General features: G+C 65.9%; 105 protein-coding genes, 1 tRNA gene and 1 pseudogene (1 of these 107 only partly in view). 49 read left to right on the top strand and 58 right to left on the bottom strand.

The annotated features are described in order from the left end of the window. From treS to HNP02_RS18325, 6 genes are all read right to left on the bottom strand, one after another. A protein-coding gene (gene treS, locus HNP02_RS18350; protein WP_184441046.1) for a maltose alpha-D-glucosyltransferase crosses the window boundary here: on the bottom strand, positions 1–1,960 show its 5' portion. Its footprint begins 257 nt before the window's first position; only the first 1,960 of its 2,217 coding nucleotides appear in the window; it begins with the start codon at positions 1,958–1,960; its stop codon lies off the left edge, out of view. A 114-nt stretch (positions 1,961–2,074) separates the two neighbouring features. Further along, on the bottom strand, positions 2,075–3,235 hold the full coding sequence (locus tag HNP02_RS18345) for an iron-containing alcohol dehydrogenase (protein WP_184441044.1): 1,161 nt from the start codon (positions 3,233–3,235) through the stop codon (positions 2,075–2,077). Between the two features lie 7 nt (positions 3,236–3,242). After that, positions 3,243–4,079: a sugar phosphate isomerase/epimerase gene (locus tag HNP02_RS18340; RefSeq protein ID WP_184441042.1), complete on the bottom strand. Its 837-nt coding sequence runs from the start codon at positions 4,077–4,079 to the stop codon at positions 3,243–3,245. A 20-nt stretch (positions 4,080–4,099) separates the two neighbouring features. Continuing rightward, positions 4,100–5,899 (bottom strand): thiamine pyrophosphate-binding protein, encoded by a 1,800-nt coding sequence (locus HNP02_RS18335; RefSeq protein WP_184441040.1) that lies wholly within the window; start codon positions 5,897–5,899, stop codon positions 4,100–4,102. 35 nt (positions 5,900–5,934) lie between these two features. Continuing rightward, complete coding sequence (locus HNP02_RS18330) at positions 5,935–7,503, bottom strand: GMC family oxidoreductase (protein ID WP_184441038.1); 1,569 nt, start codon at positions 7,501–7,503, stop codon at positions 5,935–5,937. A 181-nt stretch (positions 7,504–7,684) separates the two neighbouring features. After that, on the bottom strand, positions 7,685–8,704 hold the full coding sequence (locus HNP02_RS18325; protein WP_184441035.1) for an aldo/keto reductase: 1,020 nt from the start codon (positions 8,702–8,704) through the stop codon (positions 7,685–7,687). A 327-nt stretch (positions 8,705–9,031) separates the two neighbouring features. On the opposite strand from HNP02_RS18325, the gene HNP02_RS18320 reads away from it, so the two are divergent. Together HNP02_RS18320 and HNP02_RS43740 are read left to right on the top strand one after the other, a co-directional pair. Beyond that, positions 9,032–9,865, top strand: a complete 834-nt coding sequence (locus HNP02_RS18320; RefSeq protein WP_184441033.1) for a mycofactocin-coupled SDR family oxidoreductase — start codon at positions 9,032–9,034, stop codon at positions 9,863–9,865. Positions 9,866–9,869: 4 nt separating this feature from the next. Continuing rightward, positions 9,870–10,142 (top strand): annotated as a pseudogene (locus tag HNP02_RS43740) (WhiB family transcriptional regulator); the annotation flags it as partial. A gap of 63 nt (positions 10,143–10,205) precedes the next feature. On the opposite strand, the gene HNP02_RS42800 reads toward HNP02_RS43740, so the two are convergent. Beyond that, positions 10,206–11,111 (bottom strand): LLM class flavin-dependent oxidoreductase, encoded by a 906-nt coding sequence (locus HNP02_RS42800; RefSeq protein WP_255506657.1) that lies wholly within the window; start codon positions 11,109–11,111, stop codon positions 10,206–10,208. A 607-nt stretch (positions 11,112–11,718) separates the two neighbouring features. Here HNP02_RS42800 and HNP02_RS18310 point away from each other — a divergent pair. Next, a complete protein-coding gene (locus HNP02_RS18310; RefSeq protein WP_221317737.1) occupies positions 11,719–13,278 on the top strand; it encodes a PucR family transcriptional regulator in 1,560 nt (519 codons plus the stop codon). Positions 13,279–13,430: 152 nt separating this feature from the next. Next, positions 13,431–14,615 (top strand): MFS transporter, encoded by a 1,185-nt coding sequence (locus HNP02_RS18305; RefSeq protein ID WP_184441029.1) that lies wholly within the window; start codon positions 13,431–13,433, stop codon positions 14,613–14,615. A 15-nt stretch (positions 14,616–14,630) separates the two neighbouring features. Here HNP02_RS18305 and HNP02_RS18300 read toward each other — a convergent pair whose 3' ends face one another. The 5 genes from HNP02_RS18300 to HNP02_RS18280 are packed head-to-tail and all read right to left on the bottom strand — an operon-like array spanning position 14,631 to position 20,694. Further along, entirely contained in the window at positions 14,631–16,100 is a 1,470-nt protein-coding gene (locus HNP02_RS18300) for a sodium:solute symporter (protein ID WP_184441027.1), read from the bottom strand. Continuing rightward, the gene (locus tag HNP02_RS18295; RefSeq protein WP_184441025.1) at positions 16,093–17,739 is read right to left on the bottom strand and encodes a thiamine pyrophosphate-binding protein; all 1,647 of its coding nucleotides are present in this window, start codon (positions 17,737–17,739) and stop codon (positions 16,093–16,095) included. The genes HNP02_RS18300 and HNP02_RS18295 overlap by 8 nt, the downstream gene beginning before the upstream one ends. Continuing rightward, on the bottom strand, positions 17,736–18,692 hold the full coding sequence (gene speB / locus HNP02_RS18290) for an agmatinase (protein WP_184441023.1): 957 nt from the start codon (positions 18,690–18,692) through the stop codon (positions 17,736–17,738). The genes HNP02_RS18295 and speB overlap by 4 nt, the downstream gene beginning before the upstream one ends. After that, positions 18,689–20,278 (bottom strand): cytosine permease, encoded by a 1,590-nt coding sequence (locus HNP02_RS18285; protein WP_184441021.1) that lies wholly within the window; start codon positions 20,276–20,278, stop codon positions 18,689–18,691. Before HNP02_RS18285 ends, speB begins: the two co-directional genes overlap by 4 nt. A 17-nt stretch (positions 20,279–20,295) precedes the next feature. Continuing rightward, positions 20,296–20,694, bottom strand: coding sequence for a nuclear transport factor 2 family protein (locus HNP02_RS18280; protein ID WP_184441019.1), 399 nt, complete (start codon positions 20,692–20,694; stop codon positions 20,296–20,298). 227 nt (positions 20,695–20,921) lie between these two features. On the opposite strand from HNP02_RS18280, the gene HNP02_RS18275 reads away from it, so the two are divergent. Together HNP02_RS18275 and HNP02_RS18270 are read left to right on the top strand one after the other, a co-directional pair. After that, entirely contained in the window at positions 20,922–21,818 is an 897-nt protein-coding gene (locus HNP02_RS18275) for an Lrp/AsnC family transcriptional regulator (RefSeq protein WP_184441017.1), read from the top strand. A 13-nt stretch (positions 21,819–21,831) separates the two neighbouring features. Next, the gene (locus tag HNP02_RS18270; protein ID WP_184441015.1) at positions 21,832–24,231 is read left to right on the top strand and encodes an AAA family ATPase; all 2,400 of its coding nucleotides are present in this window, start codon (positions 21,832–21,834) and stop codon (positions 24,229–24,231) included. Here HNP02_RS18270 and HNP02_RS18265 read toward each other — a convergent pair. After that, positions 24,228–25,076: a metal-dependent hydrolase gene (locus tag HNP02_RS18265; RefSeq protein ID WP_184441014.1), complete on the bottom strand. Its 849-nt coding sequence runs from the start codon at positions 25,074–25,076 to the stop codon at positions 24,228–24,230. The two genes, HNP02_RS18270 and HNP02_RS18265, sit on opposite strands and share 4 nt — an antisense overlap. Then, positions 25,069–25,737, bottom strand: a complete 669-nt coding sequence (locus tag HNP02_RS18260) for a TetR/AcrR family transcriptional regulator (protein WP_184441012.1) — start codon at positions 25,735–25,737, stop codon at positions 25,069–25,071. Before HNP02_RS18260 ends, HNP02_RS18265 begins: the two co-directional genes overlap by 8 nt. A 106-nt stretch (positions 25,738–25,843) precedes the next feature. On the opposite strand from HNP02_RS18260, the gene HNP02_RS18255 reads away from it, so the two are divergent. Beyond that, on the top strand, positions 25,844–26,494 hold the full coding sequence (locus tag HNP02_RS18255; protein WP_184441010.1) for a class I SAM-dependent methyltransferase: 651 nt from the start codon (positions 25,844–25,846) through the stop codon (positions 26,492–26,494). Here HNP02_RS18255 and HNP02_RS18250 read toward each other — a convergent pair. Then, positions 26,473–27,162 carry an AraC family transcriptional regulator gene (locus HNP02_RS18250; protein WP_309241607.1) on the bottom strand — a complete coding sequence of 230 codons (690 nt, stop codon included), beginning with the start codon at positions 27,160–27,162 and terminating at the stop codon, positions 26,473–26,475. The two genes, HNP02_RS18255 and HNP02_RS18250, sit on opposite strands and share 22 nt — an antisense overlap. Positions 27,163–27,374: 212 nt before the next feature. On the opposite strand from HNP02_RS18250, the gene HNP02_RS18245 reads away from it, so the two are divergent. The 9 genes from HNP02_RS18245 to HNP02_RS18205 all read left to right on the top strand — a co-directional run bounded on the left by HNP02_RS18245 (position 27,375) and on the right by HNP02_RS18205 (position 39,764). Further along, complete coding sequence (locus HNP02_RS18245; RefSeq protein WP_184441008.1) at positions 27,375–28,241, top strand: hypothetical protein; 867 nt, start codon at positions 27,375–27,377, stop codon at positions 28,239–28,241. Position 28,242: 1 nt separating this feature from the next. Further along, positions 28,243–29,073 carry an ABC transporter ATP-binding protein gene (locus HNP02_RS18240; protein WP_184441006.1) on the top strand — a complete coding sequence of 277 codons (831 nt, stop codon included), beginning with the start codon at positions 28,243–28,245 and terminating at the stop codon, positions 29,071–29,073. A 4-nt stretch (positions 29,074–29,077) separates the two neighbouring features. Further along, complete coding sequence (locus HNP02_RS18235; RefSeq protein ID WP_184441004.1) at positions 29,078–31,591, top strand: FtsX-like permease family protein; 2,514 nt, start codon at positions 29,078–29,080, stop codon at positions 31,589–31,591. A gap of 154 nt (positions 31,592–31,745) precedes the next feature. Then, the gene (locus HNP02_RS18230) at positions 31,746–33,281 is read left to right on the top strand and encodes an ABC transporter substrate-binding protein (protein WP_184441003.1); all 1,536 of its coding nucleotides are present in this window, start codon (positions 31,746–31,748) and stop codon (positions 33,279–33,281) included. Then, complete coding sequence (locus HNP02_RS18225) at positions 33,278–34,234, top strand: ABC transporter permease (RefSeq protein WP_184441001.1); 957 nt, start codon at positions 33,278–33,280, stop codon at positions 34,232–34,234. Before HNP02_RS18230 ends, HNP02_RS18225 begins: the two co-directional genes overlap by 4 nt. Further along, the gene (locus HNP02_RS18220; RefSeq protein ID WP_309241606.1) at positions 34,231–35,118 is read left to right on the top strand and encodes an ABC transporter permease; all 888 of its coding nucleotides are present in this window, start codon (positions 34,231–34,233) and stop codon (positions 35,116–35,118) included. The genes HNP02_RS18225 and HNP02_RS18220 overlap by 4 nt, the downstream gene beginning before the upstream one ends. Further along, positions 35,115–36,746, top strand: coding sequence for an ABC transporter ATP-binding protein (locus tag HNP02_RS18215; RefSeq protein WP_184440999.1), 1,632 nt, complete (start codon positions 35,115–35,117; stop codon positions 36,744–36,746). Before HNP02_RS18220 ends, HNP02_RS18215 begins: the two co-directional genes overlap by 4 nt. A 159-nt stretch (positions 36,747–36,905) precedes the next feature. Beyond that, positions 36,906–38,678 carry a hypothetical protein gene (locus HNP02_RS18210; RefSeq protein WP_184440997.1) on the top strand — a complete coding sequence of 591 codons (1,773 nt, stop codon included), beginning with the start codon at positions 36,906–36,908 and terminating at the stop codon, positions 38,676–38,678. A 192-nt stretch (positions 38,679–38,870) separates the two neighbouring features. Beyond that, the gene (locus HNP02_RS18205) at positions 38,871–39,764 is read left to right on the top strand and encodes a mycobacterial-type methylenetetrahydrofolate reductase (protein WP_184440996.1); all 894 of its coding nucleotides are present in this window, start codon (positions 38,871–38,873) and stop codon (positions 39,762–39,764) included. Between the two features lie 127 nt (positions 39,765–39,891). Here HNP02_RS18205 and HNP02_RS18200 read toward each other — a convergent pair whose 3' ends face one another. The 4 genes from HNP02_RS18200 to HNP02_RS18185 form a co-directional block, all read right to left on the bottom strand. Next, positions 39,892–40,095 carry a cold-shock protein gene (locus HNP02_RS18200; RefSeq protein WP_184441671.1) on the bottom strand — a complete coding sequence of 68 codons (204 nt, stop codon included), beginning with the start codon at positions 40,093–40,095 and terminating at the stop codon, positions 39,892–39,894. Between the two features lie 124 nt (positions 40,096–40,219). Further along, positions 40,220–40,654, bottom strand: coding sequence for a DUF5078 domain-containing protein (locus HNP02_RS18195; RefSeq protein ID WP_255506691.1), 435 nt, complete (start codon positions 40,652–40,654; stop codon positions 40,220–40,222). Positions 40,655–40,689: 35 nt separating this feature from the next. After that, a complete protein-coding gene (locus tag HNP02_RS18190; RefSeq protein ID WP_184440992.1) occupies positions 40,690–43,593 on the bottom strand; it encodes an RND family transporter in 2,904 nt (967 codons plus the stop codon). After that, complete coding sequence (locus HNP02_RS18185) at positions 43,590–44,018, bottom strand: MmpS family protein (RefSeq protein ID WP_184440990.1); 429 nt, start codon at positions 44,016–44,018, stop codon at positions 43,590–43,592. Before HNP02_RS18185 ends, HNP02_RS18190 begins: the two co-directional genes overlap by 4 nt. 317 nt (positions 44,019–44,335) lie before the next feature. Between HNP02_RS18185 and HNP02_RS18180 the strand changes: the two genes are divergently transcribed. Continuing rightward, positions 44,336–44,707: a DUF732 domain-containing protein gene (locus HNP02_RS18180; protein WP_309241605.1), complete on the top strand. Its 372-nt coding sequence runs from the start codon at positions 44,336–44,338 to the stop codon at positions 44,705–44,707. Between the two features lie 20 nt (positions 44,708–44,727). Here the strand turns inward: HNP02_RS18180 and HNP02_RS18175 are convergent, their stop codons facing one another. After that, on the bottom strand, positions 44,728–47,229 hold the full coding sequence (locus HNP02_RS18175) for a glycogen/starch/alpha-glucan phosphorylase (protein ID WP_184440986.1): 2,502 nt from the start codon (positions 47,227–47,229) through the stop codon (positions 44,728–44,730). A 99-nt stretch (positions 47,230–47,328) separates the two neighbouring features. Further along, complete coding sequence (locus tag HNP02_RS18170) at positions 47,329–48,069, bottom strand: SDR family NAD(P)-dependent oxidoreductase (protein WP_184440984.1); 741 nt, start codon at positions 48,067–48,069, stop codon at positions 47,329–47,331. 91 nt (positions 48,070–48,160) lie between these two features. Here HNP02_RS18170 and HNP02_RS18165 point away from each other — a divergent pair, with 91 nt between their 5' ends. Beyond that, positions 48,161–48,682, top strand: coding sequence for a hypothetical protein (locus HNP02_RS18165; protein WP_184440982.1), 522 nt, complete (start codon positions 48,161–48,163; stop codon positions 48,680–48,682). Between the two features lie 4 nt (positions 48,683–48,686). Here HNP02_RS18165 and HNP02_RS18160 read toward each other — a convergent pair whose 3' ends face one another. Then, positions 48,687–49,457, bottom strand: a complete 771-nt coding sequence (locus HNP02_RS18160) for a 3-oxoacyl-ACP reductase family protein (protein WP_184440980.1) — start codon at positions 49,455–49,457, stop codon at positions 48,687–48,689. A gap of 140 nt (positions 49,458–49,597) precedes the next feature. Between HNP02_RS18160 and HNP02_RS18155 the strand changes: the two genes are divergently transcribed. From HNP02_RS18155 to HNP02_RS18145, 3 genes are read left to right on the top strand one after another with little or no spacing between them, the layout of a single operon-like run. Further along, positions 49,598–50,626, top strand: coding sequence for a dihydrodipicolinate reductase (locus HNP02_RS18155; protein ID WP_375373692.1), 1,029 nt, complete (start codon positions 49,598–49,600; stop codon positions 50,624–50,626). A gap of 1 nt (position 50,627) precedes the next feature. Next, entirely contained in the window at positions 50,628–52,373 is a 1,746-nt protein-coding gene (locus tag HNP02_RS18150; protein ID WP_184440976.1) for an Hsp70 family protein, read from the top strand. 28 nt (positions 52,374–52,401) lie between these two features. After that, entirely contained in the window at positions 52,402–54,153 is a 1,752-nt protein-coding gene (locus HNP02_RS18145) for an acyl-CoA dehydrogenase (RefSeq protein ID WP_184440974.1), read from the top strand. 20 nt (positions 54,154–54,173) lie between these two features. On the opposite strand, the gene HNP02_RS18140 is transcribed toward HNP02_RS18145, so the two are convergent. The 3 genes from HNP02_RS18140 to HNP02_RS18130 all read right to left on the bottom strand — a co-directional run bounded on the left by HNP02_RS18140 (position 54,174) and on the right by HNP02_RS18130 (position 55,832). Next, the gene (locus HNP02_RS18140; RefSeq protein ID WP_184440972.1) at positions 54,174–54,794 is read right to left on the bottom strand and encodes a hypothetical protein; all 621 of its coding nucleotides are present in this window, start codon (positions 54,792–54,794) and stop codon (positions 54,174–54,176) included. A 94-nt stretch (positions 54,795–54,888) separates the two neighbouring features. Continuing rightward, positions 54,889–55,209, bottom strand: coding sequence for a hypothetical protein (locus tag HNP02_RS18135; protein ID WP_184440970.1), 321 nt, complete (start codon positions 55,207–55,209; stop codon positions 54,889–54,891). Further along, positions 55,206–55,832, bottom strand: a complete 627-nt coding sequence (locus HNP02_RS18130; protein ID WP_184440968.1) for a DJ-1/PfpI family protein — start codon at positions 55,830–55,832, stop codon at positions 55,206–55,208. The genes HNP02_RS18135 and HNP02_RS18130 overlap by 4 nt, the downstream gene beginning before the upstream one ends. 92 nt (positions 55,833–55,924) lie before the next feature. Here HNP02_RS18130 and HNP02_RS18125 point away from each other — a divergent pair, with 92 nt between their 5' ends. Further along, on the top strand, positions 55,925–56,899 hold the full coding sequence (locus HNP02_RS18125; RefSeq protein ID WP_184440966.1) for a GlxA family transcriptional regulator: 975 nt from the start codon (positions 55,925–55,927) through the stop codon (positions 56,897–56,899). A 2-nt stretch (positions 56,900–56,901) separates the two neighbouring features. On the opposite strand, the gene HNP02_RS18120 is transcribed toward HNP02_RS18125, so the two are convergent. Then, positions 56,902–57,990 carry an SAM-dependent methyltransferase gene (locus HNP02_RS18120; protein WP_184440964.1) on the bottom strand — a complete coding sequence of 363 codons (1,089 nt, stop codon included), beginning with the start codon at positions 57,988–57,990 and terminating at the stop codon, positions 56,902–56,904. Positions 57,991–58,074: 84 nt separating this feature from the next. Here HNP02_RS18120 and HNP02_RS18115 point away from each other — a divergent pair, with 84 nt between their 5' ends. After that, positions 58,075–58,836 carry an SHOCT domain-containing protein gene (locus tag HNP02_RS18115; RefSeq protein WP_184440962.1) on the top strand — a complete coding sequence of 254 codons (762 nt, stop codon included), beginning with the start codon at positions 58,075–58,077 and terminating at the stop codon, positions 58,834–58,836. On the opposite strand, the gene HNP02_RS18110 is transcribed toward HNP02_RS18115, so the two are convergent. Together HNP02_RS18110 and HNP02_RS18105 are read right to left on the bottom strand one after the other, a co-directional pair. After that, positions 58,833–59,459: an MBL fold metallo-hydrolase gene (locus tag HNP02_RS18110; protein WP_184440961.1), complete on the bottom strand. Its 627-nt coding sequence runs from the start codon at positions 59,457–59,459 to the stop codon at positions 58,833–58,835. The two genes, HNP02_RS18115 and HNP02_RS18110, sit on opposite strands and share 4 nt — an antisense overlap. Continuing rightward, entirely contained in the window at positions 59,459–60,544 is a 1,086-nt protein-coding gene (locus HNP02_RS18105) for an S-(hydroxymethyl)mycothiol dehydrogenase (protein WP_184440959.1), read from the bottom strand. The genes HNP02_RS18110 and HNP02_RS18105 overlap by 1 nt, the downstream gene beginning before the upstream one ends. A gap of 67 nt (positions 60,545–60,611) precedes the next feature. Between HNP02_RS18105 and HNP02_RS18100 the strand changes: the two genes are divergently transcribed. The 3 genes from HNP02_RS18100 to HNP02_RS18090 all read left to right on the top strand — a co-directional run bounded on the left by HNP02_RS18100 (position 60,612) and on the right by HNP02_RS18090 (position 62,662). After that, positions 60,612–61,436, top strand: a complete 825-nt coding sequence (locus HNP02_RS18100; RefSeq protein ID WP_184440957.1) for a serine hydrolase — start codon at positions 60,612–60,614, stop codon at positions 61,434–61,436. Between the two features lie 129 nt (positions 61,437–61,565). Then, a complete protein-coding gene (locus HNP02_RS18095) occupies positions 61,566–62,078 on the top strand; it encodes a DUF3145 domain-containing protein (RefSeq protein ID WP_184440955.1) in 513 nt (170 codons plus the stop codon). A 59-nt stretch (positions 62,079–62,137) separates the two neighbouring features. Next, positions 62,138–62,662 carry a hypothetical protein gene (locus tag HNP02_RS18090; RefSeq protein WP_309241603.1) on the top strand — a complete coding sequence of 175 codons (525 nt, stop codon included), beginning with the start codon at positions 62,138–62,140 and terminating at the stop codon, positions 62,660–62,662. Positions 62,663–62,704: 42 nt separating this feature from the next. On the opposite strand, the gene HNP02_RS18085 is transcribed toward HNP02_RS18090, so the two are convergent. After that, positions 62,705–63,181 carry a hypothetical protein gene (locus tag HNP02_RS18085; RefSeq protein ID WP_184440953.1) on the bottom strand — a complete coding sequence of 159 codons (477 nt, stop codon included), beginning with the start codon at positions 63,179–63,181 and terminating at the stop codon, positions 62,705–62,707. A gap of 246 nt (positions 63,182–63,427) precedes the next feature. Here HNP02_RS18085 and HNP02_RS18080 point away from each other — a divergent pair, with 246 nt between their 5' ends. Then, positions 63,428–63,841, top strand: a complete 414-nt coding sequence (locus tag HNP02_RS18080) for a glyoxalase (protein ID WP_184440951.1) — start codon at positions 63,428–63,430, stop codon at positions 63,839–63,841. A gap of 52 nt (positions 63,842–63,893) precedes the next feature. On the opposite strand, the gene HNP02_RS18075 is transcribed toward HNP02_RS18080, so the two are convergent. The 3 genes from HNP02_RS18075 to HNP02_RS18065 all read right to left on the bottom strand — a co-directional run bounded on the left by HNP02_RS18075 (position 63,894) and on the right by HNP02_RS18065 (position 68,666). After that, on the bottom strand, positions 63,894–64,289 hold the full coding sequence (locus tag HNP02_RS18075; protein ID WP_255506656.1) for a hypothetical protein: 396 nt from the start codon (positions 64,287–64,289) through the stop codon (positions 63,894–63,896). Positions 64,290–64,642: 353 nt separating this feature from the next. Then, on the bottom strand, positions 64,643–66,061 hold the full coding sequence (locus HNP02_RS18070; RefSeq protein ID WP_184440948.1) for an RNA polymerase sigma factor: 1,419 nt from the start codon (positions 66,059–66,061) through the stop codon (positions 64,643–64,645). Between the two features lie 988 nt (positions 66,062–67,049). Further along, a complete protein-coding gene (locus HNP02_RS18065; protein WP_184440946.1) occupies positions 67,050–68,666 on the bottom strand; it encodes a hypothetical protein in 1,617 nt (538 codons plus the stop codon). A gap of 161 nt (positions 68,667–68,827) precedes the next feature. Here HNP02_RS18065 and HNP02_RS18060 point away from each other — a divergent pair, with 161 nt between their 5' ends. Further along, entirely contained in the window at positions 68,828–69,043 is a 216-nt protein-coding gene (locus tag HNP02_RS18060) for a hypothetical protein (protein ID WP_184440944.1), read from the top strand. Between the two features lie 2 nt (positions 69,044–69,045). Here HNP02_RS18060 and HNP02_RS18055 read toward each other — a convergent pair whose 3' ends face one another. The 8 genes from HNP02_RS18055 to HNP02_RS18020 form a co-directional block, all read right to left on the bottom strand. Beyond that, positions 69,046–69,333, bottom strand: a complete 288-nt coding sequence (locus tag HNP02_RS18055; protein WP_184440942.1) for a DUF1905 domain-containing protein — start codon at positions 69,331–69,333, stop codon at positions 69,046–69,048. Positions 69,334–69,339: 6 nt separating this feature from the next. After that, entirely contained in the window at positions 69,340–70,476 is a 1,137-nt protein-coding gene (locus HNP02_RS18050; protein ID WP_184440940.1) for a DUF917 domain-containing protein, read from the bottom strand. Continuing rightward, a complete protein-coding gene (locus tag HNP02_RS42795; protein WP_184440938.1) occupies positions 70,473–72,035 on the bottom strand; it encodes a hydantoinase/oxoprolinase family protein in 1,563 nt (520 codons plus the stop codon). Before HNP02_RS42795 ends, HNP02_RS18050 begins: the two co-directional genes overlap by 4 nt. Beyond that, entirely contained in the window at positions 72,032–73,378 is a 1,347-nt protein-coding gene (locus HNP02_RS42785; RefSeq protein ID WP_184440936.1) for a cytosine permease, read from the bottom strand. The genes HNP02_RS42795 and HNP02_RS42785 overlap by 4 nt, the downstream gene beginning before the upstream one ends. 119 nt (positions 73,379–73,497) lie before the next feature. Then, positions 73,498–74,994 carry a PucR family transcriptional regulator gene (locus HNP02_RS43735; RefSeq protein WP_184440934.1) on the bottom strand — a complete coding sequence of 499 codons (1,497 nt, stop codon included), beginning with the start codon at positions 74,992–74,994 and terminating at the stop codon, positions 73,498–73,500. Continuing rightward, complete coding sequence (locus HNP02_RS18030) at positions 74,987–76,027, bottom strand: DUF917 domain-containing protein (protein WP_184440932.1); 1,041 nt, start codon at positions 76,025–76,027, stop codon at positions 74,987–74,989. The genes HNP02_RS43735 and HNP02_RS18030 overlap by 8 nt, the downstream gene beginning before the upstream one ends. Positions 76,028–76,059: 32 nt before the next feature. Then, entirely contained in the window at positions 76,060–76,974 is a 915-nt protein-coding gene (locus HNP02_RS18025) for a diacylglycerol kinase (RefSeq protein ID WP_184440930.1), read from the bottom strand. Continuing rightward, positions 76,971–78,551 carry an FAD-binding oxidoreductase gene (locus HNP02_RS18020; RefSeq protein ID WP_184441667.1) on the bottom strand — a complete coding sequence of 527 codons (1,581 nt, stop codon included), beginning with the start codon at positions 78,549–78,551 and terminating at the stop codon, positions 76,971–76,973. The genes HNP02_RS18025 and HNP02_RS18020 overlap by 4 nt, the downstream gene beginning before the upstream one ends. A 50-nt stretch (positions 78,552–78,601) precedes the next feature. Here HNP02_RS18020 and HNP02_RS18015 point away from each other — a divergent pair, with 50 nt between their 5' ends. Together HNP02_RS18015 and HNP02_RS18010 are read left to right on the top strand one after the other, a co-directional pair. Continuing rightward, entirely contained in the window at positions 78,602–79,180 is a 579-nt protein-coding gene (locus tag HNP02_RS18015; RefSeq protein ID WP_184440928.1) for a TetR/AcrR family transcriptional regulator, read from the top strand. After that, positions 79,177–80,715 carry a glycerol-3-phosphate dehydrogenase/oxidase gene (locus tag HNP02_RS18010; protein WP_184440926.1) on the top strand — a complete coding sequence of 513 codons (1,539 nt, stop codon included), beginning with the start codon at positions 79,177–79,179 and terminating at the stop codon, positions 80,713–80,715. The genes HNP02_RS18015 and HNP02_RS18010 overlap by 4 nt, the downstream gene beginning before the upstream one ends. A gap of 2 nt (positions 80,716–80,717) precedes the next feature. Here HNP02_RS18010 and HNP02_RS18005 read toward each other — a convergent pair whose 3' ends face one another. After that, positions 80,718–81,581 (bottom strand): LysR family transcriptional regulator, encoded by an 864-nt coding sequence (locus HNP02_RS18005; RefSeq protein WP_184440924.1) that lies wholly within the window; start codon positions 81,579–81,581, stop codon positions 80,718–80,720. A 76-nt stretch (positions 81,582–81,657) separates the two neighbouring features. On the opposite strand from HNP02_RS18005, the gene HNP02_RS18000 reads away from it, so the two are divergent. Next, the gene (locus HNP02_RS18000) at positions 81,658–82,407 is read left to right on the top strand and encodes an SDR family oxidoreductase (protein WP_184440922.1); all 750 of its coding nucleotides are present in this window, start codon (positions 81,658–81,660) and stop codon (positions 82,405–82,407) included. Between the two features lie 80 nt (positions 82,408–82,487). Here HNP02_RS18000 and HNP02_RS17995 read toward each other — a convergent pair whose 3' ends face one another. The 7 genes from HNP02_RS17995 to aceE all read right to left on the bottom strand — a co-directional run bounded on the left by HNP02_RS17995 (position 82,488) and on the right by aceE (position 92,071). Beyond that, positions 82,488–83,909: an acyl-CoA carboxylase subunit beta gene (locus HNP02_RS17995; protein WP_184440920.1), complete on the bottom strand. Its 1,422-nt coding sequence runs from the start codon at positions 83,907–83,909 to the stop codon at positions 82,488–82,490. 43 nt (positions 83,910–83,952) lie between these two features. Continuing rightward, complete coding sequence (gene kasB / locus HNP02_RS17990; protein WP_184440918.1) at positions 83,953–85,230, bottom strand: 3-oxoacyl-ACP synthase KasB; 1,278 nt, start codon at positions 85,228–85,230, stop codon at positions 83,953–83,955. A 45-nt stretch (positions 85,231–85,275) separates the two neighbouring features. Next, a complete protein-coding gene (gene kasA / locus HNP02_RS17985; RefSeq protein WP_184440916.1) occupies positions 85,276–86,526 on the bottom strand; it encodes a 3-oxoacyl-ACP synthase KasA in 1,251 nt (416 codons plus the stop codon). Beyond that, positions 86,523–86,816, bottom strand: coding sequence for a meromycolate extension acyl carrier protein AcpM (acpM, locus tag HNP02_RS17980; RefSeq protein ID WP_184440915.1), 294 nt, complete (start codon positions 86,814–86,816; stop codon positions 86,523–86,525). The genes kasA and acpM overlap by 4 nt, the downstream gene beginning before the upstream one ends. Positions 86,817–86,899: 83 nt before the next feature. Then, complete coding sequence (locus HNP02_RS17975) at positions 86,900–87,817, bottom strand: ACP S-malonyltransferase (RefSeq protein ID WP_184440913.1); 918 nt, start codon at positions 87,815–87,817, stop codon at positions 86,900–86,902. Between the two features lie 102 nt (positions 87,818–87,919). Beyond that, entirely contained in the window at positions 87,920–89,233 is a 1,314-nt protein-coding gene (locus tag HNP02_RS17970) for a CdaR family transcriptional regulator (protein ID WP_184440911.1), read from the bottom strand. A 48-nt stretch (positions 89,234–89,281) separates the two neighbouring features. Beyond that, positions 89,282–92,071: a pyruvate dehydrogenase (acetyl-transferring), homodimeric type gene (gene aceE, locus HNP02_RS17965; RefSeq protein ID WP_184440909.1), complete on the bottom strand. Its 2,790-nt coding sequence runs from the start codon at positions 92,069–92,071 to the stop codon at positions 89,282–89,284. Between the two features lie 154 nt (positions 92,072–92,225). On the opposite strand from aceE, the gene HNP02_RS17960 reads away from it, so the two are divergent. The 4 genes from HNP02_RS17960 (at position 92,226) to HNP02_RS17945 (ending at position 93,888) form a co-directional block, all read left to right on the top strand. After that, on the top strand, positions 92,226–92,798 hold the full coding sequence (locus HNP02_RS17960) for a hypothetical protein (RefSeq protein ID WP_375373687.1): 573 nt from the start codon (positions 92,226–92,228) through the stop codon (positions 92,796–92,798). 90 nt (positions 92,799–92,888) lie between these two features. Beyond that, positions 92,889–93,326: a DUF3052 domain-containing protein gene (locus HNP02_RS17955; RefSeq protein WP_184440907.1), complete on the top strand. Its 438-nt coding sequence runs from the start codon at positions 92,889–92,891 to the stop codon at positions 93,324–93,326. Then, the gene (locus HNP02_RS17950) at positions 93,307–93,768 is read left to right on the top strand and encodes a peroxiredoxin (RefSeq protein WP_184440905.1); all 462 of its coding nucleotides are present in this window, start codon (positions 93,307–93,309) and stop codon (positions 93,766–93,768) included. Before HNP02_RS17955 ends, HNP02_RS17950 begins: the two co-directional genes overlap by 20 nt. Positions 93,769–93,813: 45 nt before the next feature. Next, a tRNA-Val gene (locus HNP02_RS17945) sits at positions 93,814–93,888 on the top strand. Between the two features lie 418 nt (positions 93,889–94,306). Here HNP02_RS17945 and HNP02_RS17940 read toward each other — a convergent pair. Both HNP02_RS17940 and HNP02_RS17935 read right to left on the bottom strand, forming a co-directional pair. Beyond that, entirely contained in the window at positions 94,307–95,233 is a 927-nt protein-coding gene (locus HNP02_RS17940) for a hypothetical protein (protein ID WP_184440903.1), read from the bottom strand. 43 nt (positions 95,234–95,276) lie between these two features. Further along, complete coding sequence (locus HNP02_RS17935; protein WP_184441663.1) at positions 95,277–95,549, bottom strand: hypothetical protein; 273 nt, start codon at positions 95,547–95,549, stop codon at positions 95,277–95,279. Between the two features lie 187 nt (positions 95,550–95,736). On the opposite strand from HNP02_RS17935, the gene HNP02_RS17930 reads away from it, so the two are divergent. The 4 genes from HNP02_RS17930 (at position 95,737) to HNP02_RS17915 (ending at position 98,544) form a co-directional block, all read left to right on the top strand. Then, entirely contained in the window at positions 95,737–96,480 is a 744-nt protein-coding gene (locus tag HNP02_RS17930; protein ID WP_184440901.1) for a hypothetical protein, read from the top strand. Between the two features lie 164 nt (positions 96,481–96,644). Then, positions 96,645–97,097: a hypothetical protein gene (locus HNP02_RS17925; RefSeq protein WP_184440899.1), complete on the top strand. Its 453-nt coding sequence runs from the start codon at positions 96,645–96,647 to the stop codon at positions 97,095–97,097. Continuing rightward, entirely contained in the window at positions 97,094–97,867 is a 774-nt protein-coding gene (locus HNP02_RS17920; protein ID WP_184440897.1) for a hypothetical protein, read from the top strand. Before HNP02_RS17925 ends, HNP02_RS17920 begins: the two co-directional genes overlap by 4 nt. Positions 97,868–97,929: 62 nt before the next feature. Further along, positions 97,930–98,544: a hypothetical protein gene (locus HNP02_RS17915; protein WP_184440895.1), complete on the top strand. Its 615-nt coding sequence runs from the start codon at positions 97,930–97,932 to the stop codon at positions 98,542–98,544. Between the two features lie 244 nt (positions 98,545–98,788). Here the strand turns inward: HNP02_RS17915 and msrA are convergent, their stop codons facing one another. After that, complete coding sequence (msrA, locus tag HNP02_RS17910; protein WP_309241602.1) at positions 98,789–99,520, bottom strand: peptide-methionine (S)-S-oxide reductase MsrA; 732 nt, start codon at positions 99,518–99,520, stop codon at positions 98,789–98,791. Between the two features lie 160 nt (positions 99,521–99,680). On the opposite strand from msrA, the gene msrB reads away from it, so the two are divergent. Continuing rightward, positions 99,681–100,163, top strand: coding sequence for a peptide-methionine (R)-S-oxide reductase MsrB (gene msrB / locus HNP02_RS17905; protein WP_184441659.1), 483 nt, complete (start codon positions 99,681–99,683; stop codon positions 100,161–100,163). 31 nt (positions 100,164–100,194) lie between these two features. Here the strand turns inward: msrB and HNP02_RS17900 are convergent, their stop codons facing one another. Then, positions 100,195–101,007 (bottom strand): helix-turn-helix domain-containing protein, encoded by an 813-nt coding sequence (locus HNP02_RS17900; RefSeq protein WP_184440893.1) that lies wholly within the window; start codon positions 101,005–101,007, stop codon positions 100,195–100,197. A 207-nt stretch (positions 101,008–101,214) separates the two neighbouring features. Between HNP02_RS17900 and HNP02_RS17895 the strand changes: the two genes are divergently transcribed. Then, positions 101,215–101,625 carry a hypothetical protein gene (locus HNP02_RS17895; RefSeq protein ID WP_184440891.1) on the top strand — a complete coding sequence of 137 codons (411 nt, stop codon included), beginning with the start codon at positions 101,215–101,217 and terminating at the stop codon, positions 101,623–101,625. A gap of 2 nt (positions 101,626–101,627) precedes the next feature. Beyond that, positions 101,628–102,230: an HdeD family acid-resistance protein gene (locus HNP02_RS17890; protein WP_184440888.1), complete on the top strand. Its 603-nt coding sequence runs from the start codon at positions 101,628–101,630 to the stop codon at positions 102,228–102,230. Positions 102,231–102,298: 68 nt separating this feature from the next. Here HNP02_RS17890 and HNP02_RS17885 read toward each other — a convergent pair whose 3' ends face one another. Next, entirely contained in the window at positions 102,299–102,697 is a 399-nt protein-coding gene (locus tag HNP02_RS17885; protein WP_184440886.1) for a VOC family protein, read from the bottom strand. 446 nt (positions 102,698–103,143) lie between these two features. Between HNP02_RS17885 and HNP02_RS17880 the strand changes: the two genes are divergently transcribed. Then, positions 103,144–104,484, top strand: coding sequence for a cellulase family glycosylhydrolase (locus HNP02_RS17880; RefSeq protein WP_184440884.1), 1,341 nt, complete (start codon positions 103,144–103,146; stop codon positions 104,482–104,484). Here HNP02_RS17880 and HNP02_RS17875 read toward each other — a convergent pair. Next, positions 104,452–105,279 (bottom strand): oxygenase MpaB family protein, encoded by an 828-nt coding sequence (locus HNP02_RS17875; protein WP_184440883.1) that lies wholly within the window; start codon positions 105,277–105,279, stop codon positions 104,452–104,454. The two genes, HNP02_RS17880 and HNP02_RS17875, sit on opposite strands and share 33 nt — an antisense overlap. A gap of 36 nt (positions 105,280–105,315) precedes the next feature. Between HNP02_RS17875 and HNP02_RS17870 the strand changes: the two genes are divergently transcribed. After that, positions 105,316–106,290: a cobalamin biosynthesis protein gene (locus HNP02_RS17870; RefSeq protein WP_184440881.1), complete on the top strand. Its 975-nt coding sequence runs from the start codon at positions 105,316–105,318 to the stop codon at positions 106,288–106,290. On the opposite strand, the gene HNP02_RS17865 is transcribed toward HNP02_RS17870, so the two are convergent. From HNP02_RS17865 to HNP02_RS17855, 3 genes are read right to left on the bottom strand one after another with little or no spacing between them, the layout of a single operon-like run. Further along, positions 106,244–107,065, bottom strand: a complete 822-nt coding sequence (locus tag HNP02_RS17865; protein WP_184440879.1) for an SURF1 family protein — start codon at positions 107,063–107,065, stop codon at positions 106,244–106,246. The two genes, HNP02_RS17870 and HNP02_RS17865, sit on opposite strands and share 47 nt — an antisense overlap. Next, on the bottom strand, positions 107,065–107,568 hold the full coding sequence (locus tag HNP02_RS17860; RefSeq protein WP_309241601.1) for a low molecular weight protein-tyrosine-phosphatase: 504 nt from the start codon (positions 107,566–107,568) through the stop codon (positions 107,065–107,067). The genes HNP02_RS17865 and HNP02_RS17860 overlap by 1 nt, the downstream gene beginning before the upstream one ends. After that, entirely contained in the window at positions 107,561–108,256 is a 696-nt protein-coding gene (locus tag HNP02_RS17855; protein ID WP_184440875.1) for an HAD hydrolase-like protein, read from the bottom strand. Before HNP02_RS17855 ends, HNP02_RS17860 begins: the two co-directional genes overlap by 8 nt. A 37-nt stretch (positions 108,257–108,293) precedes the next feature. Here HNP02_RS17855 and HNP02_RS17850 point away from each other — a divergent pair, with 37 nt between their 5' ends. Genes HNP02_RS17850 through HNP02_RS17840 form a run of 3 tightly spaced genes read left to right on the top strand, consistent with a single transcriptional unit; the run spans position 108,294 to position 111,246 of the window. Next, entirely contained in the window at positions 108,294–109,418 is a 1,125-nt protein-coding gene (locus HNP02_RS17850; RefSeq protein WP_184440874.1) for a YqfO family protein, read from the top strand. Then, positions 109,415–110,152, top strand: a complete 738-nt coding sequence (locus HNP02_RS17845) for a zinc ribbon domain-containing protein (RefSeq protein WP_184440871.1) — start codon at positions 109,415–109,417, stop codon at positions 110,150–110,152. The genes HNP02_RS17850 and HNP02_RS17845 overlap by 4 nt, the downstream gene beginning before the upstream one ends. Next, entirely contained in the window at positions 110,149–111,246 is a 1,098-nt protein-coding gene (locus tag HNP02_RS17840) for a bifunctional RNase H/acid phosphatase (RefSeq protein ID WP_184440869.1), read from the top strand. The genes HNP02_RS17845 and HNP02_RS17840 overlap by 4 nt, the downstream gene beginning before the upstream one ends. Here HNP02_RS17840 and HNP02_RS17835 read toward each other — a convergent pair whose 3' ends face one another. Beyond that, a complete protein-coding gene (locus HNP02_RS17835; RefSeq protein WP_184440867.1) occupies positions 111,247–111,828 on the bottom strand; it encodes a helix-turn-helix domain-containing protein in 582 nt (193 codons plus the stop codon). A 48-nt stretch (positions 111,829–111,876) separates the two neighbouring features. Between HNP02_RS17835 and HNP02_RS17830 the strand changes: the two genes are divergently transcribed. Further along, a complete protein-coding gene (locus HNP02_RS17830; protein WP_184440866.1) occupies positions 111,877–112,860 on the top strand; it encodes an NAD(P)/FAD-dependent oxidoreductase in 984 nt (327 codons plus the stop codon). Beyond that, on the top strand, positions 112,847–113,485 hold the full coding sequence (locus HNP02_RS17825) for a cyclopropane-fatty-acyl-phospholipid synthase family protein (RefSeq protein ID WP_184440864.1): 639 nt from the start codon (positions 112,847–112,849) through the stop codon (positions 113,483–113,485). Before HNP02_RS17830 ends, HNP02_RS17825 begins: the two co-directional genes overlap by 14 nt. Positions 113,486–113,655 lie beyond the last annotated feature (170 nt).

Genomic DNA, 113,655 nt, shown 5'->3' with positions numbered 1-113,655 from the left:
CCGGGATGTCGATCTGTCGACTGGTGGCGATGCCGAAGTGATTGCGGACCCGCAGGATGGCCTGCAGCTGCCGCACGAAGCTGGTCTCGTCGGCCAACTGCTCTGGAATGGAACCATAGAGACTGCGGCCACGCGGCATGCCGGCGGTCGACTTCGTCGCCTGTGGGTTCACTCCCATCAGATCGTGGGCGGCGCGGTGAATCCAACGGGTGTCGCCGCCGCTCAACAGATCGGTCACCTCATCGGCAGGCAGCGTGAGCATTCCGCACAGATCCCATCCCGAGAGAGCGAAGACACCGGGCTGCAGCGCGTTGAACATGACCAGTAGAAGATGCGATCGCCGGATGTCATCGATGTCTTCGATGTCATCCAGGTCGGTGATCCCCAGTGCCGCGGCGATGACCGTGCTGCTGGTGCAGGCGATGCCGTTGGTGGTGAAGACCAAGTTGTAGGGCGCGGCCTTGCCGGTCAGCCGCTCGCTGAGATCGCGGCGCACACTGTCGCCGAGTTGTTCGCCCGTGAGTTCCTCGCCCTTGTAGCCGAAGACGTCGTCCCTGTGACCGGTGGACCAGTGCACCAGTTCGTAGGTCAGCTCGTCGTGATTCTGGAGTGCATGGACGAGTGAGGCGGGATCAACACCCAGTTCCAACGTCGTCCGCAGTGTCAGCCGCAGGAACTCGGTATCGGCGGTGGCGAGGGCGTGGTGATAGGCAGGCCGGTTGATGAAGTCGTAGGACAGGTCGGCGCCGGCCTCACCGTTCTGTCGGATGTCGTCGATCGTGAGATTGAGTTCCTGGAAGGTGAATCCGCCAAGTTTGCGCACCATGCTGGCGATCAGGTGGTTGGCCGCCTCGGACAGGGGATGGCCTTCGGACCAGGCGGGGTTGTCTTCTGCGGCCGACTTTTCTGCGCCGAGGAAGCCGTTGGCGTCCAGACGCAACCCGCCTGAGCCAAGGTCGGTCAGGGAATGCAGCGCGTCGCCGATGACCAGACGCATACCGGCAAAGGTCGGATCCAACCAGTTGATCGATGGCTGACCGTCCTTGAAGTAGTGCAGATAGACCCAACGCCGTTCGACACCGTCGACGCCAACGACTACACCTGTCGCGCTCCAGTTCGTCTCCTTGACCCCTTCGGCATAGAAGATGACTCGCTGGAGTCGCCCAATGATGTAGCCGGCATTCGCCAGCCACTCCTCGGTTGCGGCGTCGATGTTGACCGAGTCTGCACCTGCGGGGATGTCGGGCAGACGGTCCCAGTCGCGAGGGTCGATCTCAACCATGTGGTAGATACCCGGGTAGTCGGCGTACTTGACTTCGGCCAAGCGGAAGTCGGCTCCCTTGCCCGTGTGCCCAGGCACGATGTCGTCGATGATCGTGCCGCCGTGCCAATTCGCGGTGCCACACATGTGGCGGAACTCTTCCTCGGTACCGAATGCGGAGTCGATCCTGGTGCTTATCCGGTCGAAGTGGCCGTCGACGCTGGGCGTCTGCTGCCAGCCCGAGAGCCCACCGGCCAGCTTTACCGGGCCGGTGTGTACCGCCTCGATGCCGATCGCAGCGAACGCCTCCCACATCTCTTCGTTGGCCATCGCGTGAAGGAATGATTCGTCGGTGCGGGTGATCAGTGACAGGGGGTAAGCGGTGAACCATACCGACGCGGTGTCCACGGCCCCCCGGGGGTTCGGATTCGCGTAGGGGTTCTGCCACATCGATCCCTGACCGGAGAACTGCTGGCTGATCTCGTTGGCGTCGGCCAGCATGGACTGCGATAGGAGCCATGACACGTAGGCCGCGTTGTCACCCCGTGCTGGGCCGTCTTGGGAGACCGAGCGTCGAGCAAACGGGGTCTTGACCCGCGGCCGGAAGCGCAGGGTTCGGGGCCGAGCGGGGTGCAGATGTTCGTCGAACGTGATGTCGGTCGGCTCGTTGGTCTGATCCTCGGGTGCCGGCTCGGCCACTAGGCGATGCCTTTCCTCGTTAGCAGCTGGTGAAACCGCATGTCCGCGGTTCGGCCCAAGCTTGCGCCAAGTATGAGCCTGCGTACGAGGATACGTCCGGCCCAGCGGAGGCCCTCAGCGGTAAACCTGTGAGTAAATGCGCTCGATGTCTTCGCGGCTCGGCACGACCGGGTTGTTGGCCGGCGAACCGGAGGCGACGGCCTGCTCTGCCATCAGCGGGGTCAACTGAGCCCAGGCATCGTGGTCGATCCCGTAACTCTGGGGTGTCGGTACGTCGAGATCGTGGCACAGCTCGGTGAGGGCATCGACCATCGCCCGCGAGGCGCTTGCATCACTGGTGGACGGGTCGGCCACACCGTAGGCGCGGGCGCATCGGGCGTAGCGTGCCTCGGCGCCGGAAACCGAGTATGCGGTTACGGCGGGGAACAGCATGGCATTGGAAAGGCCATGTGCGACATGGAAGTGCGCCCCGATGGGCCTGCTCATCCCGTGCACCAAGGTCACACTGGAATTGGAGAAGGCCATGCCGGCTTGCGTCGAGGCCGCCATCATCGCCTCGCGCGCTTCACGATCGTCTCCGTCGTGGTATGCGCGGCGAAGATTGCCAGAGATCAGCCCGATGGCCGACAACGACACGGCATCGCTGATCGGGTTGGCCTTGCGGCTGACGTAGGCCTCGACGGCGTGGGCTAGTGCGTCGACACCGGTGTCCGCGGTAAGCCTAGGCGGCATCGACATCGTCAGCTCGAAATCGATGATCGCGGCGACCGGAAGGAACGACAATCCGGGGCACAGCATCTTCTCGTCGTTGTCGCTGTCGGTGATGACCGTGAACTGAGTTGCCTCGGAACCACTTCCCGCCGTCGTGGGTATGGCGATGATGGGAAGCGCAGGTCCGCTGTAGTTGTGTGGGGCCTTGAATTTGCGCATCGGACCGCCCTGGGATGCCAACACGGCGAGCGCCTTCGCGGAATCCATGGGACTACCGCCGCCGAAACCGATGATGCAATCGGCGTTGTGCGCGTGCACGGCATCGACGCCTCGGTCGAGTGATTCGGTGGTGGGGTCGGGGACGGTGCCATCGAATACCGCCGCTGCCATTCCGGCAGAGCGCAGCAACGACAGGACGCGATCGGCGCCACCCGTAGTGGTCAGGTACGTGTCGGTCACCACTAGCGGCCGATGCAACCCGAGGCTCTCGATGACGGCTGGCAGTTCGTCGAGGGCGCCGCGCCCGATACGTGAGTAGCGCGGGAAGGCGATGTTTGCGGTCATGGTGGGACTAGTCCTGGATCTGCTCGATGAGGTTGCGAAGGTAGACGTAGCTCTTCTGTGCGGCGTCGAGGCTGCCGCACTCGACGGAGAGAACGACGTCGTGATCCGCCGTGGACAGTGTGCGGACGATGCGTTCCCAGTCGATGACTCCTTCGCCGCACGCACAACCCAACATTCCGCGGACCTTGCCACGCAGGCGGCGCGCGTCCTCGACGCTGATGTCCTTGGCGTGCATGTGCGTAACCTGCCCGACGATCTGCTCGAGCCACTCGTGGGGATCGTTCCCGCTGAGGTAGCTGTTGCCGGTATCGAGATTGATCGTCAGCGCTGGACTGTCGACCAATTGCATGATCTTCTGCAGCCGCGCGGGGGTGGCGGTGTAGGGACCGTGGGTTTCGATCGCGATCTTGATTCCGCGGGGTTCGGCAACCAGGGCTGCCTCCTGCAGGGTGTACCGCATCAAGGTGTAGTTCTCGTCCTCGGTGGTCCAGGAGGGCGTCGGACCGTCATCGACCATGATCATCGGGGCGCCGACTTCGACCGCATAGCGGATGGATTGGCGGAGGTACTCAACGGCGACATCGGGTTTGGCCAGCGGGGCGTGACTCGATAGTGACGAGATTCGAAGACCGCGGTCATCGGCGGCCTTCTTCAGGATCAGTGGATCGTCGAGCATGGATCGGCTATGGAAATAACCTGCTGCACTGAGCAGTTCGCGTCCCCAATGCACCATGGGCTCGATGTATCGGTAGCCGATTTCGGCGGCCTGATCCATCGCCCAGTCGAAGCCCTGGTTCTCGAGACGTGCGAACTCGAGGTTCAGGCCGAGTTTGATGTTGCCCATGGCTGGTGCGCCCTCCCGGCTCAGAAGCCGCGCTTGCTGACGTAGTCGTCGCGGGTGTCGCCGTGGTATGCGGGGACGGTGATGTCCCACCAGCCCGTGGGATGCATTTCCGTCCAGGGCAATTCGTGGGCGCTCATGACCTCCAGCACGACGGGAGCCCTCGTCGCGAATGCACGCTCGACGGCGTCGGCGAGCTTCTCCGGATCCTCGACTCGCTCTGCCGCACAACCCAATGACCGCGCGAAGCCGGTGATGTCGGCGAAGTAGGGCTTGCCGTCGGGCGTCGTCCAATTCGTGGTGGCCTTGCGGGCGGCACCGAAGAGGTTGATCTGCAGATCCTTGATCGCCTCCCATCCACCGTTGTTGAGGACGACGACCACCAGGGGCAGACCGAGCATCGCCACGGCGGCGAGCTCCGTGCCGGTCTGCAGGAAGCTGCCGTCGCCGATCATCGCAAGAACCGGTGTGTCCGGGCGCGCCACCTGTGCGCCGATCGCGGCGGGTAATCCGAAGCCGATGCCCGAGAAGCCGCCTGCGACGATGTTGGTCTTCGGTCCGTAGATGGGAAACTCGTTGAAGGCCTGATTGGCCGGGTTGCTGGAGTCGGTGACCAGGATGCCTTCCCGTGGAAGCGCTTTGCGAATCTCGACCATGGCGCGTGAGTTGGTCATCGGCAGGTAGTCCGTGGTTCGCATGGGACGCAGATGTTCTTCCCACTGCGACTTGAGATCCTGCAGCTCCGCGAAGTACGCGCCTGCGCGGTAGTCGAGCGCAGGCCTCTCGCCAGCCAGCGCGCTCGCCAGTGCCTGCAGTGAGGTCTTGGCGTCACCGACGATGCCGACCTCCACCGGATAGTTGCGGCCGATCTCGAATCCGTCGATGTCGATCTGAATCAGCTTGGTGTCGGGGATGTTGAAGGTGACCCCGGGGCGGTAGGACGACGTAACGCGGTCGCTGAACCGGCAGCCGATGGCAAGGATCACGTCGGCCGTACGAGTGACCCCATTGCCGGAGATGGATCCCATGTCTCCGCATGGCCACGCGTACAGATCGTGGTCGGCGGGAAAGGCCCCCTTGCCCTGGAACGAATGGGTGACCGGGGCGCCGAGGTACTCGGCCAAGGCGAGCAGTTCCGGTGCCGCGTCGGCGGCGATCACGCCGCCGCCAGCCAGGATCACAGGACGAGTGGCACCAGCGAGCAGCCGTGCAGCCTCGGCGACGGCGGCCGGGTCACCGGTCGAACGCGTCGCGGCGCGCCGGGCGCCCGTCTGCGGCGCGTACTCGCCGTATTCGGCCTGAAGGTCCTGCGGGATGTCGACGAGCACCGGCCCTCGGCGTCCCTCGTACATCGTGTTGAAGGCTTGTGCCAGCGCGGTGGGAATCGACTCGACGCGGTTGGGCTGCCACCACCGCTTGACCACCGGTTCGGCCATCCGCGGAAAGTTGTTGCCGTGCGGGCGGTCGATCTCTTGAAGGACCCCACGATTCTCCATGTAGGTGTGCACCGCACCGGTGAGCAGGAGCAGCGGCTGGGAGTCGGCGAAGGCCGTGGCCAATCCGGTCAGCGTGTTGGTCGCGCCGGGGCCGATCGACGTGCAGACCGCGGCGATCTTGCCGGACGCACGGTAGTAGCCGTCGGCCATGTGTGCCGCACCCTGTTCGTGCATGGCAGGCACTAGCTCGATCTCGTCGGCGCGGTCGACGAAGGCGTCGAGCAGGGCGGTGTTGCCGTGGCCGGGAATGGCGAACACCTTCTCGACACCTTCCCGGATCAAGATGTCGACCACCATCTGGCCGCCGGTGAGCTTCGTCGTCGTCATGGCACTGCTTTCGTGGATCGAGGGTTGAGTACTGGTCATCCGGCCGCAAGAGCACGGCGGTCGAGGCTGCATGCCGCAATCGTCGGAGCGACTCGGAACGCGTTGGCCGCGATCGTCAATGCCGGGTTCATCACCGGCAGGGACGGAAAGAACGCCGAGTCCACGACGAATAGATTGTCGACGTCGTGAGTTCGACAGGTGGCGTCGAGGACCGAGGTGGACGGGTCGTCGCCGGCCCGTACGGTCCCTGCTTGATGCGAGTTGACCTCGATGCCGGTGCCCGCGGAGAACACGACCGGATAGCCCATCTTGCGCACCAGCTTGGTGGTCTCGCGGACTAGAACCTGGTGTGCCCGAACGTTGTTGGGGACCCATGCGATTTCGATACCGCCATCGGGGCGCAGACCTACCCTGTTGTTCGGGTCGGGCAGATCCTCTGTGAACAGCCACCAGTCGGTACTGCGCCTGGTCGCCATGTTCAGCGCCCAGAGCGGCATCCGTGGCAGCTGTCCCTTGACCATCGCACCTTGGAGTTTGCCGATCAGTTGTACGTGGCCAAGCGGATACGGGTGATCCGGCGTTCCACGCAAGTAGAAGTCGTTGAAGTACAGCGTCTTCTGAAACACCGAGGTGTTTCTCCGGAATGGGTTGATGCCGACCAGGATCGAGTTGTTGTGGACCATGTAGTTGCGGCCGACTTGGTCGGAAGAATTCGCGAGTCCACGCGGGTGGTGTTCGTCGGCGGAGCGCAGCAGCAGCGCGGCTGAGTTGACGGCACCGCACGACACGACGACGGCACCCGCGCCGACGGTCGTGACCGTGCCTGCGATGCGACACTCGACGCCGGTGGCATGCCTACCCGTTGGGTCAGTCAGCACTCGATCGACCAGGGCGCCCGTGACGAGTTCGACGGCGCCACTCGCGACTGCCGGCCGCACACAGCAGACGTCGGCGTCGGACTTGGCGAGGGTTCGGCACGGAAAGCCGTCGCACGTCGCACAGCGGATGCACGAACCGCCCTGTTGCAGATCGACGCCGAGCGGGATGGTCGACGGGGTCATTCCGAGCTTTCGCAGCTTCTCCGCTGCTGCTTGAACCGGCGGTTCGTGACCAAGACCAGGGAAGGGAAAGGGGTCGCTGCGATCCAGGGTCGGATCATCGAGCTCACCGTGCACCTTGAAGACCTGCTCGGCGTGCCGGTAGTGCGGGGCGAGCTCTTCGTAGTCGAACGGCCAGGCGGGCGATTCTCCGTCTTGATGGGTGGCACAGCGGAAGTCCTCACGGCGAAAACGCACCAACGAAGATCCATAGAACTTGGTGTTGCCGCCCACGTAGTAATAGGTGCCCGGGCTGAAGGGGCTGCCGTCGACGTCGTACCAGTCCTCGGCGTTCTTGTAGCGGCCCTGCGCGAAAACTGCGTCAGGATCCCAATTCTGCGGTTCCTGTGGCACGAATCCGCCACGTTCGAGGAGCAACACACTGATCCCGGCGTCCTTGAGCGCGAAGGCGAGCGTGCCGCCGCCCATGCCGCTGCCGACGATGACCACGTCGTAGTGTTCGCGTGACGGCCGGGAATTGCTCACTGGCAGGGCATCGACGACCATGGGTCTCGGTTCCTTTCCGATGGGCTGAGTTGTCTCGAGTCGGCGTGGGCTGCAGATCGCCTTGGCAACGCTCGGTGGCTTGCTGATCTTCAGCATTGCGCATCGGACTCGGATTCATCAGACCCAAGCCGCGCAGCCAATCGCGTTGCCGTGTTACATCATGTGCACCGCGTCGGACGTATCAGGACTGCGGGATGGGGGCGTCAGAGCGGATCAGGTCGGCGGCTCGCAGGTCGTCCCACAGCTCGCCGGGCACGCTCGACTCGAACAGTTCCGCGTTGCGGGTCTGCTGCTTCTCGTCTCGCGCGCCGATGCATGCACTGACGACCACGGGGTGTGCGTAGGCGAATTGCACAGCGACCGCAGCCAAGGGCACATCGTGGCGCCGGCAGACATCCTGAAGTTGTTTCGCTCTCGCCAGGATGTTCGCGTCTGCAGCCGCGTAATTGAAGCGGGCACCGGAGATGGGGCCGGTCGCAAGAACCCCGCTGTTGTAGACGCCGCCGAGCACGATGCCGACGCCCTGTTGCTCACAGATCGGGAAGAGCTCGTCAAGTGGCTCCTGCTCGAGCAGCGTGTACCGCCCGGCGAGAAGGCACACGTCGACGTCCGTGGACTTGATCGCTTCGATCATCAGGTCGGTCTCGTTGATGCCGAACCCAATTGCCTTGACCACCTGCTGTTCGCGCAGGGACTCCAGTGCGGGGAAGGCGCTGACGATGGCTTGATGAAACAGTTCCGGCGCGGCCGAACCGTGTGTGTAGCGGTCGCAGTCGTGGATGAACAGGACATCGAAGTGATCGGTGAGCATGCGCTGCATGCTCTGCTCGACCGCGCGCATCACCCCGTCGTAGGAGTAGTCGTAGCCCGCGACGAGCGGAGGGATGTCGAGGTACTGGCCGTTCGTCGACGGAGCGTCCAGCATCGGGGTGAGGACGCGGCCCACCTTCGTCGACAGCACCAACTCCTTGCGGTCACGGCGACGGAGTGCGTGGCCGAGCCGGTGTTCGCTGAGGCCGTTGCCGTATCCGGGTGCGGTGTCGAAGTACCTGATGCCTTGGTCCCACGCCTGCGAGACCATGTCCTGGGCGTCGGCATCGCTGAACACCCCGTTGTAGTTTCCGATCGGCGCCCCGCCGTAGCCAAGAGCGGTAAAGGTCAGACCTGATCGTGCATTGACCTTGGTGTCGGAAACCAACATGTCAGATCCTCACCTCGTCGTTGTCGCAGCACCGGTCACGATGGCGAAAACTGCTATCGTGCAGGCTTTTCGAGCCTAGCCATTCCGGAGGTGGGGAAGCCCTACCCAGTACGCGAAATAGCAGGCACTTCGACTGCACGAAGTGTGCCGGAAGTGCCCGCGGAGACGGCTGCCGCGCGCAACGTCGTGTTGGCTCGGCTCGGCACACGAACTGTGCAATACCCGATGAGCGACTGCGCATTGTGCGTCTGTCAGGCATCGGACGCCGTTGAAAGGATCAACCCATGCAGCGCATCTCGTCGCCGCGCAAGAGAAGGAATCGAACTCATGGGCCAGCTTGACGGCAAGGTAGCGTTCATCACGGGAATCGCCAGGGGACAGGGGCGGTCTCACGCGCTGACCCTTGCGCGCGAGGGTGCGGACATCATCGGCTTGGACATCTGCACGAAGCCGGCCTCCACGCCGTATCCGGGGGCCTCGCCCGCAGACCTCGACGAGACGATTCGCCTCGTCGAGGAGGTTGGTCGCAAGATCGTCGCGGAGCAGGCGGACGTTCGCGACCTGGCGCAGGTGCAGGCGGTCTTCGATCGTGGCATCGCGCACTTCGGCCGTGTGGACATCGTGCTCCCCAACGCCGGAATCTGTGCAGGCGGCCTGACATGGGAGATCACGCCCGAGGCGTGGCAGGAGATGCTCGACGTCAACCTCACCGGGCCCTGGAACACCGTGCGGGTGGCGCTTCCGACGATGATCGAACAAGGCGACGGTGGCTCCATCGTGTTCACCGGGTCCGTCGATGCCCTCAAGGGATCGGCGAACATCTCGTCCTACGCCGCGTCCAAGCACGGCGTGACGGGTCTCATGAGGTCGCTGGCCAACGAAGTGGGCCAGTACGGGATCCGCGTCAATTCCATCAATCCCGGTCACGTCGACACGGACATGCTCGGAAACGACTTCGTGTGGCGCTTGTTCCGCCCTGACCTCGATGCACCTACGAAGGACGACGTGATCGGGTCCTTCACTGGTACCAACCTGTTGCCCGTTCCGTGGATGCAACCCGAGGACATCAGCAACGCCATCCTCTACCTGGTCTCCGATGCGGGCCGTTACGCCACTGGCACGACGCAGTTGTTGGACTCGGGTTTCCTGGCCAAGTCGTAGCTGAGTGGTCAGCCGGCCCCGCCCGCGCGAGAGCGGGCCCTCCCGCGCCCTCGCGCTGCCCCCGCCGCTGAGCCCGGCATGGAATTGGCAGTTGCTGGCCAGTTGCCGTGGGTATCCCGTGCAGTTCTTCTTTCCCGAACAAGTGCGAGGAATCGCGCTCATCGAGCAGGAAGCCACGGCGAAACGGATCTGCGTTGACTGCCCCGTCCTAACGCAGTGCCGCGACCACGCTCTGCGCGTCCCAGAGACGTGGGGCATTTGGGGCGCACCAGGGCGAGCGAAGCGACGGGAGAAGCGACGACACCGCGCGAACGGGGCATCCAGCGCTGACCGCAGCATCTCACGCAGATTGGACAGGGAGGACTTCTTGCCCGAATATTTCGATCTGCTCTTCCTCGGTACCGTGGATCGGTTGCAGAACAACGGAGTTGGCGCCAGAGGCCAACAGCTTGTCGATGGCGGCGCGGCAATCCTGCTCGTCGCCGGCAACGGTCAGACTTCGAATCACGTCAGGATGGCAGTCCGATCCGCGCAGTGATCCGAGTTGCGCTGCGAGATAGGGCTTTTGCAATGCCTTTTCTACGGTGGGCCGCAACGCTTCAAGCCCGCGCTCACCATCCTCGGTGTCGAGATTGGACCAAACGAACACGGTGATGCGGGCGTCGGGCCCGAGCGTGCGTCGGACCTCGGCGACGTAGTCCGGCGAAGATCCCTCTGCCAGGATCACCCCGAGCCCGAGAGCGCGCGCCAACTCGATGCCCTTCGGGCCCCGTACGCCCAAGCTGATGGCCGGCGCACGCTCGGGTGGATGGGTCAGCGACACCGAGTCGAGGTGTACGTGCTCTCCGTCGTAGGTGACTTCCTTGCCGTCGAGGAGATCTCGCACCGTCTCCGAGACTTCCCTGAGGCAGGCCATGAGACTTGCCGGGTGCTGGCCGACCTGCCTCAGCCATGCGGGCATGCCGTGGCCGATGCCTGCATGGAATCGACCGCCGGATAGCCGGGCAACCGAAGCGAACTCCATCGCCAGATACATCGGGTTCCGCACGGCCGCAGGTGCGATACCCAGGCCGACCTCGAGTTGAGTGGTCACGGCCAGCGCGCCTGCGACCTGAGCGATGCCGCCGGCCAGCGCCAGGTCCTCGCACACCCACAGTTCGGAGAAGCCCGCCACTTCAGCCGATCGAGCGAGCTGAAGCACGTCCTCGGTGGCACGTGCATCGATCTTGAACCCAATTGCGGGCATGGGGATCCCTTCTTCTGGCGCCGACGCCGACAAGCCTCGAACGGTTGGTCAACTTGCCCAAGTTATCGATGGCACAGCACCCAGGTAAGACCCAACATGTGCATTCCGGTTACCGGACGATGCACGGTTCGCACGGCTAAAGGAGGCCGAAAAGCCTGGTGCCCGACACGAATAGAACTAGTCTCGAAGTGTCGGGATTGACGTCCGTCGACGTTCCGACAAGGCGAGCGGAAGGCGGCGATCACGTGTTCTGGAGCCGTGTTGGTAGAACTCGACGACGTGGTACATGGTGGAAGAGGCTCGACGCCTACTTGAGTAGTTGCGACAGCCTGAAGTACTCCTCGGCGGGGTACGCCCAGGTGGCTGCGATGTACCGAACCGACGACGGGCCTGCCGAGCAGTAGTCACGGGATCCGCACGCCGCGATCTGGTGTTCACGAGATCCATTGGTGGGAGAAGGCGTCTCGCGTCGTACCAGTCTTGCCGTCGGTGAGGACGTCGCTCAAAGCCCGCCTCCGGACACGTCGCGCCAGTAGTCTCAAGATGAGCAAGAAACACCAACGAGCCTGCACACTGCGGCAGCGAAGGCCTGGTTCACGTCATGTCAATGTCCATCGAAACTGCACTGCAGCTAGAGGTCTTTACCCGCGTTCCGCAAACGGTGTATGCCGGGCGCCGCAATTTCGACCGTCCAGTGCGATGGGTGCATCCAACGGAGATCCCCGACATCGCTCAATTCCTCAGCGGGGGCGAGATGCTCCTTACCGCAGGCTTGGGCATTGGCGACACTGCGGAGAGGCAGCGTCAGTACGTTCACGACATCGACGATGCACACGCGTCGGTGCTGATCGTGGAGTTGAGCGGACGGGCCTTCGACATGATGCCGGATGCACTCGTCGAAGCCGCCAACGAACGGGAGTTTCCTCTGGTGGGACTGGCGGGTGAATTGCCGTTCGTCGAGGTATCAGCCCAGGTCCACGAATCCATCATCGATCAGCGTGTTCTCGACCTGAGCACCTACGAGCGGCTCAACGGCACCTTCATGCAGCTCCTGCTGGCCGGCCGTGACCACGTGCATTTCACCGACGCCTTGGCCAGCGAGGTGGGTCGGCCCGTGGTGTTGGAGGACTCTTCCCGGCAGGTGGTCGCGTATTCGGGGAGCTCTGACCTTGGCGACCTCGCCCTGAGGGAGTGGGAGCGGCACTCGCGGATCGATCATGATGCAGCAACCGCGAGCAGCGGCAGCGCCAATCACGCCGACATCTGCACCCGCAAGGCGGTGGTCCTTCGCGGGGAGCGTTGGGGATGGCTGCACGTCCTGCACGGCGGCGAGCCGATCGTCGGAACGGCGGGGTACGCCATCGACCGGGCTGCGGACGGCATCGCCATCGCCTTGCTGGGTGCCCGAGAGAGCGGCGCTCGCTCCGCACAGCGACAAAACGCCCTCATCAGTCGGCTATTGCTCGGTGACATCTCCGGCGACGCGTTCGTCACCCGCGCTTTGCGGATCGGCAGGGACCTGCGGGACCGCGACCTGCTGGTGGTGTCGGTGTGCAAAGAGTCGACCGGCACGAACTCGGGCGAGGATGCCATGGAGGAGTTGTGCCGTTCGCTGCGGGTGCCCGCGGTGGTCGCCGACCTCGGCGAGCACACGTTGGTCATCATGGGCCTGTCCCGGACCAGGTCGGAGAAGCAAGTAGTCGAGCACCTGACTGCACTGGACGTGCGTGCCGGTGTCAGTCGCCCGGTCAGCGCGAGTCAGCTGCCTGCCGCGGTCGAACAAGCGCGTAGCGCGGCATCGGTGGCGTTGGCGAAGCCGGACAAGGCGGTACACCGGTTCGACGAACTTGGGGTATTACGACTGCTGGCTTCACTGGCCGGGGGACCCGAATTGGCCCGCTACATCGAGGATGAGCTGGGCCCGGTGCTCAAACACGACGCCAAGGCGACCAACCCGCTCCTGCCGACTTTGCGCACGTATTTGTCGTGTGACGGGAAGAAGTCGCAAGCCGCCCAGTTGCTATTCATCCAGCGGCGGACGCTGTATTACCGGCTCGAGCGGATCGAGAGCTTGCTTGGGCGCTCGATGGACGACCCCGACAATCGTCAGGCGTTGGTATTCGCAGTCCGAGGACATGACCTGTTGCAGCGTGAGGTCCGCCAGTGAGGCTGGACCGTCACCCATTTCACGATTTGTGCATTGGGCCGTCGCGGAGTTCTCCTTATGACCATGTCATCTGACGGCCGCCACGCATAGCTTGGAGGTGGCCGAGCTGCGGATGCACATCATTGCCGTGACGACCAACGGGAGCGCTTAGGATGACCCAGCCTGTTCAGGCGCGGCCACTGACACGGGCCCGTTACGCCGTGTTCGCCCTGTTCGCGTCCTTCGGGGTCGTGCTGTCCACCTGGGCCGTGCATCTGCCGGTGCTGCAGCACAACGTGGGATTGTCCAACGCCATGCTGGGCACGGTATTGCTGATCCTCGGTGCGGGATCGCTGGTGGGCATGCAGCTCAGTGGAGCGCTGGTCGATCGCGTCGGCAGTGGTCGCGTTGCCACGATCGCCGGCGTGGTGTTGGCGGCCGCGATCACGCTACCGCTGAATGCCTCTACGCTCGCGCAGGCCATCGCCGGGGCATTCGTGCTTGGCGTAGCTGCGGGTTGTGCCGACGTTGGAATGAATGCGCTCGCCGTCAGCGTTGAGCGCGATTACGGCCGACCGATCATGGCGTCGTTTCATGCGATGTTCTCCATCGGTACCGTCGTCGGATCCTTGCTCGGCGCAGCCGGATTCGCGTTGCGGCTAGGGATCCTTGCGATGACGGCGATGATCGCGATCATCTGTCTGGTGATCGTCGGGTCCGCATTCTGGGCACTACGCAACCATCAGGAACGCTCGTCCGGCGGTCACCTCGATGAGGCGTCAGTGCCCATCGCCCCGACACCTGAGCGCCACCGCCAACGGGTCATCCTGCTCGGGATGCTGGCCTTCCTGTTCTTCCTGTCAGAGGGTTCGGCGATGGACTGGAGCAGCCTGCACGCTCAACAACATCTCGGCGCGCCCCCCTCGCTGGCGGCGTTGGCGGTCGGATCATTCGTGATGGCCATGACTGCATCGCGTTTCGCGGTGGACCGCGTTGCCCAAGCAATTGGCCCGGTGTGGGTCCTCAGGGGTGGCGCGGTACTCGCAATGGTCGGCATGCTGACCGTCATCCTCGCCCCCGACCTACCCGTCGTGCTGGTGGGCTGGGCCTTGTTCGGCGTGGGGCTGGCGGGTGGGTTGCCCCAGGTGTTCACTGCCGCAGGCAATCTCGGCGGCCCCACATCCGGGCGCACACTGTCGCGAGTCGTGGGGGTGGGGTACCTGGCGATCCTGGGTGGGCCCGCACTCATTGGTTGGATGGTGGAATTGGTGTCGTGGACGGGCGCGCTTCTGGTGCCGTTGTGCGCCATGCTGGTATGTGTCCTGACGGCACCGGTCGTGGCCCGCGCCAAGGTCTGAGCGCGGGCCCGCGCCCTACGACGCAACCGGCTCCGTGGCCGCGTCACGCCCCGCCAACCGGTCGTCCCACACCTGGAGCACGTCGGCCGGGGTCCGCTCGGTCAGCAGGCTGGCGACGACGTAGGCCACCAGGCTCGCGGCCAACCCGTAGTAGATCGGCTCGTTGGCGAGCACGTCGCCAACCGCGAACATGGTCCCGAGGGTGACGACGGTGCCGACGCCCATCGACCACAGCGCACCGGTGCCCGTCGCGCGCTTCCACAGGAAACCGCCGAGGATGGCCACCAACAGGCCGCCGACCAAGATGTCGTAGGCAACCGTCAGCGCGGACACCACGTCGTTGAGCAGAGCGGCGATCACGATGACGGCGATACCGAGCACCACCACGTAGAGCCGATCCGAGTGCACGTCGCGTTCCGCGCTCTGCTCCTGCGGGGCGTCGCGCCCAATCAGCCTGAGCAGCAACGGCTTCACATCGGTCTTCGCCACCGTCGCCGTGGCGATCAGTGCCCCCGACGCCGTCGACATCATCGCCGCGACGGCGGCCGCCAGCACGATGCCACTGATGCCGACCGGCAGGATCGTCTCGGCAATCTGGGCGTAGACGTCGTCCTTGGCCTTCACGTCGGGCAGGAACGTCGACGCGGCCATGCCGATGACGGCGCCTGCGACGCCGTACAGCACGCAGTACAGCGCCGCCGTGGTGCCGCCCCACTTGGCGACCCCGGGTGAGCGGGCGGTGAATACCCGCTGCCAAATGTCTTGGCCGATCAGCATTCCGAAGCTGTAGACGACGAAGAACGTGATGATCGTCGGGATGCCGATCGCGCCGAGGTCGAAGACGGTGTCGCCTGCGCGTTCCCTGATGCCGTCGAAGCCGCCGGCCTTGTTCCAGGTGAACGGCAGCAGCAGGAAGAAGATGCCGATGGTCTTGAGCACGAACTGCACCATGTCGGTCAACGTGATCGACCACATGCCGCCGATCGAGGAGTAGAGCATGACGATCGCACCACCGATGATCACCGACAGCGTGCGATTGGTGTTGAACAGCACGTTGAAGACCGTCGCGTAGGCGATCGTCGACGTCACCGACAACATCAACGTGTAGGCGACCATGACGATCCCCGACGCGGCCGTGGCGTCGACGCCGTACCGCAGTTTGAGCATCTGCGCGACGGTGTAGACCTTGAGTCGCTGAATGCGCCCGGCGAAGACCAGGCTCAGCAGCAGCAGGCCGACGGCGATCGACACGACCAGCCACATGCCCGAGATGCCGTACTTGTACCCGAGGCCGACACCGCCGACCGTGGATGCGCCGCCAAGGACGACGGCGGCCATGGTGCCGGTGTACAGGGCTGGGCCGAGCCGCCGCCCGGCGACGAGGAAGTCGGCCGAGTCCTTCGTCCTCGACTTACCCCAGAAACCGAAGGCGAGCATCGACACGAGATAGAAGACGATGATGGCGATGTCGATGGGTTTACCCATGATGTGACTCCTCGAGATGGGTGGGGGCTGACTTCGGGAGGTGGGTGGGCGAAAACATGTGCAGTAGTGCGGGAAGGACGACCACGGCCGGACCGGGCGTGGTGAAGGTGCCTGCGACGATCTCGCCGACCGTGTCGAGCGTCGCCACGTGGGCCGGGATTCCGAAACTCGCTGCCAGGGCGGCGAAGTCGGGTCGTGACAGTTCGGTCGCCGTGGCTTGGCCGAACGCGTCGGTCATGTATTCGCGCAGGATCCCGTAGCCGCCGTCGTCGACGATCAGCCACGTGACGTCGGCGTCGTGCTGGCGGGCCGTCGCCAGTTCGGCGATCGAGTACATGGCGCCGCCGTCACCGGAGACGGCGAACGTCCGCTCACCGGAACCGATCGCCGCGGCGATCGCTGCCGGATAGCCGAACCCGAGCCCACCCGCGCCCTGCGCGGAATGGAATTCACCGTCGAGCGGATCCCACGCCGACCATGCCCAGTACGCGGCAATCGTCATGTCCCAGAACGTGTGCGCGGCAGCGGGGACGGCGGCCCGCAGGTCGCGGATCAGGGCCAGTTCTGTGCCGAGGTCCTGTTCGGCGAGCCTGCGCTGCACCGACGTTCGCAGTTCTGCTGCCGCCCGCTCGCCAGCGCTGCGATCCCGCTGCGAGACCTGTTTGGCCATCGCCTCCAGAGCCAATGCCGCGTCGGCGTGGATGCCGAGGCCGGGGTGGTTGGCTTCGAGCACCCGTGGTTCGGCGTCGACGTGGATGAGCCGGCCCTTCGGGCGGAAGGTGAAGTAGTTGCTCGTCACCTCACCCATCGCGGTGCCGACGGCCAGGAGCACGTCGGCGTCCTCCAGCAGCTGGGTGGTGTACCGGTCCTCGATCCACGATGCCGCCGACAGCGGGTGGTCGAAGCGGATGGCGCCCTTGCCTCCGACGGTCGAGACCACGGGCGCGCCAAGCCGTTCGGCGAGTGCGGTCAGCGCGGCGGATCCGCCAGGTGAGCGGCGCACACCGCCGCCTGCAAGGATCACCGGTCGCGACGCGGCGTCGAGCAGCGCCGCGGCCTCGGTGATGAGTTCGGCGCGGGGTGGACGTTCGGCGATCTGCGTCACCACCGTGGTGACCGGCGGTACGTCGGTGACGTCGAGCAGCACGTCCTGCGGGATCTCCACCCACGTGGGGCCTGCGGGCGCGGACTGGGCGAGCGCAAACGCGTCGGCCAGCAGGCTCGGGATCTCGGCGCCCCTGCGGACGACGGCCGTGCTCTTGGTGACGTTGATGGCGCTGCGCTGTTGGTCGTCGAGCTGGTGCAGCATGCCGCGGCGGAGGCCGAGCCCGTCGCGAGGCACCTGGCTGGTGATGACCAGCAGCGGCACACCCGTCGCGTACGCCTCCTGGAGCGCACCGAGTGCGGTCAGCGCGCCGGGGCCGGTGGACAGGAATATCACACCGACTTCGCCTGTGGCCCTGGCGTATCCGTCGGCGCCGAACGCGGAGTTGTTCTCGATGCGCGAGCTGACGAACGTCAGGTCGCTGCGCCGAATCGCGTCGAACAATCCGAGCGCATGCTGACCGGGGATGCCGAAGACGTGCGAAACCCCCAGCGCCGCCAGTGTTTCGACGACGACGTCGCCACCGTTTCTCACTTGACCGACTCCTCGTGCTGCAACGCCAGCAGCGACACCAGGTCGTAGGCGACGTGTGCGGCGGCCACACCCGTGATCTCGGCGTGGTCGTAGGCGGGAGCGACCTCGACGACGTCGGCGCCGACGAGGTTCAGCCCGCGGAAACCCCGCAGAATCTCGAGCAATTCGCGGCTGGTGATGCCACCGGCCTCCGGGGTACCGGTGCCTGGTGCGTGCGCGGGATCGAGGACGTCGATGTCGATCGAGACGTACACCGGTCGGTCGCCGAGGCGCTGCCGCAACTTGTCGATGATCTCGACCACGCCCTGGTAGTACACGTCCGAGGAGGTGACGATGCCGAATCCGAACCGCCGGTCGTCCTCCAGGTCCTTCTTGCCGTAGAGCGGTCCGCGGGTGCCGACGTGGCTGAGCGCCTCGGTGTCGACGATGCCCTCCTCGACCGCCCGCCGGAACGGCGTCCCGTGGGTGTACTCGGCTCCGAAGTAGGTGTCCCAGGTGTCGAGGTGCGCGTCGAAGTGCACCAGCGCGACGGGGCCGTGCCGGTGCGCGGCGGCCCGGAGCAGAGGAAGGGCGATGGTGTGATCGCCGCCGATCGTGACGAGCCGGGTGCCGTCGGCGGTCAGCTCGATCGCGGCGGCCTCGATGGTCTCGATCGCCTCGTGAATGTTGAACGGGTTCACCGCGATGTCGCCTGCGTCGGCGACCTGGGCGACCTCGAACGGCGAGACGTCCATTGCGGGGTTGTACGGCCGTAGCAGGCGTGATGACTCGCGCACGTGCGTCGGCCCGAACCGGGCTCCGGGCCGGTAGGACACCCCGGAGTCGAACGGCACACCTGCCACGACGATGTCGGCGCGCGGCACCTGATCGAGGCGGGGGAGCCGGGCGAACGATGCCGGGCCTGCGAATCGCGGCGTCTTGGAGGCGTCGATGGGGCCGACGTTGGTGGTCATGCCGGTACTTCCTCAGTGGTAGTTGCGATTTCGGGATCCTCGGTCGACACGATGGGCGTATTGGCCGGTGGCCCAACGGGAACGGCACGGGGACCGTCGGGGCCGAACGCGTCGGCCGGTTCGGGGAAGGCCAAGAGCAGCACCGGGTACAGCACGGCCGCGAGTCCGAGACCGACCGGGATGCTCAGGTCGATTCCGTTGGCCAGGTTGCCGAGCGGGCCGACGAACTGACCGGGAACGTTGACGAAGCAGATGCTCATCACAGCCGAGACGAGCCAGGCGCCGAGCCCGCGCCAGTTCCAGCCGTGGTTGAACCAGTACCGGCCACCGCGCTGGCGGCGGTTGAACACCTGCAGCGCGTCGGAGTCATACCAGCCGCGGCGGACGAACCAGCCGATCATCATCACGACCATCCATGGCGCCGTGCAGGTGACGATCAGAACGGCGAACGTCGAAATGCTTTGCACCACATTGAAGGCGAACCTGCCGACGAAGATGAACGCGATCGCGATGACGCCGATGAACACCGTCGCCTGCACGCGGTTGAACCGGGGGAACACGCTGGAGAAGTCCAAGCCGGTGCCGTACAGCGCGGTGGTACCGGTGGACATGCCGCCGATCAGGGCGATCAGGCACACCGGGACGAAGTACCAGCCCGGCGAGACGGCAAGCAGACCGCCGACGTAGTTGCCATCGTCCATGAACGACGACGCATTGGTGGCGACGACCGTGGCGGTGACCAGACCGAACAGGAACGGCACCAAGGTCGCAAGCTGAGCCAGGAACGCCGCGGACATCGACTTCCACGCAGGCGTCTCACGCGGGATGTAGCGCGCCCAGTCTCCGAGGAACGCACCGAACGAGACGGGGTTCGACATCACGATCAACGCCGCACCGACGAACGACGGCCAGAACAAGGCGTTGGTGGCGGCCTCGGCGCCTGGGCCGTAGATGCCCGCGTAACCGGGGTCGAAGGTGCCTGCGAAGGCGAAGATGCCGAGCAGGAACAGCACCGTCGCGGCGATGACGGCGATCTTGTTGACCAGCAGCATGAACCGGAACCCGTAGATGCAGACCACCAGGACCAGCAGCGCGAAGATGCCGTAGGCGGTGGCGACGGTGAAGTTGTTGTCCGGCAGTCCGATTGCGCGGTTCGCGCCACCGACGAGCACGTCGCCGGAGCTCCAGACCGAGATGGAGAAGAACGCGATGGCGGTCAGCAGCGACAGGAAGGATCCGATGACGCGGCCGTGCACCCCGAGATGCGCCGACGACGACACCGCGTTGTTGGTGCCGTTGCGCGGGCCGAACAACGCCATCGGCGCCAGGATCGTCGCACCAGCGACCAGCCCGAGGAGCGTGGCGAGCAGTGCATCGCGGAAGGACAGCCCGAAGATGATCGGAAAGCTGCCGAGAACGACGGTCGCGATGGTGTTCGCGCCGCCGAACACCAAGCGGAACAGATCCAGCGGCCGCGCGGTGCGCTCGGCGTCGGGGATCGGCTCAACGCCGTGCACCTCGACGTCGGTGATCTTCGGGGGAGTCGCGAGGGACTCGCGCTGCTCGCCGTCGGTGGTGGAGGACATCGTGGGATCCGTTCTGCTCAGGCGCCTGCGGGCATGGGCGAGAGGTGCTCGTGCACGGCGAGGAGGCGATCGCCGTCGACTACGAAGACGATGGACTCGCGCTCGCGCAGGGTGGTCTCCTCACCGTCGGCCGAGGTGACGGTGTCGCAGGTGTGCGTGAGCACGGCGAAGTTCCCGTAGATCTGAACCAGACGATCGCTGCTGATGCAGGACACCACCCGCCACCCGGAGTCGAGCCACGACGCCCACACCGTCTCGTAGGCGGCGCGGTCGCCGAAGCGGCTGCTCTCGGGGTGGAACACGAACGTCGCGTCCGGGGTGAAGCAGGCGAAGTAGGCCGCCGTGTCGTTGGCCGCGAACGCCGCGATGAGTTCGTCTGTTGCAGTCAAAACCTGGTCGCTGGTCAGCGTCGCCATAGAAGCCCCGTGTCTGTGAAGGTCCTGGGTATGTGTTGCAGATCACTGTAGGGCCGGTGATATGACCGCACAAGCAGTTCGTTCGTTACGGACACATTTCTGATCACGATGTGCCAGCATTTAGTGGATCATCCGCACAAACATGGCAAATCAAATGGATCTGATGATCGATTAGTCGGGCGATCCGGGTCTAAAAATCTTTCGACGAATTTTGGCGGGAGGCCGCGATGGACGAGGTCGACGAGGCAATCGTGGCGTTGTTGGAGGTCGACGGGCGCCTGACTCACCGTGACATCGCCCGCGCGATCGGCCTGTCCCGCTCGACGGCGGCCCTCCGCGTGCAGCGGCTGCTCACCAGCGGCCAGGTCGTCGTTCGCGGGGTCGTTCATCCCGCCGTGATCGGTCGCGGTTCGTTGGCCCACGTCGGTCTCGCCGTGCGGGGGCGGGCCGCGCCACTGGCCGCGGAGATCGCCCGGCGCGACGACGTGCCGTTCCTGTCGCTGACCAGTGGGCAGTACGGGTTGGTGGCCGAGGTACGCGCCGCATCCCCGCGCGACGTCGATCGCTCGATCTCCGAGCTGCGTTCATTGGACGGGGTGATGGGCGTGGACACGCTCACCTACGTCGAGGTGGTCCGCGACGTGATCGGCCCGGTCGGCGACGTGAGCACCGACGTCGACGCCGTCGACCTGGCCCTGTTGCGTGCGCTCCAGGACGACGGCCGGGCGTCCTACGTCGACCTCGCCGAGGTGGTGGGCCTCTCGGCTGCCGGAGCCCGCCGGCGCGTCGTCCGGCTGGTCGAATCGCAGGTCGTGCGCGTCGGCGCGGTCGTGCGGCACTCCGGGCAGGATCGGCAAAGCGCCATGGGTCTCGGCATCCGACTCGCCGGAGACCACCGCGAGGTCGTCGACGAGCTCAAGGCCATGTCGTCGGTGATCTTCGTGGCTCGCACGCTCGGGCGGTTCGACGTGCTCGTCACGGTGCGCGCATTCTCGGCCGCACAGCTGGTCGAGCTACTCGACACCGTGCGAGCCCTGCCAGGCGTCAACGGGATCGACAGCTGGGCACACCTTCAGGTCGTCAAGGAGAGTTACGCGTCAGGACTCGGCGACCCGGCGGTGTGACATCGTCATCGACATGGCGGTACAAGAGGTGCGGAGTTCGCAGCTCGTCCTGACCGACGAATTCAAGGATGCGCTCGCGCTGCTCGGTGGCGGACGGCACGTGTTCCTCACCGGCAAGGCGGGCACGGGCAAGTCGACGCTGATCCGTCGTTTCATCTCCGAGACCGACCGCAACGTCGTCGTCGTCGCCCCCACCGGCATCGCCGCACTGAACGTCGACGGCTACACCATCCACCGGCTTTTCAGCTTCTCGACGACGACCAGTCTCGACGACGTCCGCACCGGCCGGTACTACCCCGGCCGGTTCGCGAAGATCCTCGGCTCGCTGGACACCTTGATCGTCGACGAGGCATCGATGGTGCGCGCCGACCTGTTCGACCAGGTGGCCGCGGCGCTGATGCGATTCGGTCCCGTGCCCGGCACTCCGTTCGGCGGTGTGCAGATCGTGCTCGTTGGCGACCTCTACCAGCTGCCGCCCGTCGTGCACGAGGCGGAGGCCGGGTACCTGAACGCCCGTTACGCGACGCCGTACTTCTTCTCTGCTGACAGCTTTCGGTCAGAGGACTTCCCGACGGTTGCTCTGACCACGGTGTTCCGCCAGCAGGGTGACGACCGAATGGCCGCAATTCTCAACGAGATTCGCGAAGGCGTCCTCGTTGGGCATGCGCGTGATCAGCTGAACGCACGCACGGACCCGGACTTCGAACCGCCCGATGACGAGTTCTGGCTCACGCTGGCGCCGACCAACCGACTGGTGACCGCAAGGAACCGGCAGCGCCTCGAGCGGCTGCCAGGCGACGAGATCACCTACCTCGCATCGCGATCCGGCGACCTCAGCCTGTTCGACCCACCCGTCGAAGAGACCCTGCGCTTCAAGATCGGCGCGCAGATCATGATGCTCAACAACGATCAGTTCGATCGGTGGGTCAACGGCACCCTTGGTCGGGTGACCGCCGCTCGCCTTGACGACGGACTGGTCGTCACGGTGGAGTTCACCAACGGCGATACCGCGGACGTCAGGCCCTACACCTGGGAGGCGACGCGTCCGGTCGTCGATGGGGGAGCGCTGCGCCGCGAGGTGATCGGCACCTACACCCAGCTGCCGTTCAAACTGGCGTGGGCGATCACCATCCACAAGAGCCAGGGCCAGACGCTCGACCGCATGGTCGTCGACTTGAGCGGCGGCATGTTCTCGTTCGGTCAGCTCTACGTCGCGCTCAGCCGGTGCACGTCGATGAGCGGGCTGGTGCTCAAACGTCCTGTGCTGCCGAAGGATTTGAGGACCGACAAGCGCGTCGTCCGGTTCCTGCGGCAGGCGGTCGCCGACGAACGATCCCGCCGGTACTGCGGGATCGGCATCCTGACCGTCGGCGACGAGGGCCGGATGTCGCGGCCCCGACCCGTCGAGTTCGCGGTGGCGTTCGACGACGGCACCGCGGTCAGCACGCTGATCAACCCGCAGCGCGACCTTGCCGACGCGCGGCAGGCCTACGGCATCACGGTGTCCGACGTGCTGCTGGCGCCCACGCTGGCGGAGGCATGGGAGGTCATCGCACCGATGCTGGCAGGCTGCACTCCGGTCGGCGTCGGGATCGACGAGACGCTCGGCCTCATCGACTTCGAACTCAAGCGGCTCGGTCTCGTCGTGCCAACGCCGCTGGGCGCCGACGTGCCGCACTCGGTGCTCGGCGCCGAGCACCGTCGAGGCTTGGCGGCAGGCACGGCGCTGGAGCGGGCCCGCGCTGCGCTCGACGCGTTCTCCCAAACGGACTCAGCGGATTCGGGTGCTTCGGCTTTCGACGAGCCCGAGGCCAGCGAGTCGTTCTCTGGACACCTCGTCAGTCGCAACCGCGAGGTGGCAACACCGGCATCGGCTCACCTGCCGGGTCTTTCGGCACTGCTCGACGTCAGCCGCCGCGTCGGCGCGACCGTGCTGGGGCTCGCAGGGGACGATGACGGTGGTCTGGACACGCCGTGGCATCTGGCGGCCCGGCAGTCGGTGGCCGACCAGTTGCGCGCCGCCGCTTCGCGGGTGCCCATGACCGTGGAGGCCGTTGGCCGGCTGCGCGCGGTCGAAGAGTCGCTGAGAGTGGCGATCATCGACGATTCGGTCGAGGCGGCACTCGCAGGTGATGACATCGCGGCCATCCTGGTGCCGGGCGCTCGCGTGTGCTTCACCGGCACTGCCGAAGACGCTCGGGGCCGCATCGTCGACCGCGAGGAGATGCAGCGCCTGGCGGCGTCGGCAGGGCTGGTGGCCGTGCCGTCGGTGACCAAGACGCGCTGCGAGGTCCTGATCACCGCCGAGGTCGGCACCCAGTCGGGCAAGGCGCGCAAGGCACTCGAGTGGGGCAAGCCCGTGTTCTCGGCTGCGGAGTTCTTCGCGTGGCTCGCCGAGGGCGAACGCCGCTAGGCCATGTTGGCGGTGAGCTGCCCGGCCTCCCCGAACAATTCGGGCTGCCAACGCTCGAGTAGGGCGGAGTTGTCGACGTCGTTCGGGTGGAAACCCACCTTGTTGTATTGCCGAAATCGCTTGCGCACAGAGCGTTTCAGGAACGGTGAACGGCGCAGGCCCCAGAGACTGCGAACGAGCCGGACGGGGTTGTAAGTGCTGCGGTCGCGCAGCAGTGACAGCGTGGTGAACAACACGATGCTGCCGAAGAAGGTCAACGTGACCAACCGCATCGTCCAGATGCGGCGCCGTTCGGAACCACCAACGGCCCGGTACACGTCGAAGGCCACCGCGCGATGCTCGGACTCCTCATAGGCATGCCACAACAACATCTTTCGCACCTCGGTAGACCCCAGCAGGGCCTGCGCATCCTCGTCGCCGAGGAGTGATTCGGCGAAGACAGCGGTGAAGTGCTCCAAGGCTGCCGTCATGGCAAGGCAGGTCAGCGGCGAGAACATGCGCTCGTCCCGGAGCAGCGCCCGTGTGGTCATCCGGTCGTTGAACGTGGTGGGATAGCCCATCTCCTGTAGCCGTTCATTGAGCGCCACGTGCTCGCGGCTGTGAGTCACTTCCTGCCCGATGAAGCCCTTCACCTGTTCCTTGAGCACCGGGTCGGTCACCTGATCGGCGTGGCGGCGCACCGACCGGACGAAGAAGTCCTCGCCCTCGGGGAACGTGGAGGAAAGGTAGGCGACGATGTGGCTCATCAACAGATCGCCCTGGACGTAGTGCCGCCGCAGCCCGCCCTCGGGATAGTCGAAGTGGATGCGGCGTGCGCGGATCGGTGGCGTGTTCGTTTCAGTCATGATCAGGTCCTGTTCCTGGGATCGGACTCCCCATGGAGGGGTCCAGTTGGGTCAACATCGCGATGAAGAACGCGCGCACCTCGGCGACCCGCTCGCGCTGGGCCCGCTGGGTCATGTCGTAAAGGCCGAGTCCGTCGTACACAGCGGTGACGGTCCGTAACAGCACGGCTGCATGGGGTTTGGCTGCCAACTCTGGGATCACCTCGCCAGCCGACTTGAGCAGTACCTCGCTGTACACGTCGTCCCAGTTCGACATCAGCGCACGCAGTTCGGAGTCATGCCGCGCCGCGATCGACAACTCCATCAAGGCCCGGCATTCGGGTTGCTCATAGAACGACCACAAGATGTCGAGTGCGGCCAGCGGTGTCCGATCCTTCGGGTCGAGGCGGGCCATCCGCGATTCGAAATCGGCGGCGCGTTTGTCGACCAACTGGCCTGCTGCGGCATTCACCAGCGCCGCCTTCGTCGGAAAGTGGTGTGCAAGTGCTCCACGGGACACCTTGGCCCGACGAACGACGTCGTTGGTGGAGGTCGCGGCGTAGCCCTTGTCGGCGATGCACCAGATCACGGCCTCCAACAACCGCAACCGCATGGCCTCCACCCGCTCCGCGCGGGGGATGCGAACCCGTTCGTCGGCGTGCCGCCTCCGAGCTCTGGTCATGCCACGAAAGTACTGCGATTTTCACAAACAGGCAAGCCTGCCTGTTTGTGATGCGACAAGCGATTCGTTCAAGACCGCATCACGTCGAGCGGGCGAGACTACGGAGATGAGCACGCAATCGTTCACTCCGGCGCTCGGCCGGGTCGCACCAGCAAGGTTCTTCGATTTCGTCGTTGCGCTGACCCGTGAGCGACTGTGGCGTGCGCTGGCCGCCATGTACGTGGCACCGCAGCCCGGCGACGTGATCGCCGACATCGGTTGCGGCACTGGATCACTGGCGTTGTTGTTGAGTCGAGTGGAGCCAGGCGCTCGGATCGTCGGCGTGGACCCGGACCCCGAGGTGCTTGCCGTGGCACGGCGCAAGGCCGCCGCCGATGCGGGGGTGGAATGGCGCGTCGGCATGGGTGACGCCTTGGTGGATTCGCTCGGAGCGAGCTCCGTGGACACCGTCGTGTCCAGCCTGGTGCTCCATCAATGCCCGCTGCCGATGAAGAAGGCAGTGCTCGCGTCGATGTTCGCGGTGCTGAAGCCCGGCGGAAGGCTGGTGATCGCCGACTACGGCTTGCAGCGAACGACTTTGATGCGCCAGGCCTTTCGCATCGTGCAGCTCGCCGACGGCAAGGAGGACACCCAGCCCAACGCCGACGGTGCCCTTCCTGGCCTGATGTCCGATGCCGGGTTTCGCGACGTGCGCGAGGTCGAGGTGGTGTCCACGGTCAGCGGCTCGATCTCGGTCTACGTTGCGCGCAAGGACTGACCGCGCAGAAGCGGTAGCACCACGGCAGGGGTGAGCCCCATCATCTCCCGCATCTGGCGGGTCAGGTGCGCCTGATCGGCGAAGCCCGCCGTGCTCGCCGCGTCGGCCAGCGTCTGGCCCGCCTGCAGCGCCTCGGCCGCGCGCCGCAGCCGAGTCCATACCCGCCAGCGCGCCAGCGGCATGGCCAATTGATCCCGCGCCAGCGCGCGCAGGCGCTGCGGTGAGAGCCCGACGTCCGCGGCCAGGCTCGGCAACGATGCACTGCGGTCGCTCAACGCAGTCAGCGTCTGTACCAGGCGTGGGTCGAGTTGGCTGGACGGTCGAACGCCCGCAAGGCGGACGTCATCCTCACGCAGATCGCGCAGTTCGGGGGCCGCGGTGATGCCGGTTCCGTGGCGTTCGCGCAACCGGTCGGCGAATACGCAGTGTGGCTCGACGAAGTAGGTCAGCACGTCAGGGGTGGCCTGCAGGCAGTGCGGCTCCATCGGCGCCACGACCAGTGCCGCGGCCCGGTGTTCGATGCCCGACGCGTCCACGATGGCAACCTCGCCCTGCATGCCGATGGCGATCTGGAAGGCGGCGTGCCGGTGCACGTGGCCGGTCGTCGTCGCGCCCCGGTACACGGCAAAGCCCGCTCCGATGGAGAAGCGAGGCACCAGTCCGTCCACCTGTCCGCCTCCTTGTAACCGCCGACACGATGATCGCACCTGCCGAAATATCAGTTGTTACAAAGGCAATGCAGAGGCTATTCACATCGGTCGGCGCTTGCGTCTGGTGGCGCAGGGTGGCATGGTCGCGACTAACCCATCCGACCTGGGTGGTTTCTTGGGTGGCGATCCGGCCGCCGATCAACTTTGGTTCAAGGTGGAGTCCCGCCCCAGTGACTGACCCTGCTCGTTTCGCGTACCGGCAGAAGTCGGTCGCCGAGACATCTGACCCGCCGGCAGGCAAGCAGCTCACTCGCTCACCGCAGCTGTATGCCTACGACCTGTCAGATGCCGAGCGGAACGAGCTCACGCGGGAATTCCTCGGGGCGAAGGCCCTTCTCGTTCGCGACCGGTTCGCATGTTTTCAGATAGAGGGAACCGACCCCTTTGCAAACATCGCCCGCCAGGTCGAGCGCGAGGTCTTCGAGGACACGTGGGGCAACGATTCGGTGACCATGAAGACGGAATACGGCCCCTACGACGAGAGCAGTGTTTTCTTCGTCGTCATGGATACGAAGTCGAAGGTGCCTGCGGGCGTGCTGCGCATGATCCGCAACTCGCCTGCTGGTCTCAAGACGATCGTCGACCTGGACGACGTCATCAAGTCTCCGATTGCCCCGATCACCATCGCTGCCGACGACATCATGCGGCACCACGGAATTGACGACCTCGATCGGTGCTGGGACGGCGCAACCGCGGCAATACCGCGTCGCTACCGGCGCAAGCTGGCGGCCGTACACGTGCAGATCTTGCGCGTCGTGGGTGCGGCGGCAATTCGCGAGGACATTCAGCACTTCGTTGCGGTGTTGGATGCGCCCGTCTTTAGAGCGGCGCGAGACGTGCTTGGACTGCCCCTCGTTCCGCTGGCAGGCACGCCACCGTTCACGCACATGGATGCGCCAGACAACCAGGCGGTCTATGCGCACGTGTCGTCGCTCCTGAGTAGCACACTCACGGGGAATCGCAAGGTCGGTCAGAAGGTCAGGGACTGCTTTGCCGAGAGAGCCTTCCCTGGTCTGGAAATTGCCCTCGAGAAGTGATGTGGCTCTAACCGTCGATCTCATCGATGTCGTGCGGGAGTACCGCGCGGGTGGACACACGGTCCGTGCCCTGGACGGGCTCACCCTGCGGATCAACGGCGGCCAGTTCACGTCGATCGTGGGTCCGTCGGGTGCGGGCAAGAGCACGTTGATGCATCTTCTTGGCGCGCTGGACGTGCCCGATTCGGGTTCCATCCGGTACGACGGTGTCGACATCGCAGGGATGACCGACGATCAGCAGTCGACGTTCCGCCGCAGGAAGGTGGGGTTCGTCTTCCAGTTCTTCAACCTCTTGCCGACACTCACCGCATGGGAGAATGTTGCGGTCCCCATGTTGCTGGACGGAAAGAAGCTACGCGACGTGAGACGGGATGCCATCGAGCTACTCGAGCTCGTCGGCCTCGGAAATCGCACGAATCATCGTCCGGCCGAGTTGTCCGGCGGGCAGATGCAACGAGTTGCCGTGGCGCGCGCGCTGATGATGGACCCACTGCTCATTCTGGCCGACGAACCGACCGGGAACTTGGATTCGGCGACCGGCTCGGCCATCCTGGAACTGCTGAACGACGTCGCGCACGACGTCCGCGTCGAGCGCGCAGTCGTGATGGTGACGCACAACCTCCAGGCTGCCGCGGCTACCGACCGTGTGATCACACTGCAGGACGGCGCACTGAAGTCCGACGTGCTAGTGCGACAGCCGCTGTGGGCCGGTCGGCACACGGCGGACCTGCATGCCGAGCCGACGACAGACCGCATCGTCGCGCTGCACAACAGAAACCTGCCCGACCTGGGTCCGCCGCGGAGCGGTCGTCACGCGGCACACCGGTTGTAGCGCAATGCTTCCCGCAGTATTCAGCCGACTGAGGGTGCTCAATGTCCGCGAACTGCGGACACATTGGGGACGCGCGGTGGCGACGGTGTCCGTGGTTGCGGTCTCTGCCGCACTGCTCGTCGCGGTGCTGGGCGTATCGGGCTCGATCACGGGCTCCATCAATCGTCTGGCCACCAGCATCGGCGGTGACGCGAATCTCGAGGTGTCCGGCATCACCGACGACGGGTTCGACGAGTCGCTGCTCGACGCGGTCACCGGTGTCGCGGACGTCGCCGCGGCCGTGCCGATGGTGCGAATACGGGCAACTGTCGACTCAACCCCTGCCCTGGTGCTCGGCCTTGGTCAGAACGCTTCCGAACTGCATTCCGATCTGCAGTCGGCGATCAAGGATCAGCTCGACGCGGGTTCGCCTGTAACCGGTGCGACCGACGGTGTGATCGTGGGTGCGGGCCTCGGGCTTGCCAAGGGTGAGCAGTTCGACGTCGGATCGACGCGAGTCACCGCCGTTGCGGTCGTGGACGGACCCGCCGCGCGGCGATTGAACGACGCGCACTTCGTGATCGCACCGCTCACACTCGCGCAACGGATTTCGGGCCGCGAGGGTCGACTCGATTCCATCTTGATCTTCACTACACCGGGTGCGGACCCCGCGCAGGTGCGGTCCGCGGTGACCACGGCGATCGGCGGGCGTGCCGTCGTGGCCACGCCAAGTTTTCGGGCCGCCCAGGCCGGCAGCTCGTTCGCGATTCTGCAGGCGATGACGCTGCTCGCGGCGTCTGTCTCCCTGGTGGTGGCGGCGTTCCTGAGCTACAACGCGATGAGTATCGCCATCGCGCAGCGCAGGCCCGCCATCTCGACGATGCGGGCACTCGGCGGCAAGCGCCGGACCATCGTGGCCGACATGTTGGTCGAGGCTGCTCTGCTGGGCTTGCTCGGTGGCGCCATCGGCTCGATATTCGGAGTCGTCATCGGCCGTCTCGCGATCGGTCGGCTGCCCTCGACGATGGTCCAGTCGTTGGATGCGCGAATCGAATACGTCCTGGCGCCCTATGTCGTGCCAGCGGCCATCGCTGCGGCCGTCATTGCGAGCGTGACGGCCTCGGCACTGGCCGCCCGACAGGTGTACGGCGTCACCCCGGTCGAGGCTTTGGCGTCGTGCGGCGTCGCGACGTCGGAGGCAGGCTCGAGTCGGCTTCGGATCGTCGGAGGCATCGCAGGCATCATCCTGCTCGTCGCGACAGTCCTCATCGTGACCGCTGACCTGGGCAATATCGCCGTCGTCTCAATTGCCTTGGCGTTCATCGGCGCTAGCGCGATCTGCTTCGCCTTGTCGGGGCCCATCATTCGATGCGCCGCGGGGGTGGCTCGGCTGTTCGGCAGCGCAGGCGTCCTCGGCGCGGCCACGATCGAGCGTGCACCGCGACGGATGTGGGTCGCCATGATGACCGTGCTGACGGCCGTGGTCACTACGGTCGCCGTCACCGGAGCGACCGGTAATGCCGTCGACTCGACCGTCGCGTCATTCGCTTCGATCGGGCATGCTGATGCGTGGGTCAGTTCAGCGGCGGCCACCGACTTCTCGACCACGCTGCTTCCACCGGACACCGAGTCCAGGGTGCGGGCCGTGCCCGGCGTCGCGAGAGTGGTGCCGGACCAGATGGCGTTCGCCACAGTCGGCGAAACCCGGGTCATGCTGCTCGGCATCGCACCAGGCTCTCATCGGGACATCTACGCATCCATGTCGGCGCGGGATCGCAAAAAGCTGCTCGCAGGAGAGGGCGTCGCGCTGTCGCGTGACCTCGGTCATGCGATGGGCGTCTCGGACGGAGACGAGGTCACCTTGCAGACGCCGACCGGTGCGCACCGTGTGGAGGTACTCGAGCTCGTTCCGTACTTCTCAGGGCTCACCGGCACGATCGCCATGAGCCTGGACTCGATGCAGGGCTGGTTTCTCCGGCCTGGTGCCAGTGACCTCGAGGTCACCGTGGCCCCAGGCGCCGATCCGCAGGCAGTGCGGGCGGCGATACGCCGTGCCGTGTCAAAGGATGCCGTGTCAAAGGATGCGTTCGTCTACTCCGGCGACGAGGCGCTGGCTGGCGTCAGCAGCGCGCTCGATCAGGTGATCGCCGTCATCATGATCATCGCGTGGATCGTCGTGGTGGTATCTGCGGTCACCCTGCTCAATACGCTGATGCTCTCGGTGCTGGACCGTCGCCGCGAGATAGGTGTGCTGCGCGCGATGGGCGCCGACCGCGTCTTCACGCTCAAGGCGATTCTCGCCGAAGCGGCAGGCATTGGCATCGTCGGCGGACTCTTGGGACTGCTCATCGGCGTCGCGATTCAATACTTGATCTCCCGCGCCCTGACGAACGTGCTCAGCATCGACGTCGCGTGGCGGGTGAGTCCGGCGATGATCGCCATCAGCGTGGGCGCACTGGTGATATGCCTACTGGGATCGGTGCCGCCCGCGCTGCGCGCCGCCCGCCTCAACATCGTTGCGGCGATCAACGCCGACTGACTGCGGCGACGCCGTGACGGGCCGCCGCCACGAGGCAGGTGTGCAGATGCCGCTCAGTGGGTAAAGACGGCGCTCAGTGGGTAAAGACGGGTAGCGCAGCATCGGCGCCACACATGGCGCTGCCCACCTCGGAGTCCGCACGGAAGAGATGAGAATGCGACAACCAGCGGCCGTCATCGCCGCGATGGTCGCGCTGTTCGTCGCGGTCTCCTGCTCGCATGCGCAGCGGGTCGACCTCGGACAGGGCTCGGGCAACTTGATCGCCGCCATCGCGGGCGAGCCCGACCAACTCGACCCGCAGAAGACGAGCGCCTACTTCTCGTTCGAGGTGCTCGAGAACGTGTTCGACACGTTGGTCGAACCGGATGCGAATCTCGAGATGCGGCCCGCACTCGCTCAATCGTGGAGCGTCTCACCCGATCAACTGACCTGGAGTTTCCAGCTTCGCAAGGGTGTGACGTTCCAGGACGGCAGCCCGTTCACCGCCGATGACGTCGTGTACTCCTACCGGCGCATCATCGACGAGAAGCTCTCCAACGTCGACAAGTTCAGCGCCGTGACCGACGTCAGTGCGCCCGACCCGGACACCGTCCTCATTCGGGTCAAGCAGCCCACCCCGAACCTGCTGACCAACCTCGGCGGATTCAAGGGCATGGCGATCGTGCAGCGCAAGAACGTCGAAAGTGGCCAGATCGCCACCCATCCGGTCGGGACGGGGCCGTTCGCCTTCGCATCCCAGAAGAGCGGGGACTCGATAACGCTGACGGCCAACCCGAACTACTGGGGTGGTCGCCCGAAGGTGCCTGGCGTGACGTTCCGGTTCATCTCCGAACCGTCAACGGCGCTGTCGGCCCTGCAGGCGGGCGAGATCGACTGGACCGACTCGATACCCACTCAACGCGTCGCACAACTCAAGAACGATGACTCGATCAAGCTCGCCGTGACGCCGAGCAACGACTACTGGTACCTCGCGCTGAACGAAGCCCGCGAACCGTGGAAGGACCCGCGGGTACGTCAGGCGATCGCGTACGCGATCGATCGCAAGGCCATCGTGCAGGCAACCAGCTACGGCACGGCTGCGGCGAATCAGCTCGCGATCCCCGAGGGCAACCCCTGGTACACGTCCTACGACAAGTACGCGGACGCCGTAGATCAAGGCCAGGCTGAGGCCAAGCGCCTGCTCGCCGAGGCCGGAGCATCGCCGAAGAACATGGACATGCTGGTCACCTCCGAGTACCCGGAGACGGTCACCGCGGCGCAGGTAATCGCCGACAACCTCAAACCCCTTGGCATCACGGTCAACATCCGCACCGTCGACTTCGCCACCTGGCTCGACGAGCAGAACACCGGCAACTTCGACATGTTGATGATGGGCTGGCTCGGCAACATCGACCCCGACGACTTCTACTACGCACAGCACCACACCGACGGGTCGAGCAACGCCCAGAAGTTCTCAAATCCGGACGTGGACCGGCTGCTGGACGCGGGGCGAGTGGAGGTCAATCGGCAAGCGCGCCAACAGGACTACGCCAAGGCCGCCACCATCATCGCCGACCAGGTCAGCTACATCTACCTCTACAACCCATCCGTGATCCAGGCCTGGGCCACCAATCTGTCGGGCTACGAGGCACGTCGCGACGGCGCGATCAGATTCCGGACCGCCAGCCTGACGGGGGATGGCGCCCAATGACTCACCCGATCGTGCGGTTTCTTGCCCGCCGGCTGGCGTACTCGCTGATCGTCCTGCTCGGTGTGCTCGTTGTGGTGTTCGCGCTGGTGCACCTGGTGCCAGGTGATCCGGTTCGCATTGCGCTCGGCACCCGCTACACACCCGAGGCGTACGACGCCCTGCGTTCGGCCAGCGGCCTCGATCGCCCGATCATCGGTCAGTTCTTCGGCTACGTCGGCTCGGCGCTGACCGGAGACCTTGGAGTCAGCTTCCGCAACGGTGATCCGGTGGCGACGATTCTCGTCGACCGCCTTCCTGCCACCGCCTCGCTGGCGGTTGCGGGCATCGTCGTCGCCCTGCTGATCGCGCTGCCGGCCGGCATCTGGTCGGCGCTGCACGAAGGCAGGATCAGCGACGGGATCGTGCGGGTGACAAGCCAGTTCGGCGTCTCGGTACCCGACTTCTGGATGGGCATCCTGCTCATCGCGCTGTTCTCGACGACCCTCGGCTGGCTGCCGACGTCGGGATACCGGCCGTTGCTCGGCGATCCAGGCGGCTGGTTGCAGCACCTCGTCCTTCCCGGCCTCACCGTCGGCCTGGTGGCCGCCGCGATCCTGACGCGCTACATCCGGTCCGCAGTACTCGAAGTCGCGGCAATGGGTTACGTGCGCACCGCGCGCTCCAAGGGGCTGTCGCCGCGGGTGGTGACGTTCCGGCACACCGTCCGCAATGCGCTGGTACCCATCCTCACCATCACCGGGATCCAGCTCGCCACGATTCTCGGCGGCGTGATCGTCGTCGAAGTGGTGTTCGCCTGGCCGGGGTTGGGCCGCCTGGTCTACAACGCCGTCGCCGCCCGCGACTACCCGGTGATCCAGGGGGCAGTCCTGCTGATCGCCGTCCTGTTCCTGCTCATAAACCTGATCGTGGATCTGCTCTACGCAGTGGTCGACCCGAGGATCAGGCTGTCGTGACCGACCAGGCGATCGAGGACACCCAGGGCAGAGTCGCCTCCTGGCGGCTCCTGGTGGGCAATCCCGTCACCGTGGTCAGCGCGGTGGTGCTGGCCGTGGTGCTCGTCATCGCGGTCACGGCACAGTGGCTCGCGCCGTACGGCATCAACGACGTCGACGTGCCGAACGCCCTTCAAAGTCCCAGTGGCGCACACTGGTTCGGCACCGACGAGCTTGGTCGCGACGTCCTGTCCCGCGTGCTCGTCGCCATCCAGGCGTCGATGCGCGTTGCCGTCGTCAGCGTGGCCTTCGCCGTCGTGGTCGGTGTCACCGTCGGGGTCGTCGCCGGCTATCGCGGCGGGTGGGTCGACACGGTGTTCATGCGCGTCGTCGACGTGATGTTCGCGTTTCCAGTGCTGTTGCTGGCGTTGGCGATCGTCGCGATTCTCGGTCCAGGCGTCACCACGACGATGCTGGCGATCGGCGTGGTCTACACGCCGATCTTCGCGCGGGTGGCAAGGGCCAGCACGCTCAGCGTGCGGACCGAGCCCTACGTCGCGGTGTCCCGCACCATGGGCACCGGGCACGTGTACGTCCTCGTCCGCCACGTCCTGCCGAACATCGCAGCGCCGCTGATCGTGCAAACGTCGCTGTCGTTGGCCTTCGCCATCCTGTCCGAGGCGGCGTTGTCGTTCCTCGGATTGGGCATTCAGCCGCCCCAACCGTCGTTGGGCCGCATGATCTTCGATTCGCAGGGCTTCGTCACCCTCGCGTGGTGGATGGCCGTGTTCCCCGGCGCGGCCATCTTCGTGATCGTGCTCGCGTTCAACCTGTTCGGAGACGGTCTGCGCGACGTGCTCGACCCCAAGCAGCGCACGATGCTGGAAGCGCGGAGGCAGCGATGAGTGGGCCCGTACTCGACGTCGCCGACCTCCACGTGCGAATCGGCAAGCGCCAGATCGTGCGCGGTATCTCGTTGCAGGTGCAGCCCGAGCAGACGTTGGGAATCGTCGGCGAGTCCGGGTCGGGAAAATCCGTGACGGTGCTCGCGGCAACCGGACTGCTCGACGCACCGGGTGCCATCGTCACCGGCTCGAGCACCCTTGCCGGCGAGGGAGATTCACTCGAGCTCATCGGAGCCTCACCACGCACGCTGCGCAGTGTGCACGGCGGCCGGATCGGCTTCGTGTTCCAGGACCCAGGAACGTCGTTGAACCCGCTGTTGACCCTCGAGCGCCAGATCACCGAATCCCTCGAGACGCATCGCCGTCAAACTCCAAGGGAGGCGAAGGCACGCGCGCTCGAGCTGCTGGAGGCGGTCGGGCTGCCCGACCCCGAGACCCGGTTGCACTCATATCCGCACCAGCTGTCGGGCGGGCAGCGTCAGCGCGTGATGGTGGCGATCGCGCTGGCCTGCGACCCCGAACTGCTCATCGCAGACGAGCCGACCACGTCACTCGACGTCACGACGCAAGCACAGATCATCGAGCTGGTGCGCGATCTGCAACGCGACTTCGGCACCGCGGTGGTGTGGATCAGCCACGACCTTGGCGTCATCGGACAGGTCGCCGACGACGTGACCGTGCTGCACGACGGCCAAGCGATGGAGCAAGCACCAGTCCTTGATGTGTTCGACCGTCCACAACAGCCCTACACCCGCGAGCTGCTCGACGCCCGCCCACTCATGGGAGGAAGCGGTCCTCCGCCTGCGGCGGGGGACAGCGCGGTCCTTCTCGACGTCGACGGCCTCGACGTCCGGTTCCCGGTCACCACACCGGTCGGCCGGACGACGATCCACGCGGTGAAGGAGTTGTCGTTCCAGATCCGGCGTGGCACCACGCTGGGGCTCGTCGGCGAGTCGGGGTCGGGCAAGTCGACCGTGGCGGCCGCGCTCACCGGCCAGGTGAAACCGGACGCCGGCCGCGCGGTGTTGCACGGCCCTTTGGATGTCACCGACGTCCTCACCGTGCGCCGCGCCGCCGAGAAGGCACTCCGTCGGCGGATCAGCCTGGTCTTCCAGGACCCGTTCTCGTCGCTGGATCCCCGCAGACCCGTGGAGGAGGCGGTAGCCGAACCGCTGACCGTTCACCGCCTGGTCGATGGCAAGGCCTCGCGCCGGTCGCGCATCGCCGAACTGTTCGAACTGGTCGGGCTGCCCGCCTCCTTCTCATCGCGCTATCCGCACGAACTCTCTGGCGGCCAACGGCAACGGGTGAGCATCGCGCGGGCTCTTGCCGTCGAGCCCGAGTTGATGATCCTTGACGAGTCCACGGCGTCACTCGACGTGTCGGTGCAAGCACGGGTACTCACGCTACTTGCCGACCTTCAGCAACGGCTTGGCCTGACATTCCTGCTCATCGGTCATGACCTGGCGGTGATCCAGCGAATGAGTCATGACGTCCTGGTCATGAAGACCGGCGAGCGCGTCGAATACCGACCCGCCGCAGAACTCTTCGAGTCGCCGGAGCAGGAGTACACCCGCTCGCTGTTGGCGGCGGTGCCGCCTGCGCAGCCACGTCGTGCGCTGTCCTGATCGTCATGACTTAGTCCTGATAACGATCACTTAGTCGCTGTAACGAATCCGCCGAACCACCGATTGATGTGTAGAGCGGAAGAAGCGCCGCGGCAGCTGCTGGTCCCGGACCAGCCTCGGGGGAGATGGCTGCGCATGGCACAGAGGAGTAGTTGCAGGATGGACGCACCGTTGAAGATTCGTGGTCGGCGAAACGTCGTCGCCGCCCTGGCGTCGGGAGTGGTGATCTCCCTCACGGCGATGACGACAGGCATTGCGCCGGCATTCGCCGATCCGAAGCCCGATCCGGTCTCGCCGACGACCATCGTCGCCGTGCCAGAGCCGGCCCCGGTCCAACAGGCCCCGCAGGAGGCGCCGGCACCGAAGCCCCAGCAGCAGGCACCGGTGATCGCCGAACCGCCCGCGGCGCCACCGGTCGCGCCGGTCATACCGCAGGCGCCCGTGAGCGTCGAGGCACCGCCCCCGCCCAAGGTGCCAGAGGCACCGGTGGTCACGCAGGCACCGGTGACCCAGACGCAGGCACCACAAACACAGGCACCGGCGATCGTGCAGGCTCCGCCGCAGACCAAGGCGCCGGTGACCCAGGACCCACCGGTCACCCAATCGGCGCCGGCCAAGCCACCGACGGTCGCGCCGACCACGGCAGCGAGTGCGCCCGCGACCAGTGCTGACCCGCCCGCGCCTCCCACCACCCGCCGGTCCGTCGCTCCATCGGCGGCGCCAACGCCTGCCGAGCCCGAACCGAAGAAGCCGGACACGCCTGCCACGTCAGCTGCGCCGGCGACCACCAGCGCCTCCGCGCCGCCGTCGGAAGGCTCGACGCCTCCCTCGCCGGCGCTCGTCGGCCCGCCCTCGGCAGAGGTCGGCGCAACGGCAACGGCAACCGCAGAGGCTGGCGCGACGCCGACCTCCCCAGCCGAGTCGAGTAGCACCGAGCGACCGTCGGGCGTCGAAAAGACGGCGTCGTCGAGCGTCTCGCAGGCCGCGAAGGTAATCGAGACTCTCGCACCCGAGAGGCTGAAGGCGCCCGAGCAGGACGTGGTGTTGGCCAAGAGTGCAAAACCCGTCGAGCAGCTCGACCCCGTCGTGGCCCCGAAGCAGGACGTCGACGCCATCGCGAAGGCGATCGACGTGCCGAACTTCGACCGCAATATTCGCGACGATCGGAACGACAACAATTCCCGAAGGGATAACGAATTCTTCCCCGGCGGCGACCGCAAATGGGATCGCAACGTGCGGCAGTGGGACCCGAACTGGGTGGAGTACGACGACTACTACCGGCCGGTGCTCTCCAATCCGTACCGGAACCCGGTGAAGATCATCTACATCTATCAAAACGCTCCACGGATCGTGTACATCCCGCCGCTGGCAAGGATCATTCTGGAGGTAGCGCAGTTTGCCGCCTACAGCTTCACGGCCATCGTCACCAACACGATCAACCAGGCCGTCAACGTGGCCGTTGGCAGTTTCTTCGGCGGTGGCTACTACCCGGGCATCGGGTTGCCGTTGCCTCCGCCTCCGCCACCACTGTTCCGATACGACAACGTTCCCGTTCAGGTGCGCTACTCCGACAACCGGGTCTACGAGCCCTTCCGGGTGCAGCGCATCGTCGACGTCGGTGACGACAGGCAGTACGGCGAGCGCAAGGTTCTGCTCGACGGCGTGACCCCGGCATGGGGGGAGTGGAACCAAACCCCAACTGGCGAACGGCAATTCGAGGTGCACCGGACTCAGCAGTTCCCGGGTCTTGACGAGCCGCGGGAAGGGCCGCTGCCAGGCGACTACCAATTGAGACTGGCCTCGGACGAATCGCCTGCCGGTTTCAAGGGCAGGGACGCCTTCCTCCTGACGACGGCGGTCTTGCTCGGTGCGCTGAGCCTCGCCGCGGTCGGGTGGGCGGTCCTGCTCGGTCGCCGCCGTACCCAGCACTGAGTACGCGGGTTCGCCTCGTCTCGGGTCACGTGGTTAGCTGAACGGTAATTCGCGGGCAGAACCCCGCGCCCGGCTCACCCGCCGGAGCTACTCGTTAGCTAAACTAGTCAATGGTCGTATCTCACAGCGCGGTGAGGCGTCGCCACGGTCTACGCGCCGCGGCGATGAGTACCCCCGATGAGGAGCAGTCACGTGACCCTTAGCACCATCGCGCTCGAACTCGTAGCGCCCAATGTCGAACATGGCCGCGAGCAGGCATTGGAAGAGGCGCACAAGGTGCTGCGGAGCTCCGCGGAGTCAGGCCTCGATGGAGTGATCCGGCACGTCATGATGCCCGGAATGATCGAGGAGGACGACGGCAGGCCCATCGAGATGAAGCCGAAGTTGGACGTGCTCGACTTCTGGTCGATCATCAAGCCGGAGCTGCCAGGGGTGAAGGGTCTGTGCACCCAGGTCACCGCCTTCATGGACGAGCCGACCCTGCGAGAGCGGCTGACCGCTCTCGGCGACAGCGGAATCGAGGGCATCGCCTTCGTCGGCGTGCCACGCACCATGAACGACGGCGAGGGTTCCGGTGTCGCACCCACCGACGCCCTTTCGATCTTCGACGAGCTGGTGGACAACCGCGGCGTCATCCTGATCCCGACCCGCGACGGTGAGCGGGGGCGATTCGAATTCAAGTGCAAGCAGGGTGCGAACTACGGCATGACCCAGCTGCTGTACTCCGACTCGATCGTCGGCTTCCTGAAGGATTTCGCCAAGACGACGGACTACAGACCGGAGATCCTGCTGTCATTCGGCTTCGTGCCGAAGGTCGAGGGTCGCGTCGGCCTGATCAACTGGCTCATCCAGGATCCCGGCAACGCCGCGGTCGCCGCCGAGCAGGAGTTCGTCAAGTCGCTCGCAGGCACCGAACCGGCACGACGGCGTCAGCTTCTCGTCGACTTGTACAAGCGGGTCATCGACGGTGTCGGGGACCTCGGGTTCCCGCTGAGCGTTCACTTCGAGGCGACCTACGGCGTCAACAAGGCAGCCTTCGACACCTTCGGTGAAATGCTTGCCCACTGGTCGCCGACGCCAGCATGAACTGACCCAACCGCTTGAAGAATTCTTCGAGGATTGGCGAATTCATTCGGTCCCGAGATACAAAAAACCCTGCGCTGGAATCGGATTGGATCCGATCGTTCAGCGCAGGGAATTTCGTAAGCGTGTCTTAGACGGCGGTGACGCCGACTGCCTGAGGACCCTTGGCACCCTGGGCGATCTCGAACTCGACGCGCTGGTTCTCGTCGAGCGACCGGTAGCCTTCGCTTTGGATCTCCGAGTGATGAACGAACACGTCCTGCGCGCCGCCATCAGGAGAGATGAAGCCGAAGCCCTTTTCGGCGTTGAACCATTTCACAGTTCCCTGTGTCATACTGTTTACTTCTTTCTTCATTCTGAATGAGCGTAATTCGATACACCCATGCGGGGAGCCTACCACCCATGGCTAGTCCGTCGGGACAATCTTTTACGCCGGATTCGGCCGTACGTCGCTGGTGTCAGCGTTGGACCGGCCAGTCCCAAACGGACATGTCGCCGGGCGGGTAGCTGTTGCAGACCTCGGTGGCGTGGGCGACGACGCCCTTGTTGTTGAAGAAGACCTTCGCCCAGTTGCCCCAGTGGGTCGCCACCTGCTCGTAGTAAGGATTGGTCGCGGTGTCCTCGGAGTACTGGCGACGGCCTGCGTAGTCCAGCGAGAAGAACCAGTGGATGCGGTCTTCGGCCATCTGCTGGATGTCGGCGGGCCGGTTGCTCTTGTCCAGCATGTATCGCTCGAAGTACACCGGGCTGGTGTCGCGCGCGGCTTGCAGGTACTGCTCGGTGTCGCACGTGGTCTTCAGCATCTTGTTCGGGATCGGATAGTCCTCGGTCGAATCGGCCGCGGCCGGTCCGGCGAGTGCTGTTGCCAGCACGCCACACGCGGCGGCCACCATGCCGCTGCGGAGCGCGAGACTGCGAATGTTCTTGATCATGCTGATCCTCCTGGAGCCGATGGGACGGGTTCGGGGTCCTTTGGTGGCGATGGCCATGGCGCGGGCACCGGCCGCGCTCGCACGGCTTGTGGCCACCAGAACCACTTGCCGAGAAGGGCGGCGATCGACGGCGTCATGAGTGACCTGACGACCAGGGTGTCGAACAGCAGACCGAGGCCAATTGTAGTACCCACCTGCCCAATCACGGTCAGTTCACTGACCGCCATGGACATCATCGTGAAGGCGAATACCAACCCGGCCGAGGTCACCACCGACCCGGTGCCGCCCATCGCGCGGATGATGCCGGTGTTCAGCCCAGCGTGGATTTCCTCTTTGAACCGGGCTACCAGCAGCAGGTTGTAGTCGGCACCGACGGCCAACAGGATGATGACGGACATCGCGAGCACCATCCAGTGCAGCTCGGTCCCGAGGATGTGCTGCCAGATGAGCACCGAGAGGCCGAACGACGCGCCAAGCGACACCAGCACCGTGCCGACGATGACGGCGGATGCCACCACGCTTCTGGTGATGATCAACATGATGATGAAGATCAGGCCCAGTGCGGCGATCGCGGCGATCATGAGGTCGTACATCGAGCCGTCGGCCATGTCCTTGAACGTTGCCGCCGTGCCGGCGAGGTAGACCTTCGACCCCTCAAGCGGCGTGCCCTTGACGGCTTCCTTCGCGGCCTGCTTGATGGCATCGATGTGGTCGATGCCCTCCTGGCTCATCGGGTCGCCCTCGTGGCTGATGATGAACCGCACCGACTTGCCGTCCGGCGAGATGAAGTTCTTCATGCCGCGTTTGAACTCGGCGTTGTTGAACGCCTCCGGCGGCAGATAGAAGGAGTCGTCGTTCTTCGATGCGTCGAACGCCTCGCCCATGGCGGACTGGTTCTCTTGCATCGCGGTCGTCTGGTCCTGCATGCCCTTCTGGGTGGCATACATCGTCAGCATGATCCGCTTCATGTTCTTCATCGTCTCGATCATGGGCGGCATCAGGGCGACCATCTGCGGCATGAGAACGTCAAGGCGTTCCATGACGGGCAGTAGTTCCTGGATGTCGGTGGTCATCGTGTCGACGCCGTCGAGGGTGTCGAAGATGGACCGGATCGAGAAGCAGACCGGAATGTTGTAGCAGTGCGGTTCCCAGTAGAAGTAGTTCCGCAGTGGGCGGAAGAAGTCGTCGAAGTTGGAGATGTAGTCCCGCAACTGAGCGACGTCGACCGTCATGTTCTTCATCTTGGCGACCATGTCGTGCATGAGATCGGCCATCTGCTTGGTGATGTTCGACATCTTCGTCATCGAGTCGATGGTCGATTGCATGTCGTCGGCCTGTTTGAGCATGTTGGCCGTGACGTCCTGGTTGTACTTCTCGTTCATCTGCTGCGTCGTGCCGTTCATGCTGATCTGGAACGGAATCGACGTGTGCTCGATGGGAGTGCCCAGCGGCCGGGTGATCGCCTGCACGCGCGCGATGCCTGGCACTCGGAAGACGGCCTTGGCGATCTTGTCGATCACCAGGAAGTCGGCCGAGTTGCGCAGGTCGTGGTCGCTCTCGATCATCAGCAGTTCGGGGTTCATCCGGGCCTGCGAGAAGTGCCGGTCGGCGGCCGCGTAACCCTCGTTGGACGGTAGGTCCTGGGGCAGATAGTTGCGGTCGTTGTAGTTGGTGCGGTAGCCGGGCAGCGTGAGCAGACCGACGAGCGCCAGCGCGATCGTCCCGACCAGGATGGGGCCGGGCCACCGTACGACGGCGGCGCCGATCTTGCGCCAGCCGCGGACGCGCATCGCCCGCTTGGGTTCCAGGAAGCGGCCCGCCACGGTGATCACCGCTGGGCCAAGGGTGAGTGCGGCGCTGACGCAGATCACCATGCCGATGGCGAGCGGGATGCCGAGCGTTTGGAAGTACGGAAGCCTGGTGAAGTGCAGGCAGAAGGTTGCACCGGCGATGGTCATGCCCGAGCCGAGGATGACATGGGCCGTGCCGGCAAACATGATGTAGTAGGCCGACTCTCGGTCCTCGCCTGCCCCTCGCGCTTCCTGATATCGGCCTATCAGGAAGATGGCGTAGTCGGTGGCCGCGGCGATCGCCAGCGTGACGAGCAGGTTGGTGGCGAAGGTCGAGAGCCCAATGATGTTGTGGAAGCCGAGAAACGCGACGACGCCGCGAGCGGCCGCCAACTGGAGCACGACCATCACCAGCACGATGCCCACGGCGGCGATCGACCGGTAGACGAGCAGCAGCAGAATGATGATGACCGAGAACGTGACCATCTCGATGAGCTGCATGCTGCGGTCACCGGCGACTTGCTGGTCGGCCTGGAGCGCGCTAGGACCAGTCACATAGGCCTTCACCCCGTTGGGCGCCTGGACGCTATCGACGATCTTCTGGACCGTCTCGACCGATTCGTTGGCCAGGGACTCGCCCATGTTGCCTGCGAGGTACACCTGGACGTAGGCGGCCTTGCCGTCGTTGCTCTGGGAACCGGCGCCGGTGAGCGGGTCGCTCCAGAAGTCCTGCACGTGCTCGACGTGCTTCGGGTCGGCCTCGAGCTTGTCGACGATCTGGTCGTAATACTTGTGGGCGTCGGCGCCGAGTTGCTCCTGGCCCTCCAGCACGACCATGACCGAGCTGTTCGACTTGAACTCCTGGAACTGCTGACCGACCTCCTTCATCGAGATCACCGACGGCGCGTCATTCGGGCTCATCGAGACCGAGCGCAGCTGCCCGACTTCCTCCAGCTGCGGGACGATGACGTTGAGCAGGGCGATGATGGCGACCCAGGCCACGATGACCACGACCGCAAACTTGCGGATGTTCCCGGGCAGGAAGGGATGAGCCTGCTGCTGGGCGACCGGAATCTCTTCGGTGGTTGGCTCGTTGATGGGTCCACTCATGCGGATTTCACCAGGCAGAAGGTCTGGGCGGTCACGCCGGTAGAGGTCCTTTCGTCCTTGACTTCGTCATCGACGGTGATGCGGCAGGAAATGGTGTTGCCGTCGCCCTGCGCCACGATGTTCGGGAGAACCGACGGTGCCGTGGTGCTCAGGGTCAGACTCCACGGCAGCGGGGCGCCATCGAGCCGCTGCGGCTTCGAATCCAGGTCGAGGTAATTGATGTCTGCGTAAGTGCCAGAACCGAATATCTCGTATTTCACGACTTTCGGATTGAACGGCTCGGCGTCGTCGGCGAAGTTCTTCGGCGTGACGATGATGCCCTCGGAGCCGAAGAAGCCCCGGATCCGCTGAACTGAGAAACCCGCGATGACCACTACCAGCACGATCACGAGTGGAATCCAGACCCGCTTGAGAACGCCGATCATGACTGCGGGGACATCGTGTGTGAAGCAGGCGCTGCGGCCGTGTTCGTCGAATCGGCCGCGGTCGTCGGTTTCATCCCCACCTCGATCTTCTCGATCACGGACGGCTCTCGTTCGCGTGACAGATTAGCTAATATAACTGATAGATTAGCTGGGTTAAGTTAATCACGGCGACCCTACCTCGTGGCCGCAGCGTGCCGGGTACCTCGGACCACGTGGCGGGGCGAGTCAAAGGGGTTGCGAGGCAAGTGAATCACGTGGCCAGGCGATTGGGGTAAGTGAAGAAAATGAATGGGCATACAATTCGCAATGTGAAGTCAGTGATCTTGACAACAATCGCGGTGGCCGCAGGCATCGTCCTTGCTGCACCGGCGAATGCCGATCCCGATACCGATTTCAGCAATGAGCTGCACGTTTACGGTATCTACGGTCCGAAGGACTACAACGCGTGGATCGGCAAGATCACCTGTAAGCGGCTGCGCACGGGGCTCGACGCCAACGCGTCCGAGGCGGCGGTGTTCCTGCACAAGAACTTGGACAAGGACACCACCGAGCAGCAGACCTACCAGTTCCTCAACGCTTCCATCAACTATTACTGCGACGATCAGCGCGGCGTCATGACGAGCATCGCGGGGATCCCGGCGCCGGCACCCGTGCCGGCAGGCAATCCGTTGCCTGCCGAGCAGGGCTGACCGCGCGGAGCTTGAATCCGTCAGACCCGCACGGTCACCGGCGACACATTCCAGATGTCGTCGCAGTACTCGGTGATCGCGCGGTCTGACGAGAACTTTCCGCTGCGTGCGGCGTTCAAGATGGACATCCGCGACCACGCGTCCCTGTCCTGCCACGCTGCGGCGACCCGATCCTGGCACTCCACGTAGGCGGCGTAATCGGCTATCACGAGGAACGGATCGTCGTGGCGGAGGTTGTCCACCAGCGGTTTGAAGACCTCGGTGTCGCCGTGGGAGAACTGCCCGTTGGCGATCAGGCCGAGCACCGCTTGCAGTTCTTCGTTGCCGTCGATGTAGTCCGACGGGCGGTAGCCGTCGCGCTTGACCTGCTCGACTTCGGCCTCGGTCAACCCGAACAGGAAGAAGTTCTCCGGTCCGGCCTCCTCGCGGATCTCCACGTTGGCGCCGTCCAACGTGCCAATGGTCAGCGCTCCGTTGAGCATGAACTTCATGTTGCCGGTACCGGAGGCTTCCTTGCCGGCGGTGGAGATCTGCTCGGACAGATTCGCGGCCGGGTAGATCAGGTGCGCGTTCTGGACGTTGAAGTTCGGCACGAACACGACCTTCATGAACCGATTGACGTCGGGATCGTGGTTGATCGTCTCACCCACCGCGTTGATGAGCTTGATGATGCGCTTGGCCATGAAGTACCCGGGAGCGGCCTTCCCGCCGAAGACGTAGGCGCGCGGGGCGATCTCGAGTCCAGGGTTCGTCTTCAACCGGTAGTACTGCCGGATGATGTGCAGCACGGACAGGTGCTGACGCTTGTACTCGTGGATGCGCTTGACCTGAATGTCGAACATCCAGATGGGGTCCAAGTCCACGCCCGTCACCGAATGTAGGTACTCCGAGAGTCGAGATTTGTTGGCCCGCTTCACGTTCCGCCACTGTTGCCGGAACTCGTCGTCATCGATGAACGCTTCAAGCCCACGAAGCCGGTCCAGGTCGGTCAGCCAGCCGTCACCGATCGTGCTGTCGAGCAGCGTGCGTAGGCCCGGGTTGGACAACGCCAGGAAGCGGCGCGGTGTCACGCCATTTGTCTTGTTGGAGAAGCGCTCTGGCCACAGCTCGTAGAAGTCCTTGAGCGTGCTGGCCTTCAACAGGTCGGAGTGCAAGGCTGCGACACCGTTGATCGCGTGGCTGCCGACCGTGGCGAGGTACGCCATGCGCACGGTCTGGCCGCCCTCCTCGCCGATGATCGACATGCGCCGCACGCGGTCGACGTCACCGGGGAAGTGCGCCCGCACCTCGTCAAGGAAGCGGCTGTTGATCTCGTAGATGATCTCCAGGTGCCGAGGCAGCGAGTCGCGGAACAGGCCGAGCGGCCACTTCTCAAGGGCCTCGGGCAGTAGCGTGTGGTTGGTGTAGCCGAACGTCGCGACGGTGATCGCCCACGCGTCGTCCCAGTCGAGTCTGCGCTCGTCGACGAGAATTCGCATGAGCTCCGCGACGCCGATGGAGGGGTGGGTGTCGTTGAGCTGCAACGCAAACCGCTGCGGGAGGTCGTGCAACGACGCGTCGGCAAGGTCGTCCATGATGTGCACGACGTGCTGCAGCGAGCACGACACGAAGAAGTACTGCTGAAGCAGGCGAAGCCGCTTACCCGCCTCGGGTTCGTCGTTGGGGTAGAGCACCTTGGTGACGGTCTCGGAGGTGACTTCCTCCTCGACGGCCTTGTAGTAGTCGCCGGTGTTGAAGGCGTCCAACGCAAACGACTCGACGGCGCGTGCGCTCCACAGGGTCAGCACGTTGCACGTGTGCACGCCGTACCCCTGAATGGGCGTGTCGTACGGGACGCCCTTGATGACCTGCTTGGGTACCCAGCGGATGCGGTCGGCACCGGCGTCGTCGATGTAGTGCTCGGTGTGGCCACCCCAGTTGACGAGGTAGGAGACGTCGGGTTTGGCGATCTCCCAAGGGTTTCCGTTCGCCAGCCAGTTGTCGGTGAGTTCGACCTGCCAGCCGTCGCGGAATTCCTGCTTGAAGATACCGAATTCGTAGCGGATGCCGTACCCGATCGCTGGCCGCTCGAGGGTGGCCAGCGAGTCGAGATAGCAGGCGGCGAGCCGGCCGAGGCCGCCGTTGCCCAATCCCGGCTCCGGTTCGCACGCGACTACTTCGTCGAAGTCTTGACCCAGCTCGGCCAGCGCGGCGCGTGCGGCCGCCTCGATCTGGAGGTTGAGCAGGTTGTTGCCCAGTTGCGGCCCCATCAGGAACTCAGCCGACAGGTAGCAGGTGACCTTCTTGCCGAGGTCGAGCGAGGTCTGCGTCGATGCCACCCGGTTGTCCTGCATGCGGTCACGCACGGACAGGGCGAGTGCCCGGTAGTAGTGCTCGGGTTTCAGCGCGGCCGCAGGCCGGCCAATCGAGTAACGCAAGTGGTCGAGGATGTCCCTGCGCAGGGCATCGGCTGACAGGCCGGTGCGGCTGGGCTCGGGTGCGGCGGCCTCGGAGGAGTTCTGGGTCGGGATGACGTCGGTCACTGCGCGATTGTCGCAGCGGCGCGTGCACGCCGCACTCGCAACGGACGTCGCAGAGGTGAACGCGGGCCCACGCGGATGTGACGTCGGAACGAGACTGGGTTAGCCAGCACCCTTACCGTTGTCCACCCGGTACACCGCACCGTGGATGGCGGCGGCATCGTCGCTGGCCAGGAACGCGATCACCTTGGCAACGTCGGCGGTCTCCATGAAGCCGCGAGGTGAGGCGATCCGCATGATCAGGTCCCAGTCGGCGTTCTCCGGTGCCTCGAACTCGGTGGCTTGCGCCGTCGGCATGCCGCCGGGGCACACCACGTTCACCCGCAACTTGTCCTTGGTGAACTCGATCGCGAGCGCCTTGGTGAGACCGACGAGGCCGTGCTTGGCCGCGCAGTACCCGGCCGAGTACACCTCGCCCTCGACTCCTGCGATCGAGGCCACGTTGACGATGTTGCCGCCGACCTCGAGCAGGTGCGGAAGGGCGGCGCGGGACAGGTAGAACGGGCCGTTCAGGTTGACCGCGAGGTCGCGTTCCCAGTCCTCGTCGGACGTGGTCTGCGTGTGGCGCATCTTGTGAAAACCAGCGACGTTGACCAGCACGTCGAGCCTGCCGAACGCGGCAACGCACTCGGCCACCGCTTCCCGGCACGCGGCAGGACTGGTGATGTCCGCCGACGAGAACCTGCCGCCGGGCACGTCGGCGAAAACCGTCGCCATCCGCTCCGCATCGCGCGCGATCCCGAACACCGAAGCACCCCGCTCGGCAAACACCTTCGCCGCCGCGGCGCCGAGCCCCGCCGACGTTCCGGTGATCAAGGCGACCTTGCCTTCGAGTGACGTCATGGCTGCACCTTCTCACGCTGCCTCGCACACACTGCCGCCACGTCGAACAAAGCCGTGACTTTGCAACGATGGCACTGCGATACTCGTCGGCATGACGATCGCCCGTGTCCTCGCAGTCGCCGCCACCTTCGCGAGCCTGGTGCTGGGATTCGCGAGTCCCGCCCGCGCGGACCAGGTGATGCAGGGCATCTACACCTACACCCAGGGCGACCTCGTCGTGCAATGGACCATCTACCCGATCTGCGTGCCAACGGTCGGCGACCTACGAGACAACCTCGAACTTCCCGTCGCGTGCACGCTGCACGTGGCGCCGTCGTCGACCGCGGTACTGGGCGGCGACGCCCGCCTTGCCGGCGGGCAGTGGATGTTCACCAAGAACATGCTTGACGGCCTGAAGTGCGATGACGGCAGCACGGCGCCGCAGCAGGAAACCTACAAGTTCGACGATGCCACCATGAGTGGCACGCGCTCGGTGATCCACAACGACGTGTGCGGTCTGCCCGCCTCGATCGCCAACTACCCGTTCACGCTGGCCTACAAGGAGCCGCTGCCGATCCCGGTGGACCGCTACCCGCTGTACTGCGAGCCCGGTGGCCTGAAGCGGTGCTTCTGAGCCGCTAGACCGTGAACCCGCCGTCGACGTTCCAGTTCGCACCGGTGATGTACGCAGCATCAGGTCCAGCCAGATAGGCGACCACACCGGCGACGTCGCGAGGGTGACCGTAGCGACCAAGCGCCATCACCTGCTTTGCGGCGTCGGCGAATTCGCCCTCCGCCGGGTTCATGTCGGTCGCGATGGGTCCCGGTTGGACGTTGTTGACGGTGATGCCGCGCGGTCCGAGTTCACGCGCCAGGCCACGGGTCAATCCGGCGACTGCTCCCTTGGTCATGGCGTAGACCGAAAGGCCGGGGCCGGGCACGCGGTCGGCGTTGATGCTGCCGATGTTGATGATCCGGCCCGTGTCGCCGAGGTGCGGGACGGCCCGCTTAATGGCGGCGAACACTCCGCGGACGTTGATCGCTACGAGTCGGTCGAACTGCTCCATCGGAAACGACTCGACGTCGCCGAGATAGGCCACGCCTGCGTTGTTGACCAGCACGTTCAACCCGCCGAGCTTCGCAACGGCTTCGTCGATCGACCGGACGACCTGCTCGGGGTCCGCGCTGTCGGCCTGAATCGCGACGACGGTACCGCCGCCGGATTCGACGTCGGTGGCCAGCCTCTCGGCCTCGGCAGCCGACGCGCCATAGGTGAATGCGACCGCGGCGCCGTCGGCGGCAAGTCGTCGCACGATCTCGGCCCCGATTCCGCGCGACGCGCCGGTGACCAGCGCTCGCCGCCCAGTCAGAGGCCGGGCATTCGTTGCGCCCTCGGTCGTCACGGTCATGTCGTCCTTCCCTTCCGGTTCGATCGAACCGGAACATCCCCAAATCCTGCCCCCTTATGGTGAAGTCCGAGCGGGGGCCTAGTGAGAGGCATCAAGTGAGCAAACGAGTTGTGGTCTGGGGTACCGGTTTCGTCGGCAAGATGGTGATCGCCGAGATCGTCAAGCACCCGGAGTTCGAACTCGTCGGCGTCGGCGTCAGCAATCCCGAGAAGGCCGGCCGCGACGTCGGTGACATCTGCAGCCTTGGCCGGTCGTTGGGACTGACCGCGACCGACGACGTCGACGCGCTGATCGCGCTGCGGCCCGACGCGCTGGTGCACTACGGCCCGACCGCTGCCCACGCCGACGACAACATCGCGCTCATCACGCGGTTCCTGCGGGCAGGCATCGACGTCTGCTCGACGTCGATGACCCCGTGGGTGTGGCCGAAGATGCACCTGAACCCGCCGAACTGGATTCAGCCGATCACCGACGCCTGCGAGGCGGGGCAGTCGTCGTGCTTCACCACGGGCATCGATCCCGGCTTCGCGAACGACCTCTTCCCGTTGACGCTGATGGGCCTGACCTCCGAGGTCCGCAAGGTGCGGGCCTCCGAACTGCTCGACTACACGAACTACGAAGGCGACTACGAGTTCGAGATGGGCATCGGCAAGCCGCCGGAGCATCGGCCGCTGCTCGAGACGCCCGACATCCTCGTCTTCGCCTGGGGCGCAACCGTTCCGATGATCGCGCACGCGGCGGGCATCGAACTCGACGAGATCACCACCACCTGGGAGAAGTGGGTCACCCCGAACGAGCGCAAGACCGCGAAGGGCATCATCCCGGCGGGCAACGTCGCCGCGGTGCGGTTCACCATCAACGGTGTCTACAAGGGGGAGACCCGCATCCAGTTGGAGCACGTGAACCGGATCGGCGACGACGCGGCACCGGACTGGCCGTCGGGCAATGAGAACGACGTCTACCGCGTGGACATCGAAGGCACCCCGAGCATCTTCCAGGAGACGGCGTTCCGGTTCACCGACGGCTCCGGCCGCGACGCCGCGGCCGCGGGTTGCCTGGCCACGGGACTTCGCGCACTCAACGCGGTACCCGCCGTCAACGACCTGCCGCCGGGCTGGGTGACCCCACTGGATCTCCCCCTGATCGGGGGAGCGGGCACAATTCGATGACGTGGCAGACGGGATAGGGCTCTCGGTCGGCGCCGCCACCCTGCGAGGGGTGGTGGTCGACCGAAGCGCGGTGACGCGGACGGCGGTGCTGACGTTGTATCCGCACCGGCCACCCGAGGTCGGCTTGCCGACCGAGAATCCCAACCTGGCCGAGCGCGGCCTGGTCATCAACGACTTCGTCGACCGGGTCGGCGATCCGGTGGGCATCGTCGCGCCCGACGGCTCGTCGCACCGCGCCGACGTGCTTCTCGGCAACGCGCTGCGGGCGATGCTCTACGCGGTGACGCGGGGCCGACCGCCTTCCGGTCCGGTGGGCGTCGCGCACCCCGCGCATTGGCGGCCGGCAGCGGTCACCGCCCTGCGCGGTGCACTCGCGGCAGTGCCCGAGTTCGGTGCGGCAGCACATCCCCCGTCGCTTCGCTCGCCCCAGGGGCCACTGGTGTCCGACGCGGTGGCCGCGCTGACGGCATTGCAGCGCGACCCTGGCGTGCCCGCCCGCGGCATCATCGCGGTGTGCGACTTCGGGGGCACGGGCACCAGCGTCACCCTGGCCGACGCCGCGCACGGGTTCGCACCCGTTGCCCCGACGGTTCGGTACACCGATCTGTCCGGCGATCTGATCGATCAGGCTCTGCTCACTCACGTGATCGCCGACCTCTCCGCGGCGGGATCGGTGGACCTGTCGGGCACCTCGGCGATCGGGTCTCTCGCGAACCTGCGGGCCCAGTGCCGGGCGGCGAAGGAACGGCTGTCGACCGCCGCGGTGACCTCCATGCCCGCAGAACTGCCGGGAAGTCGCGGTGAGGTTCGAGTCACGCGCAATGAACTCGACGACACGATCCGCGGGCCCCTGGCCGGGTTCATCGCAGAGCTGCAGGATGCGTTGCAGCGCAGCGGAGTCCGGGCAGGAGATCTGGTCGCCGTCGCGTCAGTCGGCGGAGGTGCGCGCATCCCGATCATCACGACGACGTTGTCGGAGCATCTGCGGGTTCCGGTGATCACGACCCCGCAGCCCGAACTGGCGGCCGCGATTGGCGCCGGGCTCAAGGCCGTGCGCGGCACCGTCGAAGAAGGTGCCACGTCGATGGCGGTGCTGCCCGCGCCCGCGGCGGTCGTCGCGCCCATAGCGCCGGTCGCTCCGGTTGAGTCACTGGCGCCCGCGGCGCTGGCATGGTCGGATGCCCAGGACCTGCCCGAGGTGGTGACCCCCGCCGCCGATTACGGCGGGGTCCCGGTGGCCGACGGCGCGCGACCCCAGATCGCGTTCGACGCGCCAGAGGATGACGATGCCCGCCAGGCCGTGCCGGTGCCCTGGTACCGCACGCCGCCCGCGATCATGACCGCGGGCGTCGTGGTGCTGTTGGCCGCGATCGCCGGGGCCGTCGTGCTGTTGACGGGCCGGGTCGACGAACCGACGCCGTCGGTCATCACGACCACGCCCGCGACACCGACGACCACCGCGCCGCCGCCCCCTGCACCGACGACCTCGGCGGCCGCGCCGCCTCCGGCCCCACCGCCGGTAACTCAGACGCGCACCGCGACCCGCAGGCCTGCGCCCCCCGTGACCGTCACGCAGACGGAGCCACCGCCACCGCCGACCACGGAGCCACCGCCGCCACCACCGACGGAACCGCCGCCGCCGACCACCGAGCCGCCGCCGTGGAGCCCGACACCGCCGTACCCGACGATCCCCGGTCTGCCGTGGGTGCCGTTGCCCGGCGGCCAACCGGTACCGCCGGTACCGTGATGTTCCTGATCCCGCTAGGCTCTCCGCCATGACTGACGGCTTGCTCTTCGATCCGAACACCTACGACCCGCAGCAGTTCGATGCGGAAACCCGCAGGTTGCTGAGGGCGACGATCGACTGGTTCGAGAGCCAGGGCAAGAAACGCATCCTCGACGACGACCTCACCGCGCAGTGGCCAGCCGACTTCGTCGACTTCGTGAAGCGCGAGAAGCTGTTCGCGACGTTCCTCACGCCGTCGGAGTTCGCCGACGGCAACCCGGACAAGCGCTGGGACGCCGCGCGCAACGCCGCACTCGCCGAGATCTTCGGCTTCTACGGCCTGACGTACTGGTACACCGAGCAGGTCACGATCCTCGGTCTCGGTCCGATTTGGCAGAGCGAGAACAAGGACGCGAAGCTCAAGGCCGCCGACGACCTCGAGGCGGGGCACGTGATGGCGTTCGGGCTGTCCGAGCGCGAGCACGGCGCCGACGTCTACAACACCGACATGGTCCTCACCCCGGCCAGCGACGAGGACCGCGCCAACGGCATCCTCTACCGGGCGACGGGGGAGAAGTACTACATCGGCAACGGCAACGTCGCGAGCATGGTGTCGGTGTTCGCGCGGCGTGTAAGTGCCGAGGGTGTTGAAGAAAGGGACGACGCGTACGTCTTCTTCGCCGCCGACAGCCAGCACGAGAACTACCACCTGGTCGGCAACGTCGTGCACATGCAGATCTACGTGAGCACGTTCCGTCTGGAGAACTACCCGGTCCGCGCCGAGGACATCCTGCACACCGGCGTGGAAGCCTTTGCCGCCGCGCTGAATACGGTCAACGTCGGCAAGTTCAACCTGTGTTCGGCGTCGATCGGCATGGCCGAGCACGCCTTCTACGAGGCGATCACCCACGCGCAGAACCGCATCCTGTACGGCAACCCGGTCACCGACTTCACCCACGTGCGGGCCAACTTCGTCGACTCCTACGCGCGACTGATCGCGATGAAGCTGTTCAGCAGGCGCGCGGTCGACTACTTCCGCAGCGCCAGCCTCGAAGACCGGCGCTACCTGCTGTTCAACCCGATGACCAAGGCCAAGGTCACGATGGAGGGCGAGACCGTCATGCGGCTGCTGCACGACGTGGTGGCCGCCAAGGGGTACGAGAAGAACACCATGTTCCGCGAGGTTGCGCAGTTGATGGGCTGCCTACCCCGACTGGAGGGTACGGTGCACGTCAACGTGGGCCTGGTGCTCAAGTTCATGCCGAACTACATGCTCAACCCGCTTGAGTACCCGGCGATCCCGACCCGCGACGACCCGACTGACGACGTCTTCTTCTGGAAGCAGGGACCCACCCGTGGCGCCGGCCGGATCCAGTTCGCCGATTGGACGCCGGTGTATGCCGAGCACTCTCGCGTCCCGAACGTCGCGCAGTTCTACGAGCAGGCACTGTCCTTCAAGGAGCTTCTCCTGATCGCCGCTCCCGACGCCGACCAGCAGAAGGACCTGGACTTCCTGCTCAACGTCGGGCACCTGTTCTCGCTCATCGTCTACGGGCAGCTGATCCTCGAACAGGCCGCGCTGACGGGGCTCGACGACGACATCGTCGATCAGATCTTCGCCTTCCAGATCAACGACTTCAACACGTATACCGTTGCACTGCAAGGCAAGCCGACCTCAACCCAGGCTCAGCAGGAGTGGGCCCTGCGAGCGATTCGCAAGCCGGTGGCCGACGCCGAGCGGTTCGATCGGGTCTGGGAGCGCGTCAAGGCGTACGACGGTGCGTACGAGATGGCGCCCTGACTGAGTTGCGGGCCGTGAGATCAGACCATCTCAGGGACCCGTAGGTGGGCGATCATCAACTCGAAGTCGTGCTCTTCGACGATCTGGGCGGCCACTTCCTCGGACACCGATCCTTTGAGGCGGTCCATCTCGGCGTGGTTGCGCTCCACCGCGTCGGCGCTCTCATAGGCCACCGACGACACCCCGCGGCCGGACGCCCTGTCCACCAACAGACTTGCGCTGCAGTGTCCTTCCAGTTCCTGCATCGCGGGCAGGGCTGCCTTGAAGACCTCGATACCCGAGTCCACCTGGTCGCGATTGACGTTGGCCCAGGTCACCCGGACGCAGGCACCCTCGCCGGCCTCGCGGTCACGGTGCAGGACCGCGATCTCCCATTCCTCGACGGTTGGGCTGCCACCACCGAAGATCTCCGCCGCGCGACTGCGGACCTCCTGAACAGCCGGTGCGCTCGCGCGCATCGCGTCCTCGGACTCCCACGCGCTGGTGATGATGCAGCGACCGGATGACCGGTCGGCCAACAGGGACAACCCGATGTACCCATCTAGGCCTTCGAGCAGGGGCATCACTTTGTCGCGGACGTAGGCAATGCCTGCGTCGACGGATGAGGGCATTGCCTCCAACGTTGTCGTTCGTGCGTACATAATCTGCCTCTCTGGACGGGGCAGCGTCTCGACGGCGCCGCCGTCGGATTTCATCGTCCTCCGCTGGAAGGCGGGTGGCAATGCGCGCAGCGTGTCAAATCTGGCCGCGGCGCCGAGTGCCGATCACCGCCGAGCGTGGCAATCGGCCGGCCCGCGAATGACCGGCCAACCGGTCACCGTCGACCACGACGTCGAAGTCGAGGTTGAGCCGCATCGGTTTGGTCACGGACTGTTGCCAGGTAACCCGTTGTCCGCCAGCGTCATTGACGACGATGATGTTTCTCAGCGGCACCGTCTCGTCCTTGCCCGTCGCGCTGCCGGCGACAGTACTGCCGTCGTCGGTGAAGCTGTAGACGACGGCCATCGACCCGATCGGGGTCTTGATGGTCACGTCCCATTCGCCGATGATGCTCATTTCCATACCGTTCCTCGTCGCTCGTATTCGAATAGCTTCTCCACGGCGATCGCCACTGTGGGTCCATAGCTGCGTTCGAGCAGATGCAGCGCCAGGTCGAGACCCGACGTCACTCCGCCTGCCGTCACGAGATCGCCGTCGTCGACGACCCTGGCGTACACGGCCGTCACACCGGTCGCCTCGAGGACGTCCATGCCGAGATGATGCGTGGCGGCGTTACGGCCCTCGATCAGCCCGGCCATCGCGAGGGCGAGCGAGCCGCCACAGACTGTGGCCACCGTGATGTCGGGGTTGGCGAAGGCCTTGGCCATCAACTCGACGGCCCTGGTCTCGCCGAACCGGGCGAGAAGTACTGGGATGGTGTCGATCTCGTCGGGATCGCCGTCGATGGGACCGCTGGCACCTGGAACGATGACGTAGCCCGGCTTGTCAGGGTCGAGTTCGGCGCTGGCGTTCAGGACCAGACCGCGCGTCCCGCTGACCACGGGGCGTGCGCCCTCGGCGGAGACCAGCTCGACGGTCAGTGCGCCGCCGACGGCGTCGCTACCGGCCGCGAGCACCTCGAACGGGGCGATCACGTCGAGGGGGTCGAAGCCGTCGAACAACAAGAGCTGTGCATGCATGCCGCCATCGTGACCGGTGAACGGCACGCACGACCAGTGGCCAGAACGCCACCATACGCCGAGATATTGCCACCGCCTGCTACCGTCCGATCATGCACACCGTGGCCGTCGTCGCCCTGCCCGGCACCATCGCGTTCGATCTCGCCACACCGGTGGAGGTCTTCGGCCAGGTTGAGCTGGCATCGGGTGGCGCGGGCTATCGCGTGCTGGTCTGCGGAACCGATCCCGTCGTCTCAGCCGGGGCGCTGCGCATCGCGACCGACCACGGACTCGACGCTCTCGCGACCGCCGACACCATCGTCGTGCCTGGCCGCTACGACGTCACCGACCCAACGCCGCCCGCGGTGCTGGTCGCGCTGCGCGATGCCTTCGCCCGCGGCGTCCGGATCGCGTCGATCTGCACGGGCGCGTTCACCGTGGCCGCCGCAGGCCTCCTCGACGGGCGGCGAGCGACGACGCACTGGAGGGCCTCCGACCTGTTTCGCGTCACGTTCCCCGCGGTGCACCTCGACCCCGACGTGCTCTACGTCGACGAGGGCCAGGTCCTTACCTCGGCGGGCGCGTCCGCCGGCCTCGATCTGTGTCTGCACATGGTGCAGCGCGATCACGGTGCCGCGGTCGCAGCCGACGCCGCACGGGTAGCGGTGGCGCCATTGCACCGCAGCGGTGGCCAGGCACAGTTCATCCCGCGAAATCAGCGTGGGCGGCTGGCCCCCACGAAGGCCATCGCGGAGCGCACCGAACTGGATGACGTGCTGGCCTGGATCGAGCGCGAGGCACACCGCGAGGTGGTGCTCGCCGACATCGCCGCACACGCCGCGGTCAGCGTCCGCACGCTCAACCGCCGATTCCAGACCGAGACCGGACAGACCCCGATGCAGTGGTTGACCGGCGTCCGGGTGCGCCACGCGCAGCAGCTGCTGGAGACCACCTCGCACGGCGTGGAGCGGATCGGGCGCGAAGTCGGGTTCGCGTCGCCTGCCAACTTCCGCGAGCAGTTCCGCCGGCTCGCAGGCGTCTCACCGCAGAACTACCGCAACACCTTTCGCGAGCGCATCGCAGGCTGACGTCAGTGGTGGCTGCGTTCCTTCTTCTCGATGACCACCAATGCAAGCGGTATCCGCATCTGCTCAGGCGCGGCGGCGCACCGCGCCGCGACCCCACACTCGAGCTCGTTGAGGAACAGGATGTGATGACCCGCGTCGCGTTCGTGCAGCGCTGAGATCAGGGCGGGGAACATCGCCGCGCGCAGGAATGCCGCCCACTGTGCGCCGAGAGTCGTGGCGTCCTTGTCGATCTGGTACTGCGCCCAGAAGCGGTCCTCGGCTTCGAACACCTCGAGGTGCTGGATCGTCAGTCTCTCGAAGGTGCCCGACGGCGCGAACGGGGACAGGAAGTCGCGCTCGCGGCGCCCGACGATGGGGATGGCCATCCGGAGCACCTCGTCCTCGGTGACCAGATTCCGGGCCGACATGTCGACCAGGGTTTCCATCACCGCGTCCAGCAGTGGCCCATAGCCGATGTCACCGTCCTCGCCGATCGCCAGAGTCATCACCAGCAGTCGCCCGCCAGGGGACAGTTCGCGCCCGCGGAATGCGACGAACTCGTGCCAGTCGTGTGCGGCCTGTTTGGCGTAGGCGGTGCGCGCGTTCTCGTCGCGGCTGGACGACACCACGACGTGATCGGAAATGGGGGTCGGCACCCGCCCCAGCCATAGGATCGACCACGCCGACCAGGCCAGGTTCACGCTGTTGGACGGCAGGATCTGGGTGTAGAACGAGCGCCCCACCGCAGATGCGAACGACGCATGGTCCTTCTTGAGGTAGGTGTCCGGGTCGTCGGTCAACGTGCGGAAGAGATCGGTGAAGTCGTTCTGGGGCACGTCGGTGTGCGTGACCAGCACCGAGTGTTCGGGCCGGGTTCGCGCACGGAACCTGCCGATCGCGGCGCCGATCGGCAGCAGCGCGTTGTGCCCGTTCGCCGCGCCGTAGTCGGCGATCACGATGGGGCGCGGCGACCGGGGGATGGGCACCACGTCGGCGGCCTGCTCGAAAAGCGTTATCGCCCGCCGTAATCCGGCGGCTTGCAGCCGCGATCCTGCGGTATAGGAGCCGCTGTCGATCGGCTCCGGCCGCACCACGATGCTCGATTCGGGCATGAGTGAAACGGTAGCTCAGAACTGGGCGGACGACCTGGTCGATTGGCGCGGCAGCGGAGACTTCGCCATGACAGACTGCGCTGCATGAGTCGCCGGACCGTGCCGAGGGCACTCACCATCCTCGCCGTGGTGACCATGGTGGTGTCGGTCGTCGGCTTCGTCGCCACGCTGATCCTGAATGCCTTCGTCTTCGACGAGTACGACGCATACGGCGAGGTTCCCATTCCGGGCTCGAGCAGCCTGCACCTGCCGGCAGGCGACGTCACGGTCACGTTCCACACGGTGCTCATCGGCGCCAGCGGCAGCGGCCTGCCCGTCCCGCCCCTGAAGTACCGCATCGTTGCACCGGTCGGTGTCGACGAGCCGGTGCTGACCGAGGACTACGGCAGCACGACGACGGTCAACAACGACGCGCGTGTCCGCATCGGCTATCTGCACGTCCCAGCCGAGGGCACCTACGACATCACCGCCGACGGAAACGTCAGCGCGTTCCTGGACCCGCGGCTGGCGTTCGGCCACGGCAGCAGCTACGGCCACCTGCCGTGGCTCTTCGCGGTGATCTTCGGCCTTGCCATCGTCGACCTGATCATCGCGCGCGTCTGGGCGAGCAAGGTCAAGCGAAGCGAGTTGATGCCGGCCTACCCACCGCCACCGCCGCCGTACCCCTCGTCGCCGATGTACTCACCGCCACCGGCGACGTTCACGCAACCCGTCGACGCGTACGTTCCCACCGATCAGGGCATCCGCATCCAGCAGCTCAATACGCTTGCCCAGCTGCGTGATTCGGGCGCACTTACCGAAGCGGAGTACGAGGCCGAGAAGAAACGGGTACTCGACGGACTCTAGTGGCCGCGTGCGACCCACTCGTCGTAGTGCACGATCTCGTCGCCGATGACGGTGGTGTCGCCGTGTCCGGTGTAGACCACGGTGTCGGCGGGCAGTTTGCCCAGCTTCTCCGAGATGGACGCCAGGATGGTGGGGAAGTCGGAGAAGGACCGTCCGGTTGCTCCGGGACCACCGTTGAACAAGGTGTCGCCGCTGACCACGGCGCCAAGGTCCGGCGCGTACCAGCACACCGACCCCGGCGAGTGGCCGGGGGTGTGCAGCGCGCGGATCTCGACGTCGCCGGCGGAGAGCACTAGGTTGTCGTCGATGCTGCGGAAGTCCTTGTCCGGATGGGTCATTCGCCACAGCACTTCGTCGGCGGGGTGGAGCAGGACCGGCGCGTCGAGTGCCTCACCGAGTTCGGGTGCGACGGTGACGTGATCGTTGTGCCCGTGCGTGCAGACCACCGCGACCACGTTGCGGCCCGCGACGGCATCGATGATCGGCTGCGCGGTGTGGGCGGCATCGAACACCACGACGTTGGAGTCGTCGCCGACGATCCAGATGTTGTTGTCGACATCCCAACTGCCGCCGTCGAGTTCGAAGGTGCCGCTGGTGACGACGCGTTGGATCGCGTTCGCCATCAGAGGATCACCACGGAGCGCAGTACCTCACCGGCGTGCATCTTGTGGAAGGCATCCTCGATACCGTCAAGTCCGATGCGCTCGGTGACGAACTTCTCCAGCGGCAGCCGGCCCTGCAGGTAGAGGCTGATCAGCGTGGGGAAGTCGCGCTCGGGCAGGCAGTCGCCGTACCACGCGGACTTCAGCGTCCCACCGCGGGAGAAGAAGTCCACCAGCGGCATGTCGATCCGCATGTCGGGGGTCGGAACACCCACCAGCACAACGGTTCCGGCCAGGTCGCGGGCGTAGAACGCCTGCTTCCAGGTTTCGGGCCTGCCGACGGCATCGATCACCACGTCGGCACCGTTGCCGTCGGTGAGGTCCTGGATGGTCTCGACGACGTCGAGTTCCTTGGCGTTGATGGTGTGGGTGGCACCGAACTCGCGTGCCCAGTTCAGCTTGGTGTTGTCGGTGTCGACGGCGATGATCCGCCGTGCGCCCACCAGCGCCGCGCCTGCGATCGCCGCGTCACCCACACCGCCGCAACCGATCACCGCGACGGTGTCGTCCCGGCCCACCGCTCCGGTGTTGACCGCGGCGCCAAGACCGGCCATCACGCCGCAGCCCAGCAGGCCTGCGACTGCGGGGTCGGCGGCCGGGTCGACCTTGGTGCACTGCCCTTCGTGGACGAGGGTCTTGTCGGCGAACGCGCCGATGCCCAGCGCCGGGGTGAGTTCGGTGCCGTCGGTCAGCGTCATCTTCTGTTCGGCGTTGAATGTGTTGAAGCAGTACCACGGTCGGCCACGCTTGCAGGCCCGACATTCACCACAGACCGCACGCCAGTTCAGGATCACGAAGTCACCGGGTTCGACGTGTGTCACACCCTCGCCGACCGACTCCACCGCGCCCGCAGCCTCGTGCCCGAGCAGGAACGGATACTCGTCGTTGATCCCGCCCTCGCGGTAGGTCAAGTCGGTATGGCAAACGCCGCACGCGGTCACGTCGACGACGACCTCACCGGGACCCGGATCGGGGATGACGATGTCAACCAATTCGACGGGTTGCTTCTTGCTCCGTGAGATCACGCCGCGCACTATCTGACTCATGGCTACAACTTAAAGGGTGGCGATCGGGTCGGTGGCCGCAACCCGGAACGGATTAGGCTGCTCCGCCATGAGCGCCTTGGACGCGATATCTGACTGGCCGGTCCCGACTGCGGCAGCCGCGGTCGTCGGGCCGTCGGGCGTGCTGGCGGAGTTCGGTGACACCGCGCGCCGGTTCGTCCTGGCGTCGGTGACCAAGCCCCTGGTGGCACGAGCCGTGCAGGTCGCGATCGAGGAGGGCGTCGTCGAACTCGACACCCCGGCAGGTCCGCCGGGGTCGACGGTGCGGCACCTGCTCGCGCACACCTCGGGCCTGTCGATGCTGTCGGCCGAGACGACGGCAGCGCCCGGCAAGCGTCGCGTCTACTCCAACTACGGCTTCGCCGTGCTCGCCGAGACGGTGCAGCAGGCATCCGACATCCCGTTCGAGCGGTACCTCGCCGAAGCGGTCTTCGAACCCCTCGGCATGGGCTCCTCGGCACTCGTCGGCGGTGCGGAAGCGGCCGGGTACGGCGGGGAGTCGACGGTGGCGGATCTCGCGCCCTTCGCCGCCGATCTGTTGCGGCCGACGTTGGTGTCGCCGCAGCTGCACGCCGATGCCATCACGGTGCAGTTTCCCGGGCTGGACGGTGTTTTGCCTGGCTTCGGCGTCCAGCGGCCGAACGACTGGGGCTTGGGCTTCGAGATCCGCGACGGCAAGTCACCGCATTGGACGGGATCGTCGAACTCGGGTCGAACCTTCGGGCACTTCGGTCAGTCGGGCACCTTCATCTGGGCCGATCCCACCGCTGACCTGGCCCTTGTCGTGCTGACGGACCGCGATTTCGACAAGTGGACCTACCCGTTGTGGCCTGCTCTGTCTGATGGAGTGCTGAGAGAATTCGGAGCACACTAGCGCAACACGGGTCCCACAAGGCACAATAGACACGCGCGACACACGCATAACTCAAACTGCAATCTCGTCCTTTGGAAACACCAGGCCGGCTTGGGGAAGACGTCCCTAGTGGAGCCGAAGGAGCAGATGATGCGTGCGTCGAACCAATTCGCCGACGCGACGACTGGTGTGGTGTACGTCCATGCCTCTCCCGCGGCGGTTTGCCCACACGTGGAGTGGGCGCTTTCGTCGACCCTGTCGGCGCGAGCGAACCTCAAGTGGACCCCTCAACCCGCCATGCCCGGACAACTGCGCACCATCACCAACTGGGTCGGTCCCGTCGGGACCGGAGCCCAATTGGCCAGCGCGCTGCGGTCGTGGTCGGTGCTGCGGTTCGAGGTGACCGAAGACCCGAGTGAGGGCGTCGACGGCTACCGCTGGTGCCACACCCCACAGCTCGGGCTGTGGGCCGGAACGATGAGCGCAAACGGCGACGTGATGGTCGGCGAAATGCGCCTGCGCGGCTTGATGGCGGCCGGCGCGGACACCCTTGCCGCCGAACTGGACACGGTGCTCGGCACCGCATGGGACGAAGCGCTGGAGCCCTACCGGGGTGGCGGCGACACCGGCGAGATGAGCTGGCTCAATAGGGGAGTGGGTTAGCCGGCGCTAGACGCGCCGACGTGGTCTCCGGCGCCGAGATTCCCTTATAGGGTGCGTCGGTGGGGTACACGCACGTAACGGAGTCGAACGGTGGCGCGCTCATCGTCGAGATGGGTCATCGTGCTGAGATTGACGAGTTCGCCGGTCCCTTACGCCGTTTCAACGGCATAGATCGTTTCGCCCTGACGCTGTGGGCGCTGCCTGTGGGTATGAATTATGACCAGGCTCGGGCACTGAGTCGGGATGCATTGGAATACATCCAAGCGGCGGGCAAGGCAGATGCATTGACCGTGGAAATCCGCACGGCGGGCGGGTCTGAGTGGGGTGCGGAGTGGGTGCGCTATGTCGTCGGGCACGCGAACTCGGCCGAGCTGCCTACGTTGGAATTGACAATCGAATTGCCGCACAGCACTGAATTGATCGCACGTCACGAAGTGTTCGGCGCCGACGAAGCTGCCGACCTGTTCTACGGCTATTACAAGACCGGGGGCATTCCCACGACCTACACCCTGCGTCCGGTGGAGGGTTACGCCAGCGACGGGCGCAACATCGACCTTCGCGGCGAGACACCGCGGACGCTGTAGCCAACAGCGTTGCACCCAGGGCGGGGGGAGCGGGACAACGCTTCAGCCGCAGCGTTGATCTCCATCAGTCGCTCTCTTGCGAGTCTCCCCACGGATCGTATACACCACGAAGCCAAGACCAGCACACCCCAGAACGAGCGGAATGATCACGCTGAACACCATGTTGGGGTAGGTGCTGACGAAAGCTTGGTTACCTTGGATGTGGGTGTCGACCGTGTCACCGTTGTTCAGCCCTTCCCCGTCGGGAAACCACACTGTCTGCTCGGGTTCACCGGTGGGCCGCCACACGCCGGTGCATGTCGTATTTTTTCCGCCAGTGCACTCCACAACCTCGACGCGAGCGCCGATGCCGTGGTGCAGCGCCCAGAAGTGGTATCCCGCGAGATAGAAGGAGCCCAGCGAACCTAACGCGATGAAGACGATGAACGCCACGCGATAAATGCCGGCTAGACGACCGTCCTTGTTTCCCCCCTTAGTGATGATCGAACCAATCAGAAGTACCCCAAGAAAGGCATACATTGACCACGTCACGACGGGTTCGACCGCCCCTGCGCCTGGGGTGTGTGTGCAAGGTTCTCCAACCTCATTGACGCACGCTATCGCCAGTTGCGCACGGCGCACATGCTTCTGAGTCGAACTTCCGCGCGTCTGGCGCTAGATAGGGGCAGCCCCGCCTACGAGACCGTTTCGGAGTTCGTAGCTGCGGTGTCGCAGCAGGATGCGACGATCGGTGGACCAGTCGAATTTGCGTTGGAAGGTGACGCCATGGACGTGCGGTTCCTCACGAGCGTTGCAGTGATCACCCCCGAGCCGGCCGTCAGCCGACTGTTGTACGTGGACACGCTTGGCCTGCCACTGACCGCGGAAGCCGACGGCTACCTGCACAGTGAAGACATCGACGGTTGCAAGTCCTTCGGCGTCTGGCCCCTGACTCAGGCTGCGCAAGCGTGCTTTGGCACGCCCGACTGGCCAGGTGAGCGGCCGGTGCCGCAGGCCAGCCTCGAGTTTGAGGTCGGGGACGCCGACACCGTCCAGGTCGCAGCGGACGAGTTGAAAGAGAAGGGCTTCACGCTGCTGCACGACGCACATACCGAGCCGTGGGGACAAACCGTCGCTCGACTGCAGTCCATCGAGGGCGCCATCATCGGCATCTCTTACACGCCCACCATGCACTCGTAAAAAGGGGCTTCCCACCGCGGTTAGCCGTCTCATCGCCGGGCGCGGCTATCTGCTAGCCGGCGGGACATGGCGCCGGAATCCACATGCTCCAGCACAGGCCGGGAGGCAGAGGCGGCGACAGCGGCGCAGGAGGCAGAGGAGCCTGAGGGGGCGGAGGATTCGGTCCCTCATAGATGCCAAAACCCTGATTGGCGTCCTCGGGGGCCACGTGCCAGTAGGTGTGGCAGACATTCATGTCCCATGTCACCGGGAACTTGACGTGGTTCTGGGTCAAGTACAACAAGGAATCCCCTGGGCACCAGTGATTTGGGCCGTAGCACATGCCGTTGACCTTGGTGGCCGGCGCGCAGTCATCAATTGCCTGGGCGGTACCTGCACCCAGGCCGGCCAGACCCAGACCGCCGGACACCAACGCAGCTGTGGCAAATCCGATGAGTACTCGGTTCATGGATCGCAGATTAGTCCCGCGTGAGCAGGGAATATTTGTAGATGGCAAGGCTCGGTTCATGGTTGTTCCTTTTGCTGCTGTCGGCGCCCGGGGTGGGCCGCTCGTATAGGTAGGAGCGCCCTGAGCGCGTTGATCGGACCCTTTTTCAGGGCTCTTTCGCCGCGACATCGGGTGTGACCCGGCTCGGGGCACAGGTGGTTCAGATCCCGCGCGTTCCCTCACAGCACGTTGTCGCCGACGGTGTCGACCAACGGGCTGCCACCACCCAGGGGCGGGACCGAGGGAGGCGATCGCTGACCGGTCACAGGCGACATCGCCTGGCACAAACCGGATTTCGGCGTGGCCGCGGTGTCTTAGCCGTGCGTGCTGCAGCAGCCACCGAGGCCGGTGCCGCCGGTGCCGCCGGTGCCACCGCCGCTGTGGTGACTCCGGTGTGTCGAGCTGGTTGTCGGGGTGGGGATGAGCGGCACTCGGCTGGTGGTCGGCGGTGTGGTCGCGGGTTTGGTTGTCGTGATCGGAACCGAGACGGGCGGACCGATGGGCGTCGGCTGGGTCGTTTCGATGGGATTGGTGGTGCGCGGAATCGACGGGAGTACCACGCCAGACGTTGGGACCAGCACCACGATCGAGTTGACCGTTTCCGCGGTGCCCGGAGTCGGCGGTGCCGGCGGCTTGATAGCGGGCGCCACGACCAGAGGTGCTGTGGTGTCGGCGGGCGGGGCTGGAGCGGTTGCGCTGACGTCGACGGGGGCCACGTGTGCGTTCGGGTGGTGCAGCCAGGCCACCGTCAGCCCGAGGATCGCCAGCACGGTGCCCGCGAGGATGCCCACCAGCGCGATCAGAGGGCGGGTGCGATGGCCCCGGTTGTCGCCGACATCACCCCGCGCGGCGGCGAACCGGCTCTGACCGGGTCGCGCAGTGCTGCCCCCGGGTTCAGTGGAGCCCGACGGTGCGCCGGTGACCGGCGATGTGAGGCGAATCTTGGTCAGGGTGCGCTCGCGTAGCCAGGTGGGGGCGGGGATGAACACCGGTGCAGCGCCAAGCAGGGCAACCGGGTTGACTAGCTTGCGGCGTTCCTGATCGCAGATGGGGCATGACTCGATGTGGCGGACGACGCGTTTGCGCATCAGCACACTGAAACGCCCATCCCAGCCGGCCAGGATCGCGCCCAGCTCGGGGCACCCGGTGGGGTCGGTTCGGGCCTGGCGCGCCACCAGCAGAGCGCCCAGAGAGTGTTCGATGGTGTGGCGCAGCCGCGACACCATCCTGTTGGCAGTGCCGGGGCTGACCTCCAACGCGTCGGCCAGCTCGGGTCCGTCTAGGCCGTGGCGGTAGGCCAATTCCAGCACGGCGCGGTCCCGGTCGCCGAGCCCGCCGGCGGCCTGGTCGATCAGATCGGCCAGCTCGGTGCGCGCGGCGAGGGTGTCGGGGCCCGCCTCGGTGGAGGCCATCTCGGGCACCTCCTCTAATAACTGTTCGCGGCGACGCGCACGCAGATGGCGCAGCGCTTCGTTGCGGGCGATGGCATACAGCCACGGGCGTAGTTTGTCGGGCTCACGTAGCCGGGCCAGTTGGGTTGCGGCGGTGCAGAACACGTCCTGCACACAGTCAGCGGCGGCGTCGCGATCGCGCACCATCCCGATACAGAAGTCGTGTAGTCGATCGGCGTAGCGATCATAAATCTCGGCGAAGGCGCCTCGATCACCCGCCGCAGCCGCGCAGGCCAACTCGGCATCGCTGACGATGTCCCAGTCGGTTAATGCGTTCGTCACGTCGCTTTCCCAGCCGATGTAGCGTCGGAACCCGCCACCTCAGAGGCGACGCTGCGAATAGACGCTGCGAATAAGTGTGCGCCCAGACGGGTGAAGACGCGCAGGTAATTTGCAGTTCAGTGGTGGTGCGGGTGGGGACAAACCAGGACCACCTCGCGGCCTGCTCTTTACCAGCACCCCCCGGCGATTCAGTGCTGCGAGAGAGCTCCGCCGCTGCCGTCGTCAGGACGGCCTTCCCGAGTGAAGAAACCGACTTTCGTGCCGCCGTATGTATCGCCGGAGGCGGTGAACCACTCGTGGCAGACACTCATGTCCCATCGAACATCGGGTTGCGGTAAGCGTTCGCCAGGGCACCAGGAGTAACTGCATTCTCCATCGAAGGTGCAATAGACAGCTGGACCCGGCCCGGTCGGGGTCGTGGCGTGCGCACCACCTGCAGCTAGACCTAAACCGGCCAGCCCCAGACCGCCAGACACCAGCACAGTCCTTGCCAACCCCACGATTACTCGCTTCATCAGCCTGGGACTATCACTCGCAGCGGTTTCGTGTGTACTGGGAATACGCCCAAATACCGACGTTGGTTTCATGCTGGTCGCCTTTCGTTGCTGTCGGCCCCCGTGGGCCGCTCACACAAATAGGAGCCACTACCGCCGACAACTCGGACACTTTTTTTCCAATCTCAAAGCTGGGGACGGCTGGGGCCGAAATCCGCGACGATCGGTGGGGCCATGGGACTTGACGAAACACAGGCGCAAATATGAGCGGCGACGGGAAGCAGCCGCCCGGCGAATGCGCCGGGCGGCTGCTGCACCCACTTGGCCCTCGACGACACCGGCGGCGATGGTGAAGTGCCGATGCCCGGCGACCATCTCCGGATGCTCACGCAGGCCAAAGGCACGGTTGAGCCGGCTCCGGACCAGACGGCCACCATCCGGTCGGCACTCCCCGACAGGGTCGAGTCGCTCGCCACTCGACCCTGTCAAGAGGGCTACGCCTGGTAGCGCCACAGGCGCCAGTCGCCGGTGAGCTCGTTCCAGTCCAGCACGTGGCCGTCGTGCATCACGATTAGCTGCTGGGGCGCCTGGATGCTGAACCAGTTGCCGATGTCCACCGGCGCGCCCGGCAGCACGTCGTGCACGCTAGTCGCGTCGTAGTTCCACAGCCGCCAGCTGCCGTCGGCGGGCGCCCAGTCCAGCACGCGGCCGTCGGGCATCCGGATCAGGTCGTGGCCGGAGACGATCGTGTGCCAGCCACCGCTGGCGATTGGGTCGCCGGGCAGCACGTCGTGCACGCTGGTTCCGTCGTAGCGCCACAGCCGCCAGCTGCCGACCGGGCCCGGAACCCAGTCCAGAACGTGCCCGTCGGCCATCGGAACGAGCTGGTGGCCGGCGCGGATCGTGTGCCAGTCGCCGCTGGCGATTGGGTCGCCGGGCAGCACGTCGTGCACGCTTGCCGCGTCGTAGCGCCACAGCCGCCAGCTCCCGCTCCCGGGCACCCAGTCCAGCACGTGGCCGTCGGGCATCGGGATCAGCTGGTGGCCCGAGCGGATGGTGTGCCATTGGCCTTTGGCGATCGGGGCGCCGGGCAGCACGTCGTGCACGCTGGTGGCGTCGTATTTCCACAGCCGCCAGCTGCCGTCGGCGGGCACCCAGTCCAGCACGTGACCGTCCGGCATCGCGATCAGCTGGTGGCCGAGCAGGATCGTCTTCCAGCGACCCTGCGCAACGGCCGCGCCCGGCAGGATGTCGTCGCGGTACCAGAGCTGGACCTCGCCTTTTTTCGGCGAGTCGTTGATGATCACCGTGTGCTGGCCGCAGTCGGTGACTTTGTCGACCGCGCTCCAGCCCAGCGCGGGCGCCGTGCCGTCCTCGTCGGTGATCGCGATCGCCCGCATCCGCGTGTCGGTCGAGCTGGGATAGTCAGAAGCGCGGCTGATCGAATAGCACTCGAGGGTCTGCACACAGTCGAGCAGCTCGTCGGTCGTGAAGATCGACAGCTTGCTGTCAGCGATCCCGACGAACTCGCACGTCCACAGCGCGCCCAGCCGCTGCGTGCCCAGCTGCCCGCCGATGTCGCCGACCCGCGTCATCCGCCCCACTAGCGTGTCGCCCACGTTGACCGTCACCGGCGAGGTGTATGAGGCCGCGCCGTCCTGACCGTCGGCAAACCAGCTGGCCACGCACCAATGATCGCCGCCGAACAAGCCATTGTCCCCCCACTGCAACACCGGCTGCAGGATCATCGAGCTGTTCTGCAGACCGTTGAACAGATACACCAGCTGCCCGTTTCGCGTCTGCGGAGCGCCCGGCACCACCCACGTGGTGAGGAATGACCTCAACGGGGTGGGGCTCTGGAAGTTGGCGAACGTGATCCAGCCAGTCCCAAAGTCGGGCGACTGTCCCGGAGGATGCACGACGTTCGCCGGCATCAGCGGCACGCCTGCCTCGTGCAACGGCACCGGCCCGACGTCGCGCAGCAGCTCGCCCGCCATAGTGACGTGGCGCATCCTGCCCTCGGCAACGTGCACGGCCGCGCCCGGCCCAACCTCGTGCACCACCTCCGCGGCCCGCCGGCCACCCGGCGTAACGACAAACCCCTTCGACATAGCTCACTCCTTATTGTTCCTGTCGGCCCGCTGTGGGCCGCTCACACAAATAGGAGCCGCCACCGCCGACAACTCGGACACTTTTTCCCGAGGGTCTGACACACCGGTGAGATGAGCTGGCTCAACCGCGGAGTCGGCTAGCCGCCGCTAGCATTCAATCCATGGGCCAACTGCCCCCGGACGAGGATCCAGACTCGCCTGCGAAGAGCAAGCGCGGAGCCGTGGTGATCTTCCTTCTCGGCTGGCTCGTCCTACCGCTATCGGTGGTCATCCTCGGCGAGCTGGAACCGCCGTGGTACCGGATCGCGTGCTTCGGCGTGCTGGCCTTCGTCGTCGTCTTCATCATGGCGTCGGTGCGGGTGGTCAGGCGCTTCTAAGGTCAGTCGCCCACCGACAGGTGCACGCGCACGACGTCGCCGTCATCGATCCCCTCGGGTCGCCGTAGCGCCACCTTGAGCGGTACCAGGTAGACGCCGTCCTTCGGGATCAACGACGTGCGCACTTCGGTGTCGCCGATCCGTACCCGCGCGGGGATGACGCCCCATCCGTACGTCAGCTCCACCAGGTGGTCGCGCAGGAAGGCGTCGACGTCCTCCGGCGTGGCGGTGAAGAAGTACGGAGCGGGCCCGCGCCACTGGAACACCTCGGCTTCGAAGTCCCAGTCCATGGCCATTCAGATTACTGGCTGCTCCCACGGGTGGTGGCTGTGATCTCGCGCGCTGAGTTCCTCCAGCGGAACCCACGGGTGATCGACGCCGAACGCATGCGGTCCCCAGACCTGGAGCGCCTCCGGGGTGCGCATGATCTCAGGGGTCGAGATCGCCACCACCCTCACCCGCTGACCGAAGCGCAACGCTTCGGTGGTGATGGCAGTGCATGACTCGAGATCGAGCACGGTGATCAGGTCGGGCACGATCGCGACCACCCGCTCGCCGCGTCGGGCAACCACGTTCTCGTTACGGAAGTCGATGGTCATCAGGTCGCCATCGTCGAAGGGCGCGAGTGTGACTCGGCCCGCGGTGAAGCCACCGACGATCGAGCGCTCGACGTCGACGACCTTGCCCTCCAACAGTGACGTCGCATAGCCGTAGATGGAACTCTGCACGGCACTGAGCAGGGCGGCGTACGGATCTGCATGCGCGGCACGGGCTTCGCGGATCGCGCGGCCGATGTCACTGGCCAGCGACAGGGTGTGCGGGATACCCGTCCGCTTCAGGTCGGCGCCGCTCATCGGGTACTCGGCGATGAACGAGGCACCTCCCATCTGAATGGTCACCGCGCGGGCAAAGTTCTCCATGCGCACGTTGTCGTCGCCGGTGTCGACGAGCACGCTGTGCCCCTTCTCATCGGAGATCACCAGCGGTGAGCCCGAGATGCCGTAGACGCCGAACGTCTCCATCTGAAGTTCGGGGAACGCGCGCCCCATTCCGTCGGCGTCCACCACGGGAATCCCGGCGCGCGCGGCCACCAGCAGCGGAATCATCGAGTTCAGTCCGCCACACTCCATGGGCACCGTCGCGTCCGCGGTCTTGCCAAGGTGCGCTTCGAGTTTCCGCAGCGAGGTCACTGCTTCGTTGCCGTTGGCCAGCTTCTCCACCACCACACTGGGAGCGCCCATCATCGCGGTGGAGATGATGAAGGCGTCGTCATCGAGTTCCTCGGGGGAGATGATCTCGACGGTCAGGCCCGTGTCGAGTGCCTGCTGCACCAGCAGCCGGCCGACCAACGGGTCTCCACCGCCGCCGGTGCCCATGATCGCCGCACCGGTCGCCATGTCGACGAGTTCCTGCTGGGTGAGTTGACGGCTCATGACCGCGCTCCTCCGGTCAGCGGTAGGTCCCCGACGGCTTTCACGCGGATGCGAACCGCGTTGCCGGGCAGGTACGCCAGCGGAACCTCGTCGATCTCGACGATCTGTATCGACGAGGGCGCGGCTCCCGCAGCGATCGCCCGGTCGACGGCTTCTTGTTTGGCGGCGTCGAGGACTGCTTCGCGCTGACCGGCTGGCACGCCGAAGATCCGGTCGACCTCACCGCCAACCTGTGCGATCGCCGCCCCGATCGCATTGGCCACGGCGAAGTTGACGGGACGATGAACCCTGTTGGCACTGGCCAACTCCGCGGGCACGAGTATCGATCCACCACCGACCGCCACCACGTCGACGGGATCGTTGGACGTTCGGATGCGGTCGACGGTGTTCTCCAGAATCTGCCGGATTTGCACGAGTGCCGCTTTGACCGTTGCGTCAGGAACGTCACAGACAAGCGACGCATCGCCGATCTCAGCCAACCCGGCAGCAACTGCGATATCGGTGGCCGTAAGGGTCCCTCCGCCGAACACCCGTCCGTCGGTGCCGATGCGGTAACCCACCGAATCGGGTCCGACCGTGACTGCTCCGTCGGTGTCGCGAATCCGTGAGCCGCCGCCAAGCCCGACCGAAAGAACGTCGGGCATCCGGAAATTGGTCCGGATGCCTTCGACCTCGACCTCCAGGGCGGCTTCGCGCGGGTATCCGCTCTGGAGCATGCCGACATCGGTGGTGGTTCCACCGACGTCGACGACGACGCATTCGGACAGTCCGGACAGAAACGCCGCGCCACGCATCGAGTTGGTCGGACCCGATGCGAACGTGTTCACCGGATAGCGGCGGGTGAAGTCGAGATCCATCACGGTGCCGTCGTTCTGCGAGACGAACAGCGGTGCGTCGATGCCGAGATCGCGCACGGCGGAGGTCAGCGCTGCGCTGATGTCGCGGGCCAGTGCACGGAGCGCGGCATTGATCACCGCGGCGTTCTCGCGTTCGAGCAGCCCGAGACGGCCGATCTGATGTGACAGCGTGACGGGGACATCCGGGTACTTGCGCGTGATGAGATCCTCTGCCATCAACTCGAACTCGGCATTCACCGGCGAGTAGATCGACGAGATCGCAATGCTCTCGGCACCGTTGGCGAGTGCCTTGTCGACGGCGTCGAGAAGCTCCTGCGGACGCAGATCGCTGATCCTCCTGCCGTCGAATTCGTGACCGCCGTGCACCATGAATGCCTGACCGGCGATCGCCGCGATGATGCGCGCCGGCCACCCGACCAGCGGCGGAAGTCCTGCCCCCGCGGGCAGGCCGAGCCGGATCACCGCGGTGGGCGAAAGTCGCTGGGCCTCAACGAGAGCATTCACGAAATGCGTCGTGCCGATCATCACCGCAGAAGCGGAGCTCAGGTCGGCGCCCGACATCACGCGCAGCCGGTCGACCGCGGCGGTGATCCCGGACGTGACGTCCGGAGTGGTCGTCGTCTTCGTGGCAGCCAGAACGGAGCCATTGTCGAGGATCACGGCATCCGTGTTGGTGCCCCCGACATCGATCCCGATGATCACGACGCGGCGCCGAATCGCGATGGCTGGATCGACAGCGGTTTGAGCAAGCCGACTTTCGAAAATGCCAGGTAGAGAAGCACCGCCACCGCTAGCGAGTTCAGCGACGGGATGCCCCACGTGACGAAGTGCCCGACCAGTGCGGCGATCAGCCACACCACGAGTGTGCCGATGATCAAGGTGGGTTCGTTCGCGGGAAGGCCGTCTCTGGAGCGTTCGAGTTCGGCGCGCCAGGTGCGCACCAGGTAGTACTCGGTCGCCATGATGCCGGCGATGGGCGGGATGACGACGCCCAGGATGATCAGGAAGTCGATGAAGTGACTGAGAATGCCCAGCGCGGCGAGGACGGAGCCGACGGTTCCCACCAGGACAGTGACCACGCGGCGGTTCACCACGACGCCAAATGACGTTTCCAGTGCGTTGACGATCCCGAGCGTCGACGAGTAGAGGTTCCAGTCGTTGATCTTCAGGGTGCCCGAGATGATGATCAGCGTGCCGACGAAACCCGATGAACTGGTGACGATGTCGACAACACTGTCGGTGCGCAGTGCGTGGGCGAGCAGCACGCCGGCCACGCACATGACGAGTTCACCGAGGGTGACGCCAAGCAGCGTCTGCTTGATGACGTCTTTGGCGCTGCGGTTGAAGCGGGTCATGTCGGGCGTGGTCACCATGCCGACGATGAAGCCACCCGCGACGAGCGTCGCACCTGCGCCCAAGGACAGGACCGGACCGGCGGGTTGGCCCGATGCCAACGTACCGACGTCGTACTCGGTGAGTTTGGCGATGACCAGGTAGCCAGCGAGGAGGATGAACGCGGGAACGGTCACGTAGGCGACCCAGGCCATCGAACTGAAGCCGTACACCACGATCGCCGTGACGGCCATGCCGAACAGCAGGGACCACAGCCAGATCGGCCCGAACGGGATGATCGTCTTGAGGCTCTCGGCCGACACGGCGGTCTGCACACCGAACCAGCCGGTCAGACTGAGTGCCACGACGATGCCGATGAGGCCGGATCCCCAGCGACCGAAGCCCGTCCAGCGGGCGATCACCGAGGTCGACAATCCCTCGCGCTGCCCGATGATGCCGGTGAAGATGCCGACGATCTCGAGGATCACCGCCCCGAGCAGGACCGCCAGCATCGCATTCGCGAAGGTCATGCCGAAACCCAGAGCGGCACCGAGCATGAACTGCGACAGGCATGACAGCTGGCCGAAGCGCTGCACGCACACGCTGAACCAGTGGTAGCGGGCCGATTCCGGCACTCGAGAGAGTGCATAATCGTCGCCGTGCTCCGAGACCGGAGTAGCAACCGCGGGATCTCCTGCGCTTCTGGTGGCCATGGATTGCACGCTACGGAGTGGGCATCTCGAAGTCAGTGGGCACAGTGCACACCCGGCGTGCAGTCTTGGGTGCGGGTCGGGCACATCAGGTTACGTGCGATGACGTACGCGTTGCGCGCTCACAGCGCACGGCAGGCGATGCGCAACGCGAGGCGCGTGTCGTCGTCGTCCAGATCGATGCCGAGGAGCGACTCGATGCGGCCGAGCCGTTTGATCACCGAGTTGCGGTGCACCCCGAGCCGTCTGGCCGCACCCGATGTCGAGCACTCGGACAAGAGGTAGACGTTCAAGGTGTCGAGCAGGGCGCCGTCGGCCGCGTCGCGAAGTGGCTGGAGCAGGAGCGCGGCGCGTTGGCGTGCCTGATCGTCGGTGACCGCGGTGAGGAGGTACTGGCGGGGGTTGGAGTCGTTGGAGGTCTCGACGGGACGGCGCCCGGCCGCGTGTCCGGCGATGCGGCACAGGCGGGATGCGTCGCCGATGGCGCGCACCAGTCCGGCGATTCCGTACTCGGCGCCTGCCACCCCTGCGGCGATCACGAAGCCGGACAGGTCGGCAACGATTTGGCGAACCTCGTTGCTGCGCAACGTGATCTGCGCCTGATTCGGTCGGTCAGATGAGCTCGTCCACCACACCCATCCGTCGGAAAAGGGCACCGCGGGAACCGTGAGGCCCGCGGCGATCAGAGCGTTCTGCAACGCGGTTAGAACCAACGAACGGTCTGCGCGGGGATCCTCTGGACGGACCATGACCGCGATGTGGAAGCCTTCGAGCTGCCAGCCGAGCGCGACAGCCTGCTCTGCATGCGGTCCGTCGAGCGATCCAGTGCTGAGAAGATGTGTCAGCACCGCGCCCTGGCTCGCCTGGTCCCATGCGGCCGACAGCGACGACCGCGCGGCCCATGCGCTCAGCCGCACTATTGCGAGATCCGCGACCGCGAGAATCGTTTCGATGTGCGCCGTTGCGACACCAGGCGGCGCATGCACTGCGCACGTGAGCCGCGAGCCGGAATCCCGGCCCGGCGAAGTGGAGGCGAAAACCATTGTGCCGGAGTCACTGTCGATGTGACCTGAGAGCGCATTCGGAATCTGCTCGATACCCGGCTGTCTCGGGCCTGCCAGCAGAACCCCCGAGGGTCCTAGCACGCTGACGGGATACCCGAGTACTCCCGTCACGATGTCCGCCACCCGGGACGGGGTGTTCGCCGCGGTCAGGCGCGCGGCGGCTGCAGCGCATTTCAGGCCGCGCTCCACCACCGGGTGGCGCAGGTGAATTCGAACGGCGAGCGCGCCTTCCCATCGGTCGGCGTCCAGGCGCACCAGTGGGATGCCGAAGCGATCGGCCAGCCACTGCGTGGACACCAATACCTCGTGGTCGACGATCACTGCCGCGGCCTCACGTTCGGCGAGGCGGGGCAGGGCGAGTTCAGTGCCGAGGCTGTCGGTCGAGGCCAGGAACACGACGCTGCGTGGCGCGACCCGACGTGCGTCGCCTGGCGCCACGATCTGCGCGTCCTGCGCCAGCCGACCGAGACCAGTTGCGCCACCCAGCACCTCGGCTCCGGCGAGATCGGGGAGGCACAGCACGTCCCGCACCGTCGAGATCCCGAACTCAGACACCGGTTATTCCAAACGCCGCCGGTGTCACCTTGTCATTGAAACCCGGCTCCTCCCATCGCGGCGGTGCAGGCAGCGCGACGACGTCGACCTCGGTGCCCACCGCCAGCACCGATTCCGCCTGGAGTGGCCGTCCGTCCCGCGTCCGCATCAGGCAGATGATTTCCGGTGTGCAGGCGGCGATCTCACCGTCCACGAGTGCGAGCAGGAATTCGTTGCGTGCTTCGACGCGCACCACGGATGCGTCTGACGCTCGGATCACCACGGATCCGATGCCTCCGTCGCGGATCCGGCGCCACCGGGCATCGGCGACGCGGCCGGTGGCGACCCGGCGTGCACCGTGCCCGTCGACCAGGGCGTCGACGACCGTACGTGCGTCGGCATCCTCGACGGTGCGGCCGAGGTCCAGAGCTCGCCGGATGGTGCCGGGTATGCCCGCGGTCCGAAGGCGAGCGACCGTCATCGGGTACCCAGCGAAGGCGCACCAGCCGCCCATCTCGACAGCGGCGGCCCGGATGAACTGCTCGGCAGTGGCACCGCGGATGTCTTCGTACAACACGGTCCGGCCGTAACTGTCGGTGCACACGAACGGCGCGATGGAGACCCCTGCCACGTCGTAGGTCGTCTGGTCGAGCCATGACAGCGCCCTGCCCATACCGTCACAGTCGACCACGGGCAGAGTACCGGCGGCCGCCACCACCAGCCCAGCGAAGATGTTGGCGCCCGCGCTCTCGTAGTTGCCCACGCACGCGCTCGCGTCCGGGTATTCACGGAGCACGCGCTCGACGGCCCTGGTGAACTCGGACCCTTGTGGTGAGCGCTCGTGAAATGACAGCAGGGATCCGACGAGGCCGGTGCTGATGGAAAGCATGTCTGCGGGTAAGTCGTCGACGTCATGAATCGGGATTCGGGCGCGATCGCCGAATGCGTGCACGGCCAATGCCCTGAACCAATATGGCTGGCCTCCGCCGCCTGATCCCAACAGGGCCGCTCCGACGGCGAGGGTGTCCAGATCATCGCGACTCAGCTGCCACATCGCGTTCCCCAGTGTCGTCGTGATTTCCCAGGTTAGCCTTTGGGCCGCAGGATCCGCAGCGCACCGGGCACCGCGGATACCTCGACCGGCAGCGGGCAGACGAACTCGCCGTCCGCATAGGCTGTGATTTTTGGCGAAGCCACGCACTCGACGGTGATCACCTTCGCCCGCTCCGTCCGCACCGCGTCGAGGTCGACGTGAGTGCCCTTGAAGACCGTGGGAAACAATCGGATCAGCTTGGTGCGTGACGCGGAAGCCACCATCGTCGCGTCGAGCATGCCGTCGGTGGGGTCGGCGTCGGGGCAGATCAGCATGCCGCCGCCGTAACTTCGCGTGTTGCCGAATGCGGCCAGCGTCAACTGCGTCTCGAGCTCTCGACCGTCGAACGTCAGCCGGAACGGCAGAAGCCGCAGCTGCGACAATTCGGCGAGCATCGCGACGTTGTAGCGCATTCGGCCGTGCGGCCAGCTCATCCGGTTGGTCCGGTCGGTGACCAGCGAGTCGAAGCCGGCGGCCATGACGGTGCCGAACCACTTGTCGGTGCCGTCGGCACCCTTGATCCGTCCCAGATCCACGGTCTGCACCTCGCCGTCCACGATGACGTCGGCCGCGGCCTCGGGATCCTTTGCGGGAATGCCGAATTCGCGGGCATGGTCGTTCCCCGTGCCAGCAGGGATGATGCCGAGCGGGATGTCGGTCTGCGCGAGCACCTGAAGTGCGAGCGAGATGATGCCGTCACCGCCGACGACCACGAGCGCGTCCATACCGCGCTCGAGGGCACCCTCGACGAGGCGTCGGGCGTGTTCGGCATCGGTGCCCGCGATGGCGACGACGTCGACGCCGCGCCGATGCAACTGCGAGACGGCGCGCTCGGCGGCGTGCGGTGCACTGCCGTGTCCCGACGCGGGATTCGTCAAGACGGTGACCCGCGCGACGCCTGAATTCACGGGATCAGCTTGCCAGGGTTGAGGATTCCCGTCGGATCGAGCACTGCCTTGACCGCGCGCAACACCTCGATGCCGAGATCTCCGACCTCGTCGCGCATCCACGGCCGGTGATCGGCACCGACGGCGTGGTGGTGGGTGATGGTCCCTCCGTTGTGGACCATCGCATCGGAAGCCGCGGTCTTGGCCTTGCGCCACTGCTCGATCGGGTTGCCGCGCTGGCCGGCGACGACGGTGAAGTACAGCGACGCCCCGGTGGGATACACATGAGAAATGTGGCACAACACCAGTGCCGGAGTGCCGGTTTCGGCCAGCGCGGTCGTCAGTGCCTCGGTCACCGCCGCCTTGAGCGCCACGAGGTTGGACCAGTTGGTCGCCGTCTCCAGCGTCTCGCACAGCGCGCCCGCGGACAGCAGCGCGTCCCGCAGGTACGGCGCCCCGAACCGGCCGTGCTCCCACGCCTGCGCAGGCCCGTCGCCCAACGACGTGCCGCCGTGCTCCTCGAGCACCGCCCGTGTCTCGGCGTGCCTGCTCTCGGTGTGTGCCGCGGTGCCCTCGAAGGTGGTGATCGCCAGACAACCGCCGGTGACCCTCTGCTCGCCGATGGCCTCGGTGGTGGCGAGGTTCACGCCCGTCTCCGCTTCGTCCGACAGTCGCATCACGGTCGGGCCGGTTCCGGTCTGGGCGACTACCCGCAGTGCCGCTGCGCCGGTGGCGAAGTCGGGGAAGGACCACGCTTCGTAGCGCGTGGTCTCCGGGACGGGGTGTACCCGCACCCGCACACGGGTGATCACGCCGAAGAGGCCCTCGGAGCCGATGATCAACTGGCGCAAGTCGGGGCCTGCCGCGGACGCCGGGGCCCGGCCCAGGTCGAGCACCCCCGCAGGAGTGACTGCCGTGATGCCGCGGACCATGTCGTCGAAGCGGCCGTATCCCGCGGAGTCCTGGCCCGAGGACCGCGTCGCCGCGAAGCCGCCGATCGTGGCGAATTGAAAGCTCTGCGGGAAATGCCCCAGCGAGAAGCCCCGCTCGCCGAGCAGGCGCTCCGCGTCGGGTCCGGTGACGCCAGCGCCGAGTTCGGCCTCACCGGACACCTCGTCGAGGCCGTGCAGTTGGTCGAGGCGCCGCAGGTCCAGCGAGACGACGGCCTTGAAGTCACCGCGGATGGGGTCGACGCCGCCGACCACGGTCGTGCCACCACCGAACGGGACGACTGCGATGCTCTGCTTGGCGCAGAATCGGAGCACCGCGGCCACCGCTTCTTCGTCGGCGGGCAACAGTACCGCGTCGGGCGCATCCTGCACCCCGGAATCCTTGCGGCGCAACAGGTCCAGTGTGGACTTGCCGCCAGCCCGAAGCAGCCTGCCGTAGTCGTCGGAGATGCAGTTCGCCTCGCCGACGATGGCCACCAGCGCGTCCCGCTCGGTGTCGGACAGGGCCGACGGGCGCAGGCGCACCTGCTCGGCGGCCAGCTCGGCGCTCGGCACGCCGTCGACCCCGAGGGCCTGCTCGAGCAGGGTGCGAATGCCGTCGGAGAGTGGCTTGGCCGCGGCCGGGTCGCCCCAGGCATTCCACTTCATCGGGGGTTGCATGTGGTCATTCGGTCGGGTCATGCGTTACAGTATTACATATGCTGTCAATCAGTAACGAAGAGTCGTCGGTCGAGGAACGCATCCTCGACGCCGCGGCCAGCTGCGTAATCGCCTACGGTGTCGACCGCGTGACGCTCGCCGAGATCGCCCGGCGTGCCGGTGTCAGCCGTCCCACGGTGTACCGGCGATTCCCCGACACGCGCTCGATCCTGGCCGCCCTGCTCACCGCGCGGATCACCCATGCCCTCGACGACGTACCCAGTCGCGGCGTTGGTCGCGAACCGCTGGTCGAGCGCATGGTCGCAGTGGCCGAGCGCCTGCGCCACGACGACGTCATCATGTCCGTGCTGCACCAGGCGCCGGATCTCGCGATGTTCTATCTGTCGGAACGCCTCGGCACCAGCCAGCAGATCCTGCTGGACACCGTGGCCGGCGAGATCAAGACCGCACAGGACGAGGGCACCGTCCGTCCCGGCGACGCCCGCCAATTCGCCGCCATGTGCCTGTTGATCGCCCAGTCGACCATCCTGTCCGCCCGGCTGGTCGAGCCCTTCCTCGACGCCGGAACCCTGGTCGGCGAGCTGACCCGGGCTCTGAACGGATACCTCACACCATGACGTCATCCACTGCACTCAACGCCGCCCGCCGCGCCGCCGATCTGGCCGCGCTTGGCGACGGCGGAAGCGTCGACGTCGTCGTCATCGGGGGCGGTATCACCGGGACCGGGATCGCGCTGGACGCCGCGGCGCGCGGTCTTTCGGTGGTGCTGGTGGAGAAGCACGACCTGGCGTTCGGCACCAGCCGGTGGAGTTCGAAGTTGGTCCACGGCGGCCTGCGCTACTTGGCCACCGGCAACATCGGCATCGCCCGCCGCAGCGCCATCGAGCGCGGAATCCTGATGACGCGCAACGCACCTCATCTGGTGAAGGCGATGCCCCAACTGGTTCCGCTGCTGCCGTCGATGAACTCCGCTTCGCGTGCTCTGGTGCGGTTCGGCTTCGTGGCAGGCGACGGATTGCGCAAGCTGGCGGGCACGCCGTCCTCGACGCTGCCGCGGTCGCGCCGGATCGACGCTGCGCGCGCGATCGCCATGGCGCCCACCGTGCGCCGCTCTGGGTTGAGCGGCGGCCTGCTCGCGTACGACGGGCAGTTGATCGACGACGCGCGCCTCGTCACCGCGGTTGCGCGCACGGCGGCGCAGCACGGTGCGCGCATCCTGACGCACGTCGCCGCGTCCCACGTCACGGGGACATCGGTGCGGTTGACCGACCAGATCACCGGCGAGAGCCTCGAGGTGTCGGCGCGAGCGGTGATCAACGCCGCGGGCGTCTGGGCGGGCGACGTCGATACGTCCATCCGGTTGCGGCCAAGCCGCGGAACACATCTGGTGTTCGACGCCGCGGCGTTCGGCAATCCCACCGCGGCGCTGACGATTCCGATACCCGGCGAGCTCAACCGCTTCGTGTTCGCCATGCCCGAGCAGCTCGGCAGGGTGTACCTCGGGCTCACCGACGAAGACGCACCAGGGCCGATTCCCGACGTGCCGGAACCAACCCCGGCGGAGGTGGCGTTCCTGCTCGACACCGTCAACACCGCGCTCGACGTCGCGCTGGGGCCTGCCGACGTGATCGGCACGTACGCGGGGCTGCGGCCGTTGATCGACACCGGCGAGGGCCCAACGGCCGACGTGTCACGCGAGCACGCCGTCGTCGAGTCGTCCGCGGGGGTGATCAGCGTGATCGGCGGCAAGCTGACCGAGTACCGCTACATGGCGCAGGACGTTCTGGACCGGGCCGTCGAGTTGCGCGGGCTTACGGCGACCGCATGCCGTACCCGCAACCTCCCGCTGGTCGGAGCGCCGTCGAATCCCGTTGCAACGCTGCGGTCTCCGGTTGAGCTGCCGTCCTCCCTCGTCGCCCGCTATGGCGCCGAGGCGCCCAACGTCATCGCGTCCGCCAGCTGCGACAGGCCGACCGAGCCCGTCGCCGACGGAATCGACGTCACCCGAGCGGAATTCGAGTACGCCGTGACGCACGAGGGAGCATTGTCGGTCGACGACATCGTCGATCGCCGGACCCGCATCGGCCTCGTCGACACCGACCGCGAACGGGTCGTCGCCGTGGCCGAGCACTTCCTCGCCTCGACGAGGTGACATCAGTCCTTGATCAGCGCATCGCGAACCTCGGACATGGTGTGGCGCTGCCAGATCGCTTGGACGGGCACGAGCAGCGGCGGGTCGAGTTCGAGCACGGTGACTCGTCCGCCCATCGCAGGCCCCGGTTCCGCGGTAACCAGCGCGATGGCACCGGTGGTCAGCGGCGCGGCCACCATGGCCGCACCCTGCACCCGGCTGACCACGTAGTCGGGCTCGAATCCGGCGCGGCGGCAGGCGCCCATCAGGAAGTCGCTGAAGTACGACGCGCCCGGCGGCGCCCACAGCGCGAGGCGTTCGCCGGACAGATCGGTGATGTCGAGGCGCGGCGCGGTCGCCAAGCGATGTCCGGCCGGGAGAGCCGCGCGAACGCGGTGGTAACCGATGACCGCCGCCGCGAGTTCACCAGCGGGAGCCACACCGCGGCGCAGCCCGAGCTGCACGGATCCGTCGACGACCCCGGCCGTCAGCTGATCGGGATACATCTGCCGGAGCGTGAACGACATGCCGGGAAAGGCGTCGATCGCGGGTTCGAGCACCGCGTACACCTCAGCGCCGCTCAGTGCGGGGCTGTGTCCCACCGTCCACTCTCGCTCGCCCGCCGCGGCCGATCGCACGTGTTCGCCGACGGTGCGTGCCGCGGCGAGTAGCGGCCGGGCCTCGTGCAACAGCGCCCGACCTGCCGGTGTCAGCGAGATTCGTCGCCCTTCGCGATGGAACACTGCGGTGGCCAGCTCCGCCTCGAGCAAGCGCACCGAGCTGCTCAGCGCCTGTTGGCTGAGGTGAAGTTGCCGTGCGGCGGTGGTGAAGCTACCCGCTTCGGCCACGGCGACGAACTGCTGGAGCCGGCGCAGGTCGGGGAGCATGTCCACAAACAATACTTGTGGAAACCTCGAATAGTTGTGTTTCCCATTGGTGCAGAACGTGGTTAGCGTCGAGGTCATGAGCACTCTCATGGGCAAGACCGCAGTCGTCGCCGCCGGGGCCAAGAACCTCGGCGGTCTGATCAGCACCACCTTCGGTGAACGAGGGGTCAACGTGGTGGTGCACTACAACAGCGATGCCACCGCACCCGATGCCGACAAGACCGTTGCCGCGGTCGAGGCGGCCGGTGGACGGGCGGTCAAGGTACAAGGCGACCTGACCCAACCGGCCAACGTGGTGGCGCTCTTCGATGCTGCCGTCGAGGCGTTCGGCGGCGTGGACGTCGCCGTCAACACCGCGGGCAAGGTGCTTCGCAAGCCGATCCTGGAAACCACTGAGGCCGAATATGATTCGATGTTCGACATCAACGCCAAGGCGGCGTACTTCTTCATCAAGGAGGCGGGCAAGCGGCTCAACGACAACGGCTCGGTGACCACGATCGTGACGTCACTGCTGGCGGCGTTCACCGACGGCTACTCGACCTACGCCGGCGCCAAGAGCCCGGTCGAGCACTTCACGCGGGCAGCGGCCAAGGAGTTCGGCGTGCGGGGGATCAACGTCAACAACGTGGCGCCTGGGCCGATGGACACGCCGTTCTTCTACGGCCAGGAGACACCCGAGCGCGTGACGTTCCACCAGTCGCAGGCCATGGGCAACCGGCTGACCGACATCACGGACATCGCGCCGCTGGTGGTGTTCCTGGCGGGTGATGGCCATTGGATCAACGGTCAGACCATCCTTGCGAACGGGGGTTACACCACGCGGTAGGAAACGCGCGAAATAGAAGCCACGGTCGTCAACTGAGGACGTTGACGACCGTGGCTTCTGTTTCGTTGCGGGGTTACCCGTTACAGCGGGATGTTCTTGTGCCGGCCACGACGCGCGGGCGCCTCGGCCAACGCCTGGGTGAGAACGCTTCGGGTGTGCGCGGGATCGATCTTCGCGTCCACCACGCCGATCTCGATGGCGCTGTCCACGCCGCCCGCGATCCGCTCGTGCTCGGCGGCCAGCTCCTCGTGCAGCGCCTCCCGGCTCTCGGCAGGTGCGGCCGCAAGGGTCTTCTTGTGCAGGATGCCGACCGCTGCCTTGGCACCCATCACGGCGACCTCGGCGTCCGGCCAGGCGAAGACCTTGGTGGCGTTGAGCGACCGCGAGTTCATCGCGATGTAGGCGCCGCCGTAGATCTTCCTGGTGACCAGCGTGACCCGCGGAACCGTGGCTTCGCCGAAGGCGTGCAGCAGCTTCGCGCCGCGGCGCACGACGCCGCCCCACTCCTGGTCGACACCGGGCAGGTAGCCCGGCACGTCGACCACGACGACCAGCGGAATGCCGAACGCGTCGCACAGCCGCACGAAACGCGCTGCCTTCTCGGCGCTTTCGGAGTTCAGGCAGCCGCCAAGGCGCAGCGGGTTGTTGGCAAGCACGCCGATCGAACGACCGGCCAGCCGGCCGAGACCGACCACCATCGACGGCGCCCACTTGGCCTGGAACTCTTCGAACGGGGTTCCGTCGTCGAGCAGCGCGTTGATCAGCGGGTGCACGTCGTAGGCGCGCCGCGACGATTCGGGGAGCAGTGCGTGCAGGTCGGTGTCGCCGGCCTCGGCCTTGCTGCGGTCGAAATGACCCTGCTGCGAGAACAATCCGACAAGACGACGGCCACGCTCGTAGGCGTCGAGCTCGTCGTCGGCGACGATGTGGCAGACACCCGACTTCTTGTGATGGGTGTCCGGCCCGCCGAGCGAAGCCATATCGACGTCCTCGCCGGTGACGCTGCGCACGATGTCGGGGCCGGTGACGAACACCCGGCCCTCCGGCGCCATGATCACGACGTCGGTCAGCGCAGGCCCATAGGCGGCGCCGCCGGCGGCGAATCCGACGACCACCGAGATCTGTGGGATGTAGCCGGATGCCCGGATCATCGCCTCGAACATGAGGCCGACCGCGTGCAGCGCCTTGACGCCTTCGGCCAGCCGGGCGCCGCCGGAGTGCCAGATGCCGATGATCGGGCTCTGCTCCTCGATGGCGGTGTCATAGGCGAGCACGATGTGCTTGCACCCGTCGATGCCCATCGCGCCACCCATGACGGTGCCGTCGGTGCAGAACGCGATGGTGCGTACGCCGTTGACGGTGCCCGCAGCGGCGAGCACGCCCGAGCGGTCGCGCTCGTGCAGCAGTTCGACGCTGCCGTCGTCGAAGAACGTATTCAGGCGGAGCAGTGGATCACGTGGGTCGAGCGACTCGGCTGCCGTGTCTGGGGCCATGATCGTCATTGAAACCTCCTGTGCTCGTCGGGCTTTGGCTGCCGACGGACACTCAGTACTTCCCGAAGGCGAGCGCTACGTTGTGCCCGCCGAATCCAAACGAATTGTTGATTGCGTACTCGTAGTTACCCTGTCGCGGTTCCCCGGCGACCACGTCCAGATCGATCTCCGGATCGAGGTTGCGAAGGTTCAGCGTGGGCGGGACGACTCCGTCCCGCAACGCCATCACGGTCAGGATGGACTCCACCGCTCCGACTGCTCCGACGGAGTGGCCGAGTGCCGACTTCGGCGCGTAGACCGCCGGCCTGTGGGCGCCGAGGGCGTTGTTGATGGCCTTGCCCTCTGCCACGTCGCCGACCGAGGTTCCGGTTGCGTGCGCGTTGACGTGGTCGATGTCCGTCGGGCTGAGCCCGGCGAGCTGGATCGCGCGGCTGATCGCGTGCCCAGCCTGATCACCGGTCGGGTCGGGCGCCACGATGTGGTACCCGTCCGAGGTGACACCCGCGCCCATCAGACGCGCCACGATGTTGGCGCCGCGCGCCTTGGCGTGATCCTCGGTCTCGATGACCATGAGCGCACCCGCCTCGCCGAAGACGAAGCCGTTGCGGTCCGTGTCAAAAGGGCGGCAGGCGCCCGCCGGGTCTTCGTTGGTGGTGGACAGCACGATCCGCATCTGTGCGAATCCGACGATCGGCACCGCCTCGATCTTGGTCTCCACCCCACCGCAGATCGCGATGTCGGCCTCGCCAAGCACGATGTTGCGCCACGCGTGACCGATGGCCTCGCTGCCGGACGCGCACGCCGACACCGGGGTGACGACGCCTGCCTTGGCGTTGCGCTCGAGGCCGACCGCCGCCGCAGCCGAGTTGGGCATGTACGTCTGCACGGCAAGCGGGGACACGGCGTTGACGCCCTTCGTCCGCATGGCGTCGTAGGCGTACAGAAGTTCCTCGCCGCTGCCCATGCCGGTGCCTATCGACACCATCAGACGCCTGGTGTCGACGTCTGGTGAGCCCGCATCCAGCCACGCCCGCCGGCCGACGACGGTCGCCATCCTCTGCAGATAGGACAGTCGACCGAGTTCGGCCGGCGTCAGCTCACTCTCGAAGTCCTCGAGCAGATGTCCGCCGATGCGCACGGGCAGGTCGTACAGCTCGACGAAGTCATCCTCGAGCGTGCGGATCCCGCTCTCACCGTCGAGCAGCCGTTTCCAGGTGCCGTCGGCGTCGGTCGCAAGGGCAGTCGTCATGGCAAAACCGGTGACGACGACGTTCGGGAAGCCGTTCCCCGTCGTCAATCCGGTTGTCAATGCACTTGTCGACCTTGCCATTACGACCCCGAACGTTCCTCTCCGTGTACCCCAGCGACCTGCGGGTCAGTACCGCCCGAAGGCCAGGGCGACATTGTGTCCACCGAAGCCGAACGAATTGTTGAGGGCGTACTGGTACTCGCCATATCGAGGCTCACCTGCAACGACATCGAGATCGATCTCGGGGTCGGGCGTCTCGTAGTTGAGCGTCGGCGGGATGACGCCGTCGCGCAGAGCCAGGACCGTCAGGATCGACTCAAGGGCGCCAACGGCACCGATGGAGTGGCCCAGCGCAGACTTCGGCGCGTAGACCGCCGCGTGCTCGACGCCTGCGTTCCTGATGGCGTTCGCCTCCGCCACGTCACCGATCGACGTGGAGGTCGCGTGCGCGTTGACGTGGTTGATGTCCTTGGGGGACAGCCCCGCCGTCTCCATCGCCCGCTTCATCGCGGCTCCGGCGCGCAGGCCGTCCGGTGCCGGCGCCACCATGTGGTACGCGTCGGACGAGATGCCTGCGCCGAGAAGACGTGCAAGTGGCTTGGCGCCACGCGCCTTGGCGTGCTCCTCGGTCTCGATGATCATGAGCGCGCCTGCCTCGCCGAACACGAAGCCGTCCCGGTCCTTGTCGAATGGACGCGAAGCTGCTTCCGGATCGTCGTTGCGGGTCGACATCGCGCGCATCATCGAGAACGCCGCGATGGGCAGTGCCTCGATGGTGCCCTCGACGCCGCCGCAGACGGCGATGTCGGCATCACCCATGACGAGCTGTCGCCACGCGTGGGCGATGCCCTCGGAGCCCGAAGAACAGGCCGACACCGGGGTGATGACCCCGGCGCGCGCTCCGAGCTCGAGGCCGACCACGGCGGCGGCGCCGTTCGGCATGACCATCTGAACGGCGAGCGGGGACACCTTGCGGGGCCCGCCCTCGTTCATGGCGTCATACATCTCGACGATCTTCTCGCCGCCGCCGAGCCCGGTGCCGATCACGACCGAGAAACGATCGGGATCGACGTCGGGCTTGCCCGCGGACTCCCACAGTTGATTGCCGAGGTACTTCGACATCCGCTGGACATACGACATACGTCGGTGCTCCAGCCGGGACATCAGGGGATCGAGGGGCTCCTTGAGGTGCCCCCCGATCTTGACCTGAAGATCCCACTTGCTTACGAAGTCGTCTTCGAGGACGCGGATGCCACTTTCGCCTGCCAGCAGACCCTTCCACGTGCTCTCGATGTCCGGGGCAATCGAAGTGGTCGCCGTGACGGCGGTCACGACGACGTTGGGGAAACCGCCGTTAGCAGTGGAAGGCCTGGTCACTTCGCGAACTTCTCGCGCAGCGCCTCGGCGGCTTCGGGGTTCTCTTCCTCGAGCTTCTGGATGTAGGCAACGACGTCACCGACGGTGCGCAGTCCGGCGAGGTCCTCGTCCGGGATCTTCACGCCGTACTTGTCCTCGGTCTGCACTGCGATCTCAACCATCGACAGCGAGTCGATGTCCAGGTCGTCGACGAACGACTTCTCGGGGGTCACCTCGGACGGCTCGATGCCGGTGACCTCTTCGATGATCTCGGCGAGACCGGTGATGATTTCCTGCTGGCTGGCGCCCACTGTGGCTCCCTTTTCTATTTCTTCGTGGTCCGGCACTCCCTCGTTGGAGTGCCTTATTGACGGTTGTCGTGCGGTTGTACTGGTCAGAGCTCGGCGAGTCCATCCAGGTCTGCAGGGGTCTTGACGGCGTGCGTCGGCACTCCCCGAAGTTCTCGTTTGGCGATTCCGACGAGCGTGCCCGCGGGCGGGAACTCGACGATCGCAGTCACTTCGCGTTGGCGGATCGACTCGGTGCACAGATCCCAGCGCACCGGCCGGGTCAGCTGCGCGACCAGCTTGGTCATCGCATCCGGACCCGACGCTACCGGCTGGCCGTCGGCGTTGGAGAGCAGCGTGACGGTGGGCAGCGGGGAATCCGAGGCGGTGACGCCGTTGGCGGCCGCGGAGTAGGCGTCCAGTGCAGAGGCCATGTACCTGGTGTGGAACGCCCCTGCGGTGGCCAGCTGACGGACCCGGGCCTTGGCGGGTGGATCCTCGGCCAGCTTGTCGAGTGCCGACAGCGCGCCTGCGGCCACGATCTGGCCCGCCGCGTTCCGATTGGCGGCCACCAGGTCGAGTTCCTCCAGGCGGGCGAGCACCTCGGTTTCGTCTCCACCGAGCACCGCGGACATGCCGGTCGGCTCGACGGCGCAGGCCTTGGCCATCTCTGCGCCGCGGGTGGAGGCCAGCGCTACGGCGTCGTCGGCCGAGATGAGGCCTGCGATCGCATAGGCCGCGATCTCACCGACGGAGTGGCCGGCCACCACGGTGTCGACGCCGGAGAGCAGGCCGCGCTTGGTCAGCTCCTCGTGTGCCAGCAGCGTCGCGGCAACAACCAGCGGTTGGGTCACTGCCGTGTCGGTGATCTCCTCGGCGGTCGCGGTGGTACCGAGACGGGCGAGGTCGAGGCCGCTGATGTCCGACCACGTGGCCAAACGATCGGCAGCGCCCGGCAGCTCTAGCCAGGAGGCGAGCATGCCAGGGGTCTGCGATCCCTGTCCGGGAGCGAGCAATGCGAGCATATGTCTAAGAGAACACTGTGAAGACGGTTTTGTGCGGTGTAAGAGATTATGAACCTCGTCTTATGTTTTTGTGGGGTCTCCACAAAACGGCATGTGTTGGGACTACACCGATACCTCATCGCGACCTGTCGGCCCAGGTGACTCGTCCCCAGGCACGTCAACGGGGGGTGTTAGCTGAGCCACAACCGCATTTGTCGTGCTTGCATAGGTCGTCTGACGATTGAGACGGCCGACGGTGGACGCCACCCGCAGAACGTAGGCATCACGCGGCAGGGTCGGATCGCGTCCGGTGAAGTCGCCGATCCGTTTGAGGCGGTAGCGAACGGTGTTTGGATGAACGAACAAGGCGCGCGCGCAGGCCTCGATCGCGCCCCCCGAGTCCAGGTAGGCGTCCAATGTCTCGGCGAGTGCCGGCCCGGCGTCTGCGAGGGGGCGCATGACCTCCGTGTCGAGCGCAGCGAGAGCCGTCGCGTCGCCAAGGAGTGCGCGTTCTGGAAGTAGCTCGCGGGCAGCTACTGGCCGCGGCGCTCCGCTCCAACCGGCGACGGCGTTCATGCCAGCGATCGCCTCCGTGGCGCTGTGGTGTGCCGCGCTCAGCGTGGGCGCGGTCGGTCCGACGACGACCGGTCCGTCGGCGAACACCTTGAGCAATTCGCCGAGGGTGCGGTCGGTCGGGGACAGCGGGCCCGACACGATCGCCACCAGCCAGGTGCCGTGCACGTCGGACAGCGCGGCGCGGCCGTTGCGCGCCGCGATCGCGTGCACGTCATCGCCGGCCATGTCCGCCCGTCCGGGCTGTGGCAATCCCACGATGACCGTCGCGGGGGCGGTGGCGTCCCAGTTCAATGTGGCTGCCTGCGACTGCAATTCGGGTCCGACATCACCACGGACCACGGCGTCGACGACGTTGGCCTCCATCCGGGTGTCCCACGCGCCGCGCGACTCGGCGGCGTCGGCGTACGCGGTGGCCGCGGCGAAGGCCAGGTCCCTGCTGTAGCGCAGGATCCCCGCGGTGAGCGCCATGACCTGCTTCTCGTCGCTGCGGGCGAGGAGCGGCACGGCTTCCTCGAAGAACTCCATGGTGACGCGCACCATCTCGACGGTCTGGCGCAGCGCGATGCGACGGGTCAACTCCTGTGGTACCGCCTCGAAGGCCTTCGCGGTGTAGCTGACGTTGCTCTGCGGATCGCGCATCCACTCGACGAAGTTCACCACTGCGGTCTGCACGACCAGGTGCACGCTGGCGCGCTGCGACGCCTCGAGGTCGGCGAAGAAGGGCAGTCGCTCCTGCAGGGCGTGCACCGCCCCGGTCGCCAGTTTTCCCGAGTACTGCTTCAGCCCGCGCAGGACCGACTCGGGGACCGTCTCGAGCACCTCGAGGGTCGACGCCGGTGGCACGTACCGGTTGTCAGTCACGCCTAAAAGCTACGCCACTTTTCTGGCGGATTCCTCCAAAGCTCTGGGCTATGCGCTCCCGGTGTCCTTGAACGACACTCCAGCCGCCATCACGTCGTCGATCTTGTACTGCCGTGCGGCGGCGACCGCGACCGACGGATCGATCTCACCGTCACGTGCCAGTGCCTCGAGCACCGCGACGACCACGGACTCGGCGTCCGTGTTGAAGTACCGCCGCGCGGCGGGCCGGGTGTCGGAGAACCCGAAGCCGTCCGTCCCAAGCGTTACGTACGTGTTGGGCACCCACGGCCGGATCAGCTCGGGAACGGCACGCATCCAGTCCGACACCGCCACCACGGGACCGGCGGTGTCGCCGAGCGCCTTCGTGACGTACGGGACGGCGGCGGGACGTTCCGGATGGCGCAACAGGTCCTTGTCGACGGCGACGCCGTCGCGGTTGAGTTCACCCCAGCTCGTCACCGACCAGACGTCGGCGGCCACGTCCCACTCGGCAGCCAGCATGTCGGCCGCACGCAGAGCCTCGGGCATCGCGACGCCGGACGCCAGGATCTGCGCCACGCTGGTGCGCTTCTCCTTGGAGATGCGGTACCGGTAGATGCCGCGAAGCACGCCCTCGGGGTCGAAGTTCTCCGGCTCGGCGGGTTGAGCGTAGGGCTCGTTGTAGATCGTGATGTAGAAGTACACGTTCTCCGGGTCCTCGCCGAACATCCGCGACAGCCCGCTCTCCACGATGTAGGCGATCTCGTAGGCGAACGCCGGGTCGTAGGCGACCACCGCCGGATTCGTCGACGCCAGCAGCAGCGAGTGTCCGTCCGCGTGTTGCAGACCTTCGCCGGTCAGCGTCGTCCGGCCTGCCGTCGCGCCGAGCACGAATCCACGGGCCATCTGGTCGGCGGCGGCCCAGAAGCCGTCACCGGTGCGCTGGAACCCGAACATCGAATAGAAGATGTAGATCGGGATCATCGGCTCGTTGTGGGTGGCGTAGGAGGTGCCCACCGCGGTGAACGACGCCGTCGACCCGGCCTCGTTGATGCCCTCGTGCAGGATCTGGCCGATCTCGCTCTCCTTGTACGCGAGCATCAGCTCGGCGTCCACGGCGGTGTACAGCTGGCCGTTGCGGTTGTAGATCTTGAGGCTCGGGAACCAAGAGTCCATGCCGAACGTGCGGGCCTCGTCGGGGATGATCGGCACCAACCGGGGCCCGATCACCTTGTCGCGCAACAGTTCCTTGAACGTCCGCACGGTCGCCATGGTGGTCGCGACTTCCTGATTGCCCGACCCCTTCTTGAGCGCCTTGTAGACATCGCGGCTCGGCAGCGCCAGCACCTTCGTCTTGGTCCGACGATCCGGAAGGAAACCGCCGAGGGTGCGCCGCCGGTCCAGCATGTAGCGGATCTCCGGGGCGTCGGGTCCCGGGTGGTAGTACGGCGGCAGGTACGGGTTCTCCTCGAGCTGAGCGTCGGAGATCGGTATCCGCTGGGCTTCCCGGAAGTCCTTGAGGTCTTGCAGCGCAAGCTTCTTCATCTGGTGCGTGGCGTTGCGACCCTCGAAGTGCTTGCCAAGCGTGTAGCCCTTGATGGTGTGAGCCAGGATCACCGTCGGCTGGCCCTTGTGCTCCATCGCGGCGCGGTAGGCGGCGTACACCTTGCGGTAGTCGTGGCCGCCGCGCTTGAGGTTCCAGATCTCGGCGTCGGTCATCGGCTCGACGAGAGCCTTGGTGCGCGGGTCGCGACCGAAGAAGTGGTCGCGGACGTAACCGCCGTCGTTGGCCTTGTAGGTCTGGAAGTCACCGTCGGGTGTGGTGTTCATCAGGTTCACCAGCGCACCGTCGCGGTCCGCGTGCAGCAGCGCGTCCCACTCGCGGCCCCAGACCACCTTGATGACGTTCCAGCCTGCGCCGCGGAAGAACGACTCCAGCTCCTGGATGATCTTGCCGTTGCCACGCACCGGGCCGTCGAGGCGCTGCAGGTTGCAGTTGATCACGAAGGTGAGGTTGTCCAGGCCCTCGAGGGCGGCCACGTGCGCCAGACCGCGGCTCTCCGGCTCGTCGGTCTCACCGTCGCCGAGGAATGCCCAGACGTGCTGATCGGAGGTGTCCTTGATGCCCCGGTCGTGCAGATAGTGGTTGAACCGGGCCTGGTAGATCGCGTTCATCGGGCCAAGGCCCATCGACACCGTGGGGAACTCCCAGAAGTCCGGCATCAGACGCGGGTGCGGGTAGGAGGGCAGGCCGCCGCCCGGGTGACTGTGCTCCTGGCGGAACCCGTCGAGCTGGTCTGCGGTTAGCCGGCCCTCGAGAAACGCGCGTGCGTAGATGCCGGGGGAGGCGTGACCCTGGATGAAGATCTGGTCGCCGCCGCCGGGGTGCGACTTGCCGCGGAAGAAGTGGTTGAAGCCGACCTCGTACAGCGCCGCCGACGAGGCGTATGTCGAGATGTGGCCTCCCACACCGACTCCCGGGCGTTGTGCGCGGTGCACCATGATGGCTGCGTTCCACCGGATCCAGGCGCGGTAGCGGCGCTCGACGTCCTCGTCGCCAGGAAACCACGGCTCGAGTTCGGTGGGAATCGTGTTGACGTAATCGGTCGACGTGAGTGCGGGGATCGCTACTCGCTGTTCGCTGGATCGCTCGAGAAGACGCAGCATCAGGTAGCGCGCCCTGGCCGGCCCCGACCGTTCGAGTAGCTCGTCGAACGACTCGAGCCATTCGGTCGTCTCTTCGGGGTCGATGTCGGGAAGGTACGACGCAACGCCCTCACGGATCACTCGAACCCGGTCGGGTTCGCTTGCGGTGCTGGAGTTTTGGGCCAGGTCTTGGCGCGCGAACTCGGTGGTCAACTGCCGCTCCTCGGTTGGTGGACACGGGTGCTCGTGGCCCCGTTCCTGAACGTGTCCATCGTGCTCCTATCGTGCCGCAAGTGCACCGCCGGGGTTGACAAGTCGACATGAACCGGCGATCACAGGGTGGAACCGGTAACGTCTGGAGACCGTGATGGGTCGTCGGCAGCGCATGGGCCGGCTGCGCGCGAGTGGTTTGGCCATGGGCGGCCTCGGCGTTTTCGCCATGATCGTGGTCGGCTGCACCAGCGTCACCCAGGGCAACGCGACGATCGATCGCGCCGACGCGCCGGTCTACCAGGCGTCGGTTTCGGCATCGGCCGCAGAATCGTCCGCCAGTTCCAGCGCGCAGGAGTCCGAGCATCAGGCGTCGGTGTCGAACAAGGCGGTGCACACCTCGTGCGAGGCCCTGAGCTCGAGCAGCGTGGACGCAATCGACGCGGTGAACAAGTACGTCGACGCCTACAACAAGAACACCCCCGACATCGGAGCAACGGCAGGACCTGCGAACGACGCACTGAACCACACCGCTGACCTGGTATCGGGCAGCCTGTCCGCACCGCTGTCGCCCGAGCTCACGGACGCGCTCAACGGGTGGGTCGACGCAGCCAGGGCGCTTGCGGCGGCCATTGCGGGGAATGCCTCGATGGACGATTTCAATGCGGCGATCGGCAAGTTGAACGACTCGAAGACCGTCGCGCTGAACCTGTGCGATGCCGCATACTGACCAACCAGCGTGCCAGGCGTTAGCTATTCGCCAACGGCGTGCGACTATAGGCCGAGCAGAATTGCAGGTTGAAGGCTGAAGGAGGACACGGTGGTTGCGGCGGACTCGCCGAACTACGCCCGCAGTTTGGGCATCGAGAAGGATCAGGTTGTCCAGGAACTGGGCTGGGACGAGGACACCGACGACGACATCCGTGTCGACATCGAGGACACGTGTGGCAGCGAGTTACTCGACGAAGACGCGGACGAGGTCGTTGATGTCGTGCTGCTTTGGTGGCGCGATGACGATGGTGACCTCGTCGATCGGCTGATGGACGCCATCACCCCACTAGCGGAGGACGGCGTCATCTGGGTGATCACACCCAAGACCGGCAAGCCGGGACACGTACAGCCAGCGGAGATCGCCGAGTCGGCGCCCACCGCGGGGTTGATGCAAACGTCGTCGGCGAACCTCGGCGACTGGATCGCCAGTCGTCTGGTTCAACCGAAGTCGAAGGCTGCCGGTCGCGGTGATCAACGCCGGGCGTGAGGCACCCGATTTCACGTTGAAGGACCAGAACGGGCAGTCGGTCACGCTGAGTGCGCTGCGTGGCAGGAACGCGCTGTTGGTGTTCTTCCCGCTCGCATTCACCGGCATATGTCAGGGCGAACTCGACGAAATCAACGACAACCTGTCGAGGTACGTCAACGACGACACCGTGACACTGGCGATCTCGGTGGGACCGCCGCCAACGCACAAGGTCTGGGCCACGCAGAGCGGTTTCACGTTCCCCGTGCTCTCCGACTTCTGGCCACACGGCGCGGTTGCCAAGGCCTACGGCGTGTTCAACGATCACACCGGTTTCGCCAACCGTGGCACGTTCGTCGTCGATCGGACCGGGGTGATCCGGTTCGCCGAGATGAAGGGGCCGGGCGAGGCGCGCAATCAGGCGTTGTGGACTGATGCGCTCGCCGCGCTGACGGTCGGCTGACGGATTTCCCGTCGCCCGCCGTCGGCGTGTAGCCTGCCCGAGCACGGGCGCGTAGCTCAGTGGTAGAGCTCTGGTTTTACACACCAGCGGTCGGCGGTTCGATACCGTCCGCGCCCACCATTGTTTGTTGAGGTCAACATCGTTCACGCCAGCTGTTGGGCGCCGGTGCAGGGTGCCCGTCAGACGCTCAGTGTCCCAAGTGTGTCCCAACGAGCGCGCGGTTGTCGTAACCCGAAAAATCGGCCTCCGGTTGGGAACTACGGCACTTGGTACACTGGAGTTAATCGAGCAACACGGGTTCGAATCCCCTCGGCTCCACCACATGGGGCCGCAGTTCAGCGGTAGAACTCCCGACTGATCGGAAGACGAAGGGCGGTCAACTTGACCGCCCTTCGTCCATTTCTGGCCAATCTTCGAGTGCACTCACCGGGAACAACGACGCCTCGCCAGCCCTCTCGACACTGCGCGTCGTGCGCGCGAGAGGCACGGGCCGCCCGAGTGGATGCGGCGGCGGCTCGGAGATCGATGAGGGCGCCGGTCACGCTCCCTGTTCCGGCCAGAATCGCGTGATGTCGTTGCAGTGCTCGGCGAACTCGGCGTCACTCAACGTCGGATAGCGGGTCTGATACTCGCCATCGTCGTACACGTCGAACCACGCGCGTCCGTCTTCTAGCTGCATCGGGCGCATCTCGAAGCGGGGCGAGACGAGAACGCTGGCCGGTAGATAGAAACGCTTGATCACCGGTTGTCTCTCGGCTTCCGAACTCAGATATGTGTGGCCAGTGGTGCCCTTGATGAACTTGGGCGGGCCACCGAGAGGTGGGAACAGCGCTTGAATGATGCCCTGCAACAGTCGAACGGCGCTGATCGCGGCCTCGCGGGCGTCGGTGTTGTCCAGCCCCGGGTTGTAGTGCACGGCGCGATGACGGAGTTTCCCCAGCTGAGTGAAATCGTCAACGAGCTTGTCCGACAGCACGCCCCATCCCGCCAAGGCGTCTGTGCAGTGGGACCACTTGGTGAACGACTTCCAACTCGCAATGTCGGAGGTCGTTGCCGGGTGGTCCCGATAGTCGCCACGCAGCACGATGACTAGCTGATTGAGCATCCGTTCGCCGAGCGCGCTGGCTCCCACCAACGCCGGGTAGTACGCGCCTGCGACGAACGACGTCCGAATCTGGGCCAGAAACACGTTGTGCAGAGCGACGACGCTCATCGGCGCGACCCCGATGGCCCGATAGTCGTAGAACTTCGCGTCAAAGGCCGCCGCCCCGAACTCATTCACCAGCCCGACCGTGACCAGCCTCCGATTACGCCGCGACTGATCTCGGGTGTCTGGCTCCCAATTGCTCTCTTCGTCCTCGGAGTCCAGAAGGTAGTTGCGGGTGTCAAATGTGAAGTGCAGCGGCATGTACCGACGACAACCGTCGTCGTTGGTTCGTTCGCGCCCGGTGAGAGCGGAGATCATCAGTCCCGGCCTGAAGTGGTGGCGGTGTCAACGGCACTCGTCGTCACGGGTAGACGTGATCCTGTGGCTGCCCCAGTGGGGTCATCGGCGGACTGGCCGGGTCATAGGGGTAGCACCGCGACACCGTCGGTATGAGCACCTGACCGAAGGCATTCACCGTACCGAACGCCTCCATGCACCGATCCCAGGAGCCATCCGGCCTGATCGGCCCGTCGCAGTACTTCGCGAATGCCTGCGTCTCGCATCCCGCGGAGGCCGGTGCGGCAAGGCCCACACCGATCGCGACGAAGGCCGTCATCAGCGCAGCTACTTTCATCTTCACGGCCAATCCCCTTGCTCTCGCGCGTTGCGCCCGGTAGAAGCTTTCCTCGCAGCAAACCATACGACCCTTGACGGCTCGCTAGCGAACGATTCGTACAACACACCTCGGAGCTGCACCGAGAGGACAACCTGGTGTGCCGCTTCGTGGAGGACGGCAACGAGTCCGTGTCATGCTGTGGCGCATGACTCAGCCGGGGGGCGCCGAGCGGATCCGTGTTGACCAAGCGGTCGTGCTCACCGTGATCATTCCAGTCATCTACGCCGCGCTACGGCTCATGGTCTTCGCGAGAGGCGACGCGAACCGTCTGCGTGCGCTGGTGTCGAACCTCGATATCAAAGCCGTCATCCTCGGCACCGTGCTGCCGCTGGGTGCCACATTCCTCTGGTGGGCGTTCTTCTTCGCGGTCCTCAACGCCATCATGAAAGCCAAGGCCGCGAAGAGCGCAGACGAGCCGGTCAAGACTGAGAAGCGCGAGGATGCTAAGCGCAGCCAATCCACGGCGCTAGCGATCTTCCTTATCGGGTTCGTCGCCGTGTGGTGGGCAATGCCAATGCGCCACATGGTGATCAACCTCTTCATCTTGGCCGGGTTACTCCTGGCCGCCCTTGGGAGAAAACGGAAGACCGGCCTGATCAGCCTGTTGAGCACGCTTACGGCCGCGGTGATGCTGTTCGCTTTCATAATCGTGCCGCTAGTCGTTGTCTTCTCCGGAGACGCTTGGCTACCCCGGGAACGGCTGCGCCTCGCCGACGGGTCTACCCCGGAGGTCTACATGCTGTCCAGCGATCCCGACTGGACCAAGTACTTGGACATGGACCGCAATCCGCACATCATCGCGTCGAGCAACGTCATCGACCGACAAGCCGACGTCACCCCAAACAGCAGATGGAATCGAACGCTCGCCGATATCACCGGCATTGGCTGATCGCCATCTGTGCTGCTGCGGTCGATCTTGATCGAGGCGCTTAGGTACAACCCCTAACCGACGTCGAATTCCGTTGGGGGACACGCATTCACCCATGAGGGCGATCTGACGGACATACGGCGTTTCACCGTATCGCCGTAGCTTTCGTCTGCCACGCTGTGCACATGGAGCAGACGTTAGATCCAGGCGAGCGACCGCCCATCAGCTGGTCTTCGGCGCTCGCCGTACTCAAGAGGCAGGACGTGCCCGACTCCGATCCGGGCATCGCTCAATGTCGGGCTATGTTGGCCTACTGGCGCATTCGGCGCGTTACCGACGCCGAGATCGATTCGGCCATCATGGCCGAGCTTGCCGTACTCGACGAGACCGGCGACGGCGACCTAGTGCTGTGGAGCCGCGTCACCAAGCGCGTCCCCGGCGGCTTCTGGGCCAAGGCCGGGGCACTGCTGCGCCTGCACGACGCAGCCCGCGCCTACGTCGGGCTCGCGGACGAGGCCGACGCAGAGGTGGCGGCCAACGCGAGGGCGCTCAACCGCTCTCGGCCAATCAGGGTGGTGGAGACCGGGTTCGCTGACCGAGCGGTCGACGCCGAGCCGTTCGCTACGGTGCATCGGTGAGCGACGAACGCCAGTCCGAGAGGTATTTGCGCGGGGTCGTCGAGCTTCTACGCGGCGTCGAGCTGGAACAGTTCGACCGCGACGGACGCCCTCGGGCGGTCGATTACGTGTTCACGTCGTCCGAGGGGACGACCGGGGCCGTCGAAATGACCACCTACCAAGACGGTCGAGCGGCGGCGCTGCAATCCAAGCTGAACGACGACGGCGAAACGATCACCGTCGATAGTCCGCGCGGATGGGCGGTCAGCGTCGAACTCGGCACGAAACTCGACCAGCTGCGAAAGCGGCTGCCGTCCGTCGTTGCCGCGTGTGACCGCCACGGCGTCGATGACACGGTGCGGCTACCGGCAAGCGAATTCAGCGCGGACGTTCAGTGGTTCTTGTCGACGGGGCTGGGCCTGTCGCCGAGCGCATTGTCTGCTCCCGGCACCGTGGCCGTGCGCCTGCCGCCGAGGGCGGGCTTTCCCCAAGACGAGAATCTGGACCACGACCTAGATCGGATGCTGGCCGACGTGGGGATCGTCTCGAAGCTGAGCAAGCTGTGCGATCACCAGGGCGTCACCGAACGGCACCTTGCGGTCGGCGTGCACCTCTACGGGCCGAGTTTCGACCTGTTCAGCCAGTTGCTCTCACCGAGCGGCTATGTGCCCGACTACGCGATACCAGACGATTTCGCCGCAACACACCTATGGATCAGCGGCGGCTATCACCCGGTGCTCACGTGGACCCGCATTGGCGGGTGGGCGTGGCGGTCACTCCCCGGGTCTTGATGGCCAGTCGCGATGTAGGCGATGCAAAGTCGTGCAATAGGGTCGAGGCAGGGAGGCCGACAATGGGGTGGCTTTGGGATTTTTGGCACTGGTGGACGACCGCGCGTGTTGCTTCAGCTGCTGCCGTCAGTGCAGCAGGCGTGGCAGTCGTCACGGGAACGACAGCGATCCGATCACTGCGCCACAATAAAGAGGCCACTCAACGAACTACTCGTCCGATGATGGTTGCCACGCTTCGTCCTTCGGACGGAGCGACCGCAATGTTGGTTGTTTCCAACGTCGGGAAATCGTTCGCTCGTAGCGTGCGGGTGAGCTTCGATCCGCCACTGCCTACCCACGATCACACACCGGATGGGCAGGGCAGCGTCATCCCGTTCGTTCGCCACCGCTACTCGAAACCAATCGGCGTTTGGTCGCCCGGTTACACCGCGCGAAACGAGTTCTACGTACTCGGCGACGAGCGCGACGAGGCTGGTTACCGGCAAAACATCGACGGCATTCCCCGAGAGACTGAGATCGTCTTCGAATATCAGGACGACGACGGTAACCAGTACCACGAACGGATTCCCCTCGACCCCACGCTTCTTCAAGGTGAAACATGGTCGGTTACCAAGCGAAACGCCGGTGGCGAGGAGAGCATCCTGCGCGACGGCTCGCCTTGGCTGGCCGACGATTGACGGAAGGGGCGACGGCCCCTGTTGGGATAACGACCCGGTGGCCTCGAACGCCCGTTCGTCAGTGTCCCAAGACAGGCCCGAACACCGTAGACACAACGGCATCAGCCGGACACGTGATAGGGCGTTGACCTCGACGTATTGGACGCCATCGAACACAGGTCCACAAGTTCCGGTCCCTTTACACACCAGCGGTCGGCGGTTCGATACCGTCCGCGCCCACCATCAAATCTCCAGGTCGATGCAGTCACCGCCCGTCGGCGAGCACCAGCACGGGCTGATCGCGATATTGGTCGGCGAAGAACTGCTTGAGGCCGTTGACCTTTGGCATGTCGTTGATCTCGATGTACGGATACGTCGGGTTCGAGTTCAAGAAGTCCTGGTGGTATGCCTCGGCGGGGAAGAACTCTGCCTTCGGCGACACCGTCGTGACGATCGGTCCGGGAAACACCGACGCCTTGTTCAGCTGGGCGATGTACGACTCCGCAACGCGCTGCTGGGTTTGATCCTGTGCGAAGATCGCCGATCGGTACTGAGTGCCACTATCGGGACCCTGACGGTTGAGCTCGGTGGGGTCCTGCACCACCGAGAAGTAGATCCGCAAGAGTTCACCAAAGCTCACCTGGTGAGGGTCATAGGTGATGCGTACGGACTCCGCGTGGCCGGTGGTGCCGGTGCTGACCGTCGCGTAGTTCGCGGTCTGCGCGTCGCCGCCGGTATAGCCGGATTCCGCCTTGGTGACCCCATTGACGTGTTGGAAGACGCCCTGCACACCCCAGAAGCAGCCGCCCGCAAGGACTGCCGTCTCGCTGGTGACCCCGGTCGCCGCAGGCTCGTCGACCTCGGGTGTGGGGACGGCGATCGACTCGCTGGCAGCACTGACGGTCGGAATGGTGAGCCGACCACCGGTGAACAGAAAGGCGGCACCGACCACCAGGCACAGCCCGATCGCGAGCCCAATCCACTTGCTGCGTATCACCCTTTCGAGTCTCCTCCTCGGATTGGCGTTGTCGCGTGACTGCGCGCGGCTGTCACGAATCGGTAAGACCGCTCATGACCGCTCCAGAACGAATCAGGCCTACGGTCGAACTATGACTGCCCTGCCACCACTTCAGTCACGACTGCTGACCCGCCGCAACATGTTGTGTGGGACCGTGCTCCTCGGCGCGGTGGCAGGGTGCGGCTCACCGCGTGCTCTCGCCGGCGCCGACGCGCCGAACAAGTCGACCGAGACCTTCGAGGTCACCCATACCGATGCGGAGTGGCTGAAGCTGTTGACCCCGACGCAATACGACGTGCTTCGCGCAGCGGGCACCGAGAATCCGTTCAGCAGCCCCCTCAACGACGAGCACCGTGCTGGTGTCTTCGGATGTGCGGGCTGCGCGCTCGATGACTTTTCGTCGACGACGAAGTTCGACAGCGGCACCGGGTGGCCAAGCTTTTTCAAGGCGATGGATGGCGCCGTCCTCGAACGCAAGGACGACAGTCTGGGGATGTCGCGCACCGAGGTGCTGTGCCGCCGGTGCGGCAGCCATCTCGGGCATGTCTTCGACGACGGTCCCCAACCGACCGGCCTGCGCTATTGCATGAACGGCGTCGCCCTGACTTTTCGCCCGACCTAGAGCCTTCTGCCGCAACGTCTTTCGGCAGAGGCTATTGGCTACTTCGCCGAAGTGCCTCTAGAGCTTGGGCTGACTCGCTGCCGGGCTCGGCGTGATAAACCAGCATGTGCTGTCCATCCGAGTGAGGCACCCCGAGCCTGGTCCGAAGGAGATGAAGGACGCCGAGCTGCGGGTGGCGGATGTGCATCGGGCCTGGCCGGTAGCCCACGTCCGCGCGCGCCCACAGCTCACGGAAACGTGGACTCTGAGCCGATAGTTCGTCAATCGTCGTACGCAATCGAGGATCGCCGAGATCGGTGCCCGCGCCTTCGCGGAACTCGCTCACCGCTATGTCGGTGACGCGGTCCCAATCGATGTAGAGATCTCGGGCAGCGGGGGCGAGGAAGATCCAGTACAGCAGATTTTCTCCCGGCTCCAGTCCGGGTGACAGAGCGCGAGCGCATCGATTGGATGCCAACATATCGAAGTACCTGTTGCCCACGGACACAGGTACCGGCAACTGGTCGATCAGTTGGCACAGCGATTCAGCCACGGTGTCTTCAGCGGGCTGAGGCCGACGTCTGTCCGTCGCGTTCGCGAGCCGCTGCAAGTACTCCGTCGCCTTGAGGTCGAGCCGCAGGGCTCGCGCGAGTGCTTCCACGACCTGTCCGGACGGATGGGTGTCCTGGCCCTGCTCGAGGCGCAGGTAATAGGCGGAGCTGATACCGGCGAGCGTCGCCACCTCTGCGCGGCGCAAACCCGCCACACGGCGTCGCGCACCGGTAACCAACCCGACGTCTTCGGGACAGATCTGTTCGCGCCGCGCACGGAGGTAGTCACCGAGCGCGTTGGCCCTCGCTACCACCAACCGATCTTAAGGCTGTCCCCGCCAATATCACGATGAATGGGGTTCGCCTGACGCCTCGCAAGCCGGAATGCGCAACGCGCCCAGCGCGCTATTGCTGGCCGTAGCCGTCGAGCGGGAACCGAGTTCAGCTAACTGCTTTGTGGCCACATCCAATGAAAACCGTTGTCGGAAAACACTTCCGATGCCACACCGAAGGAGAAGCACATGCGAAATTTGTCAGACGCCCTTATCGATCTTGCTGGTCGGGTCAAGAGAGTCGAGGACTCGGCGGCGGCCGTGCAGGAAAGGAACCGCGCGGCGCTGCAGTCACGTCGCGAGGAGCTCGAGAAGGCCATCGAACAGTCGAAGACCGAGTTGGAGGGTGCCGCCACCCAGGCGAAGGACACCACCCGGGGTTGGTGGTCGGAAACCACCAGCGCCATTCAGGCTGACTTCGCCGACTGGCAGGCCGAGACGAAGGAAGCGAACGCCGAGGGGGCCGCCGAGGCCGCCGAGGACGACGCGGTGGTTGCCGTGAGCCTCGCGGCCTACTGCCTCGATGCCGCGGAGTGGGCTGTGGTGCGTGCGGAGCTCGCCCGTGGCGAGGCTGACCAACCCATGGGACAGGGGCGCTGATCATGACCACCTTCGAAACCCCGTCCGTAGTTCGCAACCTGTGGAAGTCGGTGCTCTCGCTAGGGGTACTGACCCTCGTCGTGGGGGCCGCGGTGCTCGTCTGGCCCGGCCAATCGATCGTCGCTGCTGGAATCCTGTTCGTCGTCTACCTGTTGGCGTCAGGCATCGCACAGGTCATTGGTGCGTTCACGACCCATTCGCCAGCAGCGAGCCGGGTTCTGCTGTTCATCAGCGGCGCACTGTCAATAGCCTTGGGCGTGTTCGCTTTCCGCGACTTCAACGACGGCGTCGCCGCCGTATGGCTGCTGGCCTTGTGGATCGGAGTCGGGTTCATGTTCCGAGGTGTCACCGAGACCGCATTGGCGATCAGCTTCAAGGAATTGCCCGAACGTGGTTGGTACATCTTCATGGGAGTCCTGACCATGATCGCCGGCGTGGTGATGTTCGCTTCGCCGATCAGCTCCATCGTGGTGCTGTCGATCGTCGCCGGCGTATGGCTCGTCGTCATTGGGACCACGGAGATCGTGTGGGCCGTGAAGGTGCGGAGCACAGCCAAGAAGGTCGAGCGAGGGATCGAGCCGCTGACCCGCGGCGTCGTCGCCTGACTCACCAATCGGCGTGCTGAGGTGCGGGAGCGCCTCAGCACGCCGAACCATGGGCGAGACCGTCGGCGTCACGCAGGCGGGGCGAAGAACTCCAACGCGATGCCGTCGGGGTCGCGGAAGCTCAGCCCCGAGCCGTAGTGCTCGTCGATGATGCCGTCGTTGGTGATGCCGAGCTCGTCGAGACGGGCTTTCCACTCCTCTAGTTCGGCGCGGTTCGCGCACCCGAAGCCGACGTGGTCGAGTCCGACCGAGAACTCGCTGAATCCCCCGTCCCCGGCAGCGCGGTCGTGTTGGTGGATGCCGAACAGGGTGCCGTTGTCGAGCGCCCACACCAGATGACGGAAACCGGCGGCGGTGTGTTCGTCGAGCAACGGCTCGGCGCCGATCACGGCCTGGTACCACGGGCCGCTGACGTCGATGTCGCGCACGGTGACGGCGACGTGGTTCAGTGCCGAGACGGTCGTCATGGGGTTCCTCACTGGTCGATCAGCTGAGACTACTTAAATACGCAGCCGGCCAAGGTTTCGTTCACGGATCGGGGCCCGTGTGTTTGCGAGTGCAAGGGCTAGCAGTCGTTCGCCGAGCGGTTACCGGCCGCATCCCGTCATCGGCCTCGCGCTTTGCCCGATTCGCGGAGTCGGTATGGCCAGTTCGTCCAGCAAAGTGGTTCGGAGCGATCAGCGGTACTTCATCGCAACTTAGACAAGCCAATACTACCTTTGCTGAAATTGCTGATGCGCGTAATAAATAATTGCGATTTCTTTCGGATGAAAGGTAAATATGCAGCTCAAACCCATGTTCTAGTTGGTCACCGCGATTGGAATTGAACTCGGCCCGGAATAGCTCTGCCATGAAGACATGTCATGTGGCGCATGGACGTCGGGCGCCCTTAACCAGAATCGTGATCGCCGGAATGACGACCGTTGCGGTATCCGCGGTCGGTGCGACGACGCTGTTGCCGGGGTTGCGGCCAGTGACGATCGACGTCGCGGCGATGGCCGCGATCGACGAATCGAACACGACGATCGGCATTGCCGATTCCGATCTGTACTTTGCGTCGCCCGCCGAGGTCGACGCCGTGCTCGACCAGATGCAGGCGATGGGCGTCAACACGATTCGGATCGGCATCCCATGGGCGGGCATCAATCCCGTTCCCGGCTACTACAACTGGTCGCAGTCCGACTACATGATCAATGCCGCGGACGCGCGAGGAATGGGCGTCCTCGCCGTCATCACCACCACGCCAGGTTGGGCCAACGATCCCAGTGCTCCCGGGGTCTACGGGCATCCTGCGTCGCCTGCGGACTTCGGCACGTTCGCCGGTCTTGCTGCCCAGCGCTATGCGGGCAAGGTGGGCGCCTACGAGATCTGGAACGAGCCCAACGCCGCACCGTACTACGGGCCGCAACCGGACCCGGCCGGCTATACACAGCTCCTCAAGGCCGCCTATCCGGCGATCAAGGCAGCCGACCCGGCTGCGACGGTGATCGGCGGCGTCGTTGGTTCGACGGTCACCTACGAGAACTACACCTTGAACCCGGTGACGTTCGTCGACGAGATGTATCAGAGCGGGGCGCAGGGATACTTCGACGCCCTGTCGTTCCACCCGTACCAGTACACGACGCCCTTCTCCGCAGGTGGCATTTATCCGGACTCGCCGATCAACCAGCTCGCCGACATTCGCGACCTGATGGTCGCCAACGGCGACACCGGAAAGACGATCTGGGCAAGCGAATACGGCGAGCCGACGTCGGTCGCCGGTGACGCGCAGCAGGCGGCGTACCTCCAGGACATGCTGACGACGTGGCGCACGCTGAACTACACCGGGCCCGCGTTCGTCTACACCCTCGAAGACGACCAGACCGGCAGCACCAATCCCGAAGACACGTTGGGCTTGATCCGCGATGACGGGACGTGGAAGCCGGCGGCCTACATCGTTCGGGACCTCGCGACGTCGCCTGCCACTACACCGACGATGGCCCGGATGGCGCTTGCCATGCCTCAGGCGGCGCAGGCCACCATGGCCGTCGCGTCGTCGGTCGCGCCGTCGTCGCCCGCAGCGATTCCGACCACGGTGGTCGACCAGCTGCGTTCGGTCGACCTGGCCAATCCGCCGACGGCGCCCGGCGCGAAGCAGCCCCAGCGGCAACGGGTTTCCGAGGCGACCGACACGCCCAAGCACGCGTCCAAGCCTTCGGCCGACGAGCCGAGGAAAGCGCGGTCAGACCACCGGTCTGCCACGGCGGGCGCGTGACCGCATGTCCCACAGGTAGAGCCGGTACCCGAAGATCCACAGATCGCGGGGGATCACCCGGTCGGCGACACGCAGACCGCTCAGTAGCCACTCGAACCGGCGCTGCTGGCCCGCCGTCCACGACAACCCCATGTGCTCCCGGAACTCGGCAGGAAGGAAGCCCGTCGTCGCGAACAGATTGAATGGTCCCGCTGCTAGTCGAAGCGGCGCAGGCAGAAACACCAACGCGGCGACCCCACGGAGGTGCTCGCGGACCGGCGGATCGATCCGCAGCCGATCCACCGAGCGCTTCCAGAACTCGTCGAACGCGGCGCGGTCGGTCGGCCACATCGCCTCGCGCACCTGCAGTGTGGTGCCGAGCGTGCGGGCGTCCAGATAGATCGCGTCGGCGGCCTCGTCGTCGAGCGGTCCGTAGAGCGACTCGTGCATGTCGACGTAATAGCGGTACAGGCAGGCCGCCACCCACAGCTGCAGTTTGGGGTCGAAGGCGTTGTAGGACACCGGACTCGACGCGTTCGACCGCACCAGCGCGTGCACCCTGTCGACTTCGGAGCGGATCAGCGCCCGGTCGTCGTCGGTGCCAAGCGTCGCCGCCGCGAGGTAGGTGCCGGTGGTGCGAGCCCGCTTGAACGGATGTACGTAGACGTTGCCGCTGTCCACCGGGCTCTCCACAACGCCGTAGCCAACGGCAGGCGCCGCGAGCTGCATGATCACGTTCGCCGCGGGCAACAGCACCGCCGCAGGATTGAGCAGGTGCACCACACGGGTAGGCCGTCGCGGGGGCCCCAGCCTCATGGCGTCGAGTACACCACCTCGTGAGACGCTGCCGGAGTGTTTGTGCCGACATGTCGCGGCCGGGCGGCAGGTCTCGCGCTTGGGTACGTGGCCGACCTGCTGCTGGGCGACCCCCGCCGTGGTCATCCTGTCGCGGTGTTCGGGCGTGGCGCAGCCGCCCTCGAACGGCTCACCTACTCCGATCGGCGTGCTGCGGGTGTCGCGCACACCGGCGTCCTGATCGGCGTGCTGGCGGTGTCGGGTATCGCCGCGGACCGGGCTGCGGCGCGGCGGGGTGCCGGGTGGACCGCCGTGCTCACCGCCGCGGCGACGTTCGTCGCACTCGGCGGCACGTCGCTGGCCAGTACCGGCGCCGACATGGCCCGGATGGTGGACGGCGATGACGTCGACGGGGCACGCGACCTACTGCCGTCGCTGTGCGGGCGCGACCCCGCGGCACTCGACGTCGCGGGGCTGACCCGCGCCGCCCTCGAGTCGGTGGCGGAGAACACCTCCGATGCCGCCGTGGCGCCGCTGTGCTGGGGTGCGCTCGGCGGAGTCACGGGGCTCCTCGTCTATCGCGGCGTCAACACGCTCGATGCGATGATCGGGCACCGCTCGCCGCGCTACAGCCGGTTTGGTTGGGCTGCAGCACGATTGGACGACGTGATGAACTACCTGCCGGCCAGGGTGACGGGTCTGCTGGTGGCGGCGTGCGCACCGGTTACGGGCGGCTCGCCGCGGCGGGCGCTGGCCGCCTGGCGTCGTGACGCGGCCAAGCACCCCAGCCCCAATGCAGGGGTGGCGGAAGCTGCCTTCGCAGGTGCGCTGGGTGTTCGCTTGGGTGGGCCGACGCAGTACGCGCACCGCCTCGAGATCCGGCCGACGCTCGGTGACGGTCGGGTTCCGGCGGCTGCCGATCTGCACGCCTCGGTGCGGCTTTCGCGGGCGGTTCAGCTGCTCGCGGCGGTGTGCGCGGTCGGGGTCAGCTCCGCCTGCCGTAGCGGTCGGCGAGCTTCTCGTCTGGGGTGAGGGGTTTTCCGGTAGGGGGAGAAGCGGCTGCGGCCTTCTCGCGGCGGCGCTGCCGAACCTCGGCGAGGACGAAGTAGCCAACCCCGATCGGTGCGACGATGCCGAACACGATCCATTGGATGCCGTAGGACAGGAACGGACCGGCATCCAGGTGAGGCAACGGGATCTCGCCGAGGCCGCCGGGCTGATCGGCGACCAGCTGCAGATATGAGCCGGCCAACGGCATGCCGGTCAGCGCGGAGATCTGGGCGGTGTTGATGGAGTACACCTGCTGGGCCCCGTTCTGGCGGAACGGTTCCTTGCCGTCGACGACGCCTTCGGAATCGCGCAGCCGTGCGGTGATCGTCACGGGCCCCTGCGGCAGCGGAGCCATCTCAGGTGCATTCGAACCCGGTATGGGTCGCACGTAACCGCGGTCCACCAGCACGGTCGGCCCGCCGTCGACGGTGAACGGCACCAGCACCTCGAACGCCTGCTCGCTCTCGACCACCCGAAGCCGGGCCAGCACCTGGGCGTCCGGGTGATACCTGCCGGTCGCGGTGACCCGGCGCCACGCATCGTTCGGCGCTGCCGAATCCTGATGCGGCAGGAAGTCGGTGACAGGCACCGGATCGGCCGACAGCGAGTACGAGATCTGGCCGTTCTCGCGGGACGTCTTGGTGTTCTTGCCGAGCTGCCACGGCGCCAGCACGGTGAAGCACAGGTAGGCGAAGGCGATCACCACGACGTAGAGCGCCAGCCACTGGGGCTTGAAGAGAAACGCGAATCTGCCCATTAGACGGCCATTCCCCGGTCGGCGAGCCGCTCGTCGACCCAATCGTGCAACCCAGGCAGCGAGGCCGCGATGACCGTGAACACGTCCTCGAAGTCGTCATGCGTCCCGTAGTACGGGTCCTCGACGTCGTGCGGATGTGCGCCGGAACGCGGGTCGAAGGAGCGCAGCATGCGGAGCCGTTCCGGTGGCACGCCCAGGTCGCGCAGGATCCGCACGTGGTTGCGGCCCATCGCGATCACCAGATCGGCCGCCAGGTGGTCCTCGGCGATCTGCGCGGCTTCGTGGGCGGCCGGATAACCGTGCTCGCGAAGCACGTGACCGGCACGTTCGTCGGCCGAGTCACCGGCATGCCAGCCGCCGGTGCCTGCGCTCGTCACCCGGACCACGCCGGTCAGGCCGCGCTCGTCGATCTGGTGGGCGAACATCTTCTCCGCCATCGGCGACCGGCAGATGTTGCCCGAACAGATGAACGTCACGTGCAGTTCGCCGGAGTGGTCAGACACCGAGCACCTCGCGGAGGTCGGCGACGGACGACACGTGCCGGTACCCGACCCCGTCGACGGCGTCGAAATCGCCCGCGCCATAACCCCACTCCACCACCACGGTGTCGATGCCGTGGGCCGTGGCGCCCTCGACGTCGTGTCTGCGGTCGCCGACCATGACCACCCGCTCGGGCAGTGGCCCCAGCTGGGCCAGCGCGTGGCCAAGCACGTCGGCCTTCGACGAGCGCGTGCCGTCGACGGTGGCACCCGCGATCACCTCGAAGTGCCCGTCAAGCCCGAAGTGCTCGATGATCCTCCTTGCGGTGGGCTCGGCCTTGGAGGTGGCAACGGCCAGCCGCACGCCCGCCGCGCGCAGGTCGTCAAGCAGCGCGGGAATGCCGTCGAAGACGCTGTTCATCGACCAGCCGCGGGTGGTGTAGTCGGCGCGGTAGGCGGCAATCGCCTCGTCGGCCCGATCGCCGAGCCCCATGGATTCGAGCGTGAGGTGCATCGGCGGTCCGACGATGCGCCCCGCGAGGTCGCCGTCGGGAACGGGTGCGCCGATCTCGCCGAGCGCATGACGGAAGCTCGACACGATTCCCAGGGCGGAATCGGTCAGGGTCCCGTCGAGGTCGAAGATCACCAACTGAGCGCTCACCCCTGCATTGTCCCCGATGTGTCCGGTCGTCCCCGTGCCTGGCCCGCTCATCCGCGCACTACTGTCGTCATGTGGCAAGGGCGATGCAGTGAGCGTGCGGCTCGGCGACGTCATCGAAGTGCTCGACGACGCGTACCCGCCCGGGCTCGCTCAGGACTGGGATTCCGTCGGCCTGGTCTGCGGCGACCCGACGGAGCCCGTCGAGTCGGTGACCGTCGCCGTCGATGCGACCACCGAGGTGGCCGCCGAGGTGGGTGACGGAGGCTTGCTGCTGGCGCACCATCCGCTGCTCCTGCGCGGCGTCGACACGGTGGCGGCAGACACGGCCAAGGGCGCCCTTCTGCACGGGCTGATCCGCCGGGGCAGCGCGCTGTTCACCGCCCACACCAACGCCGACGCCGCCTCACCGGGGGTTTCCGACGCGCTGGCCTCGACCCTCGGCCTGAACATCGGGAGCGTGCTGGCGCCCGCCGCCGAGCCGAGCCGTCTCGACAAGTGGGTGATCTTCGTTCCCGCCGAGAACGCCGCCAAGGTGCGCGCAGCCATCTTCGCTGCGGGAGCGGGCCAGATGGGGAACTACTCGCACTGCAGTTGGACCGTCTCGGGCAACGGGCAGTTCCTCCCACACGAGGGTGCATCCCCGACGATCGGCAGCGTGGGCTCGGTCGAGCAGGTGGCCGAGGAACGGATCGAGGCCATCGCTCCCGCGAGCGCACGCGCCGCAGTCCTTGCCGCGATGCGCGCCGCACACCCCTACGAGGAGCCGGCGTTCGACGTGTTCACGCTCGCGCCACTGCCGACTGACACCGGAATCGGCCGGATCTGCTCGCTGCCCGAGCCGGAACCGTTGTCGGCCTTCGTCGCCCGGGTCGCCGCAGCGCTCCCTGCGACCTCCTGGGGAGTTCGGGCCGCCGGTGACCCCGACGGACTGGTGTCGCGGGTGGCAGTGTGTGGCGGCGCGGGCGATTCGTTGCTCGACGTCGTCGCGACCGCCGGGGTGCAGGCCTACTTGACCGCCGACCTGCGTCATCATCCGGCCGATGAGCACCTGCGCAGGTCCGGCGTCGCGCTTGTCGACGTCGCGCATTGGGCCAGCGAGTACCCGTGGTGCGCACAGGCCGCCGCAGTGCTGGCCGGCCATTTCGGTGACGCACTTCCGGTGCGGGTCAGTTCGGTCCGCACCGATCCATGGAACGTCGAGAGAGAAGTATGAAGGCAGAAGTCGCGCAACAACGTTCGCTGATCGAGCTGGCCGAGATCGACGCCGAGGTCGGCAGGCTGGAGCACCGGGCCAAGAACCTCGCCGAGCAGCAGAGCCTCGACGCGGTCGAGTCCGAACACCGCACCGCGAACGACGGACTGGCCGCGGTAAACCTCGCCTTGGAGGACATCGAAGCCGAGGTGAGCAAGTTCGAAGCTGAGATCGACGGCGTCCGGCAGCGCGAGGACCGGGACCGCTCGATGCTCGACTCCGGTGGCGTCAACCCCAAGCAACTCGGCGAGCTGCAGCACGAACTGGAGACCCTGCAGCGTCGCCAGTCGAGCCTTGAGGACTCCCTCCTCGAGATCATGGAACGTCGCGAAGAGCTGCAGAACGACCAGGCCGAGCGGTTGGGCAAGATCGACGAACTCGCCGACCAGCTCTCCATCGCCCGCGCCGCACGCGACGACGCTCTGGTGACGATCGACGGATCCCGGCACCACCTCGCGGGACGCCGCAGTGGGGTGACCGTCACGCTCGACGCCGATTTGGTCGCGCTCTACGAACGCCAGCGCGGCCACGGCGGGCCGGGGGCTGGGCTGCTGCAGGGCCGCCGGTGCGGTGCCTGCCGGATCGAGATCGACCGCGGCGAGATGCAGCGGATCACTGCCGCACCACTGGACGAAGTGCTGCGCTGCCCGGAATGCGGTGCCATCCTGCTGCGGTTCGAGGGCTTCGCGAAGTGAAGGTGCTGATCGAGGCCGACGGCGGGTCGCGGGGCAATCCCGGCCCCGCCGGTTACGGCGCCGTGGTGTTCTCGGCCGACCGTCAGACGGTGCTGGCCGAGAGCAAGCAATCGATCGGGCGGGCCACCAACAACGTCGCCGAGTATCGCGGGCTCATCGCCGGTCTCGAGGCGGCCGCACGGGCCGGCGCCACCGAGGTGGCGGTCTCGATGGACTCCAAGCTGGTCGTCGAGCAGATGACCGGCCGGTGGCGGGTCAAGCACCCCGACCTGATCCCGCTGAACCAACGTGCCAAGGACGTTGCGGCCCTGTTCGATCGGGTCACCTACGCGTGGATTCCGCGTGCCAAGAACTCGCACGCCGATCGGCTGGCCAATGAGGCGATGGACGCTGCAGCGGATCCCGCCGCGGTGTCGGAGCCTGCAGAGTCACTCAAACCCGTTGCCGCACAGTCCTCCCCGGCCGGATGGACCGGTGCGCGCGGGGCGCCGACCCGGTTCATGTTGCTGCGTCACGGGCAGACCGCGCTGTCCGTCGACCGCCGCTATTCCGGCAGGGGCAATCCGGCCCTTACCGAACTCGGCCGTCACCAGGCCGATGCCGCGGCCGCGTATCTCGCCCGGCAGGGCGGCATTTCGGCGGTGATCAGTTCTCCGCTGCAGCGGGCCTACGACACCGCGACGGCCGCGGCCAAGGCACTTGGCCTCGACGTCACCGTCGACGACGATCTGATCGAGACCGACTTCGGGTCGTGGGAGGGTTTGACGTTCGGCGAGGCCGCCAAACGCGACCCCGAACTGCACACCCGATGGCTGCGCGACACCTCACAACCGCCGCCCGACGGTGAGAGCTTCGACGCTGTCGCACACCGGGTTCGGCGTGCGCTCGACCGGATCATCGCCGATCATAGGGACGCGACCGTCTTGGTGGTGTCGCACGTGACGCCGATCAAGACGATTCTGCGGCTGGCGCTGGACGCGGGGGAGGGCATCCTGTACCGCCTGCACCTCGACCTGGCCTCGCTGTCGATCGCCGAGTTCTACCCGGACGGCGGGTCCTCGGTGCGATTGGTGAACCAGACCGCTTACCTGTAGTCAGTCGAGAACGTGCATCCGCTCGCCGTGCGGGCCGAACAACGCGATGGCCTCGATGGGCCCGTCCACGGCGCCGAACCAGTGCGGCGTCCACGTCGAGAACTCCACCGCCTCACCGGGTTTGATGGTGAAGTCGCGCTCGCCGAGGATGAGCCGCATCTGTCCTGAGAGGACGTACATCCAGTCCTGGCCGTCGTGCACGGGCAGTTCGTCGGGCGGAGTCCGGCGGCGGGCGCTTACCCGGATCTTGAACGCGTGCAGGCCACCTGCCGGCCCATTGCGGGTCAACGGCCAGTAGGTGACGAGGTGACGGGTGTGCGAACCGCCCCGCACCCGCGGATCTTCCGCCTCCCGAGCCTTGAGCAGCTCGTCGGTGCTCACCGACAGTGCGGCGGCGAGGCGTGGCAGGTGATCCAAAGCCAGGCGACGCTTGCCCGACTCGAGCCGGCTCAACGTCGACACGTCGATGTCGGCGCGGGTGGCGACCTCGTCCAGGGTCAGGCCGAGCTGCGTGCGCAACTCCCGCAGTCGTCGGCGCACCCGTAGATCGACGTCGTCGTTGTGCGAGTGATTTGCCTGCATGGCAAAACAGCTTGGCACTGACGACCCGGCGCGGGCAAGCTCGACTTCATGGACATCGAATGGGACTGCGTCGTCGTCGGAGGCGGCGCCGCCGGTCTGAGCGCGGCATTGGTGCTCGGCCGGTCGAGGCGACGAACGCTGCTGGTCGACGAGGGTGAGCAGAGCAATCTGGCTGCGCACGGCATCGGCGGCTTGCTCGGCCACGACGGACGGCCGCCTGCGGAGCTGTACGCAGCAGGACGTGCGGAACTGGCCGCCTATCCGACGGTCGAGGTTCAGCGCGGCGCGGTGACGACGGGCATCTCGGATGGCGGCTCCTTCGTCCTCGAACTGGCCGATGGCAGCCGCGTCCGCACGCGGCGCGTGCTGTTGGCGACTGGCATGCACTACGAGGCACCGCCGATAACCGGCCTCGCCGAACTGTGGGGCAGATCGGCCTTCCACTGCCCGTTCTGCCACGGCTGGGAGGCACGTGATCAGCCGCTTGCGGTGCTGGCTCAGGGGGACCGGGCAGTGCACATGGCATTGATGCTGCGTGGCTGGACCGACGACGTCGTGGTGCTCACCAACGGCGAACCGGGACTCGACCCTGATCACCGGGCACAGCTGAGCGCCGCGGGCGTGACAGTCGACGAACGCAAGATCGCCGAATTCGTCTCGAAATCAGGCGAATTGGCGACCATCGAGTTCGCCGACGGTCCGCCGCTCGCGCGCCGAGGCGTGCTGGTGGGCGCATCCCTTCGTCAGCGTTCGACGCTCGCGGCCCGACTCGGTGTCGCCGTCTTGGCTCCCAACCCGGTCGTCGTCGATGGCATCGAGGTCGATCCGTTCCACCGCACGTCGGTGCCCGGAGTGTTCGCCGCTGGAGATCTTAGCGCTGCGATACCGCAAGTGGCAGGCGCCGTCGCGGCGGGTTCGATGGCGGCGACGGCCGCCGTGCAGAGTCTGCTCGCCGACGACTTCGGACTGCCCGTCCCAGCATGGCCAACCAAGAATTCGACAGAGAAGGAGCACGTAAATGCACACGCATGAATCGGACGGAAGCGCTCAGGAGTACTGGGAGGGGCACTACGGCGAGCGTGAGCGCATCTGGAGCGGCCGGGTCAACGTGCAATTGGCCGTGGTGGTGGCCGACATTCCGCCCGGCCGGGCGCTCGACCTCGGCTGCGGCGAGGGCGGAGACGCCGTCTGGCTGGCCGAGAAGGGCTGGCACGTGGTGGCGGTCGACGTCTCCGAGACCGCACTGGCCCGCGCCAGTGCGGAAGCTAAGTCGCGAGGGGTGTTGGACCGCATCGACTTTCAGCATCACGACCTCTCGGACAGCTTTCCTGCGGGCAGCTTCGACCTAGCCTCCGCGCAGTTCCTGCACTCCACCGTCAGGTTGGAGCGGACCCAGGTGCTGCGCAATGCCGCGAGTGCGGTGGTATCTGGCGGGCTGCTCGTCATCGTCGACCATGCCGCGCCCCCGCCGTTCTCGAAGAAGATCCCGCACGACCATCCGTTCCCCAGCGCCGAGGAGGTGCTCGCCGAGCTGGATCTGCCTGCCGCGAAATGGGAACGGGCGCGCGTCGAGGTCATCGACAGGGACGGGGTCGATCCGGACGGCAATCCATTCGTCTGGCGGGACAATCTGATGGTTCTCCGGCGATTGACTTAAGGGGAACTGGCTAACCCCGGTGGCGCGGGTCGTAACTTGGAAGTAGACTCGAACACGTGTTCGAAGGATCCGATCCGGCCGTTCTGCTGATGCAACGGATGTGCTCGGCGGCGCGCGCGGAGGCGTGTGCGTCGGCGGCCCGGTTGGTCGCGGTCGGGGACATGGTGGCG

Origin of the sequence: Mycobacterium sp. AZCC_0083, from assembly GCF_014202335.1 — a bacterium.
In the GTDB taxonomy this organism is placed as follows: domain Bacteria; phylum Actinomycetota; class Actinomycetes; order Mycobacteriales; family Mycobacteriaceae; genus Mycobacterium.
The sequence above is the reverse complement of the archived record's forward strand: the minus strand, read 5'-3'. Positions and strand labels throughout refer to the sequence as shown.

Bases quoted from the DNA above. Each gene is read 5' to 3' on its own strand.
- HNP02_RS18345 (WP_184441044.1), bottom strand. From the start codon at position 3,235: ATGACCGCAAACATCGCCTTCCCGCGCTACTCACGTATCGGGCGCGGC.
- HNP02_RS18340 (WP_184441042.1), bottom strand. From the start codon at position 4,079: ATGGGCAACATCAAACTCGGCCTGAACCTCGAGTTCGCACGTCTCGAG.
- HNP02_RS18335 (WP_184441040.1), bottom strand. From the start codon at position 5,899: ATGACGACGACGAAGCTCACCGGCGGCCAGATGGTGGTCGACATCTTG.
- HNP02_RS18330 (WP_184441038.1), bottom strand. From the start codon at position 7,503: ATGGTCGTCGATGCCCTGCCAGTGAGCAATTCCCGGCCGTCACGCGAA.
- HNP02_RS18325 (WP_184441035.1), bottom strand. From the start codon at position 8,704: ATGTTGGTTTCCGACACCAAGGTCAATGCACGATCAGGTCTGACCTTT.
- HNP02_RS18320 (WP_184441033.1), top strand. From the start codon at position 9,032: ATGGGCCAGCTTGACGGCAAGGTAGCGTTCATCACGGGAATCGCCAGG.
- HNP02_RS42800 (WP_255506657.1), bottom strand. From the start codon at position 11,111: ATGCCCGCAATTGGGTTCAAGATCGATGCACGTGCCACCGAGGACGTG.
- HNP02_RS18310 (WP_221317737.1), top strand. From the start codon at position 11,719: ATGTCCATCGAAACTGCACTGCAGCTAGAGGTCTTTACCCGCGTTCCG.
- HNP02_RS18305 (WP_184441029.1), top strand. From the start codon at position 13,431: ATGACCCAGCCTGTTCAGGCGCGGCCACTGACACGGGCCCGTTACGCC.
- HNP02_RS18300 (WP_184441027.1), bottom strand. From the start codon at position 16,100: ATGGGTAAACCCATCGACATCGCCATCATCGTCTTCTATCTCGTGTCG.
- speB (WP_184441023.1), bottom strand. From the start codon at position 18,692: ATGACCACCAACGTCGGCCCCATCGACGCCTCCAAGACGCCGCGATTC.
- HNP02_RS18285 (WP_184441021.1), bottom strand. From the start codon at position 20,278: ATGTCCTCCACCACCGACGGCGAGCAGCGCGAGTCCCTCGCGACTCCC.
- HNP02_RS18280 (WP_184441019.1), bottom strand. From the start codon at position 20,694: ATGGCGACGCTGACCAGCGACCAGGTTTTGACTGCAACAGACGAACTC.
- HNP02_RS18275 (WP_184441017.1), top strand. From the start codon at position 20,922: ATGGACGAGGTCGACGAGGCAATCGTGGCGTTGTTGGAGGTCGACGGG.
- HNP02_RS18270 (WP_184441015.1), top strand. From the start codon at position 21,832: ATGGCGGTACAAGAGGTGCGGAGTTCGCAGCTCGTCCTGACCGACGAA.
- HNP02_RS18265 (WP_184441014.1), bottom strand. From the start codon at position 25,076: ATGACTGAAACGAACACGCCACCGATCCGCGCACGCCGCATCCACTTC.
- HNP02_RS18260 (WP_184441012.1), bottom strand. From the start codon at position 25,737: ATGACCAGAGCTCGGAGGCGGCACGCCGACGAACGGGTTCGCATCCCC.
- HNP02_RS18255 (WP_184441010.1), top strand. From the start codon at position 25,844: ATGAGCACGCAATCGTTCACTCCGGCGCTCGGCCGGGTCGCACCAGCA.
- HNP02_RS18235 (WP_184441004.1), top strand. From the start codon at position 29,078: ATGCTTCCCGCAGTATTCAGCCGACTGAGGGTGCTCAATGTCCGCGAA.
- HNP02_RS18230 (WP_184441003.1), top strand. From the start codon at position 31,746: ATGCGACAACCAGCGGCCGTCATCGCCGCGATGGTCGCGCTGTTCGTC.
- HNP02_RS18225 (WP_184441001.1), top strand. From the start codon at position 33,278: ATGACTCACCCGATCGTGCGGTTTCTTGCCCGCCGGCTGGCGTACTCG.
- HNP02_RS18215 (WP_184440999.1), top strand. From the start codon at position 35,115: ATGAGTGGGCCCGTACTCGACGTCGCCGACCTCCACGTGCGAATCGGC.
- HNP02_RS18210 (WP_184440997.1), top strand. From the start codon at position 36,906: ATGGACGCACCGTTGAAGATTCGTGGTCGGCGAAACGTCGTCGCCGCC.
- HNP02_RS18200 (WP_184441671.1), bottom strand. From the start codon at position 40,095: ATGACACAGGGAACTGTGAAATGGTTCAACGCCGAAAAGGGCTTCGGC.
- HNP02_RS18195 (WP_255506691.1), bottom strand. From the start codon at position 40,654: ATGGTGGCCGCCGCGTGTGGCGTGCTGGCAACAGCACTCGCCGGACCG.
- HNP02_RS18190 (WP_184440992.1), bottom strand. From the start codon at position 43,593: ATGAGTGGACCCATCAACGAGCCAACCACCGAAGAGATTCCGGTCGCC.
- HNP02_RS18185 (WP_184440990.1), bottom strand. From the start codon at position 44,018: ATGATCGGCGTTCTCAAGCGGGTCTGGATTCCACTCGTGATCGTGCTG.
- HNP02_RS18170 (WP_184440984.1), bottom strand. From the start codon at position 48,069: ATGACGTCACTCGAAGGCAAGGTCGCCTTGATCACCGGAACGTCGGCG.
- HNP02_RS18165 (WP_184440982.1), top strand. From the start codon at position 48,161: ATGACGATCGCCCGTGTCCTCGCAGTCGCCGCCACCTTCGCGAGCCTG.
- HNP02_RS18160 (WP_184440980.1), bottom strand. From the start codon at position 49,457: ATGACCGTGACGACCGAGGGCGCAACGAATGCCCGGCCTCTGACTGGG.
- HNP02_RS18155 (WP_375373692.1), top strand. From the start codon at position 49,598: ATGGTGATCGCCGAGATCGTCAAGCACCCGGAGTTCGAACTCGTCGGC.
- HNP02_RS18145 (WP_184440974.1), top strand. From the start codon at position 52,402: ATGACTGACGGCTTGCTCTTCGATCCGAACACCTACGACCCGCAGCAG.
- HNP02_RS18140 (WP_184440972.1), bottom strand. From the start codon at position 54,794: ATGTACGCACGAACGACAACGTTGGAGGCAATGCCCTCATCCGTCGAC.
- HNP02_RS18135 (WP_184440970.1), bottom strand. From the start codon at position 55,209: ATGAGCATCATCGGCGAATGGGACGTGACCATCAAGACCCCGATCGGG.
- HNP02_RS18130 (WP_184440968.1), bottom strand. From the start codon at position 55,832: ATGCATGCACAGCTCTTGTTGTTCGACGGCTTCGACCCCCTCGACGTG.
- HNP02_RS18125 (WP_184440966.1), top strand. From the start codon at position 55,925: ATGCACACCGTGGCCGTCGTCGCCCTGCCCGGCACCATCGCGTTCGAT.
- HNP02_RS18120 (WP_184440964.1), bottom strand. From the start codon at position 57,990: ATGCCCGAATCGAGCATCGTGGTGCGGCCGGAGCCGATCGACAGCGGC.
- HNP02_RS18115 (WP_184440962.1), top strand. From the start codon at position 58,075: ATGAGTCGCCGGACCGTGCCGAGGGCACTCACCATCCTCGCCGTGGTG.
- HNP02_RS18110 (WP_184440961.1), bottom strand. From the start codon at position 59,459: ATGGCGAACGCGATCCAACGCGTCGTCACCAGCGGCACCTTCGAACTC.
- HNP02_RS18105 (WP_184440959.1), bottom strand. From the start codon at position 60,544: ATGAGTCAGATAGTGCGCGGCGTGATCTCACGGAGCAAGAAGCAACCC.
- HNP02_RS18100 (WP_184440957.1), top strand. From the start codon at position 60,612: ATGAGCGCCTTGGACGCGATATCTGACTGGCCGGTCCCGACTGCGGCA.
- HNP02_RS18095 (WP_184440955.1), top strand. From the start codon at position 61,566: ATGCGTGCGTCGAACCAATTCGCCGACGCGACGACTGGTGTGGTGTAC.
- HNP02_RS18085 (WP_184440953.1), bottom strand. From the start codon at position 63,181: ATGTATGCCTTTCTTGGGGTACTTCTGATTGGTTCGATCATCACTAAG.
- HNP02_RS18080 (WP_184440951.1), top strand. From the start codon at position 63,428: ATGGACGTGCGGTTCCTCACGAGCGTTGCAGTGATCACCCCCGAGCCG.
- HNP02_RS18075 (WP_255506656.1), bottom strand. From the start codon at position 64,289: ATGAACCGAGTACTCATCGGATTTGCCACAGCTGCGTTGGTGTCCGGC.
- HNP02_RS18065 (WP_184440946.1), bottom strand. From the start codon at position 68,666: ATGTCGAAGGGGTTTGTCGTTACGCCGGGTGGCCGGCGGGCCGCGGAG.
- HNP02_RS18060 (WP_184440944.1), top strand. From the start codon at position 68,828: ATGGGCCAACTGCCCCCGGACGAGGATCCAGACTCGCCTGCGAAGAGC.
- HNP02_RS18055 (WP_184440942.1), bottom strand. From the start codon at position 69,333: ATGGACTGGGACTTCGAAGCCGAGGTGTTCCAGTGGCGCGGGCCCGCT.
- HNP02_RS18050 (WP_184440940.1), bottom strand. From the start codon at position 70,476: ATGAGCCGTCAACTCACCCAGCAGGAACTCGTCGACATGGCGACCGGT.
- HNP02_RS42785 (WP_184440936.1), bottom strand. From the start codon at position 73,378: ATGGCCACCAGAAGCGCAGGAGATCCCGCGGTTGCTACTCCGGTCTCG.
- HNP02_RS18030 (WP_184440932.1), bottom strand. From the start codon at position 76,027: ATGTGGCAGCTGAGTCGCGATGATCTGGACACCCTCGCCGTCGGAGCG.
- HNP02_RS18020 (WP_184441667.1), bottom strand. From the start codon at position 78,551: ATGAAGTGGAATGCCTGGGGCGACCCGGCCGCGGCCAAGCCACTCTCC.
- HNP02_RS18015 (WP_184440928.1), top strand. From the start codon at position 78,602: ATGCTGTCAATCAGTAACGAAGAGTCGTCGGTCGAGGAACGCATCCTC.
- HNP02_RS18010 (WP_184440926.1), top strand. From the start codon at position 79,177: ATGACGTCATCCACTGCACTCAACGCCGCCCGCCGCGCCGCCGATCTG.
- HNP02_RS18005 (WP_184440924.1), bottom strand. From the start codon at position 81,581: ATGCTCCCCGACCTGCGCCGGCTCCAGCAGTTCGTCGCCGTGGCCGAA.
- HNP02_RS18000 (WP_184440922.1), top strand. From the start codon at position 81,658: ATGAGCACTCTCATGGGCAAGACCGCAGTCGTCGCCGCCGGGGCCAAG.
- HNP02_RS17995 (WP_184440920.1), bottom strand. From the start codon at position 83,909: ATGACGATCATGGCCCCAGACACGGCAGCCGAGTCGCTCGACCCACGT.
- kasB (WP_184440918.1), bottom strand. From the start codon at position 85,230: ATGGCAAGGTCGACAAGTGCATTGACAACCGGATTGACGACGGGGAAC.
- HNP02_RS17975 (WP_184440913.1), bottom strand. From the start codon at position 87,817: ATGCTCGCATTGCTCGCTCCCGGACAGGGATCGCAGACCCCTGGCATG.
- HNP02_RS17960 (WP_375373687.1), top strand. From the start codon at position 92,226: ATGGGTCGTCGGCAGCGCATGGGCCGGCTGCGCGCGAGTGGTTTGGCC.
- HNP02_RS17940 (WP_184440903.1), bottom strand. From the start codon at position 95,233: ATGATCTCCGCTCTCACCGGGCGCGAACGAACCAACGACGACGGTTGT.
- HNP02_RS17935 (WP_184441663.1), bottom strand. From the start codon at position 95,549: ATGAAAGTAGCTGCGCTGATGACGGCCTTCGTCGCGATCGGTGTGGGC.
- HNP02_RS17930 (WP_184440901.1), top strand. From the start codon at position 95,737: ATGACTCAGCCGGGGGGCGCCGAGCGGATCCGTGTTGACCAAGCGGTC.
- HNP02_RS17925 (WP_184440899.1), top strand. From the start codon at position 96,645: ATGGAGCAGACGTTAGATCCAGGCGAGCGACCGCCCATCAGCTGGTCT.
- HNP02_RS17915 (WP_184440895.1), top strand. From the start codon at position 97,930: ATGGGGTGGCTTTGGGATTTTTGGCACTGGTGGACGACCGCGCGTGTT.
- msrB (WP_184441659.1), top strand. From the start codon at position 99,681: ATGTTGTGTGGGACCGTGCTCCTCGGCGCGGTGGCAGGGTGCGGCTCA.
- HNP02_RS17895 (WP_184440891.1), top strand. From the start codon at position 101,215: ATGCGAAATTTGTCAGACGCCCTTATCGATCTTGCTGGTCGGGTCAAG.
- HNP02_RS17890 (WP_184440888.1), top strand. From the start codon at position 101,628: ATGACCACCTTCGAAACCCCGTCCGTAGTTCGCAACCTGTGGAAGTCG.
- HNP02_RS17885 (WP_184440886.1), bottom strand. From the start codon at position 102,697: ATGACGACCGTCTCGGCACTGAACCACGTCGCCGTCACCGTGCGCGAC.
- HNP02_RS17880 (WP_184440884.1), top strand. From the start codon at position 103,144: ATGACGACCGTTGCGGTATCCGCGGTCGGTGCGACGACGCTGTTGCCG.
- HNP02_RS17875 (WP_184440883.1), bottom strand. From the start codon at position 105,279: ATGAGGCTGGGGCCCCCGCGACGGCCTACCCGTGTGGTGCACCTGCTC.
- HNP02_RS17865 (WP_184440879.1), bottom strand. From the start codon at position 107,065: ATGGGCAGATTCGCGTTTCTCTTCAAGCCCCAGTGGCTGGCGCTCTAC.
- HNP02_RS17855 (WP_184440875.1), bottom strand. From the start codon at position 108,256: ATGAGCGGGCCAGGCACGGGGACGACCGGACACATCGGGGACAATGCA.
- HNP02_RS17845 (WP_184440871.1), top strand. From the start codon at position 109,415: ATGAAGGCAGAAGTCGCGCAACAACGTTCGCTGATCGAGCTGGCCGAG.
- HNP02_RS17835 (WP_184440867.1), bottom strand. From the start codon at position 111,828: ATGCAGGCAAATCACTCGCACAACGACGACGTCGATCTACGGGTGCGC.
- HNP02_RS17830 (WP_184440866.1), top strand. From the start codon at position 111,877: ATGGACATCGAATGGGACTGCGTCGTCGTCGGAGGCGGCGCCGCCGGT.
- HNP02_RS17825 (WP_184440864.1), top strand. From the start codon at position 112,847: ATGCACACGCATGAATCGGACGGAAGCGCTCAGGAGTACTGGGAGGGG.